Source organism: Pseudomonas sp. PNPG3 (assembly GCF_023093815.1).
GTDB lineage: Bacteria > Pseudomonadota > Gammaproteobacteria > Pseudomonadales > Pseudomonadaceae > Aquipseudomonas > Aquipseudomonas asiatica.
In genome coordinates, this window is the sequence record NZ_JALLKV010000009.1 from 1 (window position 1) to 114,363 (window position 114,363).

99 protein-coding genes and 1 pseudogene (1 of these 100 only partly in view) are annotated in these 114,363 nt (G+C 63.2%); 28 read left to right on the forward strand and 72 right to left on the reverse strand.

Features of this window, described 5'->3' with window-relative positions:
- The 8 genes from MJ643_RS08650 to MJ643_RS08685 form a co-directional block, all read right to left on the reverse strand.
- On the reverse strand, positions 1–180 hold a 180-nt coding region (locus MJ643_RS08650; RefSeq protein ID WP_247726741.1), incomplete at its 3' end, for a hypothetical protein.
- Between the two features lie 277 nt (positions 181–457).
- A complete protein-coding gene (locus tag MJ643_RS08655) occupies positions 458–1,207 on the reverse strand; it encodes a TIGR03747 family integrating conjugative element membrane protein (protein ID WP_247726742.1) in 750 nt (249 codons plus the stop codon).
- Positions 1,204–3,375, reverse strand: a complete 2,172-nt coding sequence (traD, locus tag MJ643_RS08660) for a type IV conjugative transfer system coupling protein TraD (RefSeq protein ID WP_247726743.1) — start codon at positions 3,373–3,375, stop codon at positions 1,204–1,206. The genes MJ643_RS08655 and traD overlap by 4 nt, the downstream gene beginning before the upstream one ends.
- Positions 3,376–3,385: 10 nt before the next feature.
- Positions 3,386–3,934: an integrating conjugative element protein gene (locus MJ643_RS08665; protein ID WP_247726744.1), complete on the reverse strand. Its 549-nt coding sequence runs from the start codon at positions 3,932–3,934 to the stop codon at positions 3,386–3,388.
- A complete protein-coding gene (locus MJ643_RS08670) occupies positions 3,931–4,512 on the reverse strand; it encodes a transglycosylase SLT domain-containing protein (protein WP_247726745.1) in 582 nt (193 codons plus the stop codon). Before MJ643_RS08670 ends, MJ643_RS08665 begins: the two co-directional genes overlap by 4 nt.
- Entirely contained in the window at positions 4,497–5,222 is a 726-nt protein-coding gene (locus tag MJ643_RS08675) for a TIGR03759 family integrating conjugative element protein (protein WP_247726746.1), read from the reverse strand. The genes MJ643_RS08670 and MJ643_RS08675 overlap by 16 nt, the downstream gene beginning before the upstream one ends.
- A complete protein-coding gene (locus tag MJ643_RS08680; protein ID WP_247726747.1) occupies positions 5,219–5,890 on the reverse strand; it encodes a hypothetical protein in 672 nt (223 codons plus the stop codon). The genes MJ643_RS08675 and MJ643_RS08680 overlap by 4 nt, the downstream gene beginning before the upstream one ends.
- A complete protein-coding gene (locus tag MJ643_RS08685) occupies positions 5,887–6,408 on the reverse strand; it encodes a PilL N-terminal domain-containing protein (RefSeq protein ID WP_247726748.1) in 522 nt (173 codons plus the stop codon). The genes MJ643_RS08680 and MJ643_RS08685 overlap by 4 nt, the downstream gene beginning before the upstream one ends.
- Before the next feature lie 431 nt (positions 6,409–6,839).
- On the opposite strand from MJ643_RS08685, the gene MJ643_RS08690 reads away from it, so the two are divergent.
- Positions 6,840–7,031, forward strand: coding sequence for a hypothetical protein (locus MJ643_RS08690; protein WP_247726749.1), 192 nt, complete (start codon positions 6,840–6,842; stop codon positions 7,029–7,031).
- 1 nt (position 7,032) lies between these two features.
- Positions 7,033–7,677 (forward strand): DUF2026 family protein, encoded by a 645-nt coding sequence (locus MJ643_RS08695; RefSeq protein WP_247726750.1) that lies wholly within the window; start codon positions 7,033–7,035, stop codon positions 7,675–7,677.
- A 94-nt stretch (positions 7,678–7,771) separates the two neighbouring features.
- Here the strand turns inward: MJ643_RS08695 and MJ643_RS08700 are convergent, their stop codons facing one another.
- The 28 genes and pseudogenes from MJ643_RS08700 to MJ643_RS08835 all read right to left on the reverse strand — a co-directional run bounded on the left by MJ643_RS08700 (position 7,772) and on the right by MJ643_RS08835 (position 35,700).
- The gene (locus tag MJ643_RS08700) at positions 7,772–10,045 is read right to left on the reverse strand and encodes a helicase-related protein (RefSeq protein WP_247726751.1); all 2,274 of its coding nucleotides are present in this window, start codon (positions 10,043–10,045) and stop codon (positions 7,772–7,774) included.
- An 88-nt stretch (positions 10,046–10,133) separates the two neighbouring features.
- Positions 10,134–10,439, reverse strand: coding sequence for a hypothetical protein (locus MJ643_RS08705; protein ID WP_247726752.1), 306 nt, complete (start codon positions 10,437–10,439; stop codon positions 10,134–10,136).
- An 86-nt stretch (positions 10,440–10,525) separates the two neighbouring features.
- Positions 10,526–10,846 carry a methyltransferase gene (locus MJ643_RS08710; RefSeq protein ID WP_247726784.1) on the reverse strand — a complete coding sequence of 107 codons (321 nt, stop codon included), beginning with the start codon at positions 10,844–10,846 and terminating at the stop codon, positions 10,526–10,528.
- 55 nt (positions 10,847–10,901) lie between these two features.
- Positions 10,902–12,011: a DUF6094 domain-containing protein gene (locus tag MJ643_RS08715; protein WP_247726753.1), complete on the reverse strand. Its 1,110-nt coding sequence runs from the start codon at positions 12,009–12,011 to the stop codon at positions 10,902–10,904.
- Between the two features lie 67 nt (positions 12,012–12,078).
- Positions 12,079–12,756 carry a hypothetical protein gene (locus MJ643_RS08720; RefSeq protein WP_172441145.1) on the reverse strand — a complete coding sequence of 226 codons (678 nt, stop codon included), beginning with the start codon at positions 12,754–12,756 and terminating at the stop codon, positions 12,079–12,081.
- Between the two features lie 91 nt (positions 12,757–12,847).
- Positions 12,848–13,480: a DUF3275 family protein gene (locus MJ643_RS08725; protein ID WP_247726754.1), complete on the reverse strand. Its 633-nt coding sequence runs from the start codon at positions 13,478–13,480 to the stop codon at positions 12,848–12,850.
- A 105-nt stretch (positions 13,481–13,585) separates the two neighbouring features.
- A complete protein-coding gene (locus tag MJ643_RS08730; protein WP_247726755.1) occupies positions 13,586–14,497 on the reverse strand; it encodes a DUF3577 domain-containing protein in 912 nt (303 codons plus the stop codon).
- A 295-nt stretch (positions 14,498–14,792) separates the two neighbouring features.
- Positions 14,793–15,635, reverse strand: a complete 843-nt coding sequence (locus tag MJ643_RS08735; RefSeq protein WP_247726756.1) for a phosphoadenosine phosphosulfate reductase family protein — start codon at positions 15,633–15,635, stop codon at positions 14,793–14,795.
- 127 nt (positions 15,636–15,762) lie between these two features.
- The gene (locus MJ643_RS08740; RefSeq protein WP_247726757.1) at positions 15,763–16,128 is read right to left on the reverse strand and encodes a DUF3085 domain-containing protein; all 366 of its coding nucleotides are present in this window, start codon (positions 16,126–16,128) and stop codon (positions 15,763–15,765) included.
- 62 nt (positions 16,129–16,190) lie between these two features.
- Positions 16,191–16,988 carry a GTPase gene (locus tag MJ643_RS08745; protein WP_247726758.1) on the reverse strand — a complete coding sequence of 266 codons (798 nt, stop codon included), beginning with the start codon at positions 16,986–16,988 and terminating at the stop codon, positions 16,191–16,193.
- A 415-nt stretch (positions 16,989–17,403) separates the two neighbouring features.
- Positions 17,404–17,796 (reverse strand): hypothetical protein, encoded by a 393-nt coding sequence (locus MJ643_RS08750; protein WP_247726759.1) that lies wholly within the window; start codon positions 17,794–17,796, stop codon positions 17,404–17,406.
- A gap of 23 nt (positions 17,797–17,819) precedes the next feature.
- Entirely contained in the window at positions 17,820–18,071 is a 252-nt protein-coding gene (locus MJ643_RS08755; protein ID WP_172441138.1) for a hypothetical protein, read from the reverse strand.
- Between the two features lie 378 nt (positions 18,072–18,449).
- Positions 18,450–19,985, reverse strand: a complete 1,536-nt coding sequence (locus tag MJ643_RS08760) for a DNA cytosine methyltransferase (protein ID WP_247726760.1) — start codon at positions 19,983–19,985, stop codon at positions 18,450–18,452.
- A 522-nt stretch (positions 19,986–20,507) separates the two neighbouring features.
- Entirely contained in the window at positions 20,508–22,517 is a 2,010-nt protein-coding gene (locus MJ643_RS08765; protein WP_247726761.1) for a DNA topoisomerase III, read from the reverse strand.
- A 309-nt stretch (positions 22,518–22,826) separates the two neighbouring features.
- Positions 22,827–23,222 carry a single-stranded DNA-binding protein gene (locus MJ643_RS08770; RefSeq protein WP_247726762.1) on the reverse strand — a complete coding sequence of 132 codons (396 nt, stop codon included), beginning with the start codon at positions 23,220–23,222 and terminating at the stop codon, positions 22,827–22,829.
- Positions 23,219–23,776: a DUF3158 family protein gene (locus tag MJ643_RS08775; RefSeq protein ID WP_247726763.1), complete on the reverse strand. Its 558-nt coding sequence runs from the start codon at positions 23,774–23,776 to the stop codon at positions 23,219–23,221. The genes MJ643_RS08770 and MJ643_RS08775 overlap by 4 nt, the downstream gene beginning before the upstream one ends.
- A complete protein-coding gene (locus MJ643_RS08780; protein WP_247726764.1) occupies positions 23,773–24,555 on the reverse strand; it encodes a PFL_4669 family integrating conjugative element protein in 783 nt (260 codons plus the stop codon). Before MJ643_RS08780 ends, MJ643_RS08775 begins: the two co-directional genes overlap by 4 nt.
- 168 nt (positions 24,556–24,723) lie before the next feature.
- Positions 24,724–25,911: an STY4528 family pathogenicity island replication protein gene (locus tag MJ643_RS08785; protein ID WP_247726765.1), complete on the reverse strand. Its 1,188-nt coding sequence runs from the start codon at positions 25,909–25,911 to the stop codon at positions 24,724–24,726.
- Positions 25,912–25,914: 3 nt separating this feature from the next.
- Positions 25,915–26,475 (reverse strand): DUF2857 domain-containing protein, encoded by a 561-nt coding sequence (locus tag MJ643_RS08790; protein WP_247726766.1) that lies wholly within the window; start codon positions 26,473–26,475, stop codon positions 25,915–25,917.
- A gap of 17 nt (positions 26,476–26,492) precedes the next feature.
- Complete coding sequence (locus MJ643_RS08795; protein WP_247726767.1) at positions 26,493–28,166, reverse strand: ParB family protein; 1,674 nt, start codon at positions 28,164–28,166, stop codon at positions 26,493–26,495.
- Positions 28,159–28,392, reverse strand: a complete 234-nt coding sequence (locus tag MJ643_RS08800; protein WP_172441129.1) for a type II toxin-antitoxin system HicA family toxin — start codon at positions 28,390–28,392, stop codon at positions 28,159–28,161. Before MJ643_RS08800 ends, MJ643_RS08795 begins: the two co-directional genes overlap by 8 nt.
- A complete protein-coding gene (locus MJ643_RS08805; protein ID WP_172441128.1) occupies positions 28,379–29,239 on the reverse strand; it encodes a ParA family protein in 861 nt (286 codons plus the stop codon). Before MJ643_RS08805 ends, MJ643_RS08800 begins: the two co-directional genes overlap by 14 nt.
- Before the next feature lie 30 nt (positions 29,240–29,269).
- Positions 29,270–29,479: an AlpA family transcriptional regulator gene (locus tag MJ643_RS08810; RefSeq protein ID WP_172441127.1), complete on the reverse strand. Its 210-nt coding sequence runs from the start codon at positions 29,477–29,479 to the stop codon at positions 29,270–29,272.
- 486 nt (positions 29,480–29,965) lie between these two features.
- Positions 29,966–30,868, reverse strand: coding sequence for a LysR substrate-binding domain-containing protein (locus MJ643_RS08815; RefSeq protein ID WP_247726768.1), 903 nt, complete (start codon positions 30,866–30,868; stop codon positions 29,966–29,968).
- A 1,013-nt stretch (positions 30,869–31,881) separates the two neighbouring features.
- A pseudogene (locus MJ643_RS08820) lies at positions 31,882–32,121 on the reverse strand (PAS domain-containing protein); the annotation flags it as partial.
- Positions 32,118–34,364 (reverse strand): EAL domain-containing protein, encoded by a 2,247-nt coding sequence (locus tag MJ643_RS08825; RefSeq protein WP_013973358.1) that lies wholly within the window; start codon positions 34,362–34,364, stop codon positions 32,118–32,120. The gene MJ643_RS08825 and the pseudogene MJ643_RS08820, both read right to left, overlap by 4 nt.
- A 170-nt stretch (positions 34,365–34,534) precedes the next feature.
- Complete coding sequence (locus MJ643_RS08830; RefSeq protein ID WP_013973357.1) at positions 34,535–34,846, reverse strand: hypothetical protein; 312 nt, start codon at positions 34,844–34,846, stop codon at positions 34,535–34,537.
- Positions 34,847–35,013: 167 nt separating this feature from the next.
- On the reverse strand, positions 35,014–35,700 hold the full coding sequence (locus MJ643_RS08835) for a FadR/GntR family transcriptional regulator (RefSeq protein WP_013973356.1): 687 nt from the start codon (positions 35,698–35,700) through the stop codon (positions 35,014–35,016).
- A gap of 262 nt (positions 35,701–35,962) precedes the next feature.
- Between MJ643_RS08835 and MJ643_RS08840 the strand changes: the two genes are divergently transcribed.
- The 4 genes from MJ643_RS08840 to MJ643_RS08855 are packed head-to-tail and all read left to right on the forward strand — an operon-like array spanning position 35,963 to position 38,805.
- The gene (locus MJ643_RS08840) at positions 35,963–36,748 is read left to right on the forward strand and encodes a transporter substrate-binding domain-containing protein (protein WP_013973355.1); all 786 of its coding nucleotides are present in this window, start codon (positions 35,963–35,965) and stop codon (positions 36,746–36,748) included.
- Between the two features lie 22 nt (positions 36,749–36,770).
- A complete protein-coding gene (locus MJ643_RS08845) occupies positions 36,771–37,436 on the forward strand; it encodes an amino acid ABC transporter permease (protein WP_003258372.1) in 666 nt (221 codons plus the stop codon).
- A complete protein-coding gene (locus MJ643_RS08850) occupies positions 37,437–38,084 on the forward strand; it encodes an amino acid ABC transporter permease (RefSeq protein ID WP_013973354.1) in 648 nt (215 codons plus the stop codon).
- Complete coding sequence (locus tag MJ643_RS08855) at positions 38,071–38,805, forward strand: amino acid ABC transporter ATP-binding protein (RefSeq protein ID WP_024087399.1); 735 nt, start codon at positions 38,071–38,073, stop codon at positions 38,803–38,805. Before MJ643_RS08850 ends, MJ643_RS08855 begins: the two co-directional genes overlap by 14 nt.
- A gap of 165 nt (positions 38,806–38,970) precedes the next feature.
- Here the strand turns inward: MJ643_RS08855 and MJ643_RS08860 are convergent, their stop codons facing one another.
- The 4 genes from MJ643_RS08860 to MJ643_RS08875 form a co-directional block, all read right to left on the reverse strand.
- On the reverse strand, positions 38,971–39,969 hold the full coding sequence (locus MJ643_RS08860) for a transketolase family protein (RefSeq protein WP_023662409.1): 999 nt from the start codon (positions 39,967–39,969) through the stop codon (positions 38,971–38,973).
- A complete protein-coding gene (locus MJ643_RS08865) occupies positions 39,966–40,814 on the reverse strand; it encodes a transketolase (RefSeq protein ID WP_013973351.1) in 849 nt (282 codons plus the stop codon). Before MJ643_RS08865 ends, MJ643_RS08860 begins: the two co-directional genes overlap by 4 nt.
- A gap of 23 nt (positions 40,815–40,837) precedes the next feature.
- Positions 40,838–42,136: an MFS transporter gene (locus tag MJ643_RS08870; RefSeq protein WP_013973350.1), complete on the reverse strand. Its 1,299-nt coding sequence runs from the start codon at positions 42,134–42,136 to the stop codon at positions 40,838–40,840.
- A gap of 75 nt (positions 42,137–42,211) precedes the next feature.
- Positions 42,212–42,961: an SDR family NAD(P)-dependent oxidoreductase gene (locus MJ643_RS08875; RefSeq protein WP_013973349.1), complete on the reverse strand. Its 750-nt coding sequence runs from the start codon at positions 42,959–42,961 to the stop codon at positions 42,212–42,214.
- Positions 42,962–43,158: 197 nt separating this feature from the next.
- Between MJ643_RS08875 and MJ643_RS08880 the strand changes: the two genes are divergently transcribed.
- Both MJ643_RS08880 and MJ643_RS08885 read left to right on the forward strand, forming a co-directional pair.
- Entirely contained in the window at positions 43,159–44,079 is a 921-nt protein-coding gene (locus MJ643_RS08880; RefSeq protein ID WP_024087397.1) for a LysR substrate-binding domain-containing protein, read from the forward strand.
- Positions 44,080–44,318: 239 nt separating this feature from the next.
- Positions 44,319–45,509 (forward strand): Bcr/CflA family efflux MFS transporter, encoded by a 1,191-nt coding sequence (locus MJ643_RS08885; RefSeq protein WP_023662411.1) that lies wholly within the window; start codon positions 44,319–44,321, stop codon positions 45,507–45,509.
- Positions 45,510–45,562: 53 nt separating this feature from the next.
- Here MJ643_RS08885 and MJ643_RS08890 read toward each other — a convergent pair whose 3' ends face one another.
- Together MJ643_RS08890 and MJ643_RS08895 are read right to left on the reverse strand one after the other, a co-directional pair.
- Positions 45,563–46,078, reverse strand: coding sequence for a DUF4880 domain-containing protein (locus MJ643_RS08890; RefSeq protein ID WP_013973346.1), 516 nt, complete (start codon positions 46,076–46,078; stop codon positions 45,563–45,565).
- A 435-nt stretch (positions 46,079–46,513) separates the two neighbouring features.
- Positions 46,514–46,825: a hypothetical protein gene (locus MJ643_RS08895; RefSeq protein ID WP_025339827.1), complete on the reverse strand. Its 312-nt coding sequence runs from the start codon at positions 46,823–46,825 to the stop codon at positions 46,514–46,516.
- A gap of 130 nt (positions 46,826–46,955) precedes the next feature.
- On the opposite strand from MJ643_RS08895, the gene MJ643_RS08900 reads away from it, so the two are divergent.
- Together MJ643_RS08900 and MJ643_RS08905 are read left to right on the forward strand one after the other, a co-directional pair.
- Positions 46,956–47,621, forward strand: coding sequence for a LexA family transcriptional regulator (locus tag MJ643_RS08900; protein ID WP_013973344.1), 666 nt, complete (start codon positions 46,956–46,958; stop codon positions 47,619–47,621).
- A gap of 86 nt (positions 47,622–47,707) precedes the next feature.
- On the forward strand, positions 47,708–48,322 hold the full coding sequence (locus MJ643_RS08905; RefSeq protein ID WP_031325183.1) for a S24 family peptidase: 615 nt from the start codon (positions 47,708–47,710) through the stop codon (positions 48,320–48,322).
- A gap of 136 nt (positions 48,323–48,458) precedes the next feature.
- On the opposite strand, the gene MJ643_RS08910 is transcribed toward MJ643_RS08905, so the two are convergent.
- The 4 genes from MJ643_RS08910 to MJ643_RS08925 are packed head-to-tail and all read right to left on the reverse strand — an operon-like array spanning position 48,459 to position 54,017.
- Positions 48,459–50,411, reverse strand: a complete 1,953-nt coding sequence (locus tag MJ643_RS08910) for an acetyl/propionyl/methylcrotonyl-CoA carboxylase subunit alpha (RefSeq protein WP_038409976.1) — start codon at positions 50,409–50,411, stop codon at positions 48,459–48,461.
- Positions 50,408–51,223 carry a gamma-carboxygeranoyl-CoA hydratase gene (locus tag MJ643_RS08915; RefSeq protein ID WP_038409975.1) on the reverse strand — a complete coding sequence of 272 codons (816 nt, stop codon included), beginning with the start codon at positions 51,221–51,223 and terminating at the stop codon, positions 50,408–50,410. The genes MJ643_RS08910 and MJ643_RS08915 overlap by 4 nt, the downstream gene beginning before the upstream one ends.
- Positions 51,224–51,226: 3 nt before the next feature.
- Positions 51,227–52,834: a carboxyl transferase domain-containing protein gene (locus MJ643_RS08920; RefSeq protein ID WP_013973340.1), complete on the reverse strand. Its 1,608-nt coding sequence runs from the start codon at positions 52,832–52,834 to the stop codon at positions 51,227–51,229.
- A gap of 19 nt (positions 52,835–52,853) precedes the next feature.
- Positions 52,854–54,017 (reverse strand): isovaleryl-CoA dehydrogenase, encoded by a 1,164-nt coding sequence (locus MJ643_RS08925; protein WP_013973339.1) that lies wholly within the window; start codon positions 54,015–54,017, stop codon positions 52,854–52,856.
- Positions 54,018–54,338: 321 nt separating this feature from the next.
- Between MJ643_RS08925 and MJ643_RS08930 the strand changes: the two genes are divergently transcribed.
- Positions 54,339–56,021 carry an AMP-binding protein gene (locus MJ643_RS08930; protein ID WP_038409974.1) on the forward strand — a complete coding sequence of 561 codons (1,683 nt, stop codon included), beginning with the start codon at positions 54,339–54,341 and terminating at the stop codon, positions 56,019–56,021.
- Positions 56,022–56,160: 139 nt separating this feature from the next.
- Here MJ643_RS08930 and MJ643_RS08935 read toward each other — a convergent pair whose 3' ends face one another.
- Positions 56,161–56,322, reverse strand: coding sequence for a hypothetical protein (locus MJ643_RS08935; protein WP_003251307.1), 162 nt, complete (start codon positions 56,320–56,322; stop codon positions 56,161–56,163).
- A 140-nt stretch (positions 56,323–56,462) separates the two neighbouring features.
- Here MJ643_RS08935 and MJ643_RS08940 point away from each other — a divergent pair, with 140 nt between their 5' ends.
- From MJ643_RS08940 to glgB, 3 genes are all read left to right on the forward strand, one after another.
- Positions 56,463–58,481, forward strand: coding sequence for an alpha-1,4-glucan--maltose-1-phosphate maltosyltransferase (locus tag MJ643_RS08940; protein WP_013973336.1), 2,019 nt, complete (start codon positions 56,463–56,465; stop codon positions 58,479–58,481).
- Positions 58,482–58,620: 139 nt separating this feature from the next.
- On the forward strand, positions 58,621–61,938 hold the full coding sequence (gene treS, locus MJ643_RS08945; RefSeq protein ID WP_208209149.1) for a maltose alpha-D-glucosyltransferase: 3,318 nt from the start codon (positions 58,621–58,623) through the stop codon (positions 61,936–61,938).
- Entirely contained in the window at positions 61,939–64,149 is a 2,211-nt protein-coding gene (glgB, locus tag MJ643_RS08950; protein ID WP_013973334.1) for a 1,4-alpha-glucan branching protein GlgB, read from the forward strand.
- Between the two features lie 117 nt (positions 64,150–64,266).
- Here glgB and MJ643_RS08955 read toward each other — a convergent pair whose 3' ends face one another.
- The 8 genes from MJ643_RS08955 to glgA all read right to left on the reverse strand — a co-directional run bounded on the left by MJ643_RS08955 (position 64,267) and on the right by glgA (position 77,355).
- Positions 64,267–65,343: an autotransporter outer membrane beta-barrel domain-containing protein gene (locus MJ643_RS08955; protein ID WP_013973333.1), complete on the reverse strand. Its 1,077-nt coding sequence runs from the start codon at positions 65,341–65,343 to the stop codon at positions 64,267–64,269.
- Positions 65,344–65,643: 300 nt separating this feature from the next.
- Positions 65,644–66,453 carry an endonuclease/exonuclease/phosphatase family protein gene (locus tag MJ643_RS08960; RefSeq protein WP_013973332.1) on the reverse strand — a complete coding sequence of 270 codons (810 nt, stop codon included), beginning with the start codon at positions 66,451–66,453 and terminating at the stop codon, positions 65,644–65,646.
- A 178-nt stretch (positions 66,454–66,631) separates the two neighbouring features.
- The gene (gene glgX, locus MJ643_RS08965) at positions 66,632–68,785 is read right to left on the reverse strand and encodes a glycogen debranching protein GlgX (protein ID WP_013973331.1); all 2,154 of its coding nucleotides are present in this window, start codon (positions 68,783–68,785) and stop codon (positions 66,632–66,634) included.
- Positions 68,786–68,938: 153 nt separating this feature from the next.
- Positions 68,939–69,187, reverse strand: coding sequence for a DUF2934 domain-containing protein (locus MJ643_RS08970; RefSeq protein WP_013973330.1), 249 nt, complete (start codon positions 69,185–69,187; stop codon positions 68,939–68,941).
- Between the two features lie 14 nt (positions 69,188–69,201).
- Positions 69,202–71,976 carry a malto-oligosyltrehalose synthase gene (locus MJ643_RS08975; RefSeq protein ID WP_013973329.1) on the reverse strand — a complete coding sequence of 925 codons (2,775 nt, stop codon included), beginning with the start codon at positions 71,974–71,976 and terminating at the stop codon, positions 69,202–69,204.
- Entirely contained in the window at positions 71,973–74,042 is a 2,070-nt protein-coding gene (gene malQ / locus MJ643_RS08980) for a 4-alpha-glucanotransferase (protein ID WP_013973328.1), read from the reverse strand. Before malQ ends, MJ643_RS08975 begins: the two co-directional genes overlap by 4 nt.
- Entirely contained in the window at positions 74,039–75,781 is a 1,743-nt protein-coding gene (treZ, locus tag MJ643_RS08985) for a malto-oligosyltrehalose trehalohydrolase (protein WP_024087394.1), read from the reverse strand. Before treZ ends, malQ begins: the two co-directional genes overlap by 4 nt.
- 14 nt (positions 75,782–75,795) lie before the next feature.
- On the reverse strand, positions 75,796–77,355 hold the full coding sequence (glgA, locus tag MJ643_RS08990; RefSeq protein WP_013973326.1) for a glycogen synthase GlgA: 1,560 nt from the start codon (positions 77,353–77,355) through the stop codon (positions 75,796–75,798).
- 886 nt (positions 77,356–78,241) lie between these two features.
- Here glgA and tssI point away from each other — a divergent pair.
- The 5 genes from tssI (at position 78,242) to MJ643_RS09015 (ending at position 84,212) form a co-directional block, all read left to right on the forward strand.
- Complete coding sequence (gene tssI / locus MJ643_RS08995) at positions 78,242–80,557, forward strand: type VI secretion system tip protein TssI/VgrG (RefSeq protein WP_024087393.1); 2,316 nt, start codon at positions 78,242–78,244, stop codon at positions 80,555–80,557.
- Between the two features lie 106 nt (positions 80,558–80,663).
- On the forward strand, positions 80,664–81,956 hold the full coding sequence (locus MJ643_RS09000; protein ID WP_169774875.1) for a hypothetical protein: 1,293 nt from the start codon (positions 80,664–80,666) through the stop codon (positions 81,954–81,956).
- A 9-nt stretch (positions 81,957–81,965) separates the two neighbouring features.
- Positions 81,966–82,922: a PoNi-like cognate immunity protein gene (locus MJ643_RS09005; protein WP_013973323.1), complete on the forward strand. Its 957-nt coding sequence runs from the start codon at positions 81,966–81,968 to the stop codon at positions 82,920–82,922.
- 15 nt (positions 82,923–82,937) lie between these two features.
- Entirely contained in the window at positions 82,938–83,900 is a 963-nt protein-coding gene (locus tag MJ643_RS09010; protein ID WP_013973322.1) for a PoNi-like cognate immunity protein, read from the forward strand.
- Positions 83,901–83,954: 54 nt separating this feature from the next.
- Positions 83,955–84,212: a PAAR domain-containing protein gene (locus MJ643_RS09015; RefSeq protein WP_013973321.1), complete on the forward strand. Its 258-nt coding sequence runs from the start codon at positions 83,955–83,957 to the stop codon at positions 84,210–84,212.
- Positions 84,213–84,254: 42 nt separating this feature from the next.
- Here MJ643_RS09015 and MJ643_RS09020 read toward each other — a convergent pair whose 3' ends face one another.
- Positions 84,255–84,422, reverse strand: coding sequence for a DUF6026 family protein (locus MJ643_RS09020; protein WP_013973320.1), 168 nt, complete (start codon positions 84,420–84,422; stop codon positions 84,255–84,257).
- A gap of 152 nt (positions 84,423–84,574) precedes the next feature.
- Between MJ643_RS09020 and gnd the strand changes: the two genes are divergently transcribed.
- The 5 genes from gnd to MJ643_RS09045 all read left to right on the forward strand — a co-directional run bounded on the left by gnd (position 84,575) and on the right by MJ643_RS09045 (position 90,230).
- On the forward strand, positions 84,575–85,609 hold the full coding sequence (gnd, locus tag MJ643_RS09025; protein WP_208209199.1) for a phosphogluconate dehydrogenase (NAD(+)-dependent, decarboxylating): 1,035 nt from the start codon (positions 84,575–84,577) through the stop codon (positions 85,607–85,609).
- A complete protein-coding gene (gene zwf, locus MJ643_RS09030) occupies positions 85,606–87,111 on the forward strand; it encodes a glucose-6-phosphate dehydrogenase (RefSeq protein ID WP_013973318.1) in 1,506 nt (501 codons plus the stop codon). Before gnd ends, zwf begins: the two co-directional genes overlap by 4 nt.
- 144 nt (positions 87,112–87,255) lie before the next feature.
- Positions 87,256–89,052 (forward strand): glycoside hydrolase family 15 protein, encoded by a 1,797-nt coding sequence (locus MJ643_RS09035; protein ID WP_024087390.1) that lies wholly within the window; start codon positions 87,256–87,258, stop codon positions 89,050–89,052.
- A gap of 201 nt (positions 89,053–89,253) precedes the next feature.
- The gene (locus MJ643_RS09040; protein ID WP_013973316.1) at positions 89,254–89,610 is read left to right on the forward strand and encodes a VOC family protein; all 357 of its coding nucleotides are present in this window, start codon (positions 89,254–89,256) and stop codon (positions 89,608–89,610) included.
- Positions 89,610–90,230, forward strand: a complete 621-nt coding sequence (locus MJ643_RS09045) for a TetR/AcrR family transcriptional regulator (RefSeq protein ID WP_015270992.1) — start codon at positions 89,610–89,612, stop codon at positions 90,228–90,230. Before MJ643_RS09040 ends, MJ643_RS09045 begins: the two co-directional genes overlap by 1 nt.
- Before the next feature lie 183 nt (positions 90,231–90,413).
- On the opposite strand, the gene preA is transcribed toward MJ643_RS09045, so the two are convergent.
- The 3 genes from preA to hydA form a co-directional block, all read right to left on the reverse strand.
- The gene (preA, locus tag MJ643_RS09050) at positions 90,414–91,688 is read right to left on the reverse strand and encodes an NAD-dependent dihydropyrimidine dehydrogenase subunit PreA (RefSeq protein ID WP_013973314.1); all 1,275 of its coding nucleotides are present in this window, start codon (positions 91,686–91,688) and stop codon (positions 90,414–90,416) included.
- The gene (locus tag MJ643_RS09055; protein ID WP_013973313.1) at positions 91,689–93,056 is read right to left on the reverse strand and encodes an NAD(P)-dependent oxidoreductase; all 1,368 of its coding nucleotides are present in this window, start codon (positions 93,054–93,056) and stop codon (positions 91,689–91,691) included. It lies immediately after the preceding gene.
- A 214-nt stretch (positions 93,057–93,270) separates the two neighbouring features.
- The gene (hydA, locus tag MJ643_RS09060) at positions 93,271–94,710 is read right to left on the reverse strand and encodes a dihydropyrimidinase (protein ID WP_013973312.1); all 1,440 of its coding nucleotides are present in this window, start codon (positions 94,708–94,710) and stop codon (positions 93,271–93,273) included.
- Between the two features lie 341 nt (positions 94,711–95,051).
- Here hydA and MJ643_RS09065 point away from each other — a divergent pair, with 341 nt between their 5' ends.
- On the forward strand, positions 95,052–96,542 hold the full coding sequence (locus tag MJ643_RS09065; protein ID WP_013973311.1) for an NCS1 family nucleobase:cation symporter-1: 1,491 nt from the start codon (positions 95,052–95,054) through the stop codon (positions 96,540–96,542).
- A gap of 137 nt (positions 96,543–96,679) precedes the next feature.
- Complete coding sequence (locus MJ643_RS09070; RefSeq protein ID WP_024087389.1) at positions 96,680–97,963, forward strand: Zn-dependent hydrolase; 1,284 nt, start codon at positions 96,680–96,682, stop codon at positions 97,961–97,963.
- Positions 97,964–98,005: 42 nt separating this feature from the next.
- Here the strand turns inward: MJ643_RS09070 and MJ643_RS09075 are convergent, their stop codons facing one another.
- From MJ643_RS09075 to nhaB, 4 genes are all read right to left on the reverse strand, one after another.
- Positions 98,006–98,965, reverse strand: coding sequence for a ribonuclease Z (locus MJ643_RS09075; protein ID WP_013973309.1), 960 nt, complete (start codon positions 98,963–98,965; stop codon positions 98,006–98,008).
- 177 nt (positions 98,966–99,142) lie between these two features.
- On the reverse strand, positions 99,143–99,688 hold the full coding sequence (locus tag MJ643_RS09080) for a lipocalin family protein (RefSeq protein ID WP_013973308.1): 546 nt from the start codon (positions 99,686–99,688) through the stop codon (positions 99,143–99,145).
- A gap of 80 nt (positions 99,689–99,768) precedes the next feature.
- On the reverse strand, positions 99,769–100,383 hold the full coding sequence (locus MJ643_RS09085) for a dihydrofolate reductase family protein (RefSeq protein ID WP_024087388.1): 615 nt from the start codon (positions 100,381–100,383) through the stop codon (positions 99,769–99,771).
- A gap of 201 nt (positions 100,384–100,584) precedes the next feature.
- On the reverse strand, positions 100,585–102,087 hold the full coding sequence (nhaB, locus tag MJ643_RS09090) for a sodium/proton antiporter NhaB (protein ID WP_013973306.1): 1,503 nt from the start codon (positions 102,085–102,087) through the stop codon (positions 100,585–100,587).
- Positions 102,088–102,237: 150 nt separating this feature from the next.
- Between nhaB and MJ643_RS09095 the strand changes: the two genes are divergently transcribed.
- Both MJ643_RS09095 and nudC read left to right on the forward strand, forming a co-directional pair.
- Positions 102,238–103,050, forward strand: a complete 813-nt coding sequence (locus MJ643_RS09095) for a crotonase/enoyl-CoA hydratase family protein (protein ID WP_013973305.1) — start codon at positions 102,238–102,240, stop codon at positions 103,048–103,050.
- 36 nt (positions 103,051–103,086) lie between these two features.
- The gene (gene nudC / locus MJ643_RS09100; RefSeq protein ID WP_013973304.1) at positions 103,087–103,917 is read left to right on the forward strand and encodes an NAD(+) diphosphatase; all 831 of its coding nucleotides are present in this window, start codon (positions 103,087–103,089) and stop codon (positions 103,915–103,917) included.
- Positions 103,918–104,047: 130 nt separating this feature from the next.
- Here nudC and MJ643_RS09105 read toward each other — a convergent pair whose 3' ends face one another.
- The 9 genes from MJ643_RS09105 to mnmA form a co-directional block, all read right to left on the reverse strand.
- Positions 104,048–104,827, reverse strand: a complete 780-nt coding sequence (locus MJ643_RS09105) for a TSUP family transporter (protein ID WP_013973303.1) — start codon at positions 104,825–104,827, stop codon at positions 104,048–104,050.
- A 201-nt stretch (positions 104,828–105,028) separates the two neighbouring features.
- Entirely contained in the window at positions 105,029–105,859 is an 831-nt protein-coding gene (locus MJ643_RS09110; RefSeq protein WP_023661251.1) for an alpha/beta hydrolase, read from the reverse strand.
- 203 nt (positions 105,860–106,062) lie between these two features.
- Positions 106,063–107,352, reverse strand: a complete 1,290-nt coding sequence (locus tag MJ643_RS09115) for an FAD-binding oxidoreductase (RefSeq protein WP_013973301.1) — start codon at positions 107,350–107,352, stop codon at positions 106,063–106,065.
- 233 nt (positions 107,353–107,585) lie between these two features.
- On the reverse strand, positions 107,586–109,529 hold the full coding sequence (locus MJ643_RS09120; RefSeq protein ID WP_013973300.1) for a DNA topoisomerase III: 1,944 nt from the start codon (positions 109,527–109,529) through the stop codon (positions 107,586–107,588).
- A gap of 200 nt (positions 109,530–109,729) precedes the next feature.
- Entirely contained in the window at positions 109,730–110,158 is a 429-nt protein-coding gene (locus MJ643_RS09125; RefSeq protein ID WP_003258855.1) for a GNAT family N-acetyltransferase, read from the reverse strand.
- Positions 110,151–111,317, reverse strand: coding sequence for a cupin domain-containing protein (locus tag MJ643_RS09130; RefSeq protein ID WP_013973298.1), 1,167 nt, complete (start codon positions 111,315–111,317; stop codon positions 110,151–110,153). Before MJ643_RS09130 ends, MJ643_RS09125 begins: the two co-directional genes overlap by 8 nt.
- A gap of 81 nt (positions 111,318–111,398) precedes the next feature.
- Positions 111,399–112,769 (reverse strand): adenylosuccinate lyase, encoded by a 1,371-nt coding sequence (purB, locus tag MJ643_RS09135; protein WP_013973297.1) that lies wholly within the window; start codon positions 112,767–112,769, stop codon positions 111,399–111,401.
- A 237-nt stretch (positions 112,770–113,006) separates the two neighbouring features.
- Positions 113,007–113,633, reverse strand: coding sequence for a high frequency lysogenization protein HflD (gene hflD, locus MJ643_RS09140; protein ID WP_015270973.1), 627 nt, complete (start codon positions 113,631–113,633; stop codon positions 113,007–113,009).
- Positions 113,630–114,363, reverse strand: partial view of a tRNA 2-thiouridine(34) synthase MnmA gene (mnmA, locus tag MJ643_RS09145; protein WP_013973295.1) — the 3' portion only. The gene runs 391 nt beyond the window's last position; the window shows 734 of its 1,125 coding nt (coding positions 392–1,125); its start codon lies beyond the right edge, outside the window — the gene reads right to left on this strand; it ends in the stop codon at positions 113,630–113,632. Before mnmA ends, hflD begins: the two co-directional genes overlap by 4 nt.

Genomic DNA, 114,363 nt, shown 5'->3' on the forward strand with positions numbered 1-114,363 from the left:
ATGATGCTCCGGCTTCAATTCAATAACCGTGTTGCACTCAGCTCCTGCAACCGCCGATGCTGTTCTAGCGTCGTCTCTAAAGTGGGGTACGTAGTAGTGGATTCTGTATTTTGGGTAACGAGAATGCTCTTCCCAAAATATCCGTTCTGCTAGGTTTGGCTCTGAGGGCTTTTGGGACATAGTAGTAACTCCTTTTTTCGTTGTCTTTTAATCTGGCTGGGAAAAAAGTGATTGTCTTGCTGTTTTAGATGTCCTGTATCCAAGCCGGAATATCCCTTGCCCCATACAGTACACGCCACATATCAAAGTGATCCTCAGCCGGTTCAGACGACTGCGGAGAGTGAGAATTCGTGCTGGAGTTCTTCGAGCACCTCCCGAAACCACATTAGCCCGAGCAGCGTTGAGATGAGGCCGTAGCGAACCTCTATTAGAATATTCCTATCGGGACGGTCGAGGATCAGAGATATTTTTTGAAGCTGCTTGCCGTAATGCAGACCGCCAGGCTGAGCAGTACCGCGCTCGGCAGCAACACTAGCAGTGGGTGGACGCTTATGGGCAGTGTTAGATAAATGATCCACGGCATCACCGCCAACGGAACCAGGCTCGCTTTTGCGCGGTGGTAGACGAAACCGGATTCGCGGCCGGCACCGAACTTGCGCACGTCGCGCCGCACCAGTCCATCGACCAGGCCGACGAAGGCCGCCATGATGAACAGCGGCAACGTCAGCACCAGTACCAGTACCCGTACGATGAAGGTGAGCACGGTGAATGCTGCCGCGATCAGGTAGCTCTCGCTCCATTGGTAAACCAGGCTGATGTAGTAGCGGAAGTCGCGGGCTTCGGTGTGGCTGGGTGCGCGTGCGCGTGCCGATGCCTGACTCATCCAGTCGAGCAGACCGGTCTTCACGAAAATCCACTCATAGGCGCTCTCGACCAACAGGCGCACGGTGCGACCGGGCTCCTGGATCACCGCGCTCTGGGTGAAATGGCTGGATAGCTGGCTCAGCTCGTAGTCGAGCATTCCCTGGGCGTGACGCCATCCCTGTTCCGGCCAGAACCAGTGCATGCCGACGCACTCGATGAGGATCGACAGCAGCAACGAACCGAGCAGCACGCCGAGCATGCGAAACGGCAGCGTGACGATGCTGGCGACCAGCCCGCGCTGCTGTACCTGCTGCTGCTGCGCCGTGGTTGCCGGGTCTCTCATGGCCGCCTCTCGTCGTTGGCCACCTCGGTGGTGGCGAGGTGGCGGAAGCCGTCGAGCAGGTCGTCGGGCAACGGATCATCTTGCAGGCCGGGCAGGCTGTGGTTGTCCCACCACTCGCTGGCTTCCGTGTAGTGCTGGCGCATGTAGCCGGCGAGCTGCTGCAGGTCCTCCGGCATCACTTCGTCAGGGTCCGGCGCGGGCAGCGGCATGCGGATCTTCCACAGTTGCCCACCTTCGAGCAGCGCGAAGCACTGGCCTTTCGGGAGGGCGACGACGTGCGAGGGATCGATCATCGGCACGCTGGTGGTGCTGACGCGATCCTGCGCATTGGAGGTGAAATCGGTGGGGCCGTGAATGTCGGAGCTGTCGGTGGCGCCGCTGACCAGGGTCGTCGTGTATACCTCGACCTTCGGCAGTTGCTTGGTCAGCAGCTCGGCGGTGGCGGTTTCGCGCACGCGCAGCATGAACACGTTGTTGAAGTTGCCGATGACCTGGCCTGCTTTCGCGCGATTACCGATACGCGCTTCGATGTCGCTCAGCGTCTGCGTGTAGGCGGTGATCTGCATTCCTGCGCCGCCGCCCTTGTTGATCAGCGGGATGAATTCGTCCCCCATTAGCTCGTTGAATTCATCCGCATGAACGTTGATCGGAATCTTCAGGCCGCCGTGGCTGTTTGGCAGGCCATCGTCGATGCCGAACTTGTAGATGTGCCCCGCGACGCTTACCAAATCGGCAAACATCGAGTTTCCGACCGCGGCGGCGACTTCGGCGTCGGAGAGCGCGTCGAGCCCGACGTAGACCACCGCACGTTTGCGCACAATCTGCATCCAGTCGAAGATCGGCCGGGCGTCGTTGAGGTCCGAATAGTTGGGCGCGAGCAGCTGGGAAATCTTGCCGGTAGTCAGCTTCTCCAGCAGTGGCAGCAACGATGCGACGATCTTGTCGAAGTAGGTGCGGTCGTAGCGCACGGCAGACCTGAGACCATCGAGCACCGGGTCGTATACCCGTACCTGGGACAGGTACTGTTCGAGCGCGACGACGCGCTTTTCCCTGCCCACCATGTGGCGCGGAATATTCTTGTCGTTCAGCCGTCCTTCCAGCTGGACGATGATTTCCCAGGCCTTCGGCTCGTGTTTGGCGAAGTAGCTCTGCGCATATTCGATGAACAGGGCGTCGATGTTCACAACGTGCCGCTGGATCAACAGGTAGTCGGGCCGCTGCCCCAACTCCACTAGCGCGCGGGCGATGATGTTGACGAATCGCCACGCAAATTCTCTGAATGCAGCGCTGTTGCCTTCACCGGAGAGCTGGCCGGCGATGCGCGTCGCCACCTCGGAGATACGCCCGAACCGGCCTACCGCGTTGTAGCGCGCGGAGATGTTCGGCCAGCCGAGGTGGAACACGTAGAACTCGCTGTCGCGGCCAGCTCTCTTCGCCTCGACGTACATGCGCTTGAGTAAATCGGCATCGCCTTTCGGATCGAACACGATCACTGGCTCGTACTCGCCTGCGGCATTGCAGCGGCGAATGTCCTGGGTGATGAACAGTTCGGCCAAGCGGGTCTTGCCGACGCGCGTCGCGCCCAGGACGAGTGTCTGGCCCACGCGCTCGCCCTGCGGCAGGCTGACATTGATCTCGTGGGGCTCGATGCCGTGCAGCCGCGGCAGGCCTCCGACCGGCGGCAGCGGGCGCACCGGGTTGATCGGTACGTCCCAGGCGGTGAGCCTGGCCAGCCGGGACAGCGGGAAAATGGCGAACTCCAGCCGTGCCTCCAGTCGTCGCGCGGCGTAGTAGGCGGGCGGGGGCTCGACGTAGCGGCGGAACTCGGGCCGGTAGGTCTGCATCAGGCGGTGGGTGTGGCGTTGCTCCCACCGAAAACCTCGCCCGATGAACAGCCGATGCTGGCTCACCGGCACGTCGCGGCTGGTCATCACATAACGAGGCAGGCGGCGAATGTTGCGCCGGTAGCGCAGGATCACCCACGCATCGCGCAGGCGGATGGCGGCGAAGAACAGGAAGGCCAGCGCCGAGCCCAGACCGAGCAGCGGATTCAGCGCGAGCGACCAGGGGGCCACCAAGCACAGCGTCGCGGCGGCGGCGCAGACCGCCACGGTGTACAGCTCCACCGCTGGCCGCAGCAGCACCTCGATCGCGTGGGGCTGGGCCATGGTCGGCGCGTCACTGCTCGATGCCGATTGCGGTGATCAGCACCGGGTAGTGGTGCAATCCGAGGCGTCCGGCCAGGTCGTCGCCGGGCGTCGGCGACAGCGACAGTTCGGGGGCGAGCGCGCGCAGCGCGGCCATCGCGGCGGTCGAGTCGACGTTGACCACCAGCCCCACCGCATTGAGTTCGCGCAGGCGCGGCGCGCGCAGGCGCAGCCATGCCCGCGAGCGCGTGTCGTCGCCGATCAGGAAGAGCGGCGGCATGCCGGGGGCTTTGATCGTCCGACGCGCCACGTCGCCCGGCGACAGCCGCGACGAGCGCACCGGCAGTATGTCGGCCTCGCTGAAAGGCTCGGTGCGCGCGCGTGGCACCTCGATGCGCGGCGACTGCAGTCCGGCACGCGGCTGCAACTTGAGGGCTTCGTAGTACGGAAGGGCCGAGGTGCCGCCGCGGTCCTCGACGACGATCAGCGCAGGCGATTGCGCGAGGGCGGCCTGTGTCGCGGCGAGCGCCGACAGGCCGAGCAGCCACGCGGTGGCGCAGCGGAGGCGGTGGGGCTTCATGGCAAGGTGCTCCGGATGGTGGCGCTCAACGCCGGTTTGCCGAGCACCCGGGCGAGGTGCCGGCCGACGCTGGTGCGGTAGCGCGCGGCAGGCGCGCCGCCGGCGGGTCGGTGGTAGCGGCCGATGGCGAGCAGCCAGTCGTCGCCAGGGGTGTGCTGCTCGCGCAGGATCTCGGCGGCGAGGCCGAGGTTTCGGTAGGGATCGAGGACATCGCAGGCGCGGCGATAGCGATGCCGCTGGTATCCCAGATTGATCTGACCCAGGCCGACATCGATGCGGGTGGGCGGCACGTCGCGCAGCGCCCGTTGCAGGCTGGCGCAGGCGTCGTCGCGGGTGGCGAAACGCCGCGATTCGCCGGCGACGTTGAGGGTCCAGGGCCAGGGGATGAGGCGGCCGTTGAGCTGGGCGCCGCTCTCCTGCAGCGCCACGGCGTAGAGGACCGTGGAGGGGATGCCGGCGTGCTGCGCCGCGACCTGGTAGGCCGGCGGCGGCACCTCCTGGGCCTGCACCACTGGGGCCAGCACGCTGGCGAGCAGCGCCAGCAGGGCGCGCCGCGACGGCGCTACTGGCGCTGCCATTGGCCATTCATCTGCCGCACCACGGCCGGCAGTTCGCCGGGCAGGCCGAGCGCCAGCCAGCGACCGCCGTCGTGGTTGAGCGTGATCGCGCGGCTGCTGACCCTGGCGGGATCGATGCCGGTGCGGCGTGCCCAGGTGCGGATGTGCTCGTCGTCGTTGCGGCTGCCGACGACATAGAGGTCGAACTCGGTGCCGGATGCCTGCAGGCGCCGGACGGTCTGTTCGCAGGGGGCGCAGTCGTCCTTGACGAACACGGTGAGCCGATCGCCGGTGCCGGTGGCCACGGGGGAGTGGGCTGGGCCGGCGTCGGGCAGGATGACGCGCGGCATGTCCGCGTACAGCCGGCGCCAGGCGTCGTCGTAGGCGCGTTGGTAGGCCAACAACTTCTCGACGCGGCGTGCTTCGACCTGGACCTGCAGCTCCGCATAGCGGCGCCGTTGCTCGTCGGAGCGCGCCTCGATGCCGAGTGCGGTGAGCGGGTCGAGGTTTGGGGAATGGGTGCCCAGGGGACCCTGCATCAGTTCGTGGAAGCGCTGCCATTCGTCGACGCGTAGACCCCAGTCCTTCGCGTGCTGCTCGTCGCTGCGCTCGATGGCGGTCGGCCGGTCTCGGCCGGGAGCGATGGCCGAAGCTGCGGTGCTGGTACCTTGGGCTGCCGCGACCTCGACCAGGCACGCCGCAAGCAACAGGACGGCGCGTGCGGATTTCATGGCGCCGCCTGGCGGCCAGGGATCGCCAGGCGCCGAGTATCGTCGCCGTGGCGAAACAGCGCCGTCGCACCGTCGATGGCGTCGAGCCGCCAGCCAGCCTCCGCCTCGCTGGGGCGCAGCAGCCGCACCTGCGAGACGGTGGCCGCGCTGGCGGGCAGGATCGACAGGAAAAGCTCGTCGGCCCGCAGCTCGACACCGACGATCCGGAAGGTCGGTTCGGTCGGTTCGGTCGGCTCTGGGCGCGCCGCGGCAGGCGTTGAGGTGCGCGGACGCGCGGCGGGCGGTGCCGAGGCGCGGGGCGCGGCTAGCTTCGCCTCGAGCTGTTCCACGCGCGCCTGCAGCGGCAGCAGGTGCTCCGCTGACTGGTGGCTGCCGAGCGCCTGTTCGATGGCGGCCAGTCGTTGTTCCAGTGCGAGGCGATCGGATTCGTAGCGCGTCTGTGGCAGCACGTTAGGCTCCCGCCGGGCCAGCTCGATCTGCTGGGCCAGCTCGGCCAGCCGCTGTTCCAGGCCGTCGACCCGCGGCACTGCCGCGCGAGTCTCCAACTGCTTGGCCAGGCGCGACAACGCAACATGCTCGATCACCACGGTGGCGCTGATCAGCAGCAGCCAGGTGATGGCGGCAACGCGCATCAGTGTGATGCGACGTTCACTTCCGGGCATTGTCATGGCTGATTCTCCTCAGCCGTGCCCTGGGTGCCGGCATCGCCGGAGGGTGTCGTCATGGAGGTGGCATCGACGGGACTGGCGAAGCAGATGCGGCGCGCGGCGTGATCGACCTGGAGCGTGTGGGCCGGCCCGGCGAGCATCAGCAGCGCGTCGCGCAGTTGCAGCGGGCCGAAGTGGTAGTGCGCCGCCGGCAGCGGGAGGCTTCCCAGCATGTCGGTTTCACGTCCGTTGCAGAGCTGGTAGCCGGAGCGCTGCAACACATGGCGCAGCGCGTCGGCGACGTTGGCGTTGATGGTGTCGGGAATGGACACGTCGACGACCTGCAACAGCAGATCCTGCTGGGCGGCGGCCGGGGTCAGCTCGACCAGGGTGTAGCGGCCGTAGCGGACGACCGGGATGTACTCCGGTGCCGGGGTCACTACCTCATGGGGAACGGAAGGGGGCGGTGGAGGTGTTGCGCAGCCGGCCGCCAGCGCGGCCAGCAGCAGACAACTGAGGTAGGAATGGATGGCGTGCATGGCTCGGCTCTCGGCAAGGTCGAGCCGAGACCATCGCCATTGCGCGAGGCCGAATCAGCAAACAATGGGAACTGCTGTGTTGCCGATTTTTATAGGCACCTACGGTGGATCAATCCCGGGTGGTGACCAAAAAATCGTCAGATGGATGAAATGCCCAGGGTTACGATCAATTCGGGTCTTATCGAAAGGGTTATCCACAGATTTTGTGGATAACCTGAGTGACGCTATACGGTTGGCGGTCAGGTTCTGAGGTGCGATACAGTCAAGGGGGCTTGTGTAATGCTTGGTAACTAGGCGGTAAAATAAATTTATTGGCTATATGCTGCGCACGGTTGTTTAGCTGTGGTTGGAACAAGGCAGATAGCAAGAGGTCTTGTTTTTGAGGTTTTGGGTGTAAGAGATTATTTGGTGCGATAAGGTGGGTTTGTAAAATGGAAGATGAAGTTGCTTTCGAGTATGAGGGAAAGATTTACAGCGCTAATTTTGTAGTTCAGGGAGATAATTTGGTCGTCTATCTCCCGGATGGTTCACAGCGGGAGACTGTTTTACGTGGTTTAGACCCTGAGCTCGCTGCGATGACCCATCTTCGAGGGTTTGTGCTGCATCCAAAGAGGAAGGTCTAATATGAAAAATGGCGGGCTGGCAATAACTCTCCCTGAATATAATCGTATCTTTCAGGTTGTTCATTCTGTCTCTGCTGCGCTCGATGATAGGCCGGGAGCTTCCTGCCTATTCTACAATACAGTAGGTGCCTTTCTTCTTGAGAGGTCGCTGGGGGTTCAGGCTCGTCCCAGAATGGGGGCGGCTTTTTTTCGAGTAGACGATGCAACAGATACAGTTCTTGTATTTGCTGAGCGCGATGAGACAGGAGGCTGCGTAAGTACTCGCAATGGCTTTCATTGTTGGGTGGAAACAGAAAATCACATTATTGATTTTACTGCCCCAGTATATCGCCGATACCTTGCTGATATTGGTGGTAATATTCAGTTGCCCAGGAAAATGTTTCAAAAGCCAAAGAGCTCTATGGCGTCATCCTGTGATTTCCTAGTGGACGAGGGTGATTATTATGTTGAGTCAAATCCCGAGTTGACTATGGAGCTAATGTCTAAAGGAGCAGGTAGTGCTGCGGTGGGAGATTTGGCTGAGGCCTGCCTGCAGTGGTTTAAGCGCCCTCCCAAGAAAATGCGCAGCACTTTGCCATTGATGGATGATCGTGGAAGGTTGACAGAAATCAAACTTACTGGGCTCTCGGTCGTCGGAGTATGGTGAGTGGCTAAATGGTTTCTCTGTTGTTCATTTTCAGTTAGTGACGAATTGTAGGAAAAGGCCGGCAGCCAAAGGGCTACCGGCATATACACATGATTCAGGCCGCAACTAGTTGCCGCGCTAGTGCCACCTCCACCGAGTCGCCGTCCTGGTTCAGGACCTCGAGCCCGGATTCGGGCACGTCTCCCGACGTGCTCTGCGACACCATGATCTTTCTGGCCATCAGCGCCAGGCAGGTCATCTGCGAGGTGGCCGCATAGCCAAGGTAGATCACCCTGACCGCCAGCTTCTGGCCGATGCGCCAGGAGCGGCGTGCGGCTTGTTGAAGCGAATACACGTTGTAGCCCGACTGCATGAACACGATGGTCGGAAACTCCAGCAAGTCCAGGCCGGTTTTCACGAGTTCGGGATTGGTGATGAGCACGTCGATTCCGCGATCCAGCTGCTCGGCGATCCAGTCCTCACGGCGAGAGGCATCCACGCTTGCGCGCAGTACCGCCACCTTGAAACCTTCCTGCTCCAGCAGCATCTTCAACCGTGAGGTCGTATCGCGTGTGCCGGTGTAGACGCTGTAGACCAGGGTTTTGCGACCTTCCGCCTTCTCCTGTCTGCAGATCTCGATCAGCTCGCGCTCCTTGGGCATCACCTCCAGTTCGTTGAACTGGGAGGCGACGAACGCCAGCAACTCGCGCGTGCGCGGATGCGTGACGGTCTCCGCCCGGAAGCACGTATCCGGCCAAGCCAACAACACATTGAGAACCACGCCCAGCAACGTCGTGTCTCGTCTCGCCAGGGCCTGTTTCAGTTCCTGGCTCAGTCGTGACGACAGGTTGCGGTAGGCGGAGGCCTGCTCGTCATCCATGGCGACCTCGCGGAATTCCTCGTCGTAAGGCGGCAGGACGTTGCCACCGATGTCCCGCAGCTTGAGGAACACGGTGAACGGCAAGACGCAGCGCAACACGCCTTTAGGACCGAAACCGGGAGCCTTGACCGTGCGCACCGATATCTTGCTGCCCTTGGCAGTCTTGTGCGCCGTGCCCGTGCTCTCGGAGTAGATGTCCTTGAGCACGCCATGATCGCGCATGAACGCCATCGCAGCCGACGTCATGCTGCCGCTCTTGGAAGGCCGGTAGCCGTCTTCGATCATCCGCCCAGGCAAGGCGCGGAACAGCAGATAGAACAAATCGTCGCCATAACCACCCATCAGCGTGCCGGTGAGCAGCAAGGTCTTGCGCGACTTCGCCGCCAGTACGCCCATGGCCTGGCCTTGGGCGCTGCCGCCGTTCTTGTACTCGTGCGCTTCGTCTGCGATGAGTAGGCCGAACGTGCCTTGCGGCAGGTAGCGTTTGATGAATTCGGACGGCTGGTAGCCGCCCTCGCCGAAGCCGAACTCCATACTCGCCATGGCCCGTTCCATCCGGTGGGCTTGCCGATCCGAGAAGACCAGTTCGCCGTTGCCATCCATCAGGTTGATGAACTCGTGGATGTTGTCGCCGAGCATCGAGGCGAGGAACGCATCACCGAACTTCTGCATCAACTTCTGTGCGGTGACTTCGCCAATGGTGGGAATACGTTTCAGCGCTTTGAGCACGGCAGAGGACTGGTCGCTGGAGGACAGGCTCCTTGGGCGAATCAGCGTCCACAGCGACGTGGCGCACTGGCTGCACTTGCGGCGGTATTCCTCGGCTTCGAGCTCGATCGGGTTGATCGGCTCGCCGTCCAGGTCGGTGATGACCTGGCCGCAGTCGGGACATGCGCCCACTTCGCCGTGACGAGTGCGGTGCCGGGTGAACACCGGCTTCCAGTGAAAACCCAGCCGCATGCGCACGCGCCCCAGGACGAAGAACTCCTGACCCTGTGGCGATACGCCCAACTGCTCGCGCAGCTTCAGCAGCTTGACCAGTGTGTCCGGGCCGTTGAGCACCCAGACCTTGGCATTGGCAACCGCCTCCTGAATTTCCCGCCGCCACTTGTAGACAAGATGCGGCGGCGAGAGCACCAGGGTGCGGCGATAGCCTTCGGCGTTGAGCACGGCGGCGGTGGCAATACCCACCGTCGTCTTGCCGCAGCCCATCTCGCCATTGACGATTGCCGCGCGTTCGCCACGGTCGATCAACAGCTCGGCAACGGCATGGACCACTTCGGCTTGCGCCGCGAACAACTGCCGCTTGAGGCTGGCGACGACGATTTGCCGATGCACCTGTGCCTGGCCGGCGTAGACCGGCGGGTTGGCGCGGTTGAGCGAGTCGAGTAATTCCTCGCCGAATTCGGATACGAAGTCCGGCAGGCTGAGCGAGAGGGGCGATTCCTCGTCGTCGAGCAGCTCGCCCTGCACGGTGGTATCGGGGATGGTTTCAAGATCGAGGGACATGGTGATGCTCCATGGAAAATGGGACATGCACCTCCCCCAAGGGGCGATGACATGCCCCGTGGGATGAGAGAACGCGGTGACGGCCGAATCAGCGCTCGGACGCCAGCACGATATGGGTTGCGCTGCGGTCTGCTTCGGTGAAGATGCAGATACTCAGTTCACGATGAACCGTGTAGGAGGATTCGAGTCGATCACCGGAGTGCAGGGCGGCGTTGTTCGCTTGCCACTGCGTATCGGTGATGTCCCCCCAATCGCCGCGGGTGTGGCGCTGGAGATACGGCAGAGGATCGAGGCGGCCTTCCCGCATCACGCGGTCGATGCCGGGGCTGAAAATCAATGCGCCTATCGCGAACAGCAAGGAACGGCGGTTGTCGGTGGGAGGTTGGGGTGCCATGGGCGTGCTCCTTTCATGGAGTGCTCAGGGTATGGCCCCGTCGGGGACCATGCCCCGATTGGGTGGGTGAAGACGATTGCGTGCCGTCAGACCAGGTGGCTTTCCTCGGGCAGTTGAACGACGGTTGTGCGATGGTCGTCGCTGGTGATCACGAGCAGAAACAGGTGTGGCGTGATCCGGTAGCGAGAACGTATGGGCGCATCCTGATCGAGAGCCACTGCGTTGGCCTGCTGCTCGGCCTCGCCGACGTCGCCCCAGTCTCCAGCCAGATGGCGCTGGATGTAGGGCAAGGGGGCGATAAGGCTTTTGCTGGCCAGCCAGTACACTTTCTCGCTCAACTGCAACGAGCCGAGGGCGAACAACGGTAGTGCCTGCGGCGCAGGCCGCTTGCGGAAACGTGGAAATATGGCGTTGCTCCTTCTGTGGGATGAAAACAGCGGGACGGCGAACCGCCCGATGGGATCAGTGGATGGTGATGATTCGGCCCAGAGTGGCCGAGCCGGGGGACAGGTCCCACGCACGAATCACTGGCACGAACTTGTCCGTGAGAATGCGCGTTTCGGCGATGGAGCCATCGTCGCGCTCGCGGTATTCCGTGCAGGTGCTTTTCTGCTTGTGGGTGTCGCCCTTGACGGCCAGGATTCGACCGCTCTTGGACTGCACGACACCAGAGATCGCGCCGGCCGCGAGGGCCAACGCCAAGTGCCAGTGGGACAGGGCGCGCGCCGGAGCACGCAAGGACTGCTGCGCGGCACCGAGATGCGTTTCGAACGACGGCCACAGGCCTTGCAGGCGCTGCACTTCCTCGGCGAACTGCGCCGGCTCCATGCTGATGCGATAGAAGTGCTCGGGCTCGCTCAGTGCGGCGGGGACGACATAGGGGAGGAGCGGCCACTCGGCTGGAAGTTCTTCCGCGTCGAGTTCGCCTTGCCCGATTTGCAGCAGCCGGGTGCGAATGGATTTCACGTCGTCGCCCACCAGCTCGCGCTGGCGGATTCGGCGGCCGAATACGGCAACCTGCTTGAACTGCGTATCTACCGCTCGGTGGATGCACAGGTCGGCGAAGTGCCGCGTGAGCCAGCCGACCAGTTCCTGGTCGAGTACATAGGAAGGCACAATGAAGATGAGGATGCCGTCGTACTGCAGCAGCGGCAGCGTCTTCTGGTAGAACAGTTTTTCCAGCCTGGCACGGCCTCTGCCCTCGTAGCCCATGTTGCCGTTGGCGTCTCTGGCGAGATCGCCGTAGGGCGGGTTGAGCCACAGCAGGCCGAAGCTCTGTCGGGCGATAAACGCATCCATCAAATCACCTTGGATGCAGTGATCAACCAGCAGCCGCGCATGGTTTGCGCGTTCCTGGTCGTACTCCACCGCATAGGCGGTGACCTGATCACGCCCGAGGGCATGCGCAGCTTCCGCAATGGCGACGCCTTCACCGGCGCAAGGATCGAGAATGCTCATCTGCCCATTGCTGGGGATCAGTGCGCTGAGCGTTCTTTCAAGGGTGGACTCGTCGGTCGGGTAGTAGCCGTTCTTGGCGAAATTCCTCGCGAGCCTGGGGAACATAAGGGCCATGGGAGCCTCCTGATTGGCGTGGATGAAGGAAGGCGGACGCGCGCGGGGCGCGTCCGTTGCAGGTGCATCAGGCCACGGCTTCCAGCGGCAGGTCGGTGGTTGCCGACTGCCGTGGTGCGTAGGCGGTGAGTACGCCATGGCGGATCAGTTCGCCCAGCGCTTCGGTCAGCGCTGGAACGTCCAGCCCTAGGCGTAATCCGCGTAGCGGCCCGAGAGCCACCGGCAGGTCCTGGAGCATGTTGTGATCGCGCAGCAGCGCCAGTACTGGTGCTTGCCAGTGATCCAGCAATGGGAGTGGGCAGGTGTCCCTGACCAGTTGCCACAGGCGTGACGTCGGATCGGTTGCCGAGCGTGGCAGCAGCGCCAGTGCGCTGGCCGTGCTCTTGTCAGGCCGTATGCAGCGCCGGTCGAACAGCCAGAGGTTGACCATCGAGCCGAACAGCGTGCGGCGATAGGAGCGGGTCAGGCGTTTTTCCAAACGCTCGACCGTTCCAATGAAGACGGGAACGGAGCCACCTTGCTCAGTGATGAGGTGGAAGTGGTCCAGCCCATCCTCGTCGCGGGCCAGGGTCAACCGGGCCAGGAACTGCTGGATAGCGGTATCCCGCGCCCAGACCGAGATAAAGATCAGGTTTCCCTGTTCGTCGCGGATGCAGGCGTCGGCCATCAGGTCAGCGCACTCGTTGATGCGATACAGCGTTGCAGGCGATGAGGGTGAGGGGGTATTGCTGGTGGTGGTTGACATACTGGAGTCCTCCAGAAAAACCAGAGTCCTCCCCGCGTAGGGGGAGGAACCCCGGCGAGTAGATGAAACACCGCGAGTGCGGCGATGACGATCACGCAGCTTGTTGGTCAGGTTGCTGGTTCCATTGCTGTGACTTGAAGTCGAGCGCGTAGCCCAGTACACCCAGGCGTGCGATCTGCAGGCGCAGCGTGCGGCGGTCGATGGTCGAGTCCAGTTTTACCGACTCGCCCAGCGGCCACAGCAGGCCGAACAATGCAGCATCATCGCTGTCGGTACTGCCGGAGGCAGTGGCCGTGGTATCGCCCAGTGGAGCAGTCGTCGATGCCTGCACGAGGGCAGGCGCGGCAGTGGGTGTTGCCAGCGGTTGCGTGCCCAGCTCTTCATCGAGCGGATCGACGTCCTGGGAGGCAAAGCCGCGTGCTTCGTCACGACTCAGCTTGTCGATGCCCGAAAGAGTCATGCCATCCAGGCTGGCACGAATCTCAAAGCGCATGCCGCCACCAGTGGGATAGGCCTTCGGGTAGATGTACCGGATGATGAATTCCCCGTCGTACTTGCCTTCGGGGTATTGCTCCAGCTCCGCGTCCTTCACCTCGAACACACCAAGGTGCGTAGTGAGGCGACCGACCGTGAACGGACCGTTGCGGCCGCGGATCGTACGCAGTGTGAGCTGCCCGGGAACTATGATGAGGGAAGCTGCCTTGGGGGCGGCGGTGGAGTCCATGGTGTTTCTCCTTGTGCGGATAGGATGACGAGAGGCAGCCACCTGGTCGGGAACCAGGTGGCGTGCCTGAGTGGATGGAAAAGCCCTGGGATGGACCTTGAAGGACTAGAGCGAAGCCGCCCGAGCGGGCTCCTCGACAGGCGTTTGCACGGGGACACTGGGTTGCGGATGCTCGCTGTCGTCTTCGGCGATAACGGTTTCTTCGGGCGCAGGTGCGTCTTCGGTGACGGGAGCTTCGGACTCCTGCGGGTGTACCTGCTTGCCATCGACCTTGATAAGGCCGATATGGATTAGCTCGGATTCCAGTGAGGCCGCCGCTTGGCCTGCCTTCTCGCCTTGGGTACGGATGTACGGACTGGCTTGCATATCGTTGAGCCTGAAGGCAATCAGCACCTTCTGTTTGGCTTCAACGGGCAGGACGCAGAGGCGTACCAGCTCCTGGGCCGCCGCATTGGTGACGGTGGTGTTGATGTAGCGGTATTCCCGCTCTCCAGTGGGAACGTCGACCGGGCCGGTCAGCGCTGCGATGCAGCACGACAGGCGCGAACCTCCAGCCGTCCGTGGAAGGTCCTTGGGATCTCTCAGGTAGCCGATACCGTGGGTGATCAGCTCATACTGCTCGACCTGAGCCAACTCGGCGCGGTCGATCAGCTCGGCGATCAGCAGGCGTGCCTTGAGACTGGCAGCGGCCTTGCCTTTATGCTCGCCGCTGGGACGGATGAACGGATCGACCCAGAGGTCGCCGAGGCGAAAGCGAACCAGAGGCCGTTGCTGGTGATCATCGATGCCGACATAGGGCTGGACGAGTTTTTTGGCTTCGGCACCGGAAACCCGCACGTCGAAGTAACGCTTGAACGGGTTTGTTGCAGGCCCGACGAGCGCTGCGACGGTACACCAAAGGGATGGTGGGCCTTTACGTCCGGCCTTTCCTTGAACCTCACGGACACGCTGGATGTAGCCGATGCCGGAGGTGTGGATGTCAAAGTACGACTTCTGGTTGGAAGTAGTGCTGGTCATGGTGGATCTCCTGACTTGGAAACAAGAACACGGAGACACACCGACCCACTGCGGGGAGGTGCGTAACCCCGCGATGGGTTGAGGAACATCTGCATCCACTACCGGCAAGCCAGTAGTCGTTCGCGCGAGGGATGCGGTGCGAACGTGGTCGGTCACACGGGGGAAACCGTGGGCAGCCTTGAAGACCGGAGCTGCCTGGCATGTCGCTGACAACGTCAGCGGAACATGAGGGGAGCCTGGCGCTACGCGAATCTTCCGGCCAGGGAGAATCGGCAGCTGCCGTTGACCTTATTCGTCAGTCTCCGCAATAGCAGGAGATGGGCTCGTCGGCGGGGTCGAACAGGTCACCCTGGCTGGCGGCGAAGCGTGCCAGCTCGGCGTAGGTGGGGCCGTCGGCGCGAAATCTAGCGCCGCTCGGCTTGCTGGCAAGATTCAGCGACTCCATGCGAATCCACCATTCCGCCGACTCGGGCCTGGCCTTGATCAGTGCCAGGCGCTGGCGTTGGGGCTTGAGGAAGCACAGGTCGCAGTTCCCTTCCAGTGTGCGGCCGTTGATGCTCAGCAGCCGCAGGTCGAAGGGCTGGGACTGCCAGAAGTCGATCACGTCATGCACCGTGATGCCGGCCTCAGCCAGCGGCATGCACATGATCTCGCTGGCCGACTCGGTGGAATGACCTCGCGCGCGAATTTTAGCGACCCGGCGCTGCTCGTCGGCGCGAATACCGATGAACTGATCCCACTCCGTCCAGCCGAGGCTGCGCACGAATTTGTGCATCGGCCGGATCTTCAAACTGGTGGTGCAGACGCGGGCCACAGGGTTCGGTAGATACTGGCGGTGGCGGATCAACGCCTCGAACGGCTCGCCCTCTCGGCTGGAGGTGGCGAAATCTACCACTGCAAATCCAGCTTCCGTGGTTCGGTATTCGAGCCAATGGATAGGCACTTTCCAGCGCTCGGCGCATTCGCGGACGAAGCGCAGCGTCGCCTCGACTTCCTTTCCGGTATTGGCGAAGCAGACCACGGTATTCGCGGGCAATCCGCCATTGGCCTGCAGCACGCGCCAGAGCATATAGGCACTGGTGCGGCCGCCACTGAAACTGATGCAGGTGGGGTGCTCGATCTTGAATGGGTCGCGCATGCGGACGTCTCCTGGGGCGGGCCGGCGTCAACCGGCGAGGGAGGCCGGTGCGGCCTGGAGACGGGGAGTGCGCGAGGGGCGCTGCGAACAGAAGAAGCCCCCGCGAACGGGGGCTGTGGGGGAGAGGTCAGTTGCCGCCTGGTGCTGGTGGCACTGGCTTGAGGGACAAGTGGGTGGCGGTGGCAGACAACTCCAGGTCGTCCTCGCTATTCAGGATGTGTCCGAAAACCTTGGCTTTCGGGTCGAAGTCCTCGCCGAAGTCATCGCCGCCGAGTTCGGTCCTTGCCAACTCCCACCAGTCATCGAATGGATCAATGTCTGGATTGCAGCCGACCGCATAGGCGAGCAACGTCTGGCGTCCATCGGACCGGTGTTCGCCCCGCTCGGCAAGGAAGTACACGCCCTGGTCTTTGACCAGGATCACGCGGCACTGATTGGCAACCGCCTCGGCAAGCACTGGGCGCAGGTCCGCGCCTTTGAATCGTAGAGACATGGATGTGATCTCCTGATTTATGGATGAGGGGCTTCTTGCGGCAAGGACGAGAAGCTGCGTGGTCAGTGCTGGGTGGGTTTGCTCCCCGACAGGTGCTGCACGTGGATGCGTCGCCAACTTCCATCGTCGATCAGTTGCTCCAGCGTTTCCCCGAGCGAGTCGAAGAACACTTGATCGATGCGTTCGACGAGTTCTCCGTCGCGTTTCAGCTCGATCGCGTAGAGGTCGTCGGCACGCTCGTACAACACGATGACCTGACCTTGGAACTTTGCTGTGGCAACAGTGAAGCTGATCGCTGGAGGTGTTTTGATGATGTCGTCGGGCAGAGGGTCGACGACGGAGAAGTCCCGTGCGCCGGCATCCACCAGTAAGTGGGTGATGCAGCGGAAGCCATCGGGAGCAGGCAACTGTTCGAGCTGGTTGATGAGCTCCTGCAACTCTAGGCAGCGTGGTTGCGGGATCGGCAGCTTGGCCGGCGCGGAACCGAGGATGTGCGTTTGCACCGTATAGGGCGTGCCGTCTGCGGTGTACTCGGTGCGTTCTTCCGGTGTATCCGCGCGCAGACCGTCGAAACGGCGGCGGACATACGGCTGGATCTGCACCTTGGTGCCTTCGCCTGGCACTTCGGTCAGCAATGTGCGATCGAGCACTGCGAACTCGGCACGACCGATCTTGACGACGATGGCATCGCCGGTGTCGGCGATTACCTTGCCCTCGAAGGGTTTGGGATCGATGTGGAAGCCCAGTGTCGAGACCTTGGGTTGTCCGTCGAAGATATTGAACTTGAACGTGCGGACATTGCGGGGAACATGACCGGCGACCAGAACGGGCATTTGTGCGCGGATGGCTTGGGTATCCATTGGAGACTCCTTGATGGAAAACAAGGGACTCCCGCCCGCAAGGGAGGATATCCCTTGAGGGCTGGATGGCGCGACATGCGCCGGATAACAGTGCAACCGATGCGGTGAATCGCATCGCAGTCTTTAAGGTCTCGACTGCCTGGGATGTTGCCGGCGACGCCGGCGAACATGCGGCAACGATGGTGCGCAGGCTGTCGGTTTGCGCGTGGCAAAGCGAATCCGGCTGCCACCGCATTGGCCGTTCTCAAAGCAAGAAAAAGCCCCTCGCTGAGGAGCTGAGAGAGCCGGGCGCACCCTTACGCTTGATACAGCGCGATGTTCATGTTGTCGCTCCTATCGAAAAATACGGAGGGACATGGCCCCAAGGGACGTATGTCCCTCGGGGGCTTGGGAAAAATGGAGGCTGAGAGCAGGCTCACCAGCCGTCGTAGTGCAGCACCAGATCGGCGATGACCTTGCGGCGTTCCAGATCGAGACCGCCGAGGTCGGCAAGTCCCTCGAATTGGCAGCGTTTAAGCATCGCGCCACCTTCACTGGCGTTATAAAAACTGACCATCGCGGAGAGAAACATCCGTTGTCTGCCGCTCAGAACGCCTAGGGCGTCATTGAGCCTCAGTACGTTCGGCCGTAGCTCCCACTTGGTCTTGGCTTGTTGCATTTCTTCGTGGGTGCTGTCGCCGAACCACTCGACACCTGCGATTTGGATGCCTCGCTTCCAGGCTCCCAAAAAGGCTGTTGGTGCATTGTCGAAGTGCAGGATTTCCCGCGCGATCTGATCAAGTACGTCTTGGGGTAAAGACTGATTCATGATGTGCTCCCGATGGGTAGGGGTCAGGACTGGAGGCGCTGTTGCCAGTCGCCTGTTGTCAGGGCCTGGTTGGCTGTGTGAAACGAACGGAAGTACTCGACGGACTCGCGCGATACCGGACCATCTTCGTCGGCGGTGCCGATGTAGTAACCGGCACCACTGCGTAGCACCTGAAGGGGCCGGCGCTCGCCAAGGTGGGCCAAGGCCAGGTAGCCGACGGATTCGGCGCGAGCCTGATCGACGCTGAGTGGGGCGGGTGAAGACGCATGGGACATGAAAACCTCCCGGTTGAAGTGGAAGCACCGGCACCCGTGGGCGCTCATCCGTAGGAACGGTGCGAAACGAACTGGTTGGGTCGGCGCGGAGAATTCCACGGTGCAGCTGGGGACCCGTGCTGCGGGCATGATGTCGACCGAGGTCGACGACACATGGGGAGCAGCTTCGAGCGGCTAGGGGAGTGCGTCAGCGGGCAATGGGAAACCGGCAGCCCTCTGATTGAAGGAGGGAGCGAGCGGTGCATGCTGGTGTGTTCTGGCGGGAAAAAAGAACGCTCCCGAAGGAGCGTTCATGGGACAGGTCAGGCCGTGACCTCCTGCAGTTTGCCGCTGCCGTTGAAGATCAACTGTACGATCGCCCCGGCCATGGTGGCGCGGTCATGTCAGCACCTGTAGCAGCCGTTGCCCGACCCAGGCGATGCAGGGCACCGCCATTGAGTTTCCGATCGCCTTATAGCGCGGGGCATCTGTAGCCAATTTGCCACGGTACGGGATCAGCGTGTAGTTGTCGGGCATGCCTTGTAGCCGCTCGCACTCCATCGGCATCAGCCGCCGCACGCGCCACTGTAGCCAGTTCTCTGAGCAGGGATCGTTCTGCTCGTAGTGAAAGTGCACTTCGTGGCTGGGTACCAGCACGTAGCCTTTGTCGCCGCCACCATTGCAGGTCCGCAACGTCGATGAGATACCATCCCTCGGCTCAGCGGCCAGGCCATGCTCACGGTCGCGCAGAGCCACGCTGAGCACCATCGGCATGCCCTGGCCGGGTTTGCCGCCGCCGGTAGACAACGCCCCGGCGATTTGCCTGTGGCCAGATTCCCAACGCAGCTCTCCGCGTGAGTTCTGCGCAAATGCGATGGCCGGCATCACCGTCGTGCGTAAGGTAGGTGCCAGGTTCGCCGCTGCATCTGCCCCGAAGTCCTGGGCCGTAAAGGCAATGATCGGAATGCCGCGACCAGTGCCATCCTCACTGCAGCCTTTGCCATTGTTCGCTGTATTGAGGGTATGGCTGATGGAGCCGGTGACTGACTGAACAAGTAAGGTATCGGTCTCGAAATCGCCTTTAGTGCCGGCCTGTGCCGTCAGGCAGGCGGCGACGTCAATCGGCCCCGTGGTGTTGCCGCCACCGAAGCCAAAGGACACCAAAATCTTGCCGTAGGGCTGGTTCAGGTGGGCATAGTCGACTGACTCAGCAGAGCAAGATGCAACAGAAGTGGCAAACTCTTGCCACGGTGCGCGGCTCTGCGCAGGATGCCCTCGCACGCTGTCTGACTCAAAAAGTACCTCGGCGGGATCGAGATCCTCTCGACCACTTGCCACAAGAATGATTCTTCGCCTGCGCTGGGCGACGCCGAAATATTGGGCGTCGAGCAGCCGCCACGCAACGCGGCGGCGGGGTCCAAACACACAACCTGCGTGCGTCCACCGGGTCCCTGGCGGCTCGAGCGGACTGCTTTCGCCGGCCAGTGCGCCCAAGAGACATCCGAAGGCATTGCCTCGGTCGCTAAGGACGCCTGGTACGTTTTCCCAGACGAGCGCTGCCGGTGGGCGGCGGGTTTCGAGACGGGCTTGATCGATGGCATTTGCGAGCTCCACATAGCTGAGGGTCAGGGCACCGCGCGGATCGTCCAGCCCATGGCGGGCACCAGCGATGCTGAACGATTGGCACGGTGTTCCACCGACCAGGATGTCCGGTGCCGGTACTGTGCCGGCGAGTACCTGGGCGGCGATCTGCTGCATGTCTCCGAGATTGGGGACGTTGGGGTAGTTGTGGGCGAGGACTGCGCAAGGAAACGGTTCGATCTCTGCGAACCAGGCTGGCTCCAGACCGAGTGGTTGCCAGGCGAGGCTGACGGCCTCGATGCCGCTGCAGACGCTGCCGTACTGCAGTGGGGGCGTGTGGGGTTGAGGGTGCATGTGGTTATCTCCTGTTCATGGTCCCAGCGGCGATGCGCTCGCCGAACCGGCTCGGATAGGCAGGAGAAAGGTGCCGAGGGCCTGGGCCTTCGGCTGTCGAGGAAGAAACCACCTGTGAATTGATGCAGGGAGTGGCCGTCGTCGAAGCCATCCGCTGTTGCAGCGATTGCACTCGACCCTTGTCGTGGCTGGGGTCGAAATCCTTTGGCACGCATCTGCGCACAAAAGGAACCCGTTGTTTCGCCGGCGGGCACCGGCGCTGAATACCGTTCGACCCGAAGGGTCTCCTGGGGGCTCGCCCGGCTATCGAGACAAGGCACCAGGGGACCCTTCGGAACGAAAAATCAGCCGATTAGAATGTCCGTGAGATACGGGCTGCGGATGAGTCCGCCTTCTCGTCAAACCAGCGAAGCGCCGGCGACGGGCACACGTTGCAGAAGGATGGTGCGTGCTGGGTTCCTCGCGGGCGCGAGGTATGCGCATCGACTGTGATCGATACGATGGGGGAGGTGGGGCCTCGACCTATTTTGAGGCCTGTCGCGGCTTGCGTGTCGCGCTGCGTTTTGCGCTGGCTTGCTGGATGGGCAGGGTGCCTTTGCAATCGGGATAGTTGCGGCAGGACCAGAAAGGACCAGTCTTGCCGGTGCGTTGACGGGTGGCACTGCCACACAGCGGGCAGGCGGGCCCCTCGGGTAACTTGATGGACAGGGCGGTGCCGTGATACTGCTGCACGAGCTGGGTGATCCACATGGATTGCTTCTCGACGAAAGTATTCAACGTCATGCTGCCGGATTCGATCATGTCCAGGGCTTGCTCCCAGACGGCGGTGGTGCCGGGGTCGGTAATGGCTGCTGGCACCGCATCGATGAGCGTGCAAGCCGCTTCTGAGGCGCGAACGGCACGACCTTTCTTGACCAGATAGCCGCGGTCGAGCAGGCCTTTGATGATGCTGGCGCGCGTGGCTTCGGTGCCGATGCCTGTGGTTTCTTTCAGCTTCTGCTTCAACCGGGGATCAGTGACCAGCTTGGCGACGCCCTTCATGGCCTTGACCAGATCGCCTTGGGTGTAAGGTTTTGGCGGTTGCGTCTTGAGTGCCTTCAGATCGACGAGGCCGACCTGGCAGGACAGCCGTTCGCGCATGGCCGGCAACACTTGGCTGCGCGCTGTCGACTCACCATCCGCGTCGTCCACTTCCGGTACGGCCAGTACTTGGTGCCAGCCGGAGATGATCACCTGCTTGCCGATGGCCTGCAGACTCTGACCACCGCACAGCAACTGCGCAGTGGTGCGGTCGAACTCGTGATGCGGCAGGAACTGTGCGAGGTAGTGCGCGCGGATCAGCTTATAGACCGCCAGCTCTTTGTCGCTCATTGCTGACAGGTTGGCCGGCTCCAGGGTTGGAATGATGCCGTGGTGGGCCGAGACCTTGCCATCGTTCCAGGCGCGTGAGCGCTGAGTACGGTCGAGCTGATCGAGCAATGGGCTCAGGCTGGGATCGGTGGCGAGCACGGCGGCGAGTACAGCTGGCACCTCGGCGAGCATACTTTCGGGCAGGTAGCCGGAGTCTGAGCGCGGGTAGGTCGTCGCCTTGTGCGTCTCGTAGAGGGCCTGTGCAATGTCGAGCGTTTCCTGCACGTCGAGGCCCAACTGGCGCGAACACACTTCCTGCAGGGTGCCAAGATCGAATGGCAGCGGTGGGCCTTCGCGCACACGTTCGGTTTCGACCGAAACCACCTGGGCGCTACCAGCAACGCGCATGCGATCGGCAGCTTGTTGCGCTATCGCCTGCTGCAGGCAGCGGCCGGTGTCGTCGGTGTAGCCCTCCGGTGCGATCCAGTTGGCGAGGAAGGATTGCCCGCCCGCCGATAACGCAATCTCGACGGTCCAGAACGGCACCGGAACGAAGCGCGAGATCTCACGGTCGCGGGCTACCACCAGCGCCAGCGTCGGTGTTTGCACCCGCCCGACCGACAGCACACCGTCGTAGCCGGCCTGGCGCCCGAGCAGGGTGAACAGGCGACTCAAATTCATGCCAATGAGCCAGTCGGCACGACTGCGAGCGAGTGCCGAGTAGTACAGCGGCAACGTCTCGTTCGACGGTTTCAGCGCACCCAGCGCTTTACGGATACTCGCGTCGTTGAGTGCCGACAGCCACAGCCGCTGGATCGGCCCGCGATAGCCGCACAGGTCGATGATCTCGCGAGCGATCATCTCGCCTTCGCGATCCGCATCGGTTGCGATCACCAGCTCGCTGGCCTGGCCGACGAGCTGCTTGACGATCTTGAATTGCGCGGCGGTTGTGGCCCTCGGTTCGACGCGCCAGCGCTCGGGAATAATGGGAAGCTGCTCGATGGTCCAGCGCTTGTACTGCTCGCCGTAGGCTTCTGGTTGCACCGCTTCGACCAGGTGACCAATGCACCATGTCACGACGGTGCCCGCTCCGCTGTAACAGCCGCTTCCGCGCTGGCCGGCACCCAGGACGCGGGCGATATCCTTGCCCTGGGACGGTTTCTCGCAGAGGAACACGCGCATACAGCCTCCGGGGCGTGTGGTCATCGATGACCCACAGCATTCCCGTCAGGCGCGTATGCGGCAGCAAACAACGCGGCATCGGCAAACACCAGGTTGCATTGCTGCGGAGCGCTGACGAGCGAGTGGAGAAATCGGCAGGTATGCCGCTATCGGTGCGGTGTACGTGAATCAGGATCAGCAGGGCGTGGAGTGTATGAGCTGGCAGTAGTTTGATCACCAGAAGCTTTGTTATGCAGGGGCGCTGGAACTCAGTGGAACTCGGTGGAACTATCCCCAGGGGATAGTTCCACCGACGGCTGTTGCTGGGATTCAGCCCGTAGCTTCTGGCGGTTCTCCAGCTTGTTTCGGGCTCAGCTTCACGGCTTCGAGCCGGTAAGGCAGGATGCCGACGCGCCGAGCCTCGATCTTGAACGTCACGCGTTCGTTCTCGTCGGCGTCTTCCCACTCATCGCGGACGGTGCGCCCCTCCACCAGCACCCGCATACCTTTCTGATACAGCGACTGCCAGTGCTCGGCTTCGCGGTGCCACAGCTCCACGGGAGCCCAATAACCGCCGCGATCCTCGAATCCGTCCTTGGTGGGAACGGGGTTGTCGAAATACACGTTCAGGCGCAGCAGCCGCCGTGGTTCGTCATTGCCGTTCGGAAACTCCCTGAATTCTGGCGCAGAGCCGATGTTCCCTTCGCCTGTGAAGTGCGTGCTCATAATGATTCCTCGAGGTGGGTGGTGCCGGTGGGGGCAGCGTGTTTGCTGACACGCTGCAGGTAGCTCGATTCTGCCAGGGCGACTTTGCTGGCGCAGGCCTGGGCCTGGCGGCCCAGTGTGTGGAGGAGGCTGATTTGCATGTTCAGAACGATGCGATCGACCTCCATGGCAAAGAGGTCGTCGATCAGCGGGTCGGGTGTGTTGGAGCTGGTGATCAGCGCCTGCCACAGCGCCACGCCCATGGCGGAGCGGTCGGGCCTGCGCCAGCGGAGAAACACGGTTCCCGCACCAGTCGTCTGCTGGGCCAACTCAACGGGCAACAGGCGGAAGGGGTAAGCGGCGGCCTGCGCCAGCACCCTCCGCTGCGCCAGCTGGATCAAGTCGTCGCGCAGCGTGCGGCACTGGCTGGCCCACTCGGTAAGCGTCCCCTTACCTTTAAAAGGAAAGGGACGTAAAAGGCCTTTTAGATAGGCAGCGTGTTCCAGTCGCTGGAAGTCGGCCTGCTCCAGGGAATAGTAGCGACGAGCTGCCGCAGATGTCGGGGTGGTCGTCATGCTGGCGCATCCCCGCTGTCTTCCGTCTCCGTCGCCGAGGCGTCAATGCCCTCGGTCGGGAAGTCGTCGTCCACGTCATGGCTTGTGGAGGCTGCGAGGGCGGAGCGCCGGACGATCGGAGGGGCGTAGCGCGAGCGTCGGGTGCCTTCCAGCACGTCCTGGGGCAATTCCCCGAATTTCTCGATGGCCGCCCGGGCTGCGGCATTGCGCGCGGCGAAGTCGTCCCTGGTGCAGCCTGAGAACCGATACTGCTGCGCCAGCGAGAACAGGCTGCGCAGCGTGTGGGCGCCCTCGTTGAGCCAGCGTTCGAGGGTGCTGCGGTCGATGAGCGCGGTGTGATGCGCGAGGATCAGCTTGCGCGCCAGGTCGTCGTAGTCGGCCAGCAGATAGACCGCCAGGAATCCCAGCTGCGCATTGACGAACAGCGGCAGCTTGACCGGCTGGACGTTCAGGTTTTCGCCGAGTGACAGCGCCGGCGGCACGTCGGCCAGCGCCAGGTCGACCTGATCGCGCAGTTCCTGCAGCGTGTCCTTGGTCTGCGCCAGCTTTTCTTCGATCCGCAGCATCCACCAATCGCTGTACGGATCGTCCTGCTCGGCCCCCCGCTTGATCTTGTTGGCGATGGCGATGAAACCGTTCAGACCGACGATGCCGGGTTTGCCGTCGCTTGCGGCGCGACCGTGCCAGATGCGGGAGGCGTGGTGGGTGTGCAGCGTCAATGCCATCGAGCTGCGCAGTGCCCCGAGGTTGAGCTGGAGAGGTTTTTCGTCGTTGGCCATGAGGGCGACTCGCGTAGGGGAATGAGTCGCCAGCTTGCGAAGCGGACGGAAGGCAGTCAGTTGACAAACCGCATCTGACGCCAGCCGGGTTTGCTGCGCGGAAGGGTGTCTGTTGCAACTATCCCCAGGGGATAGCGCTATGGAAATCCATCGCGGTATGCCGTCGCGTCATTTCCGGTTCAAGAGGGCGTGCAGGCTCGCCAAGTGCGCTTGAACAACTTCAGGGCTGGCTGGTCGGGAGGCGGTTGCTGACGGTGGGGCACTGGGGTTGCTGCGCCCCGGTGCCGCCCATGCTTTGAACTCGCCACGGATGGCTTTCTGAATGACCCCGAACAGATAGCCGGCGGGGTTGCGGACGTGGCTGTCGCAACAACGCACTTCCCACTCGTCGAGCACGGCTTGTTGCTGTTCGGCCTCGACCTGCTGTAGGGCTACCAACGCGCCGGCCTGCTGTTCGCACTTCAGCGCAAGAAAGCGCTCGGGCAGCCGCAGGTGCTGGAGTTCTCGCGCGCGCGGTACTGTACGTACTGAATTATTTATACGAGTACTCAGTACTTCAGTACGGTCCTGCTTCGGATTCCGAAGAGGGCCGATTTTGCTGGCTTCCGCACCTGCTTCGGAATCCGAAGGCAGCGGTTCACCATTCCGAAGAAAGGCGTCGGCGCCTTCTTCGGCGCCTTCTTCGGAGTCGTGGGAAGTCTGTGCTTGTGGATAACTTTCGTGCGCGGCCATTCCGCCCTGAGCCAGGCGCTGCGCAAGCACCTGCAGGCGTGTTGGTAGCGTGCGGCTGCAGAGCATCGGGTCTTCAGTGAGTTCCTGGATAGCGTGGTAGCCGACCCGCTGAATGGCCTTGCTGGCGTGATTCAGGGCATGGCTGACCAGCCCCAGATATTCTGGGTCGAGCTGCATCGTCTCAAAGGGCGTGAGCGGTTCGTCGTGCAGAACGTAGATATTGCCCCGGATGCGGCCGGTCTTCGGATCGCGCCGGCGGCGCACGAGACTGAGCCAGCGCGTCAGGCGCAGCAGCGTCAGCGCCCGCGCCACGGTTTCGTGCGAAGCCTGTTCCGCGCAGGGGGTCGACGCAAGGTAGGGGCGGAGCTGATCGTAGGTAGGGAACGCGGTGACCCCATCGCTATTGAGTAGCAGTCGAAATACTTGCCAGGCGTTGCGTTCCAGCGGAGTTAGGCGGCGGTCGAGAAACAGCGCGCGAGGCACGCTCTCCTGGCGACTGCCGCTGTACAGAAAGCCGTCGCTCGCTGGCGCAGAGTTCGTTGCGGGCGCGAGCTGCCGCAGGGCATCGTCGAGCAGCGCTGAAAGCGAGGTGGGGCCTGCCGGTCGTGAGCTTGGCGGCACCATGGCTCACACCAGACCATCATCGATCCAGCTTTTTATCGCGGCCCAGATCACGGACATGGGCAGTGACAGCACTTCGGCGAGATCCATGGTTAGCGACAGCATCGCGGCGTCATCGTCCAGGGAGATATGGCGCTCGTCGACGCCAGCCTTCCAGTGCTTCCACAGCGTCGTCTCCTGCTTCTCGTTCAGGACAGGATGCCGACCCTTGCGTTTGGGCAGTCCGATGATGTCGCGCCTCAGCGCTACCTCCTGGTGCGTGAGGCCGTAGAACTTACTGACCATCTCGGTACTGGCCCCGAGCCGCAGCATGCGATCGACGGTTGCGATCTCCTGTTCGATGTCGTTCAACTGGCCGACCAGGCGCCACAGGACGTCGGTATTCACCGTGACAGAGCACCACGGCACCTGGGCGTTGGCCAGCAAGCTGACCAGCGCGGGCTGCTTCAGCACGTCAAGTTCGCGCTCGCTGAACCCCATTGCAAGGCAACGGCGCAGCTGGCCGTTACGCAGGTCATGCAAGGCTTGAGCGACGACAGCTTGATTCAGCGGATGAGGTGCCGACATGGTTGCCTCCGGCCCGTTCAGTCGCCGGCGTCGTCTGGGTTGGTCTCCAGATCGAGCAGTCGACGTGCCAGTCTCACTAAACGGAAAAACTTGACCAAACCGTTGTCACTCAGGCGAAGGGGAGCTCCCGCATCATGGAGGTCGCTCCCCAGGAGCAGAGCGCCCAGGTTAACGTCGCCCTGCGGCTCGACGTCGTAATGGAGGCTCAACCCGTGCAGCAGCGTCAGCACCATGCGCCCGAACGCCGATGAAGTCTTGGCTTGCTCGGGAGCCGCGCACGTGAAACCGATGCCGGCATCAAGCGGCTCGATGCGGTCGATCAGCTCGGCCTCCTCGGCGATTTCCTGCGCGAACTGCGCGATGTGGATGCGCAGGCGATCCGGAGAATCCAGCCCAGGCTCGATGAACCAGATGTCGGTGATCGGAAACAGCCCGCCGACCTGCACCGGAATGGCTTGCAGTACGGTGTCCGCGAACACCGGCAACTGCTCGCCGGTCTGATCGGCGACCAGCTGCTGGATGGCCTGCAGGCGCTCGGTGGTGGCGGCGGGCGAGACGATGTGGTCCTGCAGGCGCGCCCTGGCGTCATCTTGCGGTGGCGCTTCTGCCATCTGCCCCTGCGTAGCTGATGGTGGTGGCGGCGAGGGGGAAGCATCCGGTGGCGTTGGTAGCTGCGCCGCGGCGGCGCCGTCCTGCGCTGGCGCCGGTGCTGGTGCAGGTGCAGGCTTCGGTGTGGTCGGGGGCCTGATCGCGATTGAGCCAGAAACATCGTCGGCTGGCGTCGACGGCGGGCTGCTCACCGCGCGCTGGCGATGCTCGGTGCTGTCGATTTCCAGTTCCAGTGCGTTGTAGTCGGCGCCGAGGGCGTCCGCCATCTGGCCGATCAGTTCGTCCCGGACACGCCCAATAGAAAATGCCTCCGGCTGCGCATCGAAGGGGGCGAGGACGTCATGGAACAGCGTCTCGAACTCCGTCGACAACGGTCTCCCACTCGCGTATTTCTCCCACGATAATTCAGCGGCTTTGCGCAACACCGACAGCCGTTCGACCTGGTGCCGCCCCAGTCCGTTGTACAGCACCGTGGGGATCACCGGGAGCAGGTAGCGCACGGTGTCCTGCATGCGACTGATGTGCGACTGCTGGACCGGGTATCCGTCGGCACTGAGGCGACGGGCGAGTTCGGATTGCGACAAGGGCTTGCCGCTCTCCTGCTCGTAGAGTTCACGAGCTTTCTCGACGCCAAGCGCGCGCTCGATGAACGTCAGTCCGCCGTGCAGTTCGTTTTCGGCCAGGTGCCCGGTGAGCGCGACGATCTCGCCGCGCTCAGGCCACGGACGGAACAGGCACGGGATGCGGAAGAAGCGCTCGTCCCGTGTCTCGGACCACAGTTCGCGCAGGATGGATAGTCGGGTATTGCCGCCGTTGCGAATGATGTAGTGATCCGCACCGGGCCTGCGCGTGATTGAGGGTGGTGCATCGAGGCCGCGCTCGCGAATCGACGCTTTGATTTCGTCGTAGAGTGGGTTGCGCGTGATGCGTGGATCGAGTTCATACGGGAACAACTCGTCCAACGTCACGATCATCGGAGTTTCGACGATCGGGTCGCTGAGTGTCTGTGCGACGGGACCGCTGCGCGAGAAGCCTTCCTCAAGCAGTTTGCCCGCCATTTCTTGCGGCGTGACGTCAGCCATTTCCACCTCCCGGCAGGTTACGCGTGGCGCGGCATAGACGTGCCCAGGCGTTTTGACTGGAGCGGTAGTCGCTGGCTGTCGAACTGGTGAATATTGGCGGCAGGCCAGGCTTGGTGAATTTCAGGTAGCCGCCGCCGGTGCGGCCGACTTCCCAGCCTTCACTCAGGGCAAATTCGATCAGCGGCAATAACCGCTTGTGGTCGCGGCACAGCTCATGGGCGCTCATGGGATGGTTTCCCACCGGTTCGGCCGGTCACGCCGACAAACTGCTCCTGCCATTGCGGGAAAAGTTCGCTGGCCAGCGAGCGCATCGTCTCCAAGGCCGCCGGCGCCTGGCGTCCGGACGGGCGCCGGTATTCGACCCGGTGTACGGGTTGGCCTGACGTCGCGGCGCGAGGGACCGCTTCGATTGCAGGCACTTCGGTGCGGAGAATCTGGATCTCGCTGTGCTTCCGGAAGATCAGACGCAGCGTCTGCTGGACCAGGCGGGCGTTCGAGGAAACTGCGGGCACGCGGTTGATCAGCAACTGCAGCGGTGGCGGCTGGATACCCAGGTAGCGGTACGGGGCGATCGCATTGATGAGCTGCAGCGTGCCTCGCTGCAATTCGCGGGCGGCCAGGATTTCGGGAGTGATGGGGGAGATGGCCAGGTCCGCAGCGAGCATGGCCATCTCCAGGAGGACGCTGCGAGCGCCCTGGGTGTCGATCAGCAGCAGGTCGTAGTGAGGCCGGAACAGCGGCAGCAGGTTGCGCAACCGCAGGCGCCCATCGGCCGCGTGCAGCAGCAGCGTTCCCAACTGCTGGTGCTCATCGTTGGATAGCACCACATCCAGCCCTGGGATCACCGTGTGCGATACTAGCTCCGACAGCGTTTGCTCGTTGAACACCAGCAGCTCGTAGATGCCGCAGGGCGCACGATGGGCGAGTTCGTAGTAGGACGACAGCGTGGGCTGCACGTCCAGATCGATCATCAGCACCCGCTGTCCCGCGTCGGCAATGAAACCGCCCAGGTTGGCCGCGACGGTTGTTTTACCGACTCCGCCCTTCGTCGAAATGATCGCAATGACTTGCATGGCTCGCTCCCCTTCAGTGGTGGAGCGGCGTCAAACGCGCTCTTTGAGGCGTTCAGTGATCCAGTTGTCTATTTCGGCGGAGTCCCAGCCGACCGCACGAACACCCAAGCGCAAGGCCTTGGGAAACTTGCCTTCTTTCATCAAGTTGTAAATATGTGCGCGCTTGAATCCGGTTTTGGCTTCAACTTCGGCGCGGCGGAGGATGCGCCGCTCCGCAACAGGGGCATGCTCAGTGGACATGGTGGTCACTCCTTAATGCTTGGCAGCACTCATGGATGTGACCCGTAGTAGATGAGCGTCACTCCATTGAACGCATCAAACAATCGGATCGTGCTGACCACCGGATTTATCGGAGCGCCGTTACATCGGACGGAACCGATTGCCTACTGATTTGATGGCATACACTGTCAAGCCGACCCGTACGCGCTCAACTATTCGTTGCGCCTTGAACTTGATCAAGATCAAAAATGGAAAGTACCTGTCGCAGGGCTAACAGGTTTTGTTGACTGCGCTTTTTTGTCGCCTGGATGACAAAAAAAGTCGGGGGAAAGTAGGAGGGGTTCTCATCTTCCGTCTGGCATCAATCTTGGAGGCCGTCCACTTTCACGCGTGGCGAGAAACCGTGGTTATTCGGCGATGGAGCGACAATTTCGGTCCGTGGCGTGACGAAAAGAACACGACCCTGGCGGCGTAGGCCAGGGTCATACTGATCACTATCGGGAAAATTTATGAAGCGGTTGCCAACTCGCCAACTTCCTGGGCTCGGGCAATGAACCTGGTTAGCTCTTCGGAGCGCGGCTTGTCAAGCATGGTGAGAAACGTCGCCGTGCTCGGTACGTCGTCTGTGACAGGGCGAATGATCACATCCGGGTGATTGTACAGAGTGACCTGTGACGCCAGCCCAACGCCAATGCCATAGCCTGCTGCAACCAGCATCATCATCGGTTCGTGCCCTGAAACATATTCGGATATCGAGGGCTGCGGCAGTGTGTACTGGCAGAACCAGCGTCGGATGACGTCGTATCCACCCGAGCACCGTTCGGGATCGCAAAGGATCAACGAGTGGCGGGCAATTTCTGCGAGAGGAATCTTTTCCAGGGAGAGGAGGGGGTGATTCCGGGGTATGGCGATGGCGGGGCGATCCGTCCAGACGACCTCTTTCACGTACCCGTCGTTCAGTTCGGTATGCACGGTGAAGCCGGCGTCGATCTGGTCGTGCCGCAACGCCTTGACCATCTCGCTGACCGTCATCTCGACGATCTTCACTTCGGTGAGAGGTTCTTCCTCCCGGCAGCGGGCCAGCAGCCGGGTCAGTCGCGGTTGTGCGAGGCTGTCGGTCAGGCCGATGCGCAGCCGTCCCCGGTAACCTCGCGCTGCAGAATGCACGCGAGTTCGAGCGCCTTCCATGAAGACGAGTATTCGGCGGGCTTCTTCCAGGAACACCTCACCCGCCCACGTGAGGCGGATGCGCCCCCTGGTCCGCTGGAACAGACGAACCCCCAACTCGGCCTCCAGCTCCTTGATGGCCCTGGATAGTGGGGAGGCCTCAATGTGGACCCTTGCAGCGGCCCGCGAGAAGCTCAGCTCTTCGGCGACGACCAGGAAGTAGCGAAGGTGACGCATCCTCATACAGCAGCCTCCTTACTGTGCTGTGGTGTTTTCCATAGGAACAGAACGCCATCATTCAACCTCGTGGTCGGACCTTCGGGGCCGTCGTTTGCAGAAAAATGCTCATTGAGGTTCCTTGCGATTACTGGCGCTTGCCCCATGAGTAGAAAAGTAGACATTGGGGATCATCAGCACAGAGACATTTCGTTAGGCTCACTCGCAGAAAAGCGTCATCCGTTGGGCCGTAAGGTGCTGGCGGGGAAGGGACGATCCCCTGGCGGTCGAGGAGCTCTCCCATCATTCAGGGGGAATAGGGCGAGCGGAAGCCGGTAGCGCCTCTTGGCTCGCCTTAGAGAAAAAATTGAAACAGGGGTTGCTTGCTCCTCCAAACAAGTCCATAATTGCGTCCGCTGCCGACATGGTGGTTGCGGAAAACTCTTTACAATCAAAGAGTTAGGAGATAGATTCTTGTCTCGTTTCCCGCTCCAAATATAGATTTACAGGGTTCCATGGAAGTCTGTAAATCATTGAAAAAAGACGCTTCGGCGTCTTTTTTCGTTTCAGTCAAAGCCACTATTGCATCCAGGTGTTGAGCGGTAGATGTTTGCCATCACTGCTGTGCACCGCTCGCTAATTTCATGGCTCCGCCTTTATGGCGCTCGTGCTGGCCTCGAAGCGGCGTGGCCTTCCCAGCCTCAAGTTGATTGAGGTGTTTGCTCACACTGTGGCGGTAGCGGACCGTCGGTAGGCCTACTGCAGGCCGATGATAGCGTCCGATGGCTGGCTCCAGGTTACTCGTTACAATGCGCACGAAGGTTCATAAGGCTCGTGAGCGTAGCTGAGTGCTGCTCCCCTTGAGTTGCCGCCAAGTGCAGGCGTTCACTCAGCCACATGATCTGCGCAGCTTTCTGATAGAGCTCCTGTACCGAAAGACTCACATGTGGCCGTAACAGCGCCAGGCTGCTTTGCCTGGCGCCATCGTGCACGGGTTGGATCAAGCCGTGGCGTAGTCCAAGCCCCTGCGCGACCTCCCACATCCACGAGCGCCCATCCTTGAGTGTCTGCCACATATGCGCAAAAGCTTCTGGCGGCATGTCCGGGTGGCGCACGATGTTGTGATTGACGCCGAGCAATTCGGCTTCACTGAATCCGCTGATGTTGATGAAGTCGGGATTGACGTAAGTGATGGCGCCCTTTGGGTTGGTTGTTGAAAGAATGTTCGCGTTTGCGCTGAATTCGACGGCACGACCACTGACCGGAAGATTGTTTTTCATTGTTTTTCTCCTGAACTGACAGGTACGCGCCGCGTAACTGCGCTTCCTTCGAAACGGTCTTCTGTGCTGAGCAGGTGTTGTATCTGAGCGGCGGGTTGTGGCCGGCTGAACCAGTAGCCTTGGGCGTAGTGGCAGCCTTCACCGACCACGAATTCGAGTTGCGCCGAACTCTCGATGCCTTCGGCCACCACTTCCAGGCCGAGGCTATGGCCGAGAACGATGATTGCCTGGCTGATCGCGCTCTGTTTGTTCTCGTAAGGCACGCCGGTGATGAAGCTCTTGTCGAGCTTGAGGATGTGCAGCGGAAAGCGCGTGAGGTAGCCGAGCGAGGAGTAACCCGTGCCAAAATCGTCCAGCGCCAGCAGAACACCAAGGCTGGTCAGCTCATGCAGACAGGCCAGCGTGTCCATGTCGTCATGCATCAGTTGGCTTTCGGTGATCTCCAGGATCAGGCTGGCGGGAGGCAGGCCGCTTTCTTGCAGGATATCGATCAGCCGGAGGGTGAAGTCGGCTTGTTGCAATTGCGTGCTGGAAATGTTCACCGAGCAGCGCAGGCGCTCATGCCCGGCCAGTTGCCAGGCCCGGGCCTGCTGACAGGCCTGGCGCAGTACCCATTCGCCGACGCGGATGATCTCTCCCGATTCCTCCAGCGCAGGGATGAACTCCAGTGGCGAGATCAGACGTTCGCCATGGCGCCACCGCAACAGCGCCTCGACCCCGGTCACCAGAGGTGTCCCTTGGTCCAGGTGATAGATCGGTTGGTAGTACAGTTCGAATTCATTCTGTTGCAGTGCCTGGCCTAGCGCGGATTCCAGTTCCAGATGCTGCTGCGCGGTATCTTGCAATGTTTCGTCGTAGTGGGCGTACCGCGCCTTGCCGGCAGACTTGGCTCGGTAGAGGGCAAGGTCGGCAGCCTGCAGCACATCCAGGGCTTTGCCATTGTCGTGCAACGGAGCGATGCCGATGCTGGCGCTGACCACCAGGGTTCGACCGTCCATGTGCAGCGGTTGGTGCAGGTTGTCGAGGATGCGTTGGGATATCTGCTCGGCGTCGCGGTCGCAGGTGAGGTCGTGAAGCAAAACGATGAATTCGTCTCCGCCGAAGCGGAACAGTTGGTCAGTGGGGCGCAGCGACTCTTTCAAGCGCCTTGCCACTTCCACCAGCACGCGATCACCGACGTTGTGGCCGAGGCTATCGTTGATCAACTTGAAACGGTCCAGATCGATGAACAGCAGCGCTTCGTAGTCACCGCCCTTGCGCTGCTTCCTGAAGGTCTTCTGCATTTGCTCGTCAAGCCGGATGCGGTTGGCCAGGCCGGTCAACGGGTCATGCTGGGCGGTATGTTGGAGGCGCTGCTCGGCATCCTTGCGTGCACTGATATCAGACTGCGAGCCAGCCATGCGTAGCTCGCCAGGGTTGGTCATTTCGGCGACCCCTCGCACGAGGACCCAGATGTAGTCGCCGTTGTGCTTGCGGATACGGTACTCGTGGTGAACGGATGATGTCTGCCCTTGAAGATGGGCATCGATGGCATGGCGAAAATCGGGCAGGTCGTCCGGGTGCACGCGACCGAACCAACTGGAACTGCTCTCGCCGATGCTGTCGCGGCTGAGGCCAAGCATGCTGGCCCAACGCTCTGAAACGTAAAGCCGGTCCTGATCGACATGCCAGTCCCACAGCCCGTCGTTGGCACCGCGCAGCGCGCGGGCGAAGCGAGCCTCACTATCTTCCAGCGCCTTGTGCTGGGCCGCACTGTAGGTATCGATGGCCAGCGTCATGTCGAAGAACACTGCCTTCAACAGGCTGGAATACAGCGTGGCATCCGGGCTGTCGCCGAACACGCTTTCAAGCATGTCGTCGAGGTAAAGCCGATAGCTGCCGAGATACCACTTCAGCTCCAGGCCGATCTGCTGATGGATCACACCGATGCGCAGGCGGCCGTTGACGTAGGTTTCATCGTAGGGGCCGCTCCACAAGCGCTGGTAATACTCAGCCTGGCTCTGCTTCAAACGGGCGGTGACTTCCGGCGTGCGAAGCAACGCGGACGGCGTGGAAAATTCCGCCAGGTGACGGTACAGATGGTCGACGAAAGCTTGCTGGGACGGGGCCATGTACTGAGCTGCTACGCCTAGTCGTCTGGCATCTTCGGCGCTCCAGTCGAGAAAGCGAAAACGTTCGACAATCTCCGCATGGTCGAGACGGATACGCTTGATTAATTCCTCGAGGTCTTTTGTCACCTTCATTCACATCCCCCGGTGTTGGAGAAGATTCCTTTTTGCTGAACAAAAAAAAGCGCCGTGACAACAAGTTCTGCTCAAGAACTTGTTGTCACGGCGCTTCGTCTTTCAGGCCTATTATCCTGCTCGGCAAAGCCGGTTCCCGCAGGGCGGAACCTGGTGATGGCACATTCACATCACTGGGGATCTTCCGACAATTTATCCAGCAATGCAACCAGGCGTCGCCGCAGCAGCCCCAGTTCGCGGGATTTGAAGGCGTGTCGGGTCTGTTCGAGAACCTCGGTGGCATCCAGCAAGGCAGCCTGTATCTGCCCAGCCGAGCCCAACTGGGTTTCACCGAGCCAGCGGCAAAGCGGGGCCACGCTGCAATTGCCAGGCGTACTCAGCACCTCGCAATCGGGTGCTACAGGCGCCAACAACTGGCGCAATTGATCGGCCAGTTCAAGATTGTTGCAGATAATTCTGGTTGCCAGGTTGGACTCGCTCATCAAACTGCATTCCCATATGTTTGGTGTGCTGTTTACAACACCGCCCATGGCGTTTGACTGATTCAGGTCAATGCTGAAGCCTTTCCACTTACCCTGTGAGGGTGATGTTGCCGTGTGTTGTCATGCACGGGGTCGCTGGCCTGGTATTCCGGTGTTTGGCTGACCAGTCAACATGGGAACACCACGTTCGTGCGCGATGCCGCGTTGCGGATATGCTCCTGCATTGCACGCTGTGCCCCGGCCTGGTTGCCACGGGCAAGCTGGCGCAGGATCTTGCGGTGTTCCTGCCAGGTCTCCATGGCGCGTTCAGGGCGAATGAACGGCAACTTCTGGCTCTCCAGGAAAATGTCCTGGCTGGTGGTGATCACCTGCAGCATGGCGTGGTTGCCACTCGCTTCCAGCAGGCGGCGGTGAAAGGCGAAGTCCAGGCGCGCTGCGGCCTCGAAATTGCCGGCGCGCAGCTCCTGGCGCATCGACTCGACATTGGCTTCGAGCGCATCGATGTCCGCTGCCGTCAGGTACAGCGCCGCCAAGCCGGCGGCAAACCCTTCGAGTGCATAGCGCAGTTGGAAGGTATCGACGGCGGATACCTGTTCGGCATAGGGCCAGGAGAAGCCGGTGGCGGATGGCGGCGCCTGGACGAATACCCCCTTGCCCGGTTGTACGCTCACCAGCCCCAAGGCGCTCAAGGAGGACAGCGCCTCGCGCAGGGAGGCGCGGCTTACACCCAACTGCTCTGCCAGGTCACGTTGGGAGGGCAGGGCATCACCGGGCTGGTAGTCGCCTTCCTGGATCAGTTTGCGGATAGCCTGCAAGGCGATTTCCGGAACTGCGCGGGGGAGTGTGTCGAGCATCTGTTCAGACCAGCTGGCAAGGGGTCTGCGCTTTTTAAAGGCTTTACCGGTTGCCTGGCAAGTATCGCCCCATGCTGACGCAGCGGGGCAGGTGGCTGCACGAAAGGGGGGCGATGGCAGAGGGTAGGCGCTAGCTGTTCAGACCAGTAAGACCGCGTGATGCCAAGGGGCGAAAGCGTATTCCGGGGCTGCCGGGCAACACTGGCACGGCCTGTGCTTTTCGGGCTAGGCAACTTCTTCGCATGCACCCGAGGCATTTTCCATGAAAAACATCCGTTCCTTGCTTCTGGCCGCCCTGGTTTGTGGCGGCGTCATGAGCGTTTCCCACGCCCAGGCCGATGCGCTGGCCGACATCACTGCCCGGGGCGTGCTCAAGGTAGCCGTACCCCAGGACTTCCCTCCCTTCGGCTCGGTGGGGCCGGACCTCAAACCTCGCGGCCTGGACATCGACACCGCGCAGCTACTGGCTGACAGGCTCGGCGTCAAGCTGGCGCTGACCCCGGTCAACAGCACCAACCGCATTCCGTTCCTCACTACCGGAAAGGTCGACCTGGTGATTTCCAGCCTGGGCAAGAACCCGGAGCGGGAAGCGGTGATCGATTTTTCCCGCCCCTACGCACCGTTCTACCTGGCAGTGTTCGGGCCGGCCGAGACGTCGATCGACAATATCGGTGCCGTTGCCGGCAAGACCATCAGTGTCACGCGTGGCTCGATCGAGGACATGGAGTTATCCGCGGTCGCCCCTCAGGGTGCGGTCATCAAGCGCTTCGAGGACAACAACTCGACCATCGCCGCCTACCTGTCGGGCCAGGTCGAGCTGATCGCCAGCGGCAGCGTGGTAATGGCTGTCATTGCCGAGAAGAACCCGAACAAGGTGCCGGTCATGAAGGTCAAGCTAAAGGACTCGCCAGTGTACGTGGGGCTGGCCAAGCAGGAGCCGGCCTTGCTCGAGAAGGTCAACGCCACTCTGAATGCGGCCAAGGCCGACGGCAGCCTCGACCGCAATGCCGAAAAGTGGCTGAAGCAGCCATTGCCGGCCGACCTTTGAACGGCCCTGGAGTCGCCGACCCATGGCCTATCAATTTGACTTTTCCCCTGTGCTGGCCCAAGGCGGCCTGCTGCTCGAAGGGGCTGTGTTCACGCTTGAGCTGACGTTGATCGGCACCCTGTTCGGGGTGGCTATCGGTGTGCTTGGTGCGGTGGTGCGCGCCTGGCGACTACGGCCGTTCGATGCGCTGTTCGGCCTTTACGTGGAGCTGATCCGCAACACGCCCTTCATCGTCCAGTTGTTCTTCATCTTCTTCGGCCTGCCCTCGCTTGGCGTTCGGTTGACGGAATGGCAGGCGGCGGTACTGGCCATGGTGATCAACCTTGGGGCCTATTCCACCGAAATCATTCGGGCGGGTATCCAGGCCATTCCCAGAGGGCAACTGGAGGCTGCGGCGGCATTGGCCATGAGTCGTTTCGAGGCTTTTCGCCATGTGGTGCTGCAACCTGCACTGGCCAAGGTCTGGCCGGCCCTGTCGAGCCAGATCGTGATCGTAATGCTCGGGTCGGCGGTGTGCTCGCAGATCGCCACAGAAGAACTGTCGTTCGCTGCCAACTTCATCCAGTCGCGCAACTTCCGGGCTTTCGAGACATACCTGCTGACCACGGCTCTGTACCTGGTCATGGCCATCCTGGTGCGCCAACTGCTGGCATGGATAGGCCGGCGCGCTTTGACGGGGAGACGCTGAATGGATTTCACCTTGTGGGACATCGTGCGCAACCTGCTCGCAGGTTTGCAATGGACCTTGCTGCTGTCGCTGGTGGCATTCGTCTGCGGTGGTATTGCCGGGCTGTTGCTGCTGTTGGCGCGAATCTCCGATAGCCGGATGCTGCGTGGCGCGGCCAGGAGCTACATCGAGCTGTTCCAGGGGACGCCGCTGCTGATGCAGCTGTTCATGGTGTTTTTCGGCATCGCCCTGTTCGGCATCGATGTTTCGGCCTGGATGGCGGCGGCCATCGCCTTGACGTTGTTCACCAGTGCCTTTCTCGCCGAGATCTGGCGAGGCTGCGTCGAGTCCATACCACATGGCCAGTGGGAGGCCTCCGGCAGCCTGGCCATGAGCCGTCTGGAGCAGTTGCGCCACGTGATCCTGCCCCAGGCCCTGCGCATTGCCGTCGCGCCGACCGTCGGGTTCTCGGTGCAGGTGGTCAAGGGCACGGCGGTGACCTCGATCATCGGTTTCACCGAGCTGACCAAGACCGGCGGCATGTTGGCCAACGCCACTTTCGAACCGTTCCTGATCTACGGTCTGGTGGCCGTGGGTTACTTCGTCCTTTGCTACCCGCTCTCGCTGAGCGCCCGTTACCTGGAGAGGAGGCTGCATGCCCCTGCTTAGAGCGTCCGCATTGCACAAGTACTACGGCGACAATCATGTGCTCAAGGGTGTCGACCTGGCGATCGAGGAGGGCGAGGTGGTCGCCATCATCGGCCGTAGCGGTTCCGGCAAGAGTACCTTCCTGCGTACCCTCAACGGCCTGGAGTCGATCAGCGATGGGGTGATCGAGGTGGACGGCGAATACCTGGATGCCGGCCGCGCCGACTTGCGCTCGCTGCGGCAGAAGGTTGGCATGGTGTTCCAGCAGTTCAACCTCTTCCCTCATCTGACAGTGGGCCAGAACGTGATGCTTGCGCCCCAGGTGGTGAAGAAGGTCGGCAAGGCCGAGGCCCGCCAGTTGGCCGAGCAGATGCTCGCCAGGGTTGGACTGGGCGACAAGTTCGACGCCTACCCGGACCGCCTTTCCGGCGGCCAGCAGCAGCGGGTGGCGATTGCCCGGGCGCTTGCCATGTCGCCAAAGGTGTTGCTGTGCGACGAGATCACCTCGGCGCTCGACCCCGAGTTGGTCAACGAAGTGCTCGGTGTGGTGCGCCAACTGGCCAGTGAAGGCATGACCCTGATCATGGTCACCCACGAAATGCGTTTTGCCCGGGAAGTCGGTGACAAGCTGGTCTTCATGCATCAAGGCAAGGTCCACGAGACTGGCAATCCACGCGAGGTTTTTGCGGCGCCCCGAACAGCTGAGCTGGCGAATTTCATCGGTAGCGTGGCAGGAGGTTAGGTGGCGTCTGCAGGTTTCGTCGCCCCAAAAAATGCTCCGTATCGAATGTTACGGAGCATTTTTCATCATTGCCTGGATCCCAGGGGCTGCGGTGTGCCTTTGTCATGGGCCAGGTATCCATCACGCTTGCATCCGCCGCGCTTCAGGTTTGACCCACGGCTACGGTCAAAGCCATGCCTTGATCTGCCTCGACACAGCGTCAGTGGAGATCCCGTATCGGTCATGCAAAGTCGGCAGTGCCCCTGCATCGAGAAACGCATCCGGTAGCGCGATCTGGCGGAAGGTTGGTGTGACCCCGTTGCGCAGCAGTACGCCGGCCACAGCTTCCCCCAGGCCCCCTATGATCGAGTGGTTTTCCGCAGTGACCACCAGGCGACCAGGCTTGCGTGCCTCGGCGAGGATGGTCTGTTCATCGAGCGGTTTGATGGTAGGCACGTGCAGTACCGACACGTCCACTCCGTCCTTTTGCAACTGCTCGGCAGCCTCCAGCGCGCGCATGGTCATGAGGCCGCTGGCTATCAACAGCACGTCCCGGCCACCGCGCAGCACCTGTGCCTTGCCCAGCTGGAACTGGTAATCGTAGCGATCAAGCACCAAGGGTACGTTGCCGCGCAGCAGCCTCATGTAGACCGGCCCCTGATGGGCGGCGATCGCTGGCACAGCCTGCTCGATCTCCAGCGCATCACAGGGGTCGACGATCATCAGGTTGGGCATCGCCCGGAAGATGGCCAGGTCATCCGTGGCCTGGTGGCTAGGACCATAACCGGTGGTCAGGCCAGGCAGCCCACAGACGATCTTGACGTTGAGGTTCTCTTCTGCAATCGCCATGCAGATGAAGTCGTAGGCCCGACGGGAGGCGAACACCGCATAGGTGGTGGCAAAGGGGGTCATGCCTTCCCGTGCCATGCCGGCAGCGGCGCTCATCAGCAATTGTTCGGCCATGCCCATTTGATAGAAGCGCTCGGGGTGGGCTTTGGCGAAGATGTGCAGGTCGGTGTACTTGGACAGATCGGCACTTAGGCCAACTATATCCCGACGTTGCTCGGCAAGGCTTGCCAGGGCATGGCCGAACGGGGCAGGGCGGGTCGGCTGGCCGTCGGCGGCAATCGAAGCGATCATGGCCGAGGTGGTCAGGCGTTTCTTGGGTGAGTTCACAATGCTCATGCTTGGCTCCCGGCGTCCAGCGCTTTCAGGGCGAGGTCCCATTCGTTTTCATCGACGCGAATGAAGTGCGTCTTGTCGCGGTTTTCCAGGAAAGGCACGCCTTTGCCCATGCGGGTATCGCAGATGATCACGCGCGGTTGCGCCCCGGCGTGGGCACGGGCCTGGTCGAAGGCGCCGACCAGCGCATCCAGGTCATTGCCGTCCACGCGTTGAACGAACCAGCCAAAGGCTTGCCAGCGGTCGACGATTGGCTCGAAGGCCAGTACCTCGCTGGAATGGCCATCCGCCTGCTGGTTGTTCACATCGATGATGGCGATCAGGTTGTCCAGGCGCCAATGGCTGGCCGACATGGCGGCCTCCCAGGTCGAGCCCTCGTTGAGCTCGCCATCGGACAGCAGGTTGTACACCCAGCTGTCCGACCCCTTGCGTTTGAGCCCGAGGCAGGCGCCGACGGCGATGCCCAAGCCGTGGCCGAGCGAGCCACCGGTGATCTCCATGCCGGGGGTATAGGCAGCCATACCAGACATGGGCAAGCGGCTATCGTCGCTACCGTAGGTTTCAAGCTCATCCTCTGGGATTACGCCGGCCTCGATCAGTGCGGCATAGAGGGCAATCGCGTAGTGTCCGATGGACAGGTAGAAACGGTCGCGCTGCTCCCATTCGGGGTTGCCGGGGTCGAGGCGCAGCGCATGGAAATACGCGACCGCCAGCAGGTCGGCGGCGCCCAGCGCCTGGCCGACATAGCCCTGGCCCTGGACTTGCCCCATGCGCAATGCGTGGCGGCGGATATTGCGAGCGCGCACAGCCAGCGGCAGCGCCTCGGTGTAGGTAGGCACAGCAGTCATTGAAGTGACTCCTTTTTATCGAATCAACGATTGACCAGATGAGCCGGTACTCGCGACACCAGGAAGGCGCCAAACATGAGTACGGCCGTGATGAGATACATGCCGATGGCATTGCTGCCCAAGGTGGTAGTGACCCAGCCGATCAGGTAGGGCGAGCAGAAGCCGGCGAGGTTGGCGAAACTGTTCACCGCCGCGATGCCTGCCGCCGCCGATACACCTCCCAACAGCGTGGTGGGCAGCATCCAGAACAGTGAAGAGGCGGATAGCACTCCAGCCGCAGCGAGGCACAGGCTGAGGATCGACAGCGTCAGGCTGCTGCCCAGTGCTGCGGCGAGGCTCAGGCCCAGAGCGCCGATCAGCATGGGGATCGCCAGATGCCAGCGGCGTTCACGGTGACGGTCGCCGCTGCGCCCGGCCCACAGCATCGCGACGATGGCACACAGGTACGGCAGGCTGGTCAGCAGGCCGATGTGCAAAGGTTCGCTGACGCCGGCATTGCGTACCAGTGTGGGTAGCCAGAACGTGATTGCGTACTGGCCCATCACTACGCAGAAGTAGATGCCCGCCAGCAACCAGAGCCGACGGTCGCGGATGAAGTCGGCCACCGAGCCGTGGTTTACCTTGTGTTGTTCGTCTTCAGCCAGCTCCTTGCGCACCAGGGCTTTTTCTTCGTCGCTCAACCAGTGAGCCTGATCGACGCCATCCTTCAGGTAGCTCAGCACCAGGACGCCCACCAGTACCGTGGGGATGGCTTCGAGCAGGAACATCCACTGCCAGCCCGCCCAGCCGTGAACGCCGGCAAAGCGCTCCATGATCCAACCCGACAAGGGGCCGCCGATCATGCCCGACAGCGGAATCGCGATGAACCACAGCGCGGTCATCTTCGCCCGGCGGTAAGACGGGAACCAATAGGTCAGGTACAGCAGAAGCCCTGGTGCCAGGCCTGCTTCGGCGATCCCCAGCAAAAAACGCAGGGTATAGAATTGCCAGGCTGTCTCCACCAGGGCGAACATCGCCGAGATGATGCCCCAGGTGATCATGATGCGAGCGATCCAGCGTCGAGCGCCCACTTTGTGCAGAATGATGTTGCTGGGCACCTCGCAGAGAAAGTAGCCAATGAAGAACATGCCAGCGCCCAGTCCGTAGACCGCTTCGGAAAGGGCCAGGTCGTCCATCATCTGCAGCTTCGCAAAGCCGACATTGACCCTGTCCAGATAGGCGCACAGGTAGCAGAGCATGAGAAAAGGCATCAGTCGCCAGGCCGTTTTACGGTAGGCACTGCTGCGTGCGGCGGATACCGCATCGAGCGCTAATGTGGTCATTCGTTCTGATCTCTTGTTGTTATCGAACGCGTGGCCTGCGCCGGGCTCGGGTGCAGGTCACGATGCACCGGGTGCTCAGTGGATCAGCATCCCGCCGTTGACATCCAGGGTAATGCCCGTCAGGTAGCTGGACAGGTCACTGGCCAGGAACAAAGCTGCATTGGCGACATCGCGCGCCTCGCCCAGACGGCCCAAGGGGATGCCTTCGATGATGGCGTGACGGCGCTCATCCTGCATGAGGCCACCGGTGATGTCAGTGTGAATCAGGCCTGGCGTGATCGAGTTGACGCGAATATTGTCCGGCCCCAGCTCGCGGGCCATCGCCTTGCCCAATCCAAGCACGCCAGCCTTCGCCGCGCTGTAGTGAGGGCCACCGAAGATGCCGCCACCACGCTGGGCAGACACAGATGACATGCAGATGATGCTGCCGGCGCGTTGCGCCCGCATGGTTGGGATCACCGCCTGGGACATCAGCAAGGTGCCACGAAGGTTCACGTTGAGAATCCGGTCATAGTCAGCCCCTGTGATTTCCAGGGTTTTCACCGGTTGAGTGATACCGGCGTTGTTTACCAGCACGTCGATCCGACCGAATTGCGCGAGCACTTGAGCGATGGCATCACGCACTTGTGCTTCATCGGCAACGTTGGCAGCCACGCCGAGGTGGCCTTCGCCCAGTGAAGCGGCAGCCTCGGTCGCGGCGGAGGCGTCCAGGTCCAGGATCGCGACTTTGGCGCCCTGAGCGGCAAACGCCTGGGCTGTTGCGCGGCCGATGCCGCGGGCAGAGGCCGCGCCAGTGATCACGGCAAATTTTCCTGTTAACAGCATCGAAGGTGCTCCAGATGGTTGTTGTTGTGAGCAGTGGTTCAGGCAGAACCGATAGGCACAGCTTCGTCCCGGACCGCACCCCGAGCAACGCTGCCTCCTTCACCCGGTGCTGAAAAAAATTCAGCCCTCGACTTGTGCCTTGGGCTTACAGGAAGGTAAAAGCCTTGGTATCGCTTCGAATCCTTCAGGAAATGGTCATGAGCCTGGACATCCTCAGAAAATCGCCTCAGATCCCTTCCCTGAAAGCAATTCAGGCCTTCGAGCAAGTTGCTCGCTTCGCCAACGTTGCACGGGCCGCAGAGCAGTTGAACCTCACACCCTCTGCGGTGAGCCACCAGCTCGCCAATCTGGAAGCCTTGATCGGTCGTCCGTTGTTCATTCGCGAGGCGCGCGGTGTTGCATTGACCCCGGCCGGAGAGCAGTACCTGCGCGAGGTGTCAGGCATATTGCAAAGCCTGGCTACGGCCACCGAGCGCGCCGGCAACTCGGTGGGCTTCGATTGCTTGCGGCTTCATTCCGCGCCCAGCTTCGGCCTGCTCTGGTTGCTGCCGCGCCTGGACCATTTTCGTAACAGTCATCCGCAGATCCAGATCAACCTGTCGTGCTCCTACGAGTCTCTGCACTTCGGCCGCCATCAGATCGATCTGGATATCCGTCATGGCTACCCCAACTGGCCCAGCCTGGAAGTGCGTACCATCCGGCATGAACGTGCAACTGTGCTGGCCTCGCCACAGCTTCTCGAGCGTACGCCTATCAAGCAGCCGGGCGATCTGCTGGGGCAGAACCTGATCCTGTCGGAAGCCGCATTGGTGCAGTGGCCCCAATGGTTCGCCCAGCAAGGCGTGACGTTGCCTCAAACCCCCTACGCCTTGAGCTTCGATCGCTCCTACATGAGCCTGGAGGCCGCCAGCCACGGGTATGGGGTGGCCTTGGAGAGTTCCCTGCTGGCGCAGGACTATATCGCCCGGGGCGAGTTGGTACCGGTATTTGCGGAAGACTTGGCGACGCCCGTCAGTGCCCACCACCTGGTATTTCCTCGAGGCCATGCTGAAACCCCCAGGGTTCGACAGTTCCTTGAATGGATGCAGGGCCAGCTCGGTCATGACTTCAATTACTGAGAGCAGTTTGCACAACAGATGAACTGCGCTAGGGGTCGGCTATCAAGTCAGCAGAAGGCTGGATAGCACCAGAACTCAACGGTAATAAGCAACAAGGGAAAAGCCCTACAACTCTATCGGAAGTTTCGCTGCCCGGTTCGGGTTGTACATCTTCAGGGTGTCGCTACCATCAGGGCTCGGCGCTTCCATGGAGATTCCAGTGACTACTTCCGGCAATACAAGAAGGCGGGGTTGGTAGCGTGAATCAGCCCTTGGGTTCGTTCACTAGCTTTCCGCGCTCGGCCTTGCTGATTCTGTTGTGTCTATTGGGCGTATTCCCTCTGGATGTGATCCTGCCATCATTCCCGGCGCTCGCAGACGAGTTTCACGTCGAGCCAAAGCAGATAGCCTACTCGGTGAGTTTCTTTGCGTTTGGTGTCGCCTTGGCGCAAATCGTGATCGGGCCATTGTCGGATGGCATGGGGCGCAAGCGGTTGTTGCTCGCTGGGTTGGGAGTGTCCATTGCAGGGGCAGTGGGTTGTGTACTTTCAACCCGCTATGAGACGTTCATGGCGTTCCGTTTGCTGCAGGCCCTGGGTTGCGGGAGTTTCGTGCTGGGCCAGGCGCTCGTGCAGGATCTGTACAGCGGTAGACAACGCAATGCCATGCGTATCCTGCTGACCAGCGCAAGTGGGCTGTTCATTTCGTTGTCACCGGTCGCAGGCGCTTTTCTCCAACAATCCTTTGGCTGGAAGGGCAGTTTTACGGTATTCGCTTTCATAGCCGTGATCGTTTCATGCCTGTCATATGCATTGCTGCAGGACACGTCTGCATCGCGAGGCCGTACTTCGGGCATGCGCAGCTATTGGGTCATGCTGCGTGATACGACCTATCTTGCGCACTCCCTGCTGGCTAGCCTGGCGTTTGCCTGCCATTTTTCCTTCATCGTTGTCGCGCCATTGGCGTTGATGGACAGCCTGGGGCTGACGCCATATCAATTCTCGGTGGTATTTATCGCCTATGGGCTTGCGTATATCGCTGGCGGAGTAGCCGCGACCTATTTGAACAACCGCGTAAGCCCGCAGGTTCAGATCAAGACAGGATTCCTGCTCATAGCTGCCGGGGGCATCACACTGTTGATCTGGGAGCAGTTTGCAGGGTTGACGGTGGCGAGTCTTATGCTGCCGATGATCATCTGCACGACGGGGACAACGCTGGTGCGTCCTGCTGCGACGACCCAAGCCTTGGCGCGTTACCCGCAGCAAGCCGGTGCGGCAGCGTCGCTCAATACGACATTGTTGTTCGCAGGTGGTGGTTTAGCCGGCAGTCTTGTTGCTGGCGTCGAAAGCGAGCTGCCGATGAGCCTGGGGCTTCTGTTCCTGGGTGTCAGTTTGTGCGGATGGCTACTGCTTGCATGCCTGACGGAAACGCTGACCAGCACTCGAACTTGATAACGACCGAGCCATCCGCGGTGAAAACGATAACGGTGTAGCGAAGGTGTTGATCAGGCCCAGAAACCAAACAGCACCAACGCCGCCACGCCAAGCCCGACCGCAACCGAACAGCCGCCCAACGACAGTGCCGCCCGACCTTGCCGGTACCAACCATCCTGGCCCAGTTGCCGTGCCGGTGCCAACAGGCTGCGCCAGTGCATTTCCGTGTCATGAAACGCCTGCAAGTTCGCCATGTCCGCATCCAGCCAACGGCGAAAATCGATCCGCTCGCACGCCGTCACCTGTGGGCTCTGCAAGCGCACATACCATTGCCCGGCAACACTCGCCAGCACATCCCGGCGCGAACGACCAGCCTGCAGTGCCTGGTCCATGTGCCGCTCGATGCTCGCCAATGGCAGGTCGAGGCGGGCGGCGATGCTGGAGAAGTCCAGTTGGTCGAGGCGGTTGAGCAGGAATACTTGTTGGACACGCCGTGGCAGGTGTTTCAGGGCGTGCAGCAGGGCGTCGTCGGCATGATGTTCGGCAGCGGGGTTTGAGTGCTCAAGGGGCAGCAGCAGACGGGTCATGGACAGCTCCTTGCTCTGTGGAGGGGAGGGATGGGGGCATCTTCCGTGATGCGTGATCAGCGTATTTGAAACGAGATTGATTCTCAAGTGCTGATTCCGCAAAGTTTTGTAATGAGCGTTCACGCCCTGAAACACCTTTGCTATCATGCGCGCCATCACGATCTTCATTAGCCTGAAGAGCCAAAAAAAAGACCCAGCAAAAAGCTGGGTCAAAAACCGTGATTAGCCTGATGAGGAGATAATCTGAGAGCGACCTAAGCTCCAGGTTATCCAGCAGATCTCGCGATCAGCTGAGCGCAATAATAATAGTTATCATTTGCAAGTCAAATGAATTTTCGCTAATCCGGTAAAAAAATTTTACCGGTGCGCTCCTTGTCCCGGCAATCGGGGCCTTCGCCGTTACCCGGCCATCACGTTCTCTCCCTTCTTTCTTGCTTACAAACCCGATTCCACGGTGCGTTTGTGCTCGAGCAGTGCGCGCGCCATGTCCATCATGTGCATCAGGGCAAAGGTCAGTTCGCGCTGGCTGCCGTGCTGGTGAGTAGCAGTTTCCTGCGCGGTGGCGGCGGCGCAGCGCAGCAGGGCGATGGCGTGTTCCTGGGCCTGGTCGCCGGTTACACCCTCGTGCAGGGTCCAGATCCTGTTGTCCAGGGTGGGGCGCGGCGGGTTGGGGTTGAGGTAGTAGTCGAGGGCGCGGCGGGCGGCTTCGCTGTCGAGATCTGTTTCGTCGTTTTTCGGGGGTTTCATCCTGATACCTGCTAACACCAGTGGGGAAAGGGCTCAGGTCGATACTAATACCTAAAGTATTTTTGTGCTTTCCGATAAATAATACTGAATGTTTATTGAGCGCTAGAAGGCAGTCCGTATCGTGCCAGCGATGAATATGGATAAATGGATTGCCCTCGTCCGTGACCGGATGGAGGAGCTAGGGCTCACTCAAGAACAGCTTGCCGAGCGCGTTGGCGTGTCTCAAGGCAGCGTGGGGCATTGGGTGAACAAGCGGCGTCAGCCGAAGATCGAGTCGATGAATCGCACATTCGTTGAGATTGGCATGCCCCATTACAACGTCAGCCTGCAGTTGCGCATTGTTGGTCAGGTTGGCGAGGAGCGTGGCATTTACGAGGTCGATGACTCCGATGATGACCTGGACCTCATGCAATACATCGTGTGCTTCCGCTACCCGGTGCTGGGCTGGGATGAGCTAGGTATCGCAGAGGGGGCGGAGCCAGGTGTGTTCGAGCAGACGGACTACCTGGCCCAAGGCAAGGCGTTCTGGCTGACTGTCGAGAATGATGCGATGAGTGCCGCCAGTGGCCGCAGTGTGCCGCAGGGCATGCGGATGTTGGTGGATCCTGGGGTAGATGCCGAGCCAGGGCGTCTGGTTATCGCTCGTCAGCCGGGCAAACCGGCGATCTTCCGTGAGTTGGCGGAGGAAGGTGGGCAACGGTACCTGAAGGCACTCAACAGCAACTACCCGGCGCTGTTGTGTGAGGAAGGCTGCGAGTTTCTGGGTGTGGTCGTGCGGGTGCATGGCTCCTTCTAGATTGCCGGGGCTGCTGCGCAGCCCTTTCGCGACACAAGGCCGCTCCTACAGGGATGGCGCAAGTCTTGGAGCTGCAGTATCCGCTCATGGAAAACTGGATCGCGTTTCTCAAGCGCTACAAGCGTGAACACAACCTCAGCCAGCTCAAGCTGGCCGAACGCCTGGGCATGACACAGGGCGGCGTAGGGCATTGGTTGCGCGGTTCACGACGGCCGACACTGCAGACCATCAACGAAAAGCTCGAGAAGCTTGGGTTGGTGTCTCTTGAGGCCCAAGTCATGGTGGTCGAGCGTGGCCTTGCGTCTGAAGCCTCAGGGTGTAGTGCGAGCTATCGTTTCCCCGTGCTGAGCTGGGCCGATTTGCAGGGGCCTTTGCCTGAGGCGAGCAAATCCCATGAACAGACGGACTATATGCCCGCCGGCAATGCCTTCTGGCTGGTGGTGGAAAACGACTCGATGAATGCCGCCAGTGGCAGGAGCGTGCCTGAGGGTATGCGTGTGCTGGTGGATACCGGCCTGCCGGCGGAGCCAGGCCGGTTGGTGATTGCGCAGCAGCCCGGGCGGCCGGCAGTGTTGCGGCAGTTGGTCGAGGAGGGCGGAGACAGGATGCTCAAACCGCTGAATACGCGCTATCCGACAGTTCTGTGTGAAGGCGGCTGCGAATTTCTGGGTGTGGTCGTGCGGGGGCACGGGGTCTTCTAGATTGCCGGGGCTGCTGCGCAGCCCTTTCGCGACACAAGGCCGCTCCTACAAGTACCGCACCAACCTCAGGGTATGCACCGTACCTGTAGGAGCGGCCTTGTGTCGCGAAAGGGCCGCAAGGCGGCCCCCAGGACTCTTACTCCGCCAGTTCGACCAGCACCGTCCCTTCGCTGACCATATCCCCTTCCTGGCAGAACAACGCCTTCACCGTGCCGCCATGCGGCGCGCGAATGCTGTGCTCCATCTTCATGGCCTCCAGCACTACCAGCGCCGTACCTGCTTCCACCACCTGCCCAGGCTCCACCAGCACCCGCACGATGCTGCCGTTCATGGGCGCGCCCAGGCCGCCCTGGTGGCTGTGGCTGGCCTCGGCCTCGGCAATCGGGTCGAAAGCTTCGATGGCATGCATCTCGCCGTCCCAGTGCAAGTACAGCGTGCCACCGCGGCGGATCGCCAGATGCTGGCGACGCACACCAGCCTGGTCATGCACCAACTGCTCGCCCAGCAACTGCCAGGTAGACGCAGCGCTGCGCTCCAGGGCGACTGCCTGGTCCTGCCCGCCACTGACCAGGTGCAGGCTGCTGCGCGCCGGCAGGCCCAGGCGCAGGCCGTTGCGCTCGGCCCACGGCGAACTGCGGTCGTCCTCCCGCTGGTGTGCGGCCTGGCCCTGCAACCAGGCCTCGGCCGCGGCTTCCCAGAAGCCTGCCGGCAGCGCTTGCGGCGCGGGCAGCAAAACCTCCTGGTGACGCGGAATGAAGCCAGTATCCAACTCCGCTGCAGCAAACGCCGGGTGGGCGAGAATGCGCCGCAGGAAGGCGATGTTGGTCTTCAACCCGCCAATGGCAAATTCGTCGAGCATGGCCAGCAAGCGCAGGCGCGCCTGCTCGCGGTCTTCGCCCCAGGCGATCAGCTTGCCCAGCATCGGGTCGTAGAACGGCGACACCACATCACCCTCGCTGACCCCGCTGTCCACCCGTCGCCCTTCGCCGGCTGCCGACTCGCGGTACAGCGCCAGCTTGCCGGTCGCGGGCAGGAATTCGTTGGCCGGGTCCTCGGCATACAGGCGCACTTCGATGGCATGGCCTATCAGCGGCACCTGTTCCTGGGTGATCGGCAGGGCCTCGCCGCAGGCCACGCGAATCTGCCAGGCCACCAGATCAAGCCCGGTAATGGCCTCGGTGACCGGGTGCTCCACCTGCAGGCGGGTGTTCATCTCCATGAAGAAGAACTCGCCACGGGCATCGAGCAGGAACTCCACGGTGCCGGCGCCCACGTAGCCGATGGCCTGGGCCGCGCGTACCGCCGCCTCACCCATGGCCCGGCGCAATTCGGCTGACAGACCTGGCGCAGGGGCTTCTTCCACCACTTTCTGGTGGCGGCGCTGTATCGAGCAGTCACGCTCGTTGAGGTACAGGCAGTTGCCGTGCTGGTCGGCGAATACCTGGATTTCCACATGGCGCGGCTTGAGCACGTACTTTTCCACCAGCATGCGCGCATCGCCGAACGACGACTGCGCCTCACGCTGGGCCGAGGCCAGGGCGTCGGCCAGCTGGCTTTCTTCTTCGACCACTTTCATGCCCTTGCCACCGCCGCCGGCGCTGGCCTTGAGCAGCACCGGGTAGCCGATGCGTTCGGCGGCGGCGCGGAAGGTGTCCAGGTCCTGGGCTTCGCCATGGTAGCCCGGCACCAGTGGCACGCCAGCGGCTTCCATCAGTGCCTTGGCCGCCGACTTGCTGCCCATGGCGTCGATGGCGCTGGCCGGTGGGCCGAGGAAGATCAACCCGGCCTCTTCGATGGCACGGGCGAAGCCTGCGTTCTCGGACAGGAAGCCATAGCCCGGGTGGATGGCCTGGGCGCCGCTGGCCTTGGCTGCGGCCAGCAGCTTGTCGACCAGCAGGTAGCTTTCGGCAGCCTTGGTGCCGCCGAGGTCGACGCGGATATCGGCTTCGCGGCTGTGCCGGGCATCACGGTCGGTGGCACTGTGCACGGCCACGGTGGTCAGGCCCATGGCCTTGGCGGTGCGCATCACCCGGCAGGCGATTTCGCCGCGGTTGGCGACCAGCAGGGTGGTCAAAGCGGGGCGGCTCATGGGCGCGGCTCCTTCTTGTCGTCGGTTTGCCAGGCGGGGCGGCGTTTTTCCAGGAAGGCGCGCAGGCCCTCCTGGCCTTCGGCGCTGACGCGGATGCGGGCGATGGTGTTTTCGCAGTAGCGGCGCAGGGCCGGGCTGAGTTCACCGTCGTCCACTTCACGCAGCAGGTCCTTGGTGGCGCGTAGCGCTTGCGGGCTGTTCTGCAGCAGGTTGCTCACCCAGGCTTCGACCTGGGCGTCCAGTTCGCTGGCCGGGTAGACCTCGGCCAGCAGGCCCAGCTCGCGGGCCCGCACGCCGCTGAAACGCTCGGCGGTGAGGGCATAGCGGCGCGCGGCACGCTCGCCGATGGCCTTGACCACGAACGGGCTGATCACTGCCGGGGCCAGGCCGATGCGCACTTCCGACAGGCACAGCTGGGCGTCTTCGGCACCGATGGCCATGTCACAGCAACTGATCAGGCCCAGCGCGCCGCCAAAGGCCGCGCCTTGCACCACGGCCAGGGTCGGCACCTTGAGGCGGTGCAGGGCATACATCAGCTCGCCCAGCTCGCGGGCATCATCCAGGTTGGTGTTGAAGTCCAGCTGCGCCGACTGCTGCATCCAGGCCAGATCGGCGCCGGCGCTGAAGTGCCGGCCGCGGCCGCGCAGCAGCACGAAGCGTAGGCTGGCGTCCTCGGCCAACTGGTCGAGGGCGACGATCAGCTCGCGGATCATCAAGGCGTTGAAGGCGTTGTTCTTGTCCTCGCGGCTCAGCCACAGGGTGGCGAAGCCGCGCGGGTCGCGGATCACTTCGAGAGTGCTGAAATCGCTCATGGGTCACATCCGGAAAATGCCGAAGCGGCTCTGTTCGATCGGTGCGTTCAGCGCAGCGGACAACGCCAGGCCGAGCACGTCGCGGGTCTGTGCCGGGTCGATGACACCGTCGTCCCACAGGCGGGCGCTGGAGTAGTAGGGGTGGCCCTGGTGCTCGTACTGGTCAAGGATCGGCTGTTTGAGCCGGGCTTCGTCTTCGGCGCTGAACGGGTGGCCACTGCGCTCGCTCTGTTCGCGCTTGACCTGAGCCAGCACGCCGGCGGCCTGTTCGGCCCCCATCACGCCGATCCGCGCATTGGGCCACATCCACAGGAAGCGCGGGTCGTAGGCACGGCCGCACATGCCGTAGTTGCCGGCGCCAAAGCTGCCGCCAATGATCACCGTGAACTTCGGCACCTGGGCGCAGGCCACGGCAGTGACCAGCTTGGCGCCGTGCTTGGCGATGCCGCCTTCTTCGTACTTCTTGCCGACCATGAAGCCGGTGATGTTCTGCAGGAACAGCAGCGGGATGCCGCGCTGGCAGGCCAGTTCGATGAAGTGCGCGCCTTTTTGCGCCGCTTCGGCGAACAGGATGCCGTTGTTGGCGAGGATCGCCACCGGGTAGCCGTGCAGGTGGGCGAAGCCGCACACCAGGGTGGTACCGAACAGCGCCTTGAACTCGTCGAACACCGAGCCGTCGACCAGACGCGCGATAACCTCGCGCACGTCGAACGGTTGCTTGGCATCGGCCGGCACCACGCCATACAGCTCATCGGCGGCGTACAGCGGTGCCACCGGGGCCAGGCGCTGCAGCTTGCCCAGCTTGTGCCAGTTGAGGTTGGCCACGCTGCGTCGGGCCAGGGCCAGGGCGTGTTCGTCGTTGTCGGCATAGTGGTCGGCCACGCCGCTGGTGCGGCAGTGCACATCGGCACCGCCAAGGTCTTCGGCGCTAACCACCTCGCCGGTGGCCGCCTTCACCAGTGGCGGGCCGGCGAGGAAGATGGTCGCCTGCTGGCGCACCATGATCGCTTCGTCGGCCATCGCGGGCACGTAGGCACCGCCGGCAGTGCACGAGCCCATCACCACGGCAATCTGCGGAATGCCCAGCGCGCTCATGTTGGCCTGGTTGAAGAAGATCCGCCCGAAGTGCTCGCGGTCGGGGAACACTTCGTCCTGGCGTGGCAGGTTGGCGCCGCCGGAGTCCACCAGGTAGATGCACGGCAGGCGGTTCTGCAGGGCGATGGTCTGCGCACGCAGGTGCTTCTTCACCGTCAGCGGGTAGTAAGACCCGCCTTTGACCGTGGCGTCGTTGGCCACGATCATGCATTCCACGCCTTCGACGCGGCCGATGCCGGCGATCACGCCCGCAGCGGGCACGTCTTCGCCATACACCTCATGGGCAGCCAGTTGGCCGATTTCGAGGAACGGCGAGCCCGGGTCCAGCAGGCGGTCGATACGCTCGCGCGGCAGCAGCTTGCCACGCGAAGTGTGCCGCTCCTGAGCCTTGGGCCCACCGCCCTGGGCCACTTGGGCGAGCAGGCCGCGCAGGGCCTGGACCTGTTCGAGCATGGCCGCGCTGTTGCCGGCGAACTCCGCCGAACGCGGGTTGATCTGGGTGTGCAAGGTAGCCATGTGCGCCCGTCCCTTGTGCTCAGCGGGTTTCGTTGAACAGTTCGCGGCCGATCAGCATCCGGCGGATTTCGCTGGTGCCGGCACCGATCTCGTACAGCTTGGCGTCGCGCAGCAGGCGGCCTGCCGGGAATTCGTTGATATAGCCGTTGCCGCCGAGAATCTGGATCGCCTCCAGGGCCATTTGCGTGGCGCGCTCAGCGGTGTACAGGATCACCCCGGCGGCGTCCTTGCGGGTGGTCTCGCCACGGTCGCAGGCCTGGGCCACGGCATACAGGTAGGCACGGCTGGCGTTGAGCTGGGTGTACATGTCGGCGATCTTGCCCTGGATCAGCTGAAACTCGCCGATGCTCTGGCCGAACTGCTTGCGGTCGTGAATGTAGGGCACTACCAGGTCCATGCAGCTCTGCATGATGCCGGTCGGGCCGCCGGACAGCACCACGCGCTCGTAGTCCAGGCCGCTCATCAGCACGCGCACGCCACCGTTGAGCTGGCCGAGGATGTTTTCTTCCGGCACTTCGACGCCGTCGAAGAACAGCTCGCAGGTGTTGGAGCCACGCATGCCCAGCTTGTCGAACTTGTTGCTGCGGCTGAAGCCTTTCCAGTCACGCTCGACGATGAACGCGGTGATGCCGTGCGCGCCCTTTTCCAGGTCGGTCTTGGCATAGATCACGTAGGTGTTGGCGTCCGGGCCGTTGGTGATCCAGGTCTTGCTGCCGTTGAGCACGTAGTGGTCGCCGCGCTTTTCCGCGCGCAGCTTCATCGAAACCACGTCGGAACCGGCGTTGGGCTCGCTCATGGCCAGGGCGCCGATGTGCTCGCCGCTGATCAGCTTGGGCAGGTACTTGAGCTTCTGCTCGTGGCTGCCGTTGCGGTTGATCTGGTTGACGCAGAGGTTGGAGTGGGCACCGTAGGACAGGGCCACCGAGGCCGAGCCACGGCTGATTTCTTCCATCGAAACCACGTGGGCCAGGTAGCCCAGGCCGGCACCGCCGTATTCTTCCGGCACGGTGATGCCCAGCAGGCCCATGTCTCCGAACTTGCGCCACATGTCGGCAGGGAACAGGTTGTCGTGGTCGATTTGCGCGGCGCGCGGAGCCAGTTCGGCGGCGACGAAGGTGCGCACCTGGTCGCGGAGCATGTCGATGGTTTCGCCCAGGGCGAAGTTCAGGGTGGGGTAATGCATGCTGGGGGCACCTTCTTGTTCTTGAAATTGGGTAACACCGTGGCTCAAGGGCTATCCACCGGCCCTGTGGGAGCGGGTTTACCCGCGAATGCGTCAGCAGGGCCACCGTCATTGCCTGGATGATCGCATTCGCGGGCAAACCCGCTCCCACAAGGTCGGTGGTGCGCCGACAAACCCGATGTCGTTTTCACCTTTACGTTAACGTAAACCTGCATGCGCTCACTGTCAATCGACTCATCACCTTTACGTAAACGTAAATCTGCGCCAGAGTATTCCCGCTTGCTTCAGTCGTGCCCAGAACAACCACAAGAAGGGACACCCATGAGTCAACCAAGCTATACCCGCGGTCGCCAGGACCAAGCCTTGCTGACCCAGACCATCGGCCAGGCCTTCGACGCCACCGTGGCCCGTTGTGCCGACGGCGAGGCCCTGGTGTCGCGCCATCAGGGCCTGCGCTACAGCTGGCGGCAGTTGGCCGAGCAGGTCGAGGTGCATGCTCGTGCCCTGATGGCCCTGGGCGTGAACACCGGCGATCGGGTCGGTATCTGGTCGCCCAACTGCGCCCAGTGGTGCATCCTGCAGCTGGCCAGCGCCAAGGTCGGTGCGATTCTGGTCAACATCAACCCGGCCTACCGCGTGGGCGAGCTGGAATACGTGCTGCGTCAGTCCGGTTGCCGCTGGCTGGTGTGTGCCGATGCCTTCAAGACGTCCGACTACCACGCCATGGTCCAGGAACTGGCGCCGGAGCTGGCCAGCGCCGCCCCCGGTGAAATGGCCAGTGAACGCCTGCCCGACCTGCGCGGTGTGGTCAGCCTGGCCGCCAACCCGCCGGCAGGCTTCCTGCCTTGGCAAGCGCTGGCCGAGCGGGCAGGGCAGACCTCGACCGAGGCCTATGCGGCGCGCCAGCAAAGCCTGCAGTTCGACCAGCCGGTGAACATCCAGTACACCTCCGGCACCACAGGCGCTCCCAAGGGCGCCACGCTCAGCCACTACAACATTCTCAACAACGGCTTCATGGTCGGCGAAAGCCTGGGCCTGACCGCATGCGACCGCATGGTGATCCCGGTACCGCTGTACCACTGCTTCGGCATGGTCATGGCCAACCTCGGCTGCATCACCCATGGCAGCACCATGATCTATCCCAACGACGCCTTCGACGCTGAGCTCACCCTGCGCGCCGTGGCCGAAGAGCGCGCCAGCATCCTCTATGGCGTGCCGACCATGTTCATCGCCATGCTCGACCACCCCGCGCGCGGGCAAATGGACCTGTCGACCCTGCGCAGCGGCATCATGGCCGGCGCCACCTGCCCGATCGAGGTGATGCGCCGGGTCATCGACCAGATGCACATGGCCGAAGTGCAGATCGCCTACGGCATGACCGAAACCAGCCCGGTGTCACTACAGACCGGCCCGGACGACGACCTTGAGCTGCGCGTGACCACCGTCGGCCGCACCCAGCCGCAGCTGGAGAACAAGCTGGTGGACGCCGACGGCTGCATCGTCCCGCGCGGCGAGATCGGCGAGCTGTGCACCCGCGGCTACAGCGTGATGCTCGGCTACTGGGACAACCCCCAGGCCACGGCAGATGCCATCGACCCGGCCGGCTGGATGCATTCTGGCGACCTGGCGGTGATGGACGAGCACGGCTACGTGCGCATTGTCGGGCGCAACAAGGACATGATCATTCGCGGCGGCGAGAACATTTATCCGCGTGAGCTGGAAGAGTTTTTCTACACCCACCCGGCGGTGGCCGATGCGCAGGTGATCGGCATCCCGTGCAGCCGGTATGGCGAGGAGATCGTCGCCTGGATCAAGCTGCACCCGGGGCACAGTGCCACGGTCGAGGAACTGCAGGGCTGGTGCAAGGCGCGCATTGCACACTTCAAGGTGCCGCGGCATATCCGCTTTGTCGACGAGTACCCGATGACGGTGACCGGCAAGGTGCAGAAGTTCCGCATGCGGGAGATCAGTGTGGCGGAGATCTCGGCTTTAACTGCTGGTTGATGTATTGATGCTGCCGGCCCTTTCGCGGGTAAACCCGCTCCTACAGGTACAGCGCCGAGTTCGAAATCGGCGCGGTCCCTGTGGGAGCGGGTTCACCCGCGAAAGGGCCGGTCCTGCCTGCGTCGATCCTGGTCTACCCTTAAGCCTTCACCGGTGGTTCCTGGCTCGGCGGGTCGCCTACCGTCGGCGGCACGGTCGGCTTGATCGGCAGCTCGTCCGGGTCTTCCTCCGGCACGGGCGGCGGCAGGCTCGGGTCGTCGATGTTGGGATCGGGAGTCTCCGGTGGAATGGGAATGTTCATGGCCTGACCTCGCTTGGGTAATTGAAGAGGTGCTGCAGGCTTCGACCCCTCGCAGCTGCCGTTCGCTCAATTTTTTTGAACCCCACGCCTGTGCCCGGCTCTGAACCCTTACCGCCACCAGCCTGAGGGAGCAAGGTCCGATGTCACGAAACGAGCCCTTCGAAAGCGTGCCCATGGCCAACGATCACCCGGACCAGGCCATCAGCCTGTCCCAGGCGCTGCTGGCGCCGCGCATCGTGATCGAAGACACCCAACCCGTGCTCGAGGCCGGCACCTTCGCCGCCAAGGCCATCAGTGGCCAGCCGGTGGCGGTCAGCAGCAAGGTCTACAGCGACGGCCACGACCGCCTGGCCGTGATGCTCAACTGGCGCCAGGCCCACAGCCGGCGCTGGCATTGCGTGCCCATGCACTCGCCGGGCAACGACCTGTGGCTGGCCGAATTCACCCCCACTGAACTGGGCCCGCACCTGTTCAGCATCGAGGCCTGGATCGACCCGTTCGCTACCTACTGCCACGACCTGGAGAAGAAGTACCACGCCGGTGTCGAGGTCCGCTTGGAGCTGGAGGAAGGCCGATTGATGCTGGGCAAGGGCATCGAGCTGTGCAACGGTGCCCTGCGCGAGGAGCTCCAGGCGTTGCAGCAGCGCCTGCCCACGCTTAATGCCGACGACCAGGTGGCACTGTTTCTCGACCCCGCTACCGCCCGCCTGATGAGCGACGCCGAGCACCGCAGCTACCTGGCCCGCAGCCGCGAATTCCCCGTCGATGTCGACCGCCCGGCCGCGCAGTTCGCCAGCTGGTACGAGCTGTTCCCGCGTTCGGTCACCGACAGCCCCGAGCGCCACGGCACGTTCAACGATGTGCACGAGCGCCTGCCGATGATCCGCGACATGGGCTTCGACGTACTGTATTTTCCGCCGATCCATCCCATCGGCATGCAGCACCGCAAGGGCCGCAACAACGCCCTCACGGCGGAGCCCGGCGACCCGGGCAGCCCGTATGCCATCGGCAGCGCGGAAGGTGGTCACGAGGCGATTCACCCACAACTGGGCAGCCGCGACGACTTCCGTCGCCTGGTAGCCGCAGCGGCCGAGCATGGCCTGGAAATCGCCCTCGACTTCGCGATCCAGTGCTCCCAGGATCACCCCTGGCTCAAGGAGCACCCCGGCTGGTTCAGCTGGCGACCGGACGGCACCATCCGCTATGCCGAGAACCCGCCGAAGAAATACCAGGACATCGTCAACGTCGATTTCTACGCGCCCGAGGCCGTGCCCTCGCTGTGGCTGGCTTTGCGTGACGTAGTGGTCGGCTGGGTCGAGGAGGGTGTGAAGACCTTCCGCGTCGACAACCCGCACACTAAACCACTGCCATTCTGGCAATGGCTGATCGCCAATGTGCGCAGCCGGCACCCGGAGGTCATCTTCCTCGCCGAAGCCTTCACCAAACCGGCGATGATGGCCCGCCTTGGCAAGGTCGGGTACGCGCAGAGCTATACCTACTTCACCTGGCGCAATCACAAACAGGAACTGCGCGAATACTTCGAGCAGCTCAACCAGCCGCCATGGAGCCAGTGCTACCGGCCCAACTTCTTCGTCAACACGCCCGACATCAACCCGTACTTCCTGCATACCTCCGGCCGTGCCGGCTTCCTCATACGCGCTGCACTGGCCACCATGGGGTCGGGGCTGTGGGGCATGTATTCGGGCTTCGAACTGTGCGAAGGCACACCGCTGCCGGGCAAGGAGGAGTACCTGGATTCGGAGAAGTACGAAATCCGCCCACGCGATTTCAGCCAACCCGGCAACATCATTGCCGAGATCGCCCAGCTCAACCGCATCCGCCGGCAGAACCGCGCCTTGCAGACCCACCTGGGCGTGGCGTTCTTCAACTGCTGGAACGACAACATCCTGTACTTCGCCAAGCGCACGCCCGAGCGCGACAACTACATTCTGGTGGCAATCAGCCTCGACCCGCACAACGCCCAGGAGGCGCATTTCGAGCTGCCGCTGTGGGAGCTGGGGCTGGATGACAACGCCGAAACCCATGGTGAGGACTTGATGAACGGACATCGCTGGTCGTGGTACGGCAAGACCCAATGGATGCGCATCGAACCCTGGCATCTGCCGTTCGGTATCTGGCGCATCGAAAAGGCCCGCTAACGGTGGTTCGCGATCCACTGTAGGAGCGGGCTTGCCCGCGAACACCGGCACAGCAGGTGCCATACACCGCGGTGTCTGTTTCGCGGGCAAGCCCGCTCCTACAGGGGCCAGAGCAACCAGAAATTGAAAGGAGTCGCACATGGCCAAGCGTTCCCGCCCTGCAGCCTTCATCGACGACCCGCTGTGGTACAAGGACGCCGTCATCTACCAGCTGCACATCAAGTCGTTCTTCGATTCGAACAACGACGGCATCGGCGACTTCGCCGGCCTGATCAGCAAGCTCGACTACATCGCCGAGCTGGGCGTCAACACCCTGTGGCTGCTACCGTTCTATCCCTCGCCACGCCGCGACGATGGCTACGACATCGCCGAATACAAGGCCGTGCACCCCGACTACGGCAACCTGGCCGATGCCCGCCGCTTTATCGCCGAGGCGCACAAACGCGGCCTGCGGGTAATCACCGAGCTAGTCATCAACCACACCAGCGACCAGCACCCCTGGTTCCAGCGCGCCCGCCATGCCAAGCGCGGCAGCAAGGCACGGGACTTCTATGTGTGGTCGGATGATGACCAGAAGTACGACGGCACGCGCATCATCTTCCTCGACACCGAGAAGTCCAACTGGACCTGGGACCCGGTCGCCGGCCAGTACTTCTGGCACCGCTTCTACTCGCACCAGCCCGACCTCAACTTCGACAACCCGCAAGTGCTCAAGGCCGTGATCGGGGTAATGCGCTTCTGGCTGGACCTGGGTGTCGATGGCCTGCGCCTGGACGCCATCCCTTACCTGATCGAGCGCGACGGCACCAACAACGAGAACCTTGCCGAAACCCACGATGTGCTCAAGGCGATCCGCGCCGAAATCGACGCCAACTACCCCGACCGCATGCTGCTGGCCGAGGCCAACCAATGGCCCGAGGACACACGCCCGTACTTCGGCGAGGGCGAGGGCGACGAATGCCACATGGCCTTCCACTTCCCGTTGATGCCGCGCATGTACATGGCCCTGGCCATGGAAGACCGCTTCCCGATCACCGACATCCTGCGCCAGACCCCGGAAATCCCCGCCAACTGCCAATGGGCGATCTTCCTGCGCAACCACGATGAGCTGACCCTGGAAATGGTCACCGACCGCGAGCGCGACTACTTGTGGAACTACTACGCCGAAGACCGCCGCGCCCGCATCAACCTGGGCATCCGCCGCCGCCTCGCGCCGCTGCTGCAGCGCGACCGCCGGCGCATCGAACTGCTCACCAGCCTGCTGCTGTCGATGCCCGGCACGCCCACCCTGTATTACGGCGACGAACTGGGCATGGGCGACAACATCTACCTGGGCGACCGCGACGGCGTGCGCACGCCCATGCAGTGGTCGCCGGACCGCAACGGCGGTTTCTCCCGCGCCGACCCGCAGCGCCTGGTGCTGCCGCCGATCATGGACCCGCTGTACGGTTACCAGACCGTCAACGTCGAAGCCCAGGCCAACGACCCGCATTCGCTGCTGAACTGGACCCGGCGCATGCTGGCGGTGCGCAAGCAGCAGAAGGCCTTCGGCCGCGGCAGCCTGCGCACCCTCACGCCGAACAACCGGCGCATCCTCGCCTACTTGCGCGAGTACACCGACGCCGATGGCAACACTGAAGTCATCCTGTGCGTGGCCAACGTTTCCCGCGCCGCCCAGGCAGCTGAACTGGAATTGTCACAATACGCCGACAAAGTACCGGTGGAGATGCTCGGCGGCAGCGCCTTCCCGCCAATCGGGCAACTGCCGTTCCTGCTGACATTGCCACCCTACGCCTTCTACTGGTTCCTGCTGGCCAGCCACGACCGCATGCCCAGCTGGCACATCCAGGCCACCGAGGGGTTACCCGAATTGACCACACTGGTATTGCGCAAGCGCATGGAAGAACTGCTGGAGGCCCCCTCCAGCGATACCCTGCAAAGCGCCATCCTGCCGCAGTACCTGCCCAAGCGGCGCTGGTTCGCCGGCAAGGAAGGGCCGATCGACCAGGTGCGCCTTTGCTACGGCGTGCGTTTCGGCACCACCACCACGCCGGTGCTGCTCGGTGAAATCGAAGTGCTCAGCGAGGGTGTGGCTACCCGCTATCAGCTGCCGTTCGGCCTGCTGCCCGAAGAGCAGATCAGTACCGCGTTGCCGCAGCAGCTGGCCCTGGCGCGGGTGCGCCGTGCCCATCAGGTTGGCCTGATCACCGATGCCTTCGTCCTCGAGCCATTCATCCGCGCGGTGCTGCGTGCCTGTGAGGGCGGCATGCATCTGCCTTGTGGCAACGGCGAGGGCGAGCTGCGCTTCGAAAGCACGCAGCAGTTGGCGAGCCTGGCGTTGAACGACGAAAGCAGCGTGCGCTACCTCAGCGCCGAGCAGTCCAACAGCTCGGTGGTGATTGGCGACCAGGTGGTGCTCAAGCTGATTCGCCGGGTCAACCCGGGCGTGCACCCCGAGCTGGAAATGAGTGCCTACCTGACCGCCGCAGGCTTTGCCAACATTTCGCCGCTGCTGGCCTGGGTCAGCCGGGTGGACGAGCAGGGCGCGCCACACCTGCTGATGATCGCCCAGGGCTACCTGAGCAACCAGGGTGACGCCTGGGCCTGGACCCAGAACACCCTGGAACGGGCCATCCGCGACCAGATGGAGCCCTCCAGCCTCGACGCCGATGCGCACACCGATGCACTGGCCGAACTCACCGGCTTTGCCGCCTTGCTCGGCCAGCGCCTGGGCGAGATGCACCTGCTGCTGGCCGCACCGACCAACGACGAGGCCTTCCAGCCGCGCCCGAGCGATGCCGACGACAGCGAACGCTGGAGTGCGCAGATCAGTGCCGAACTCACCCATGCCCTCGACCTGCTGGCCCAGCACCGCGACAGCCTCGACAGCGAAAGCCAGGCGCTGGTCGACGACTTGCAGCAACAGCGCGACGGCCTGGCCCAGCACATCGCCAACCTGACCCGCCAGGCCCAGGGCGGCTTGCTGATGCGCGTGCACGGCGACCTGCACCTGGGCCAGGTGCTGGTGGTGCAGGGCGACGCCTACCTCATCGATTTCGAAGGTGAACCGGCCCGGCCGCTGCAAGAGCGTCGGGCAAAACACAGCCCGTACAAGGATGTCAGCGGCGTGCTGCGATCCTTCGACTATGCTGCTGCCATGATCTTGCGCAGCGCGTCTGCGGTCGACCTTTCCGACCCGGCGCGCCAAGCCCGGCAACGGGTTGCCAGGCAGTACCTGCACCAGTCGCGGCATGCCTTTGTCGAAGCCTATGGCCTGGCCACCGCGGCCATGCCGCACGCCTGGCAACAGGCCGAGGGCGAGCGTGTTGCACTGGAGCTGTTCTGCCTGGAAAAAGCTGCCTACGAAATCACATACGAAGCCGAGAACCGTCCGAGCTGGCTGGCCGTGCCTTTGCATGGCCTGCATGGACTGATCAGTACCTGGGGAGAGTCATAGATGAATGCAACCACGCGTGAAAACGGCGGCCTTCGGCAACGGGACCTCGACGCCCTGGCCCGCGCCGAGCACGCCGATCCATTTGCGGTACTCGGCCCCCATGGCGACGGCGCCGGCGGGCAGGTGGTCCGCGCCTTCCTGCCCAACGCCCTGAATGTGCGCATCCTGGCCCGGCATGACGGGCGCATCCTCGCCGAAATGGAGCAGGGCAGCCTGCCAGGGTTGTTCACCGCGCACCTCGATGAGGCACACCCGTACCTGCTGCAGATCGGTTGGGCCGGTGGCGAGCAGATTACCGAAGACCCCTACAGCTTCGGCCCGCAACTGGGCGACATGGACCTGTACCTGTTCGCCGAAGGCAACCACCGCGACCTGTCCGGGCGCTTCGGCGCCCAACCCATCCAGGTCGATGGCGTCGATGGCGTGTGTTTCTCGGTGTGGGCACCGAACGCCCGGCGGGTGTCGGTGGTGGGTGACTTCAACAACTGGGATGGCCGCCGCCACCCCATGCGCCTGCGCCACAGCGCCGGGGTGTGGGAGCTGTTCGTGCCGCGCCTGGGCGTGGGCGAAACCTACAAGTTCGAGGTGCTGGGCAAGGACGGCATACTGCCCCTGAAAGCCGACCCGCTGGCGCGCGCCACCGAACTGCCGCCGAGCACCGCATCCAAGGTGGCAGGGGCGCTCAGCCACGACTGGCAAGACCACGACTGGATGGCGCAACGCGCGCAACGCCATGCCTACAGTGCGCCGCTGTCGATCTACGAACTGCACCCGGGGTCGTGGCGCTGCGAGCTGGATGAGGCGGGCGAGGTCGGGCGCTATTACAACTGGCGCGAGCTGGCCGAGCGCCTGGTGCCGTACGTTCAGGAACTGGGCTTTACCCACATCGAACTGCTGCCGATCATGGAGCACCCGTTCGGCGGCTCCTGGGGCTACCAGCCGCTGTCGCTGTTCGCGCCCACCTCGCGCTACGGCAGCGCCGAGGACTTCGCCGCGTTCATCGACGCCTGCCACCAAGGGGGCATTGGTGTACTGCTGGACTGGGTACCGGCGCATTTCCCCACCGACGAACACGGCCTGGCGCGTTTCGACGGCACCGCCCTGTACGAATACGACAACCCGCTGGAGGGCTACCACCAGGACTGGAACACGCTGATCTACAACCTTGGCCGCAACGAAGTGCGCGGCTTCATGATGGCCTCGGCGCTGCACTGGCTGAAGCACTTCCACATCGATGGCCTGCGTGTCGATGCAGTGGCCTCGATGCTGTACCGCGACTATTCGCGCAAGGCCGGCGAATGGGTGCCCAACCGCCACGGCGGGCGCGAGAACCTGGAAGCCATCGACTTCATCCGCCACCTAAACGGCGTGGCGGCCCATGAGGCCCCGGGCGCGCTGATCATCGCCGAGGAGTCCACCGCCTGGCCCGGCGTCAGCCAGCCGACCCAGCAGGGTGGCCTGGGCTTTGCCTACAAGTGGAACATGGGCTGGATGCACGACACCTTGCATTACATCCAGAACGACCCGGTGCACCGCACTTATCATCACAACGAGATGAGCTTCGGGCTGATCTATGCCTATTCCGAGCACTTCATCCTGCCCATCTCCCACGACGAAGTGGTGCACGGCAAGCATTCGCTGATCGACAAGATGCCCGGCGACCGCTGGCAGAAGTTCGCCAACCTGCGTGCCTACCTCACCTTCATGTGGGCGCATCCGGGAAAGAAGCTGCTGTTCATGGGCTGCGAGTTCGGCCAGTGGCGTGAGTGGGACCACGATGGCGAGCTGGACTGGTACCTGCTGCAGTACCCTGAGCACCAGGGTGTACAGCGCCTGGTCGGCGACCTCAACCGCCTGTACCGCGAGGTGCCGGCGTTGCACGAGCAGGATTGCCAGCCGCAGGGGTTCCAGTGGCTGATTGGTGACGATGCGCAGAACAGCGTGTATGCCTGGTTGCGCTGGAGCAGCAGTGGCGAGCCGGTGCTGGTGGTGGCCAACTTCACCCCGGTGCCGCGCGAGGGGTATCGCATTGGCGTGCCGTTCGGCGAGCGCTGGCAGGAGCTGTTGAATAGTGATGCAGAGCTGTATGCCGGGTCCAATGTCGGCAATTTGGGGGTGGTGGAGAGTGACCAGATAGCCAGCCATGGGCAGCCGCAGTCGCTGGCCCTGAACCTGCCGCCGCTGGGTGTTCTGATAATGAAACCAGCCTGATGTGTTCCCAGTACTGGCCTCTTCGCGGGTAAACCCGCTCCCACAGGTATTGCACAAGCTTCAGACCCTGTGCGGTCCTTGTGGGAGCGGGTTCCCCCGCGAAAGGGCCGACCCTGCCTACCACCGCATCCGCACCCCAAGGCTGCCAATCAACCCGTTCAGATCATTGTCGTCGACGTCACTGCTGTAATCGGCACTGACAAACAGCGCCACCGTGGGTGTCACCCGCGCCACCAGCCCCAACCCCAGTTCCACCGTGGTCGAGTAGCGCGAGCTGGAGATCTTGTCGACCTGGTCCAGCTTCACCTCATCGGCATTGCTGAAGTCATACCACACGTTGGTCCGCACATAGGGTTCGATCGGCATGCCGCGTACTTCATAACGCCCGGACAGCCTGGCGCCGACCCGACCGCTCCAGCTCGGCTGGCTGTCGAAGGCCTGCAAGGTCTCTTCCTGCGCCCGGCTGCCGGGGAAGAACTGCTGGTTGATCAACTGTGCCTGTGGCTCAATCACCCAGCCGCCACCCAGGCCGATGGGGATGCCGCCTTCCAGCGAGAAGGTCATCGCGTGGCCGCTGTCGTCCAGTCGCTGGCCGTTTTCGCCTCGACCGTTGACGTCGATGCGTGAACCCATGGCCACGGCATCCAGGTGCCAGCCCTGTTCATGGGTCATGCTCCAGTACACCCCCAGGCTTTCGCCGCTGAGGTTCACGGCGTTGCGTTGCTTGTCGCCCAACAGCTGGCGCATGCCGTTGAAGTTGGTCTGCAGGTTGTTTTGCCCCACGAAGATCCCCGCGCGGTGCACATTGCCCGCTGCAGTTTCACGCACGAACAGGTCCGGGCCGATCATCAGTTGCTGGCTGGGGGCCTCCAGCTGGTCCGGAGGCTGCGCGCCACTGCGCGCGGTGGTGGGGAAGAACTGCGCCCACTGGCTGGCGACCAGGTCCGGTGCAGGCTGCCCATGGCGTTCGCTCATCTTTTGCGAGAACGCGTTCAAGGTACCGATACTCAAGCCACTGGCGCTGACCGGGTCGAGCGTAAGCTGTGGTACTGCCGGTTGGTGCAGGAAGCCGGGCGAGGTCGGGTCGTCCTGCAGTTCATACGCGATAGTTTCCACCGGGGTTGCCAGAAGCAGCGACGTGGAAACCGCGTAGAAAATGCTTTCGAAGCGCAAGGGGTTCGAGGTGCTTTTCATGGCGGATCTCCTTTGTTTTGGTGTTACAGCCCTAGGACCTGGCCTGTTGTCACGAGCTGTACGGCAAAAACAGTGGGCGACCCAAACCAGCACGCCTGGCTTTCTGCAGCGCGCACGAAGGCGCGAGCTAGAGGCCCTGCGCGAGATCATTACTGCTAGATATGTTCAGCTAAGGAGAGGGCGCCGCTTGCGTCAAGAAAGCGTGAAGGATGTGTTCAGGTTCCGTGGCTTTGTTCAACTTGTTGAATCACAAGATAATTCGGCTAGGTATAGCCAGGTTCGCTATTTGCCGTGCTGCGGCTATGAAGAATGATTGCTAAGCCTGACTTCGACCGACAACGGCAGGTGGTCCGACAGGTGCGACCAAGGTTTGTGCCCCAGAATCCGCGGCCCATGGCTTTCGGCGTTGCGCAGGTAGACACGGTCCAGGCGCAACAGCGGCAGCCGCGCAGGATAGGTGCGGGCCAGGTGGCCATGGTGGCGTTCGAAGGCCTCGTGCAGGTCACGCTGCAGGCCCAAGGTGCGGTTGCCGTGGGATTTCCAGTCGTTGAAGTCGCCAGCGATGATCACCGGGGCGTCGGTGGGCAAGGATTCGAGCAGCTTGCGCAGCAGTTGCAGCTGCTTCTGGCGGTGGCTTTCCAGTAACGACAGGTGCACGCAGATGGCATGCACCTGATGCTGGCCAGGCACGTCGAGGACGCAGTGCAGCAGGCCACGTCGTTCGGGGCCGGTGATCGACACGTCGAGGTTGCGATGTTCGATGATCGGGTATTTGGACAGCAGCGCGTTGCCGTGGTGGCCGTCGGGGTAGACCGCGTTGCGCCCGTAGGCGAAGTCGCTCCACATGCTGTCGGCGAGGAACTCGTACTGCGAGGTCTGCGGCCAGCCGGGGTAACGCGCGGCGTGGCGGTCGTGGCTGCCGAGCACCTCCTGGAGAAAGACGATGTCGGCCTGGGTGCTGCGCACCGCCTCGCGCAGTTCCGGCAGGATGAAGCGCCGGTTGAAGGCGGTGAAGCCCTTGTGGGTATTCACCGTCAGCACCCGCAGCCGCTTCACGGCCGGGGCCTGGTTGACACTGGCGAAACCTTTACTGCCGGCTTCGGGGTTCACGGTTACTCCTCGGTCAACGGGTTTGCGCGGATCCTTGTAGGAGCGGCCTTGTGTCGTGATCGGGCCGCGCAGCGGCCCCGTTTGTCAGCACCAAGGCAAGAATAGCTGGGGCCGCTGTGCGGCCCGATCGCGACACAAGGCCGCTCCTACACAAGGGACACATACCAGCGTTTCAGGTTCACTCCTCATCACGCTGCAACACCATCAGCAGCAACGACCGCCCCTTCACCTCGAAGGTGCTGTCGAACTGCAGATGCTGCCCCTTGCGCAGCTCTGGCCGGTCGGTATCGACCAGGCAGCTCCAGTAATCCCCCTCGGGCACGGTTGGCAGCTGGAACGGCACGATGTCATGGTGGGCATTGACGATCAGCAGCACGGTGGCCTCGGCGCCTGGCCTGGCAATGCCGCTGACCTGGGCACGGCCATCGATCAACATGCCCAGGCAACGCCCGTGCGGGTCTTCCCATTGTTCCACGCTCATCTCGTTGCCATCCGGTGCCAGCCAGGTCACATCCTTGACGCCGATCGCCTCATTGTAGTCGCCAACCAGGAAGCGCGAGCGACGCAGTACCGGGTAGGCCAGGCGCAGGCGGGTGAGGCGCTTGACGAAAGCCAGCAGCTCTTTGCCCTCCTGGTCCAGGTCCCAGTTCACCCAGCCGATCTCGCTGTCCTGGCAATAGGCATTGTTGTTGCCGTGCTGGGTACGGCTGAACTCATCGCCGGCGACGATCATCGGCGTGCCCTGGGCCAGCAGCAGGGTAGCGAAGTAGTTGCGCATCTGGCGCATGCGCAGGGCATTCACGGCCGGGTCGTCAGTTGGCCCCTCGACACCGCAGTTCCATGACAGGTTGTTATCGGTGCCGTCCTGGTTGTTCTCGTCGTTGTCCTCGTTGTGCTTGTGGTTGTACGACACCAGGTCGCGCAAGGTGAAACCGTCGTGGGCGGTGACGAAGTTGACCGAGGCATAGGGACGCCGGCCACGGTTGTTGAACATGTCCCCCGAGGCGGTCATGCGCGAGGCAAAGTCGGCCAGTTGGCCTTCGTCGCCTTTCCAGAAGGCGCGCACGGTGTCGCGGAAGCGGTCGTTCCACTCTGCCCAGCCCGGGGCAAAGTTGCCCACCTGGTAGCCGCCCGGGCCGCAGTCCCATGGTTCGGCAATCAGCTTCACCTGGCTCAGCATCGGGTCCTGGCGGCAGGCGACGAGGAAGCCGTGGCGTTCGCTGTAGCCGTCGTGGTAGCGGCCAAGGATGGTCGCCAGGTCGAAGCGGAAGCCGTCCACGTGCATTTCGCCGGCCCAGTAGCGCAGCGAGTCGGTGACCAGCTGCAGCACGCAGGGGTGGCTCAGGTCCAGGGTGTTGCCGGTGCCGGAATCGTTGATGTAATAGCGCTTGTCGTCCGGCATCAGGCGGTAGTACGAGGCGTTGTCGATACCGCGCATCGACAGCGTGGGGCCGCGCTCGTTGCCTTCGGCGGTGTGGTTGTAGACCACATCCAGGATCACCTCCAGCCCGGCGTCGTGCAGGTGTGCGACCATTTCCTTGAACTCGGCGATCTTGCCGCTGGCCAGGTAACGCGGGTGGGGCGCAAAGAAGGCGATGCTGTTGTAGCCCCAGTAGTTGTTCAGGCCCTTGTCCAGCAGGTGCTGGTCGTTGACGAAGGCGTGAATCGGCAGCAGCTCGATGCTGGAAACGCCCAGCTCCTTGATGTGCTTGAGCAACTCGTCATTGGCCAGGCCGGCGAAGGTGCCGCGCAGTTCTTCCGGCACCGCTGGGTGGCGCATGCTGATGCCACGGGTGTGGGCCTCATAAATGATCGTACGCTCCCAGGGGATCTGCACGCGCTGGTCGCGGCCCCAGGTGAATGCAGGGTCGATCACCTTGCACTTGGGCACGAAGGGCGCGCTGTCGCGCTCGTCGAACGACAGATCGCCGTCGGGGTGGCCGATGGTGTAGCCGAACAGTGCTTCGGACCATTGCAGGCTGCCGACCAGTTGCTTGGCATACGGGTCGATCAGCAGTTTGTTGGGGTTGAAGCGGTGGCCGTTCTCCGGCTCGTACGGGCCGTGCACGCGGTAGCCGTAGACCAGCCCTGGGTGAGCGTCAGGCAGGTAGCCGTGGTAGATCTCGTCGGTGTATTCGGGGAGCTCGATGCGTTCGATTTCGTGCTCGCCGGTGGAGTCGAACAGGCACAGCTCGACCTTGGTGGCATTGGCCGAGAACAGGGCAAAGTTGACCCCAAGGCCATCCCAGGTGGCGCCGAGGGGGAAGGGCAGGCCTTCGCGGATACGCGACGGGGCGACCGAGCGGGTTTTCTTCGGGGTGCGGGGGCTCATGGCGGTCCTCTGTGGCCGTGGTGGTGGAGGGAGCTGCGTAGGCCTGTACCGGCCTCTTCGCGGGTGAACCCGCCCCTACAGGGATAGCGCCAGGCTTGAGGATGACGGTGTACCTGTGGGAGCGGGTTTACCCGCGAAGAGGCCGGTGCAGGCTCAACCGGCAGCCGGCTTTTTCACCGCCCGGGGTTTCTTCACAGCCACGGCCTTCTCAACCGGTTCAGCCGCTACCTTGGGCTTGGCCGGGGCCCGTTTGCGCGGCGCCGCCTTGGGTGCCAGTGCCTCGGCTTCGGCCAGCTTGCGAGCCATGTCCCAATGGCGGTCTTCCTGGCCGACGGGCTTACCCTCGGACTCCCAGATCTGGTAGGCAAATTCGCGGATACGTTTTTCATCAACACTCATCATGACGCTCCTGATGTTCAAGATTGTTGTATCAGCAGGTTGACCGGAAACTCCGCCAGCACGGCGCTCAACATCAGCTCCTTGGAAGAGCTGACCGCAGCACTGGGGAAAAGTCCCGTCGAGTTGGCAGGCGACAAGGCAAACGGCAGGTTTACCCGGGTGTCGTCCCAGTTCTGTGCCGGGATCAGGGGTGTCGGTGCACCTGCCAGCAGGGTACTGGCCAGGCGTGGCGCGATGATGACGGCCCGTTCGCCCTCGCCAAGGCGAGCGAACGCGATCACCTTGTCGGCATGCCGACCCTGCACGGTCAGGGGCAGGTAGGCGCCACGACGGAACAGCTCGGCATGGGCCTGGCGGCAGTCCAGCACCCGGGCGATCAGCGCCTGCTTGAGGCGGCCATCGCGCCAGTGCTCCAGCAGCTCGGCAACCGGCGTTGCATCGTCCAGGGTGCGACGCCGGCACGCGTAGTCCACGGCGCGCCGGTTATCCGGGTCGACCAGGCTGAAATCCCAGTATTCGTTGCCCTGGTACAGGTCCGGTACGCCCGGCGTGGTCATGCGCAGCAGGGCCTGGACAAGGCCGTTGAGGGCACCGGGGCAGGCCAGCAGGTGCGCGGCGTCGGCCAGCGACTTGCGCAGCTGCTGGTTCTCGCCGTCCAGCAGCAGGCCATCGATGTAGCGGGCACAGGCGCTTTCGTAGGCTTCGTTCGGCGCGCTCCAGCTGCTGCGCAGCTTGGCCTCGCGCAGGGCTTTCTGCTGCCACTGGCGAATGCGTTCGGCGTACTGGCCAAGGGCGTTGACATCGTGCAGGTCGAGGTCCAGCGGCCAGCTGCCCAGCAAGGTCTGCAACAGCATCAGCTCGTCGCCGGGGCTGGGCGCCAGGCCGTCATCCAGTTGCGTGCGCAACGGCGTGGCCAGTTCGCGCCAGTGTTCCATTCGGCTGGCCAGCCACGGGCCGCGCTCGCTTAGCACGGCCAGGCGCGCACGGGTGTCTTCGCCGCGCTTGTGGTCATGGGTGGCGCTGGCCAGCAGGTTGTCGGGGAAGTCGCGCAGGCGCCGCTGGGCCTCGTTGTGGAAGTGCTCGAGCGGGGCGCTGAAACGCTCGGCGTCGAAGCCCACATCGTTGCGCGACAGCAGCCGCGCGCTGCGGTAGAAGGCGGTGTCTTCCACGGCCTTGGCGGCGCTGGGCGCGGTCAGCTGCTGGAAGCGCACGCAGGCGTGGCGTAGCTGCTTGCGCGCCCGGCCTGCTGGCAGGCGGCGCCAGGCTTGCCCGCCCAGCCATTGTTGCAGGTGCTCGAGCAGTGGCCAGTCGGCTTCGCCGAGGTCGAGGCGGGCATTGGCCAGGGCCTGCTGGAAAAACCCTTCGTCTTCTGCCGGGCGCCCGCAGGCATTGAAGTAGGTGCGATACACCGGGTAATGCGCCACCAGCGCCTGCAAGGCACGGCGAATCGCGCCCAGGGTCAGGTCGCGGGTCATCAGGTCGTTGCGCGCCACCTGCAACAGCGCCTGGGCCACCGACTCGCAGTCGCCGGCCAGGCTGGCATTGAGCACCAGGTGGCGGGCCTGACGTACTTCTTCGGGGAAGTCGGGGCGTTCGCTCACATTGGCCCACAGCTCGGTCAGCGCTGCTTCGCCTGCCGGGTCGTGCTGCAACAGCGAGACCTGGTTCATGAACTCATAGCCGGTAGTGCCATCGGTAAGCCAGTCGCGGTGCAGGTGCTCGTTGGCGCCGAGGATCTTCTCCACGTAGATCGGGAAATGCTCCAGGGCGGCATTCAACGGCCGCCGTGCCAGCAGGCCATCGACCCGTCGGCGCAGCTTGCGGCAGTAACCGCGCGGGTCGGCCAGGCCGTCGATATGGTCGATGCGCAGGCCGTCCACCAGGCCACGCTCGATCAGTTCGAACAGCTTGGCGTGGGTGGCCTCGAACACCACCGCGCGTTCCACCCGCAGGCCGCCCAGCTCGTTGATGTCGAAGAAGCGCCGCCAGTTGATGTCGTCGGCGGCGGTACGCCAGCTGGCCAGGCGATAGGTCTGGCGTTCCAGCAGCAGGTGCAGGCGCTTGAAGCCATTCTCGCTGCGGCTGTCGAACGCCACCAGAGCCGATTCGAGGTCAGCGCCTTCGCCCGCCAGGCGCGCCAGTTCAGCTTGCAGGGGCAGGGCGTCGGCCAGCGGCGTGGCCGATGCGCTCAACGCGGTGAAGCGTTCGGCCAGGGCCTTGAGCGCCGGCTCCGGGCTGAGGGCGAGAATCCAGCCATAATCGACCGGGCAGATCGGGAAGCGGTGTTGGTAATGGGCGACCTGCAGCAGCCCATGGTGCTTGTCGAACTCGAGCGGTATCTCGCCATTTTTCAGCGCCACGCCATAGTCGCTGGCGAGGAACGGCAACAGCAACTGGCCGGCCAGCAGTGGGTCGCTGGAGTGCCACTGGATGTCGAAGAACTCTGCATACGGGCTGCGCCGACCCCAGGCCAGCAGGCTCTGCCACCAGGGGTTGTCGGCACCGCCCACGGCCATGTGGTTGGACACCGTGTCGAGGATCAGCCCCATGCCGTGCTGACGCAGGGCGGCGACCAGCCGTTGCAGCGCCGCTTCGCCGCCCAGCTCGGGGTTGACGCAGGTCGGGTCGACCACGTCGTAGCCATGGCGGGAGCCGGCGCGGGCCTTGAGGATGGGCGAGGCATACAGGTGGCTGATGCCCAACTGGGCGAAGTACGGCACCAGCGGCACGGCGTGATCGAGGGTGAAGTCACTGTGAAACTGCAGGCGCAGGGTCGCGGTCAGCGCTTTCATCGGTCACGCTCCCAAGCCTGTTCGCGGGCCTGGGCCAGCAGTTCCAGGCGCCGCGCAGCGTCTTCGTCGTCGAGCAGTTCACGTACCGGCCGGGCAAAGCGTCGGCGCCAGTTGGGGTGGCCGGAGGTGGTGCCCGGCAGGTTGGGTTGCTCGTCACAACCCAGCAGGTCTTCCAATGGCACCAGCACCAGCGGTGCGCGGGTGTGGCCAACGTAACGGATGGCAGCGTCGATCAGCGCGTCGTTGTTCGGCAGCGTGCCGTAGTTGGCCTCCAGGGTGCGGCGCAAACCATCGTGCTCCTTCTGCCGCTCGTGGCGCCAGTGCAGTTCGGTGGCAGCATCGATCAGTTGCAGGCGGTGGCTCCAGTCGATGTCGCGGTTTTCCAGCCAGCCGGCCAGCGGCGCCAGGTCGTGGGTGCCGGTGGTGGCCAGGGCGTTGTCCGGCCAGTCGAGAATCGGCTTGAAATGGCCGGGCTGGGTCTGCTCGAAGGGCAGCACGCGCATGCCCAGCACGGCCTTGGCTGCCAGTTGCTCGCGCAGGCCGTCCGGCACGGTGCCCAGGTCTTCGCCGAGGATGATTGCCTGGTGGCGCACCGACTCCAGGGCCAGCAGGCGTAACAGATCTTCCAGCGGGTAGTTGAGGTAGGCGCCTTCGCTGGGCTTGGCCCCCTGCGGGATCAGCCACAGCCGGCGCAGGCCCATGACATGGTCGATGCGCAGGCCGCCGGCGTGGGCGAGGTTGGCCCGGAGCATTTCGATGAAGGCGCGGTAGCCGTTGCGCTTGAGGCCTTCGGGCGAGAAGGCGCAGATGCCCCAGTCCTGGCCGGCACGGTTGAGGATGTCGGGCGGTGCGCCTACCTTCAGGCCTGCCAGCAGCTCGTCCTGGCGGCTCCAGGCCTGGCTGCCGGCACCGTCGGCGCCCACCGCCAGGTCAGCGATCAGGCCGACCGCCATGCCGTTGCCGCGCGCTGCTTCCTGGGCGCGTTGCAGGCCCCGTTCGGTCAGCCATTGGCAGAAGGCATGGAACTCGACCTTGGCCGGGTAGGCGTTGGCGAAGGCCTCCACTTCCGGGTGGTATGGGTCGTGCCAGGCCTTGGGCCAGTGGCGCCAGTCGGCGCCCAGGCCATGCTCCACGGCTTGCGCCTGCAGCACTTCGAAGCGGCAATGGTGCTCCAGCGCCTGGCCACCGGCTTTGCGGAAACTGTCGAAGTCCTTGCGTAGCGGGTGGTCGCCCTGGCTGAAGCCCTGGTACAGGGCTTCGAGCAGGCGCTGTCGGGCGCTGGCGGCACGTGGCCAGTCTACCAGCGGGCCTTGCTCAAGGTCTTCGAGCTGTTGCTCCAGGCCGCAGGCTTCGATGGCCACGCGCACCTCCCGCTCGCCCAGCAGCGCGGCTGGGCTGGCGTACAGGGTATTGAGCAGCAGGCGGCTGGAAGGCGAGTAGGGGCTGTAGTGCGTCTGGTCGAGGGCCGACAGGGCGTGGATCGGGCTGATGGCCAAGGCATCGGCGCCGCGTTCGGCAGCCGCGCGGGCCAGTTGTTCCAGGGCCAGGCAGTCGCCATAGCCGCCATCGCCGGGGCGGCGCAAGCTGTACAGCTGCACCGCCAGGCCCCAGCAGCGCGGTGGCGGCTGTTGCACCCGGTCTTCAAGGCTGTGGCAGCGCAGCGGGGCCACGGCCACGGTGAAGCGGCGGCTGTCGATTTCCACCTGGTGGTAGCCGATGGGTAGCGCGCCGGGCAGGCGGGCCTGGTCGTCAAGGCTGAGGGTGAGGGCGCTGTGGTCCTCCAGGGTGCAGTGCGCGACGCTGGCGGCGCTGAAGTAGCGCGCCAGTGCCAATGGCTGGCCTAGGTCGGCGGTCAGCAGCGGCGGCAGGTGCTCACTGTCTTCGGCAGCGTCCACGGCGCGCAGGCTGGCGGCGATGGCGGCGTCATCGTTGGCAGGGTGGCCAAGGCCTTCAAGTATGTTGCGCAGTACCTCGTCGCTGACACGCTGGGGCCGGGCATTGGCGTCGATCCAGTCGCGGCTCAGCCCGACGCGGCTCGCCAGACGGTGCAGGGCGGTTTCGCTCATGGGCGCTCCTGGGCAGGGGGAAGCAGGCTGACCACGCAGCTGTAGGCGGCCAGATGGGTATCGGGGTGCCGGGTGTCGCTGCTGTCGAACAGGCGGTTGGCCGGCGCAGGCAACTCGACCACCTGCGGGGTGTCGGCCAGGTTCAGGTCGATGCGCAGGGTTGTGCCATTGCCCAGGCACCAGCGTGCGGTCAGGGCCTTGTCGCCGTGTACTTCGGCACCCAGCGCACGGCTGCCCGGCAGGTGCGGGATCACATGGCGGCGGCGCAGTTCGAGCAGGTGCTGGTAAAGGCCGTGCCAGCCGGCGATCACTTCCTTGCCTTGCGGGCGGGAGGCCTCGAAGGTCTGTTCGGCGTTGGGGTCGGGGATGCGTTGGCGCTGCTCGGGGTCGGCGAAGGCGGCGAAATGGGCGAACTCGCCGCGCCGGCCTTCGCGCACGGCGTCGGCCAGCTGGTCATGGAAGTCGGTGAAGAACAGGAACGGCCGGCAGCTGCCATCGTCGTCGCCCATGAACAGCAGCGGAATCATCGGCGCCAGCAGCAGCAGCCCGGTGGCCGCCCGCAGCGCCTGCGGTGGGCACAGGCGGGTCAGGCGCTCGCCCAGGGCGCGGTTGCCGACCTGGTCATGGTTCTGCAGGAACAGCACGAAAGCGCTGGGTGGCAGGTGCGCGCTGGGCTCGCCGCGGGGCGTGCCATGGCGGTTAGCCTGGCCCTGGAACACGAAACCTTCGGCAAGGCAGCGGGCCAGCTGGTCGATGGGGCGCTGCTGGTAGTCGGCGTAGTAGCCTTCGGTTTCGCCGGTCAGCAGCACATGCAGGGCATTGTGGCCGTCGTCATTCCACTGGGCGTCGAAGCCTTGCTCCAGCAGGAAGGCCTGGTTGTGTTCGTTCTCCAGTACCAGCCATACGTGGCGGCCCGGTTCCACCGCAGCGCGTACCCTTTGCGCCAGCTCGACCAGAAAGTCGGGCTGGTCGATGGCGTGCACGGCATCCAGGCGCAGGCCGTCAAAGCGGTAGTCGCACAGCCACATCAGGGCGTTCTGGATGAAGAACTCGCGCACCTGCGGGCGACGGAAGTCGATGGCTGCGCCCCAGGGGGTCTGCCGGTCTTCGCGGAAGAACGGGCTGGCGTACTGGTGCAGGTAATTGCCGTCAGGGCCGAAGTGGTTGTACACCACATCGACCAGCACCATCAGCCCCTGGCCATGTGCCTGGTCGACCAGCGCACACAGCTGTTCGGGGCTGCCATAGGTGTTTTGCGGCGCATAGGGCAACACGCCGTCGTAACCCCAGTTGCGCTCGCCGGGGAACTGCCCCAGCGGCATCAGTTCGACGGCACTGATGCCCAGTTCGGCCAGCCGCGGCAGTTGCCGGGCGACCCCGGCGTAGCCGTCGAGCAGGCCGACATGCAGCTCCTGGATGACCGCCTCGTGCCAGGGCCGGCCTTGCCAGGGGTGTCGCCAGGCATAGCTGGCCACATTCACCACCTGGCTCGGCCCCTGCACGCCATCGGGCTGATAGCGCGAGGCCGGGTCGGCCACCTTCAGTGCACCGTCGATACGGTAGTGGTAACGGTCACCGGCCTGGCACGGGGCCACGCCGGTGAACCAGCCATCATCGTCGGGCAACAGCTCGATGGCCGGCTGCTGCTCCAGTTCCACGCTCACGCTGCGCGCATCCGGGGCCCAGAGGGCGAAGCGCGCCGACGTGGCGTCCAGCAGGTGTGCGCCATGCCTGTGCATCTTCAACTCCCCGCTCAGTAGTGGCTGTGCTGCGCCTGCTTGACCAGGTCCTCGTACAGACGTGCATAGGGCTCCACGGCCTGGCACCAGTTGAACGGTTGGGTCATCGACAGGCAGCGCATGGCATTCAGGAGGTCCTTCTTGCCATATACATAGAAGGCGCGGCTGAGTGCCTCGCGATAGCTCTCGACAGTGGACTCGTTGAACAGGAAGCCGGTAACGCCGCACTCGATGGTGTCGGCCAGGCCGCCGGTCTTGCGCGCTACCGGCAGCGAGCCGAAGCGCTGTGCGTACATCTGGCTGAGGCCGCATGGCTCGTAGCGAGACGGCATCAGCAGGAAGTCGCTGCCGGCGAACATGCGCCGGGCATCGGTTTCGTTGAAGCCGATGCGCACGCCGATACGGCCCGGGTGGCGTAGCGCCAGTTCGCGCATGGCCTGCTCTTCTTCCGGCTCGCCGCGGCCGATGATCGCGATCTGCCCGCCTTGCTCGACGATGTAGTCGGCCACACCCAGGGTCAGGTCCAGGCCTTTCTGGTAGACCAGGCGCGAAACCACTGCGAACAAGGGCCCTTCGGAGGGCTGCAGTTCGAACAGCGCGCGTACTTCCTGGGCATTGCGCGCCTTGCCTTCCCAGTCGTTGATGCTGAAGTTGTGCTGCAGGTGCTTGTCGGTGGCCGAGTCCCAGCTTTCGTCGATGCCGTTGGGAATGCCGCCGAGCAGGCCTTGCTGGGCCTTGCTGGCGAGGAAACCGTCCAGGCCGCAGCCAAATTCCGGGGTAGTGATTTCCCGGGCATAGGTGGCGCTGACCGTGGTGATGTGGCTGGCGTAGGCCAGGCCGGCCTTGAGGAACGACAGCTTGCCGTAGAACTCCATGCCTTCCTGCTGCATGGCGTGTTCGGGGATTGCCAGTTCCGGGCTGCAGCCGCGGCTGTACACGCCCTGGTAGGCCAGGTTGTGGATGGTGAACAGGGTTGGCGTGCTCAGCCCGCGCCAGTGCATGTAGGCCGGTGCCAGGCCGGCGGGCCAGTCGTGGGCGTGCACCACTTCGGGCTTCCAGTGGATCCTGCCTTCGCCGGCAGCGATTTCGGCGGCGGCCAGGCCCAGGCGGGCGAAGCGGATGTGGTTGTCGGGCCAGTCGCGGCCGTTGTTGGCACCATAGGGAGTGCCGTCACGCTGGTACAGCTCGGGGCAGATCAGCACATAGATGACCAGGCCGTCGGCCATGTCCATGCGCCCGATCTTGCACGGCGGCAGTGCGGCGTGGCCACCCAGTTCACCGACGATGTGGATGGGGTTGTCGCTTTCCATCACCTGCCGGTAGCCGGGGATCAGCACCCGCACATCGTGCAGGTGCGCCAGGGCGCGGGGCAGGGCGGCGGACACGTCTCCCAGGCCACCGGTTTTCACCAGGTCGGCGATTTCCGAGGTCACGAACAAAATCTTGCGCTTGTTGCGGTTGTGCTGGCGCTGGGCGCCGGGTGCCTTGCCTGTCGTGGCGAAGTCCGGGGTGAGCGGTTCGCGGTTGTCCGGGTTGAATGAATCTACGTGAGGCTCGACAGCGGCACTGATCATACTTCTCTCCGTCCCTATGCTTGGCCGGGTGCTGGCACCCGTGGCGATGTTTCGTGTTGGTTCTCTCTGATTCTGGATTCTGCGTAGTGCGTTCCATGCCCCAGGGTCGTGCGCGCAGGCACGGCGCGATCGGCATTCCGGCCGAAGGCGATTGGGCTGGTGGGGTATGTGGGCCGATGCTGGGAAGTCCCTTTGCGTTTGGCCTACTTAGTTGCTGACCTGCCCGCGTTCCGGAAAGTTCGACTTTTTTTCGTCACTCTTCCGTTGAGCAAATGGCGGGCCGAAACCCGAGTGTAGGAGAGAAATAGATGAAAAGGTGACCCGCTGGTCACTATTGTCATGCTGCGGAGTAGACGCAAACGTTGGCGGTTGTGACCGGATGTAAATGCAGGGGTTGGAGCGGTGGATGAGGGCCAGACGGCATGCCCCAATTCCAGCCAGTCATGCACCTTTTTGGTGCGTTTGAGGGGTGCCAAGGTCATCGCCCTCGAACAGAATGGTGCACGTGATTTCAGGAGGAATGAAAGGGGCTGTTTCGCGAACTTATCAGTATCTGTATTTATTATTTTCCTGGCTTGAATTTCTTGTGTTTCAGTGAGCAGACTCGCACGCGCAAAAGTTTGTAAGTTGATGCTTTAGGAAATTTCCTACGAAATCGTCAATGCATGAAACCCATCGTTCCTGTCATGGCGGGGCGGTACGGTTTAAGTTGCTCTTCAGTCACTGCCTCATCCTCACTGTCGTCATCGGTCAAGTCCGCCAATGCCACGGATCTAGCCGGCTTGAACGTTGGCGACGGGCAATTTCATTCGATGTGCTCATCTTGAAGAAAGCCAGGATGTGGTTGTTTTTTTCGCCGGTAAACATGATGGCGGTAGAGCAACTCATGAAACAGTCGGACTTTCGTTTCGGATTTCAGGCGCTCGCCGGGCGCACGGAGTTCGAAGTGGTTTCATTCAAGCTGGAAGAAACCATAAGCCAGCCATTTGTACTGAGCCTTGAACTTGTCAGTTACGACAGTGATGTCGACTTCGGCCAGGTGCTCGACAAGCCTGCGCTATTCACCCTTTATTGCGCAGACCGGCCACTGCGTCATGTGCATGGCTTGGTCAGTGCCTTCAGCCAAGGTGAAACCGGCTTCTGTCGCACGCGCTACCACGCTGTGGTCGAGCCGCAACTGGCCCGTGCCCGCTTGCGTTCGAACTGGCGCATCTTCCAGCAGAAAACCGTGCCGCAGATTCTTGAACTGATGTTCAAGCGTCAGGGCATTGCCCGGTTTGAGCTCAATACCAGCGCCGATCACCAGGTGCGTGAGTTTTGTGTCCAGGCGGGGGAAACCGACCTCGACTTTATCCATCGCCTTGCCGCTGAAGAGGGCTTCGTCTACCGCTTTGCACACTGCGCCAGGCACCACACGCTGATCGTTACCGATCGCCTGCTATCGCTTGGGTTGCTCAGCCGGGGCACGCTAAAGCCCGTAGATGATGAAGCGCTTTGGCTGGATGAAGATGATCTCGGCCCCGACAAGGTGCTGTACCACGCCAGTAGCGGTGGCGACCAGGCCCGTGCTTGCCTGCGGCGTTTGCGCTACTGCGAGCAGGTGCGTACTGCGCAGCAGGTGCAGCGCGACTACACCTTCACCAACCCGGCCTATCGCCAGGAGCACAAGGCCCAGGCCAGCGGAATCACGCACCAGTCGCTGGACTATGAGTTTTTTGATTACCCGGGGCGCTACAAGCGCGATGCGGTCGGCAAGCCCTTCACTGAAACGCGGCTGACGGCGCTGCGCCATGACGCCCGCCTGGCCGAAGTACAGGGCGATGACGTGCGCCTGCAGCCAGGCCTGAGCTTCACCCTAGTCGGCCACCCGCGTGAAGACCTTAATGTGCACTGGCGCGTAATCAGCCTGTGCCACGAAGGTACGCAGTTCACCAGCCTGCAGGAAGAAGCCGCCGGCGCCGAACAAGGTACCCGCTATGTGAACGATGCGCTGCTGGTGCAAGGCATGGCCGAATGGCGCCCGGCACCCTTGGCCAAGCCGCGCATCGATGGCCCGCACATGGCCACCGTGGTCGGCCCGCCGGGCGAAGAGATTTTTTGCGACCAGTGGGGGCGGGTCAAGGTCAGCTTCCCCTGGGACCGTGAAAGTAGCAACAACGAATTCAGTTCCTGCTGGGTGCGGGTGTCGCAAGGCTGGGCCGGTGGCAGTTGGGGTTCGATGGCCATTCCGCGTATTGGCCAGGATGTGATTGTCCAGTACGTCAATGGCGACCCTGACCAGCCGATGATCACCGGGCGCACCTACTGCGGTGACCAGCTGCCGCCTTACGACCTGCCCGAACACAAGACCCGCATGACCATCAAGAGCCAGACCCATAAAGGCGATGGCTTCAACGAGTTGCGCTTCGAGGACGAACTGGGGCGGCAGGAAGTATTCATTCATGCCGAGCGCGACCAGAACAACGTCGTGAAGCACAACGAAACCACGCTCATCGGCAATGATCGTAGCGAGCGCGTCGAGCATGACGAAGTGGTGCACATAGGTGGCAACCGCAGTGTCAAGGTCGGCGCCAGCAAGAGCGAAACGGTCGCCCTTGGCAAAGTCGAAAGCATAGGCCTGGGCAAGTCGTTGGCCGTTGGCGGGGCGTTGAGCGTGATGGTTGGCCTCGAGGCCAGCGAGCAGGTCGCGCAGGACAAGCGTGTGCAGGTCGGCGGGCAACTGCGGGTCGATGCCAATGACGATGTGTCGATCACCAGCCATCACGGCCATGTGCACATCGATAGCCGAACGTCGCTGACCCTGAGTTGCGGCGGGGCGTTTATCAAGCTGGGTGATGGCCGCATCGAAATCGGTTGCCCCGAGCCACTGCTGTTGCATGCCATCGCCCAGGTAAAGGCGCCTGCACGTTACGGTGAGCCGCCTGCACCGTCGCAGGAGGAAATCGAGTTTCGCCTGGTGCATGCCGACGGTACGCCAATTGCGGGCACGGCCTACGTGGCGACGTTGTCCGATGGCACCCAGCGCCAGGGTATGGTCGACCAGAACGGCTATGCCCGCCTGGCTGGCGTTACCCCCGGTTGCAGCGCCCAGGTGCGCTACGAGGTTGGCCAAGGCTCGCTGCAGCTGACGACCGCAATCGAGCCGGATGCTGCCTTGCAGGCATTGCTTGCCGGCTGCACCTCGGCAGGTGGCCAGCCATGAACTCCGCTGCTGACTGGCTGGATGAAGCGGTGGAAAGGGTGGCAGGCGGCTTTGGCTGGCTGCGTGACTTGGTGCTGGGGGAGTTTGCCGAGGAACGGCACTGAGCGTGGTCATTGCCGACATGCTGCTGTCGTTGGTGCCTGGGGTGGTGATCGTGCTCAGCGCCCGTGACCTGGCCGCAGTGTGTCTGCGCTTGGGCAAGCGCTACACGGCGGATGACAGCCAGGCAACGGCGCAGCCGCCACAGTGGCAGGAGTGGGTGCTGCTGATTGCCTGCCTGATTACCTTGATCGCGCCGATCATCGGTGCCGTGGTGGGGGCGGTGGGTACCCCCGTGGGCTCGGTGGCAGGTGCATTGGTCGGCCAGGAAGCGGCAGCGTTTCTGCGAGGTTTGTGCCTGCTGCTTATCCGTGAAAGCCAGATCATCTTGCGGACCGTGGTTGCGTTTCTTGGCAAGTTCACCCGCGGCAGCGTGGAGTTCTGGCTGCGCCAGGTCAGGTTCACGAGCTATGAAAAGGATTTGCTGGCCTATCTGAACCAGTTCTTGACCAAGGTCATCGCGGCAACGGCAAAGCTTCGCAGCTACCTGGGCAACTGGCCCTTCAACCAGGCGGCCGCGCACCTGTTGGTGCGGCTGCAGGCCATGGAAGCGCAGTTCTACGCGGTGCAGGTGCATGCAGTGCGGGAGATCCCACGGGCGTTGATGCAACTCGACGCCAGGCTGGCCAAGGTGCTGGAACAGGCCAGCGATCTGCCCGCGCAGGTTGCGCAGGCCGGGGTGCATGCGCCTAAGCCGGTGCCCATGGCGATGAGTGGTGGGCGGGTGACTTCTGGCATTGGCATGCGTCCGCGTTACCTCGAGCGCCCCGAGGGTGCGCTCGGCCCGCCAGTGCCCACCTCTGCGGCAGCTGCCACGCATGGCGCAAATGTGCACGTGTTCGATCATTCGACGGCGACCCGGGCGCAGAAGGGCATTTATGGGGAGGTGGTCAGTGATCAGTACATGCTCGGCAAAGGCCATGAGAACCTGCTGTCGGCCGCTCGTGGGCCTCGCAGCCTGCAAATGAAACCTACCGGGCGCGGGCTGGATGGCGTCTATCGTAATGCCCATCCACCGCCGCCGTTCATCATTACCGAGACCAAGTATCGAACGGGGGGCGCGTTTTCGACGGGTAGTTTGCCGGTTACAAAGGGGAGTAAGGGGTTTCCGAGTGCCAGGCAGATGAGTGATGCGTGGATTCGTCCAAGGCTTTCCGAAAGTTTGGGGAAAGAACAGGCAATGAATATTCGCTCGGCTGGATATGAGCGTTGGTTGATAACCGTAGATGAGAAGGGTGCTGTAAGCCAGATAGTCAAGCTTGATGGGCATGCGAGATCTATAGGTGATGTAATTCAGTAGGGGCTGAAAATGAAGAAATTTGATGAGATCAAACGTGAGCCTTTGCTGCAAGAGGCAGCCTATCTCGACTCTGTTGATTTTTGGAAGAAATACTATGTGGAGCTAAAGGCTGAAGAGTTTCTAGCGTTGGAACGCCCAGATTTCGTAAATGTTGAAGGGTTGAGTTGGGATTGGTGCTTTGAATCTCTGGAGTTACTAGTAGCACTTTATTCGGGGGGGGAGCCCATTGAAGCGCTTGAGTTTTACGCGGATCACATGTTTTCCCAGTTTCAACGTCACAAGCAAGCTTATCCGAGTTTCAGCTTGAAACTGTGGGAGCCGGATGCCTATCAGTACACACTCTGGCTTCTATCGTTTGCAGTGCTGTTCAACAAGCCCGGGCGCATCAGGCAAATCGCAGGTTTTTTGAGTGAGGACCCAGATGACGGTGAGGACATCCTGTTGCGGCAACTGTTTTCCCGTGTGGGGGTGACCATCCCTGGGAGTACGTTGATTCATGAGCGCCCCTACCATGAATTGCTCAATGCCGTAACTACCGAGAAGGATGAGCAGCAACAGGCAGTGCGTAGTTACCTGAAGCAGTGGTATCGCGGCATGCGCAACTGTTATTGGCATGACCGGCACAAGGCACGAAGTGATGCGGGTTTCTTTGGCTATTGGGCCTTTGAGGCAGGATTGGTCACTGTGTTGTGGGGCGTCGACGATACGCCCTATAGAGATCTTCCTTTCTACCCGAAGGATTTGGTAGACGATGCTCGCAAGCGTCAAGTTATCAAAAGCTTCCCTGAACAACTGCAAAGCGCGCCGTATTCGGATGCGCTTGCCAGGTCGGGCGAAATTTGCCCGCGCACGGGGGTGTGGGTATGCGATGAATGGGCGGTGGGGCCCCAGACATTCATGCAAGGCGTAGAGATGCCGAGCGAAAATGGGCGCTCTCTGGTTTGGCGCTTGGTGAAAGGCTTATAGCGTGCGGGAGGGCCAATGGGCCAGTTCGACAGCATCAAACGCGACCCGTGGATGGTCGAGCAGCATTACCTGGCTTCGACGCGTGAAAAAGAGCAGGAATTCGCCGACCCTGACGCCCAAGCATTGCTGATCGGGCCAGCCGAGCACAGGCATCACTACCGTGGCCTTAGCCGCGACTGGGCACACATGGCACTGGAGCTGGCAGTGCAGCGGTATTCCGGTGGCGAGCCGATGGAGCTGGTGGAGGCCTATGCAGACTATGCGTTTGCCCAGTTCGCCCGGCATTTTTCGGCGTACCCGGCAACCAGCGAGCAGTTGCGCCCGTGGGTGTCGGATGAATACCGGCTTGCCTTGTGGCTGCTGTCGCTGGCGGTGCTGTGCGGTTACCCCGAGCGTGTCGACCAGGTATTGGGCTGGCTGAACCAGGACGACGAGCGCAGCCCCGACCTGCTGCTGCATCGCCTGTTCCAGCGGCCGGGCAAAGCCTACCCAGGCACCTCATTGCTTCACCCCGAACCTTACGGCGCCTTGTTGGAGAGCCTCGACCTGAAAGGCCCCGCGCAGCATGACGCGCTCATGCACTATCTCGGGCAGTGGTACGCCAATGCGCACGGTTGCTACTGGCACGAGCGCCACACCCGGGCACGGAGTGACCACTTGGGTTATTGGGCCTTCGAGGCGGCACTGGTGGCGTTTTTATGGTCTGTGCAGGGTGATGCCCTGGAAAGCGCTCCCCGCTTTTACCCGCAGGCGCTCGTCGAAAGGGCGCATTACCGACGCCTGGGCAAGCAGTTCCGCGACCCGGAAACCGCCAGGCGCGAGGATGCCCCAGGCTGGCTTTCCGGCACGCCTTGCCCATGGCCCGGTTACTACGTCTGCGTCGAGCGCATGGTGGGCGAGCAGGTGTTCATGCACCAGGTACCTTTCCCTGAGATCGATGGCCAGGTCGTGCACTGGCGGCTGTCGAGAACGTTCTGATTGGCGCTGTCGGCATGCGTGCCTGGCGCCTCACATGATTCGGGAGTGGCAACAATGCCTGCCATCGTTCTGCTGGGTCACCCTCACCACTGCCCATTGTGCGGCCCGACCAGCATCAGCAGCGGCTCCAGTCTGTTCTTCGTCAACGGCAGGGCAGCCGCCAGGGTTGGCGACAGGCTCGGGTGTGGGGCGGTGATTACCAGCGGCTCGGCACTGATGATGGATGATGGGCAGCCGCTTGCCAGGGTCGGCGATGCCACCAGTCATGGCGGTACCTTGGAAAATGGTGATAATAACTGGCTGCTCGATTAAGCGATGTGGGAGCAGTTCGGCTCCCACAGGAGAGGGGCAAACTCAGAGGCTAACGGCCTTGCCGTCTGTGCGCGCCTGCGCCAGCAGCAGGTTCAGTTGGGCGACCTGCTGGCGCAGCTGGTCACGTTCGTCCTTCAGTTTACGCAGCTCATCACGGCGCACGGAGACATAGAGGGTCTGGGTTGGGGTTGCAGGCATCAAAGTACCCATGGACACACCTCGCGGTTTTGGCTGGTGACAAGTTAAAGCGTAGACGCTTCACGCGGGCGCATTCTGAATTCTTTCGCAGGTCTTGGGAACTTTTTTGTTTATCGTGGTCCCGCCGTTCGTCGCTGAACCCTCGAGCGGTACGCTGGACTAATCTGAAAAGCTGGATTGTGTTGTCATTTATTTCGAAAGGGGAGCATCGGCTCATGCAACTGGGAATCATCGGGCTGGGCCGCATGGGCGGCAATATCGCAAGGCGCCTGATGCGCGCCGGCCACCGTACTGTGGTGCATGACCGCAACCGTGAGGCCATCACCGGTCTGGAGGGCGAGGGCGCCCAGGGTGCGCACGATCTCGGTGCGCTGGTACAGAAGCTGAAAGCGCCGCGCGCGGTGTGGGTCATGTTGCCCGCCGGCGAGCCCACCGAGCAGACCATCGCCCAACTGGCCGAACTGCTGGAGCCGGGCGATGCGATCATCGACGGCGGCAACAACTTCTACAAGGACGACATGCGCCGCGCCGCCGAGCTGGCCAAGCGCGGGCTGCATTACCTGGACGTCGGCACCTCGGGCGGTGTGTGGGGCCTGGACCGTGGCTACTGCATGATGATCGGTGGCGAAAAGGACGTGTTCGAGCGCCTGGAGCCGCTGTTCAAGGCGCTGGCCCCGGGCGTGGGTGACATCCCGCGTACCCATGGCCGCAGCGGCGAGCACCAGCGTGCCGAGCACGGCTACATCCATGCCGGCCCACCCGGTGCCGGGCACTACGTGAAAATGGTGCACAACGGCATCGAATACGGCCTGATGCAGGCATACGCCGAAGGCTTCGACCTGCTGCGCAGCAAGGGCGGCAACGAACTGCCGGAAGACCAGCGTTTCGACCTGAACGTGGCCGAAATCGCCGAAGTGTGGCGGCGTGGCAGCGTGGTTACCTCGTGGCTGCTCGACCTCACTGCCGATGCGCTGGTGGCCGACCCGCAACTGTCGCAGTTCAGTGGCTCGGTGTCCGACAGTGGTGAAGGCCGCTGGACCATCGACGCCGCCGTCGAGCAGGCGGTGCCGGTGCCGGTGCTGTCCAGCGCGCTGTTCGCCCGCTTCCGCTCGCGCCAGCAGCAAGGTACCTATGGTGACAAGATTCTCTCGGCCATGCGCCTGGGCTTCGGTGGCCACGTCGAGAAAAAAGCCGAATGACCAAACAGAGCATTCCGGCTGCTCCGCCATGCACCCTGTTCCTGTTCGGCGCCAATGGCGACCTGGTAAAGCGCCTGCTGATGCCGGCGCTTTACAACCTCAGCCGTGACGGTCTGCTGGACCGCAACCTGCGCATTGTTGGCGTCGACCACAACCCGGCCACTGCTGAGGAATTCGCCGAACGCCTGCACGCGTTCATGGTCGAGCGTGACAAAGGCGGCGAGGGCACGGCCAAGTGCCTGGATGAGAAGCTGTGGGCACGCCTGGCCAAGCGCCTGGATTACCAGACCGGCGATTTCCTCGATCCGGCCACCTACCAGGCCCTCGCCAAGCGCATCGACACAACCCGCCACGGCAACGCCATCTTCTATCTGGCGACCTCGCCGCGCTTCTTCCCCGAAGTGGCGCAGCGCCTGGGGCAGGCCGGGCTGCTCGACGAATCGGCCGGCGGCTTTCGCCGCGTCGTGGTGGAAAAGCCCTTCGGCACCGACCTGGCCAGCGCCGAGGCGCTCAACGCCTGCCTGCTGAAGGTGATGGGCGAGCGGCAGATCTACCGCATCGACCATTACCTGGGCAAAGAGACGGTGCAGAACATCCTGGTCAGCCGGTTCTCCAACGGCTTGTTCGAATCGTTCTGGAACAACCACTACATCGACCATGTGCAGATCACCGCCGCGGAAACCGTCGGCGTCGAGACCCGTGGTGCGTTCTACGACAGCACCGGGGCGTTGCGCGACATGGTGCCCAACCACCTGTTCCAGTTGCTGGCGATGGTGGCCATGGAACCCCCGGCCGCGTTCGCCGCCGATGCCGTGCGCAGCGAAAAGGCCAAGGTGGTCGGCGCCATCCGCCCATGGTCGGTGAAGATGGCCCTGAAAAACTCCGTGCGTGGCCAGTACAGTGCCGGCAAGCAGGGGCGCAAGCAGTTGCCCGGCTACCGCCACGAGCCCAACGTCGCGGCGGATAGCCAGACCGAGACCTATGTGGCGCTGAAGGTGATGATCGACAACTGGCGCTGGGCCGGCGTGCCGTTCTACCTGCGTACTGGCAAGCGCATGAGCGTGCGTGATACCGAAATCGCCATCTGCTTCAAGCCTGCGCCCTATGCGCAGTTCCGCGAGTCGGAGCTGGAGCGGCCCAAGCCCAATTACCTGAAGATCCAGATCCAGCCCAACGAAGGCATGTGGTTCGACCTGCAGGCCAAGCGCCCCGGGCCGGAGCTGGTAATGGAGAATGTCGAGCTGGGCTTTGCCTACAAGGACTTCTTCAAGATGACCCCGGCGACCGGCTACGAGACGCTGATCTACGACTGCCTGACCGGTGACCAGACCTTGTTCCAGCGGGCTGACAACATCGAAAACGGCTGGCGCGCGGTGCAGCCGTTCCTCGATGCCTGGGCCCAGGGCGGCGAGGTGCACGAGTACCCGGCCGGTGAAGACGGGCCCGAGGCCGGCAATGAATTGCTGGCGCGGGACAAGCGCGAGTGGCATTGGTTGGGGTGAGGTTTCTGTAAGGCCTGTGCCGGCCCTTTCGCGGGTAAACCGGCTCCCACAGGGATATCGATGGTTTCAAGGCCTGTGATGTACCTGTGGGAGCGGGTTTACCCGCGAAGAGGCCGTCACAGACAACCACACAAAGGAGCCCCAATGCCTGCCCACATCGAAGACTATGCCCTGCTGGGCAACTGCCGCAGCGCCGCCCTGGTCAGCCGCGATGGCTCGCTCGACTGGCTGTGCCTGCCACGCTTCGACGCCCCCGCGGTATTCGCCGCCCTGCTGGGCAACGAAGAAAACGGCCGCTGGCGCCTGGCCCCCTGCGACCCGGTCGAATACAGTAGCCGCCAATACCTGGACGACACCCTGGTGCTGGAAACCACCTGGGTGACCGCCACCGGCCGCGCCCGTGTGCTCGACTTCATGCCGCTGGGCGAGGTTAACGCGCTGGTGCGCATCGTCGAGGGCCTCGCTGGCGAAACCAACTTCGAAATGGACCTGGTGATGCGCTTCGACTATGGCCGCAGCGTGCCCTGGGTGGAACGGCTCGACCCGCGGACCCTCAGCGCCGTCGCCGGCCCCGACCGGCTGATCCTGTGCAGCACCGTCCCCCCGCATGCCCGTGACCAGCACACGGTCGCCCGCTTTCGCGTTGGGGCGGGCGAACGCCAGGTGTTCAGCCTGCGCCACCAGCCCTCGCACCTGCCGGTGCAGCCCGGCTGTGATATCGACGAAGCGCTGGCGCAGACCATCGACCAATGGCAGGCCTTCGCCGCCCGCTGCCCAAAGGTGGGCCCATACTCCGCCCTGGTGCGCCGCTCGCTGCTGACCCTCAAGGCCATGACCTACGCGCCCACCGGCGGCATCGTTGCCGCCGTCACCACCTCGCTGCCCGAGCGCATCGGCCACGAGCGCAACTGGGACTACCGCTTCTGTTGGCTGCGCGACGCGACCATGACCCTGCTGGCCTTCATGAACCTCGGCTACTTCGACGAAGCCCAGGCCTGGCGGGAATGGCTGTTACGCTCGGTGGCCGGCAACCCCGAGCAGATGCAGATCATGTACGGCCTGGCCGGTGAGCGCGACCTGCAGGAATACACCTTGCCGTGGCTGGCCGGCTACGAGCACTCGCAACCGGTGCGGGTGGGCAATGCAGCGTCGGCGCAGATGCAACTGGACATCTACGGTGAACTCGCCGATGCCATGACCCAGGCAATAAAGGGTGGCTTGCCTCGCCATCCACGTAGCGCCGCCATCTCACGACTGATCCTGCCTTACGTCGAGCGCATCTGGCGCCAGCCGGACGAAGGCATCTGGGAAGTGCGCGGCGGACGGCAGCAGTTCGTGCACTCCAAGGTCATGGCCTGGGTGGCCTTCGACCGTGCCGCAGGGCTGGCCGACACCACCGAGGAAGGCCGCGAGCGCGGGCGGCATTACCGCCAGGTGGCTGACGAGATTCGTCGTGAAGTGTGCGCGCAGGGCCTGGACCCCAGCGGCCGCTTTTTCGTCCAGGCCTATGGCTCGACCGAGATGGACGCCAGTTTGTTGCACATCGCCCTTACCGGCTTCCTGCCGGCGGATGACCCACGCTTCTTGCGCACGCTCGAACAGGTCGAACAGCGCCTGCTGAAAAACGGCCTACTGCTGCGCTATGACAGTGACCGCTGCAGCGACGGCCTGACACCCGGGGAGGGAACCTTCCTGGTGTGTTCGTTCTGGCTGGCCGATGTGTATGTATTGCTGGGCCGCCAGGCACAAGCGCAGGCACTGTACGAACGCCTGACCGGCCTGTGCAACGACCTTGGCCTGCTGGCCGAACAGTATGACCCGGCAGGCCAGCGCATGCTTGGCAACTTCCCCCAGGCGTTCAGCCATATCGGCATCATCAACACCGCACTGAACCTGCACCGCGCACAGTGCCCGGTGCGTGATCGGGCGAGCTGCAGCTAAGTCAGGTGGCGGTCTCCCCCTGTAGGAGCGGCCTTGTGTCGCGATCGGGCTGCAAAGCAGCCCCGGCAATTCATGCAGTGAGGCTGAAATCCCCGGGGCGCTACGCACCCCTTTCGCGACACAAGGCCGCTCCTACAGGGATTGCGCTGGCTTGGAGTAAGCGGAGTAGACTAGGGCAAACCCCTTCGGCACGGAGCACACATGGGCATTCGCGGTACTGACCGGCAGATCGACAACATCGAGTTCAATGTCAGCGACATCGCACGGAGCAAGGCCTTCTATGGCGGTGTGTTCGGTTGGGCGTTCACCGACTACGGGCCCTCCTACACCGAGTTCAGTGATGGCCGGCTGATCGGTGGCTTCACCACGGGTGAGCCGGTGCGCCCGGGCGGGCCGCTGGTCATCTTGTATGCCGAGGACCTGGAAGCCACGCAGCAGAGGATCGAAGCCGCCGGGGCGAAAATCAGCCGGGCCACCTTTGCTTTTCCCGGTGGGCGGCGCTTCCACTTCATTGACCCGGACGGTTATGAGCTGGCGGTGTGGACGGCCCAAGCCTGATGGCCAACCACAAGATCGAAATCCGCCGGCGCAATATCGAGAAGATCCTGCAGGCGGCGGAAAAGGTGTTCGCCGAGAAGGGCTATGGCGCTACCTCGATGGGCGATATCGCCGAGCAGGCCGAGCTGCCGCGTTCCAACCTGCATTATTACTTCAGCACCAAGGACGACCTGTTCCGCGCGGTGCTGCAGGACCTGCTGGATGTGTGGAAGCAGGACGCGCTGTGCTTCGAGAACTTCGACGACCCGCGCGTGGTGCTGACCAGTTACATCCGGGCGAAGATGGGCCACTCGCGCTCGCGGCCGCTGGGCTCGAAGATCTGGGCCGAAGAGATGCTGCATGGGGCGCCGGTGCTGGGGGTGAACCTGGATGAAAGCCTGGTGCCCTGGGCCAAGCTGAAGGAAGCCAAGATCCGTCGCTGGGTGGAGGAGGGGCGCATCCTGCCCGTGGAGCCCTCGGCGCTTTTGTACATGATCTGGGCCTCGACCCAGCACTATGCCGACTTTGGTTACCAGGTGACGTTGCTCAATGGCGGGGAGGCGTTGTCGGACATGGCCTTTGAAAATGCCGTGCAGACGGTGACCAGCGTGATCTTGCGGGGGATCGGGCTGGAGCCTTGAACCGAAGTTGCATGCTGCCGCGGTCCTATTGTGGGAGCGGCCTTGCGTCGCGAAAGGGCTGCGCAGCAGCCCCGGCAATTCACGCTGCGAAGCTGAAATCCCGGGGCCGCTTCGCGCCCCTTTCGCGACACAAGGCCGCTCCCACAAAAAGGACCGCGTCAGTCGGTGGGGTAGAAGACTGCCTCAACTGGCCTCGCGGTAGGGGTTACGCGGGTCCTGCGTCCAGTTCAGGTACGGCTTGCCGGTATCCTGAGCCACCATCTCGATGCAGTTCTCCACCGGGCAGGTGATCTGGCACAGGTTGCAGCCCACGCATTCCTCCTCGATCACGCTGTAGGCATGCGTGCCATCTGCATTCAGCGTACTGGCAATCGCCTGGTGCGAAGTATCCTCGCAGGCAATGTGGCAGCGCCCGCAGCCAATGCATGCTTGCTGGTCGATGTGCGCCACCGACTTGTAGTTCATGTCCAGGTACTTCCAGTCGGTGGTATGCCCCACCGCCTGGCCGCGGAACGCCTCGATATTGCGGTGCCCGTGCTGGTCCATCCAGCGCGCCAGGCCGTCCTTCATGTCCTCGACGATGCGGAAACCGTGCAGCATCGCTGCCGTGCACACCTGTACAGCGCCACTGCCCAGGGCCATGAACTCGGCTGCGTCACGCCAACTGCCGATGCCGCCAATGCCACAGATGGGCAAGCCGCGCGTTTGCGGGTCGCGGGCGATTTCCGCCACCATGTTCAGGGCAATCGGTTTCACCGCCGAACCGCAGTAGCCGCCATGGGTGCTCTGGTCGCCAACGATGGGGTGGGCGACCATGCGATCGAGGTCGACGCTGGTGATCGAGTTGATGGTATTGATCAGCGACACTGCATCGGCCCCACCACGGTGCGCGGCGCGCGCCGACTGGCGGATGTCGGTGATGTTCGGCGTGAGTTTGACGATCACCGGCAGCGAGCAGTACGTCTTGCACCAGCGGGTGACCATCTCCACGTACTCCGGCACCTGGCCGACCGCAGCACCCATGCCGCGCTCCGGCATGCCGTGCGGGCAGCCGAAGTTCAGTTCGATGCCATCGGCCCCGGTGGCCTCCACCAGCGGCAGGATGAACTTCCACGAGTCTTCCACGCACGGCACCATCAGCGACACGATCAGCGCGCGGTCGGGCCAGTCCTTCTTCACCTGGGTGATTTCGCGCAGGTTGATGTCCAGCGAGCGGTCGGTGATCAGCTCGATGTTGTTGATGCCTTGCACCTGGCGGTTGGGGCCGTAATGCGCCGAGTAGCGCGACGACACGTTGACTGCCGCCGGGTCTTCGCCCAGGGTTTTCCACACTACGCCACCCCAGCCGGCCTCGAAGGCGCGGACCACGTTGTAGGCCTTGTCGGTTGGCGGTGCGGAGGCCAGCCAGAAGGGGTTGGGTGCCTTGATGCCGGCAAATTCGATGGACAGGTCGGCCATTTACGCAGCCTCCACGTTGAGCATGAGTTGGGCATGGATGGCTTCGGCGGCCAGCTTGCCGTGTTGCACGGCCTGGACGGTAAGGTCCTGGCCCAGGGCGGTGCAGTCACCGCCGGCATAGACGCCCGGCAGGCTGGTCTGCATCGTTTCGTCGACGCGGATGCGCTCGCCGTCGCGCGCCAGTTGTGCGGCTACCGGGTCGCCGAGGCTGGTGTCGTCGAAGCGTTGGCCGATGGCCTTGAAGATGGCATCGGCAGCCAGTTCGAAGGTTTCGCCGGTGTCGCGCAGGCGGCCGTCTGCCAGCTCGGTGCGGGCAAAGCGCATACCGCGCACCTTGCCGCTGTCGTCCAGCAACACGGCATCGGGGCGGGCCCAGGTATGCAGGCGCACCTGGTTGGCCTTGGCGATGTCCTGCTCGTGGCTGGTGGCGACCATGTCTGCATGGCCACGGCGGTACACCAGGTTGACGTCGCGGGCACCCAGGCGGCTCATCTGCACGGCTATGTCGATCGCGGTGTTGCCGGCGCCGATCACCAGGCAGCGGTCGGCCAGGGGCAACTGGCTCAGGTCGTCGGCCTGGCGCAGTTCGCGGATGTAGGCGGTGGCGGCGAGCAGGCCGGGTGCTTCTTCATCAGGCAGGCCGAGCTGGCGCACGGCATTCAGGCCCAGGCCGAGGAACACTGCGTCGTACTGATCGCGCAGTTCGCCCAGGCCGAGGTTGCTGCCCAGGCGCTGGCCATGGCGGATCTCGATGCCGCCGATGCCGAGCAGGAATTCCACTTCACGCTGGGCATAGTCGTCCACCAGCTTGTAGCGGGCGATGCCGTACTCGTTGAGGCCACCGGCCTTGTCGCTGGCCTCGAACACCACCACATCATGCCCGTGCATGGCCAGGCGGTGGGCACACGACAGCCCGGCAGGGCCGGCACCGACCACGGCGATGCGTTTGCCGGTGGCCGGCGAGCGCTGGAACGGGTGCTCGGTGAAGTGGGCGTTGTCCAGAGCATAGCGCTGCAGCTGGCCGATCAGCACCGGTGCGCATTCCTGCGCGTTGTTGCGCACGCAGGCTTGCTGGCAAAGGATTTCGGTGGGGCAGACGCGGGCGCAACTGCCGCCGAGGATGTTGGCCGAGAGGATGCGCTCGGCGGCGCCTTGCAGGTTTTCGTCGCTGATGCGGTGGATGAACGACGGGATGTCGATGTCACTGGGGCAAGCGTTGACGCAGGGGGCGTCATAGCAATACAGGCAGCGTGCGCTTTCGACGGCGGCCTGGCGGGCGGTGAGGGGTGGGGCCAGGTCGCTGAAGCGCTCGGCCAGCTGGTCGGCGCCGGCCCGTGGGCGCGGCAAGTGGTTCAGGGCGTCGATCACGGTTGTAGCCTCTCTTTTTATATGGGGCTTGGAATGGGGGCGCGGTGCGCCCCAATCGCCGGCAAGCGAGCTCCCACAGGTACAGTGTTGTCCTTGAGAGCAGTGCCATCCCTGTAAGAGCTGGTTCCTTCAGGAGAGCCACGTCCTTGAGAGCAGCACTATTCCTGTGGGAGCTGGCTTGCCTGCGATGGGCTGCGCAGCAGCCCCAATGGCTTCAGCGCTGGACGGGCGTCGGCCGCTGCACTTCGGCCCTGCGCCCCAGCACTTCATACACCGACGGATACGCCGGCCGTTCCACATACCGCCCCGCGCCTTTTTCCGCGCGCAGGTCGCCATCGGCCCAGAGCACTTTGCCCTGGCTGATGGTATGGCTGGGGATGCCGCGCACGGTACGGCCTTCGAAGATGTTGAAGTCCACCTGCTGGTGGTGGGTCTTGGCCGAGATGGTGCGCGTGCCTTGCGGGTCCCACAGCACCAGGTCGGCGTCGGCACCAACACGAATGGCACCCTTGCGCGGGAACAGGTTGAAGATTTTCGCGGTGTTGGTGGAGGTCAGCGCAACGAACTCATGCATCGAGAGGCGCCCGCTGTTGACCCCTGCATCCCACAGCACTGCCATGCGGTCCTCGATGCCGGCAGTGCCGTTGGGGATACGGCTGAAATCGTCGCGCCCCATGGCTTTCTGCTCGGCGCAGAAGCAGCAGTGGTCGGTGGCGGTGGTGTGCAGGTTGCCCGATTGCAGCCCACGCCACAGCGCCTCCTGGTGTTCACGCGGACGGAACGGGGGACTCATCACGTAGCCTGCGGCGGTGGCCCAGTCAGGGTCACGGTAGACGCTGTCATCCAGCAGCAGATGGCCGGGCAGGACTTCGCCGTAGACCGGCTGGCCCTTGCCTCTGGCATAGGCGATTTCATCCAGCGCTTCGCGGCTGGAAACGTGCACCAGATACAGTGGTGTGCCCAGCGTCTCGGCAATGCGGATGGCTCGGCTGGCCGCTTCACCCTCGACCTGGGATGGGCGTGACAGCGGGTGGGCTTCCGGCCCGGTCAGGCCCTGGGCCAGCAGTTTTTTTTGCAGGTGGTACACCAACTCGCCGTTCTCGGCATGCACGGTGGGTACTGCACCCAGTTGCAGGCAGCGCTCGAAGCTGGCCACCAGGGTGTCGTCTGCGGCCATGATCGCATTCTTGTAGGCCATGAAGTGCTTGAAGCTGTTCACCCCATGTTTGGCCACCAGTTCGCCCATCTCTTCGGCTACCTGCTCGCTCCACCAGGTGATGGCGACATGGAAGCCGTAGTCGCTGGCGCTTTTCTGCGCCCAGCCGCGCCAGGTGTGAAAGGCCTCAAGCAACGACTGCTGCGGGTTGGGGATGACGAAGTCGATGATCGAGGTGGTGCCACCGGCCAGGCCCGCGGCGGTGCCGCTGAAGAAATCCTCGCTGGCCACCGTGCCCATGAACGGCAGCTGCATGTGGGTGTGCGGGTCGATGCCGCCGGGCATCAGGTACTGGCCACTGCCGTCGAGGATCTGGCAGTCGGTGGGCGGTTCGAGGTTTTGCCCAATGGCACGGATCAGGCCATCGGCACACAGGACATCAGCGGGGTAACTCTCTTCGTGGGTGACCACGGTGGCGCCACGGATCAACAGGGACATGCCGTTTTCCTCGCAGGCTGACCGGTCTGGGCCGGTTCTTGGAGTTTTCTTCATGCAGGGCGGGCAGGGCGGTTAATCCTGTCAGGCCTGACAAGATTCGAGGCTAGATGCTGATCCGCGATTCGGCAAGAAAATTTTCCCATTAATTTTGGGGTTTTTAAGTAATTGAAATTAAAGGGTTAATTTAATTATTGGCGCTGGCTGCGTAGCTTTCTGATGCGTTGACTTACTTGACAAGATGAAAATCTGGTCGAGATTTTCAAGCACATGAACCGTGAGTACTCCGGCCATCGCATCAGCCCGATGGGCAACAACTAGAAGAAAATCTGGAGAGAGCCCCCATGCAGCAGAGCAGATCGGAAGTGGTCGAGCGCGATGGCCTGTTCGAGCTGTCCGAAGGTAGCGATGTCCTCGACAGCCCGCGCTACAACCACGACATCGCCCCGACCAAGGTGCACCAGCGCACCTGGAACAAATGGCACATCACCGCCCTGTGGGTGGGCATGTCCATCTGCGTGCCCACCTACACCCTCGGTGGCGTGCTGACCGCCTACTTCGGCCTCAGCGTGGGCGAGGCCTTGCTGGCTATTCTGCTGGCCAACCTGATCGTGCTGATCCCGCTCACCCTCAACGCCTTCCCTGGCACCAAGTATGGCATTCCGTTCCCGGTGCTGCTGCGTTCGTCGTTCGGCATACTCGGCTCAAACGTGCCATGCCTGATCCGGGCGGTGGTCGCCTGTGGCTGGTTCGGCATCCAGACCATGTTCGGTGGCCTGGCCATCCACCTGTTCCTTGGCTCGGTGTTCGACGGCTGGAAGGCCCTGGGCGGCACCGGCGAGGTGATCGGCTTCATGATCTTCTGGTGCCTGAACCTGTGGGTGGTGCTGCGTGGCGCCGAGTCGATCAAGTGGCTCGAAACGCTGTCGGCACCGCTGCTGGTGGCGGTCGGCGTCGGCCTGCTGTTCTGGGCCTTGCCGCACATGTCGATGACCGAACTGCTGGCCCAGCCGCCCAAGCGCCCGGAAGGGGCGAACATGCTCGGCTACTTCTGCGCCGGGCTTACCGCCATGGTCGGCTTCTGGGCCACGCTATCGCTGAACATCCCCGACTTCAGCCGCTACGCCCGCAGCCAGAAGGACCAGATTCTCGGGCAGATCTTCGGCTTGCCGCTGACCATGTTCCTGTTCGCCTCGCTGGGCGTGGTGCTGACTGCTGCCTCGGCATCGCTGGTTGGCGAGACCGTGTCCGACCCGGTCAGCCTGATCGGCAAGATCCACAGCCCGTTCTGGGTGGCCCTGGCCATGGCGCTGATCGTGATCGCCACGCTGTCGACCAATACTGCAGCGAATATCGTGTCGCCGACCAACGACTTCCAGAACATTGCCCCACGCCTGATCGGGCGCAGCCGCGCGGTGTGGTTGACCGGTTTCATCGGCCTGGCGCTGATGGGCCATGAGTTGCTGAAGAAGCTGGGCTGGATCGTTTCCGACCTGAGCCTGGAGAGCGTGTACTCCAACTGGCTGCTGGGGTATTCGAGCCTGCTGGGGCCGATCGCCGGGATCATGGTGGTGGACTACTTCCTGATCCGCCGGCAGGAGCTGGACCTGGCCGGGCTGTACCGTGACGACGTGTACCCGGCATGGAACTGGGCCGGTTTTGCCGCCTTTGCGTTGCCGGTGGCGCTGACCGTCATGGCGATTGGCAACAGCAGTTTCAGCTGGTTCTACGACTACGGTTGGTTCACCGGTTCGCTGCTGGGTGGGGCGCTGTATTACCTCTTGGCCCGCGTGGTCGCGCGCAGCCCGGCTCGGGTGGTCAAGCCTTTGCCGTGAGACCGCGCCGGCTTCTTCGCGGGTAAACCCGCTCCCACAGGTACAGCGCAGGTCCTGAGGCCAACGCTGTACCTGTGGGAGCGGGTTTACCCGCGAAGAGGCCGGCACAGACAACAAAAATGCCTGAGGAAAATCCCATGACCCCAGCCCAACAAGTACTGCAATCCACCCAGCACCACATCGACAGCACCCGCCTGTGGCAGTCCCTGATGGACCTGGCCCGCCTCGGTGCTACCGCCAAGGGTGGCGTGTGCCGCCTGGCCCTGACCGACCTCGACCGTCAGGCCCGCGACCTGTTCGTGCAGTGGTGCGAGGCCGCCGGTTGCACGGTCACCATCGACGCCGTCGGCAACATCTTCGCCCGTCGCCCTGGGCGTAACCCCAAGCTGCCCCCGGTGATGACCGGCAGCCATATCGACACCCAGCCCACCGGTGGCAAGTTCGACGGTTGCTTCGGGGTGATGGCCGGGCTGGAGGTAATTCGTACCCTCAACGATCTCGGCGTGGAAACCGAAGCACCGCTGGAAGTGGTGGTGTGGACCAACGAGGAAGGCTCGCGCTTTGCGCCGTGCATGATGGGCTCCGGGGTGTTCGCCGGCAAGTTCACCCTGGAGGAAACCCTGGCCAAGCGCGACGCCCAGGGTGTCAGCGTTGGTGAGGCGTTGAACGCCATCGGCTACGCCGGCCCGCGTGCTGTATCAGGCCACCCGGTGGGGGCCTATTTCGAAGCGCATATCGAGCAAGGCCCGATCCTCGAAGATCAGGGCAAGACCATCGGCGTGGTGCTGGGCGCGCTGGGCCAGAAGTGGTTCGACCTGACCCTGCGCGGTGTCGAGGCCCACGCCGGCCCTACGCCCATGCACCTGCGCAAGGACGCCCTGGTCGGCGCGGCGGCAGTGGTGGAGGCAGTCAACCGCACCGCCCTCGGCCACCAGCCCCATGCCTGTGGGACGGTGGGGTGCCTGCAGGCCTACCCGGGCTCGCGCAACGTGATCCCCGGCGAAGTGCGCATGACCCTGGATTTCCGCCACCTGGAGGGTGAGCAGCTGAATGCGATGATTGCCGATGTGCGTGCGGTGATCGAGGCGACCTGTGCCAGGCATGGCCTCAGCCACGAACTGGTACCCACAGCCGATTTCCCGGCGTTGTACTTCGACCAAGGGTGTGTCGATGCCGTGCGCGAATCGGCGCAGGCGCTGGGCCTGCCGCACATGGACATCGTCAGCGGCGCGGGGCACGACGCGATCTTCCTGGCCGAACTGGGGCCGGCGGGGATGATTTTCGTTCCGTGCGAGAACGGTATCAGCCATAACGAGATCGAGAACGCCACGCCCGAGGACCTGGCTGCGGGCTGCGCGGTGTTGCTGCGCGCGATGCTGGCGGCGTCGGAGGCGATTGCCCGTGGGCGGTTGGCGGCATAGTGGAGCGGCGGGTTGTGGCGAGCACCTGCGAATCTCCACAATTCATCCCGCGGGCTCAAGACAGCCATCGCGCCCGATGTGATAGCGCTGCAGGTCCTGCGCCAGGGTCAGCTGCCCGCTGTAGTGGGCGAGGGCTTCGTCGCGCACGTTGTCGATGCTCGGGCTGCGCCGTGGGTCGTGCTGGTAGCGGGCGCTGAAATGCGTCAGCACCAAATTGCGCACGCCCGCAGTTTCGGCAAAGCGCGCCACCGCAGCTGCGGTGCTGTGGCCGAAGGTGACCCCCGTGCGCTCGACCACCGCCTGGGTGAACGTGGCTTCGTGCACCAGCACGTCCGCGCCCCTGGCGACGTCGGCCAACAGCTCGGGGTTGTCGTTGTCGCCGCACACGATCACCCGCCGCGGCGGGCGCGAAGGGCGCAGGTAATCCTTGCCGTGCAGCCGCCGCCCGCCATGCTGCACCGTCAAACCCTTGGCCAGCTCGCCCCACAGCGGGCCGCGGGGGATACCTTCGGCTTCCAGGCGCGGGATGTTCAGTCGCGGTTCGGGGTTGAGCTCGGTGAACACGAAGCCGACGCTCGGCACCCGGTGCGACAACTGCACGCTGGTCACTTCCAGGGCATCACTGCGCCATTCCACCAGCTCTTCCACGGCCAGCAGGCGCAGTTCGAACGGCAGGAAGGTATCGCTGGCCACCAGCCCCTGGCGCACCCAGTCGTGCAGGGCGGCGGGCAGGACAAGGTCCAGCGGCTGGGTGCGCCCGCTCATGCCGGCGCTGGCCAGCAGGCCCGGTAGGCCGAAGCAATGGTCGCCGTGCACGTGGGTGATGAAGATGGCGCGCAAGTCGCGGATCGACAGCGGCGTGTGCAGCAACCGGTGCTGGGTGCCTTCGCCACAGTCGACCAGGTACCAGTGGCTGCCACTGGCCTCGATCACTGCGGTACCGCTCACATTGCGTGCCTTGGTCGGCACGCCGGCGGAGGTGCCCAGGAACAGCAAATCCATGGTCTGGCTCCTTGTTTCAGCCCAGCAGTAACGTCTCCACCAGCGGGCCGATGGGTGTCGGGCGGATGCAAGGTGCTGGTGGCGGCGTGGTACTCAACGGGCTCGTTCCTTCGAGGTAGTAAGGGCGCACACCTTAGCCGGATTGCCGCATGTCGTCGATGGCCTGCCAGGCCTTGCCTACTCGGCCTGCCGCCAGATGAGCTTGCTGGTGTCATAGCCTTGCTCCCGGGCGATCGTCAGCAGTTGCTCGCGCATCTGGTCCGTGACTGCAGGCGTGCGTGAAAGCAGCCACAGGTATTCGCGGTTCGGGTGGCCGACCAAGGCTACGCGGTAATCCTGGTCGTGGTACAGCACCCAGTACTCGCCCTTGGTAAGGCCGGGCGCGAGGCGGCTGAACCAGTTGTCGAAGCGCACCCAGAGCTTGTCGGTGCTGCCCGGTTGCTGGGCTTCGGCGATGCCCTTGGCCTGGTTCCACTGGCCGTCCTTTTCCTGGCAGCGGTTGGTCACGTCGAGGCGACCATCCTCTCGCAGGCCATACTGCGCCTCGGACTGCACGCAGTTGCGCTGGAAGAACATCGGCAGCCGGGCGAGTTCGTACCAGGTGCCCTGGTAACGTTGCAGGTCGACCTGCTGGGTACGCGGCGGTGCCGGGTGATCGTTGCCGGCGCAGCCGAGCAGGGCCAAGGTCATGCAGGAAAGCAGCAACGTGGTGCGTAGCGCCATGGTGAACCTCCTTGATACGGACGGGGCTTACTTGGGTTTCGATGCGAGCGAGAGGCAAAAGTTGTACAGGATTATGCCTTTCAGAACGAACCGGTCTGCACTTCGCCTGCACGCACGTAACGGGCGATGAGCACGCCCGTGGGCGAAACCTGCGAATGCTGCAGTGTGAAGGCCGCCGCTGCCGCATCGTCGCCGAAAAGGCGCTTGCCGTGGCCGAGCAGCAACGGGTGGATCAGCAGTTGCAGTTCATCGACCAGGCCCGCCGCCAGCAGTTGCTGCACCAGATCGCTGCTGCCCTGGGTCAGCAGGTTGGCGCCGTCCTTCTGTTTCAGCGCGTGGACCGCTGCGGTGATGTCTGCGCCCAGTGCATGGCTGTTGTGCCAGTCGAGGGTTGCGGGGGTGTGGGTGGCCACGTGCTTGGGCACGCTGTTGAACAGGTTGGCGATGGAGAAGTCTTCCGAGCTGCCTTTTACCTTTGGCCAGTAGCCGGCGAAGATGTCGTAGGTGCGCCGGCCCAACAGCAGTTCGAAGGGCTGGCTGAACAGGGCTTGCATGGCTTGGCCGAAGATTTCCTCGGCGTAGGGTACGATCCAGCCGCCGTAGGTGAAGCCGCCGCTGGTGTCTTCCTGCGGACCACCGGGGGCCTGCATGACACCGTCGAGGCTGATGAAGGCGGCTACGATGAGTTTGCGCATGGGGACTCTCCTGTGTGCAGCCGGGGTGGCTGGGGGCATGGGATAGTCGAATGGCAGGCAGCAGAATCGACAGGGCTGTTTGAGTGGTCTGCACTGGTCCTTTCGCGGGTAAACCCGCTCCCACATGATCACCACAGTTTCGAAGGCTGTGCAGTACCTGTGGGAGCGGGTTCACCCGCGAAGAGGCCGGCGCAGGCTACCTCAAAGCCAGTAGGTCACCGCCCACCACCCCAGCCCACCCATCACTACGGTATAGGGCAAGGCCATCCACACCATTCGCCCATACGACAGCCGGATCAGCGGCGCAATCGCCGAAGTCAGCAGGAACAGGAACGCCGCCTGCCCATTCGGCGTTGCCACGCTCGGCAGGTTGGTGCCGGTGTTGATCGCCACCGCCAGCGTCTCGAAATGCTCGCGGCTCATGCTGCCATTGAGGAACGCCTGCTTCACCTCGGTGATGTAGATGGTGGCAACGAACACGTTGTCGCTGATCGCCGACAGCAGGCCGTTGGCCAGGTACAGCATGCCCGGTTGCTGCTCGGCCGGAAGCGCCAGCACCCAGGCAATCAACGGGCTGAACAGTTGCTGCTGATGAATCACTGCCACCACGGCGAAGAACACCACCAGCAAAGCGGTGAACGGCATGGCGTCCTGGAAGGCACGGCCCAGGCGATGTTCGTCGGTAATGCCTGTGAATGCCGTGATCAGCACGATCACCATCAGGCCGATCAGGCCGACCTCGGCAACGTGCAGCCCCAGGCAGAAGATCAGGATCAATGCAGCGAACCCTTGCACCCACAGCGCGATGCGCTGGGCAGTCGTGCGTGCAGCATCGTCCTCGGCGGCATAGGCGGCCAACACCTGGCGCACTGGCTCGGGCATCAGCGTGCCATAGCCGAACAGGCGCAGCTTCTCCAGCAGCACGCAGGTCAGCAGGCCGGCGCCCAGCACCGGGAGCGACACCGGTGCCACCTTCAGGAAGAAATCGGCAAAGTGCCAGCCCATTTCGTGGCCGATCAGCAGGTTCTGCGGTTCGCCCACCAGCGTGCACACGCCGCCCAGGGCGGTGCCCACCGCACCATGCATCAGCAGGCTGCGCAGGAATGCGCGGAACTGGTCGAGGTCTTCACGGTGCAACTGTGCGACCTGCTGGTCGCTGTCCAGCGCACTGTCTTCGCGCGGATTGGCCCCGGAGGCGACGCGGTGGTACACCGCATAGAAACCGACCGCGGCGCTGATGATCACGGCGGTCACGGTCAGTGCATCGAGAAACGCCGAGAGGAATGCCGACAGCACGCAGAACAGCAACGCCAGGGTCGCCTTCGAACGCACCCCCAGCAGGATGCGCGAGAACAGGAACAGCAGCAGTTCCTTCATGAAGTGGATGCCCGCGACCATGAACATCAGCAGCAGGATCACCGGGAAGTTGTGCTGCAACTCTTCGTACAGGGCTTGCGGGGTAGTCATCTGCAACAGCAGGGCTTCGACCAGCAGCAGGCCGCCAGGCATCAGCGGGTAGCACTTCAGGGCCATGCCCAGGGTGAAGATGAATTCGAGCACCAGTGCCCAGCCGGCAGCGACCGGGCCGACGGTCACCAGCAGCAGCGGGTTGAGCACCAGGAACAGGCAGATGACTGCCTTGTACCAAAGCGGCGACTGGCCCAGAAAGCTGTGGGCGAGGGCGCCGGTCAGGGAGCGCGACATGAATTTGTATCCTTATGATTCGGCGATGGCGCACGGTGCCGGATCAGCGCGTCTTAGGCAAGGCGTAAAGTCCCGTTTTTGGCACAAGTGCGGTCATCGGGCTGGGTTAACATCCGGGCCATGAACCCTTTATCCGCAGGAGTGCCGCCCGTGACCGAGTACAGCGCATTCAAGGTCGAACTGACCAACAGCATCGCCCACGTTCAGATCAACCGCCCGGACAAGCGCAATGCGATGAACGCGGCCTTCTGGGAGGAGATCATCGACATCTTCCAGTGGGTCGACGACACCGACGCGGTGCGGGCGGTTGTGATCAGCGGTGCCGGCAAGCATTTTTCCGCCGGTATCGACCTGATGATGCTGGCTTCGCTGGCCGGGCAGATGGGCAAGGACGTGGGGCGTAACGCGCGCTTCCTGCGCAGCACCATCTTGCGCCTGCAGGCGTCGTTCAATGCCGTGGACAAATGCCGCAAGCCGGTACTGGCCGCGGTGCAGGGTTACTGCATTGGCGGCGCCATCGACCTCATCTCGGCTTGCGACATGCGCTACTGCAGCAGCGACGCGCAGTTCTCGATCAAGGAAATCGACATGGGCATGGCCGCCGATGTCGGCACACTGCAACGTTTGCCTCGTATCATCGGTGACGGCATGATGCGTGAGCTGGCTTTCACCGGGCGCAATGTCGAGGCAGAAGAGGCGCTGCGCATCGGCCTGGTCAACCGGGTTTATGATGATCAGGCCGCGCTGATGGACGGGGTCTTTGCCATCGCTGGCGAGATTGCCGCAAAATCGCCGATCGCCGTGGCCGGCACCAAGGAAATGCTCAGCTACATGCGTGACCATCGCATCGATGATGGCCTGGAGTACATCGCCACCTGGAACGCCGCGATGCTGCAGTCCGAAGACCTGCGCGTGGCGGTGGCGGCGCACATGAGCAAACAGAAACCGACGTTCGCCGACTGATCAGGCCGGGGGACGCGAAGTAAGGGAACCCCCGACATGTCAGCACGCTGGACTACCGCAGTACTCGACCCGCAGATCACCGGGGGGCTGGCCGTGGCCCGCAGCCCGGAAGGGTTCCTGGTGGACGACAACGGCGCGCTGTTCCCTCGCGACTGGCTCAAGCGCCAGGACCTCGACGTACTGTGCGAGCACGGCATCGGCCACTTCGACGGCCAGCCGGTGTTCCTGCTGGAGCTGCGCAGCGCCACCGATGTGCCCGGCTGCTCCTGGCGCGGCCTTCGCGCGTTCATGCTCGAAGGTGACTCCGACACATACAAGGTGCTGGGCTATGCCGCGCAGATCGGCACCTGGGCCCGCGAGCACCGATTCTGCGGCAGCTGTGGCCAGGCGATGACGCAAATTCGCTGGGAACGGGCAATGTACTGCCAGCCGTGCGATCTGCGCAGCTACCCGCGCATTTCGCCAAGCATGATCGTGCTCGTGACCCGTGGCGACGAAATCCTGCTGGCGCGTTCGCCACGCTTCGTCACCGGGGTGTACAGCACACTGGCAGGCTTTGCCGAGCCGGGCGAGTCGGCCGAGGACTGCCTGGTGCGCGAAGTGCGTGAAGAAGTGGCGGTGGAGGTGCAGAACATCCAGTACATCGGCAGCCAGTGCTGGCCGTTCCCCCACTCGATGATGCTGGGCTTTCACGCCGAATACGCTGGCGGCGAGATCGTCATGCAGCCGGACGAGATCGAGGACGCCAAGTGGTTCAGCGTTCACGACCTGCCGCCGCTGCCGGCCGGGCGGTCCATCGCCCGGTATCTGATCGACCTGTATGTTGCACGGCGGCTGGGCTGTGATATCCCTGCTTTCCCGTCCTAGCTGCAGTGAGAAATGTTCTCCGACTAGGCGCAGGGCGCAGGCAATGGTCATTCCATTGCCAAGTCCTGCAACGACGGCGGAGGACATTTCTCGCGCAGATAGGGCGGGAAAGCAGGGGTATCACAGCCTATCAGGCTTGGCCGAACCAGTGCTGCCACGCTAGGCGCACGGTCAATGCCAGCACCACGGTGATGAACACCGGGCGGATGAACTTGCTGCCGCCACTGATCGCCGTGCGTGCGCCGAAGAAGGCGCCAACCATCACCGACAGGCCCATGCACAGGCCGACGATGTAGTCCACCTGCCCGGAAATGATGAACACCGTCAGCGCTGCGATGTTGCTGACGAAGTTCATGCTGCGCGCCACGCCGCTGGCACGGACCAGGTCGATGGGGTAGAGCAGCAGGGTGCTAACCGTCCAGAACGCCCCGGTACCCGGGCCGGCCACGCCGTCATAGAAGCCCAGGGTAAAGCCTTGCGGTACTTGCCACTTTTTCCTGATCGGCGCATCGGCATCCAGCGGCGCCTTGGGCGTGCCGCCGAACAGCAGGTAGACGCCACAGGCGAAGACGATCACCGGCAACATCTTGTTCAGCCATTCGGCCGGCATGTAGTGGGCGATCACTGCACCCAGCAAAGCACCGACCAAAGTGGCGAACAATGCCGGGCGCCATTGCGCCGGGTGGAACAGCTTGCGCCTGTAGTAGGTGAAGCCGGCGGTGGCCGAGCCGAAGGTAGAGCTGAGCTTGTTGGTGCCCAGTACCAGGTGCGGCGGCATGCCCGCGGTGAGTAGCGCCGGGGTGGTGAGCAGGCCGCCACCGCCGGCGATGGCATCGATGAAACCGGCGACGAAGGCGACCAGGGCCAGGATCAGCAGGGTGAGGGGTTCTACGGTGAGTTCGAAGGGCATGGGGTTTTGGCAGGCAGGGAGGCAGGGGGCGGCAAAGGGCCGCACTAGAAGGGTGACATGGTAATCCTGGGGGGAGGTGTGTTGCCAGTGCCGGCCCTTTCGCGGTCATGCCTGCTCCCAAGGTTACCTGCACATTTCAAGACTTGTGCAGTACCTGCGGGAGCGGGCGCGCCCGCGAAAGGGCCGGTACAGGCCATCACATCAGCTACGGATAAACGCCAGCAAATCCGCATTGATCACATCGGCATGGGTAGTCGGCATGCCGTGCGGGTAGCCCTTGTAGGTCTTCAGTGTGCCGTTGGGCAGCAACTTCGCCGACAGTACCCCGGAATTTTCATACGGTACGATCTGGTCATCGTCGCCGTGCATCACCAGCACCGGCTGGGTGATGCCCTTCAGGTCTTCGGTGAAGTCAGTCTGGGAAAACGCCACGATGCCATCGTAATGGGCCTTGGCGCTGCCAATCATGCCTTGGCGCCACCAGTTGCCGATGACGCCTTCGCTGCCTTCTGCACCGGGGCGGTTGTAGCCGTAGAACGGTCCGGCCGGCACATCGCGGTAGAACTGCGCACGGTTGCTGGCGACCTGGGCCTGAAAACCGTCGAACACCGATTTGGGCAGGCCACCAGGATTGCCGGGCGTCTGCACCATCAATGGCGGTACGGCGGCGATCAGCACGGCCTTGACCACCTTGTCTTCAGGGTGCCGGGCCATGTAGCGCACCACTTCACCGCCACCGGTCGAGTGGCCGACATGCACGGCGCCCTGGATGCCCAGGTGAGCGACGACCGCCGCCACATCGTCGGCGTAATGGTCCATGTCGTGGCCGTCCCATACCTGGCTGGAGCGGCCATGGCCGCGGCGGTCGTGGGCAACCACGCGGTAACCATGGGCGAGGAAGAACAGCAACTGGGCATCCCAGTCGTCGGCGCTGAGAGGCCAGCCGTGATGGAAGTGGATAACCGGTGCATCGCGCGGGCCCCAGTCCTTGTAGAAGATCTGTACGCCGTCCTTTGTAGTTACATAGCTCATGGTCGGGTCTCCTGTGTACAGGAAGCGAAGGGAGCTATTGAGAATAGGAGGGATTTGGCTTGGCACTGGAGATTATGGGTGCGGATTTGCACGGTCCCCTGTGGGAGCGGGCGAGCCCGCGAACACCGGCGAAGCCGGTGCCATCCATCGCGACGCCTGTTTCGCGGGCATGCCCGCTCCCACAGGGGAGTTGTGTCAACTAATCAGACGCGGTCGCGCATCCGGTACCAGGCCTTGGCCGCAGCCTCCAGCGGCGCCGCCAGCAGGTCGCCGCCGGGGAAGCGGCCGTTGTCGATGCCTTGGTACAGCGCCAGCAGGTCGTCGTCGCCAAGAATGGCATCGCTTACCGCCCGCGCCGCCGCCAGTGTAGGTAGCACGCCATGGCCCGAGAACCCCTGCAGCCAGTAGCGCTGGCCCTCGCGACCGACATCCGGGGTGCGCTGGATGCTGCAGTCGATATGGCCGCCCCAGGCATAGTCGATGGCTACCCCGGCCAGCTGCGGAAATACCCGCTCCAGGTAGGGGCGGGTAGCGCTGGCGACATCTTCGGGAATACCGCCCAGATAGGTGCAGCCGCCGCCGAACAGCAGGCGATGGTCCGGGGTGAGGCGGAAATAGTCGGGCACGAACTGGTTGTCGATCACGCAACTGTTGTGCGGCAGTAGCGACTGGGCGAAGTCGGCATCCAGCGGTGCGGTGGCTACCTGATAGGAGCCAACCGGCAATAGGCGGCGCGACAGATTGCGGTCGAGGCGGTCGATGTAGGCGTTGCAGGCCAGCACCAGCACTTGGCAGCGTACTTCGCCGCGGTCGGTACGGGCCACATAGCCATCGCCGGCTTTCTGGTAGTTGAGCACCTGGCTCTGTTCGTAGATCCGCCCGCCAGCCGCCTCGATGGTGCTGGCCAGGCCCTGGGCCAGCTTCAGCGGGTTGAGGTGGGCGCCTTTGGCGTCGTATAGCGCGGCCTGGTAGCGCGGGCTGTCGATCCACTGCGGCAGCTCGTCGCGGCCGATCAGGCGCAGGGCGTCGTAGCCCCATTTGTGTTCGGCCTCATGCAGGGCTTCTTCCAGCATCTTTACCCGGCGCGGCAGTACGGCGGTCCACAGGCTGCCCAGCCGGTAGTCGATGTCGAAGCCGTGGCGCTCGGGCAGTTCGCGCATTTCATCGGCGGCCCAGCACATGCTGGCCCACAGGCGTTGGGTGCGTTCGGTGCCCAAAGCCTTTTCCAGCGGCGGCATGTCGCACGACCAGCCGAGCAGTGCCTGGCCGCCGTTGCGGCCGGACGCGGCCCAGGCCACGCGGCTGGCTTCCAGCAGCGTTACACGCTTGCCGGCCTGGGTCAGGCGCAAGGCGGTGTGCAGACCGCTGAAGCCGGCGCCGATGATCAGGACCTCGGTGTCGTGGCTGCCTTGCAGGGTAGGGTGCAGGGGAATGCTGGCGGGGTAGGTCTGGGCGTAGTAGCTGGCGACGTGCTGGGCGGATTGTTTGAACATGCAGGGGTCTCATGAAAATTCTTGTGTTTATTTTCATGAAAACTTAGCAGGTAAATTTCATGGCGCCAATGCATTGGCCGGGTTTGTGGCTTACCTCGGGTTGTTGTTTTCCTGTCCAGGCCCTTTCGCGGGTAAACCCGCTCCCACAGAGTCATCAACGGTCTCGAGGTCGGCGCTGTAACTGTGGGAGCGGGTCTACCCGCGAAGGGGCCTGACCTGAGAGTGCAAAATTTTCAGGTTGTCGCCTTTTTTCGAGGCTGTCTTGGCTTGCCTGCGGCCGCTTTGCCTTTCCCGCCACCCCTCCGCTTTTTCTTCCACGGCGGCGCAGCCCCGGCTGCCGGCCCGCTGATGGTCATGCGCATGCCGCTGCACCGTTCGACCAGCTTGCCCATCCATGCCGACTGCCGGGCGACGAACTCTTCCAGCGTCATCTCGCCACTCTGCACCATGTCCAGCGCCTGCTCCCAGATAGCTGTGGTACCAGGGTCGGCAATGGCGCGAGGTACGGCGTCGATCAGGCTGAAGGCCGCAGGGGTGGCGGATAGCGCCTTGCCGTTCTTCACCAGGTAGCCGCGGTCAAGCAGGCCCTGGATGATGCTGGCGCGGGTGGCTTCGGTGCCGATACCGGTGGTTTCCTTGAGCTTCTGCTTCAGCCGCGGGTCGTCCACCAGCTTGGCCACGTTCTTCATTGCCTTGATCAGGTCGCCTTCGGTAAACGGCTTGGGCGGCTGGGTCCACAGGTCTTTCAATTGCAGGCCCTGCACCGTGCAGTCCTGGCCTTCGCGCAGCGCCGGCAGCACCTGGGCCGGTGGTGCCTCGCGGCCCTTGGCCGGGGTCAGCGCCTCGGGCAGAGCACGGCGCCAGCCTGGTTCGACGATCTGCTTGCCTACGGCACGCAGGGCATGGCCGGCGCAGTCGAAGTCGGCCTGGGTGCGGTCGTACTCATGGTTGGGCAGGAACTGCGCCAGGTAGCGGGCGCGGATCAGGGTGTACACCGCCTTGTGCTTGGCTGGCAGGCGCGACGGGTCGCTGGCAGCGGCGGTGGGGATGATGCCGTGGTGGGCGCTGACCTTGGCGTCGTTCCACGCCCGTGAGCGGCGTTGCGGCTCCAGATAGGGCTGCAGCGGCGCCAGGCTGGCATCGGAACGTTGCAGGGCGGCGAGGATGGCTGGCGCTTCGGCGTGCTGGCTTTGCGGCAGGTAGCCGCAGTCGCTGCGCGGGTAGGTGATCAGCTTGTGGGTTTCGTACAGGGCCTGGGCGATGTCGAGGGTTTCCTGGGCGCCGAGGCCGAACTTTTTCGAGCACAGCTCCTGCAGGGTGCCAAGGTCGAAGGGCAGGGGTGCCGCTTCACGCACGCGTTCGGTGGTCACCTTCACGGCCCGGGCAGTACCCGCATTGCCGATGTCGACGGCAGCCTGCTGCGCCAGGGCCTGGTTCAGGCAGCGGCCCTGGTCGTCGCAGGCGTCATCGGGGGCGCGCCACTGGGCGTTGAAGCCAAAGCCTGCGTGTTCGAGCTGCACGTCGATGGCCCAGAACGGTACCGGCACAAAGTCGGCGATGCCGCGGTCTCGGTCGACCACCAGGCGCAAGGTGGGCGTTTGCACCCGGCCCACCGGCAGCACGCCCTGATACCCCGACTGGCGGCCCAGCAGGGTGAACAGCCGGCTCATGTTCATGCCGATCAGCCAGTCTGCGCGCGAACGGCCCAGCGCCGAGTGGTACAGGTTGAAGGTTTCGTGGCCCGGCAGCAGCCGCGCCAGGGCCTTGCGAATGGAGGCGTCGTCCAGTGCCGACAGCCACAGGCGCTGCACCGGGCCGCGGTAGCGGCAATGCTCGACCAGTTCGCGGGCGATCATTTCGCCTTCGCGGTCGGCGTCGGTGGCGATCACCAGTTCGCGTGCTTCGCCGAGCAGGCGCTTGACTGCCTTGAACTGGCTGGCGGTCTTGGGCTTGACCAGCATTTTCCACTTTTCCGGGATGATCGGCAGGTCGGCCAGGTTCCAGCGCTTGTAGCGTTCGTCGTAGCTGTCGGGCGGGGCGGTTTCCAGCAGGTGGCCGATGCACCAGGTCACGCAGACGTCGGTGCCTTGCCAGCAGCCATCGCCCTTGCGGTTGGCGCCGAGCACTTTGGCGATGTCTTTTGCCTGGGAGGGTTTTTCGCAGAGGAACAGGCGCATGGCCGGGGACGCTTCATCGGGGGTGATGGGCGATAGGATGCGCAAGCGAGGGCGCGGAGGCAAGTTTTATCTGGATGGATGTACAGGTTTTTTGTCAGAGGGGATGTCTTGGCTGTGCCGGCCTCTTCGCGGGTGAACCCGCTCCCACAGGCTCCCCACAATCTTCAGAATTTGTGGGGGGCCTGTGCGAAGGTCGTGGATCAGGCGCGCGAGTCGCGCACCATGTCCACGTGCGGGATGCCGGCTTCGAGGAACTCTTCGCTGACTACGCGAAAGCCCAGCCGCTCGTAGAACGGCGTGGCGTGCACCTGGGCGCTGAGCATCTGCTGTTTAAGGTCGCGGTTCTGTGCTTCGACAATCACCGCGTTCATCAGCGCGTCACCCACCTTCAGCCCGCGCCAGTCCTTCAGCACCGAGACCCGGCCAATGGTGCCGTCAGGCAGCAGGCGCGCGGTGCCGATCGGGTAGTCGCCTTCCAGGGCCAGGAAGTGCGCGGCGGTCGGGTCATCCGAATCCCACTCCAGTTCTGGTGGAACGTGCTGTTCGGCAATGAACACCGCTTCGCGGATGCGGCGGATGTCGGCGTTGTCCTTGTGCCAGTCGGCGAGGCGCACACGAATCTTATTCATTGGCGAATCCCAGGCTTCCTTGTTTGACCAGCTGCTGTACCAGCATAAGGCCATCTTCATCCTGCAGCCATTCGCCCAGGTTGTCGATGTGCAGGGCGTCGGCCGCGCAAACCAGCTTCAGCAGCTCGCGCAGTTTGCCCGGCAGCGGGCAGCTGCGGCCGCTGGCGAACAGCAGCAGGTCTTCTTCGAACTCCGACCAGGCCAGGCGCGCGCTCGGGTTGCGGATCAGGATGGCGCCTTGTTCCAGGGCATCGATCAGTTCTTCCTCGGACAGCTCTTCACCGACGATCTGCTCGGGGTAGCGTGGCTCGGTCATGAACTGGCCGAACCAGGTCAGCAGCAGGTCCTTGTCGCCCATGTGCTTGTCGAGCAGCGCCTTGAGGCGGTCGAGGGCATCGTGCTGGATCTGGTGCGGGTCACTGACCGGCTGGGCGTCGGCGTCGCTGTAGCGTTCTTCATCGGGCAGGAACTGGCCGAGGAAATCGGTGAAGTGGGTCAGCACTTCGGCGGCGCTTGGCGCGCGGAAGCCTACCGAGTAGGTCAGGCAGTCGTCCACGGCCACGCCGTAGTGGGCCAGGCGTGGTGGCAGGTAGAGCATGTCGCCCGGCTCCAGGGTCCACTCATCGCTCTGCTCGAAGTCGGCGAGGATGCGCAGGTCGGCGTGCTCCAGCAGCGAGCTGTCGCTGCTGCACATCTGGCCGATTTTCCAGTTGCGCTGGCCGTGGCCCTGCAGCAGGAACACGTCGTAGTTGTCGAAGTGCGGGCCGACGCTGCCACCAGGGGCGGCGAAGCTGATCATCACGTCATCGATGCGCCAGCTGGGCAGGAAGCGGAAGTTTTCCAGCAGTTCGGCTACTTCCGGGACGAACTGGTCCACGGCCTGCACGAGCAGGGTCCAGTCCTTCTCCGGCAGCTCGGCGAAGGTATCTTCGGTGAACGGGCCGCGGCGCAGCTCCCACGGGTGCGCGCCGTGCTCGAGCACGATACGCGACTCTACTTCCTCTTCCAGGGCCAGGCCGGCCAGCTCGTCGGGGTCGATCGGGCTGATGAAGTCCGGGAATGCCTGGCGCACCAGCAGCGGCTTCTTCTGCCAGTAGTCGCGCATGAATTCGCGGGCCGAGATGCCGCCGAGCAGCTGCAGTGGAGTATCAGGATTCATGTTCAACCTATTGAAAAAATGTAATTTTCGTCCGGGAATAAAAACGCCCGGCCAGGCCGGGCGTTGAACGCGACGGTCAGCTTAGATGCGTTTGGCCTGTGCTGCCGCGTTGCCGATGTAGGTAGCAGGGGTCAGCTGCTTGAGCTCGGCCTTGGCTTCGGCTGGCATGTCCAGGCCGTCGATGAAGGTCAGCAGCGCTTCCGGGGTGATGCCCTTGCCACGGGTCAGCTCCTTGAGCTTCTCGTAGGGGTTTTCGATGTTGAAGCGGCGCATCACGGTCTGGATCGGCTCGGCCAGCACTTCCCAGCAGGCGTCCAGGTCGGCGGCGATGCGGGCTTCGTTGACTTCCAGCTTGCCGATGCCTTTCAGGCTGGCTTCGTAGGCGATGACGCTGTGGGCAAAGCCCACGCCCAGGTTGCGCAGCACGGTGGAGTCGGTCAGGTCACGCTGCCAGCGCGAGATCGGCAGCTTGCTGGCCAGGTGCTGGAACAGCGCGTTGGCGATACCCAGGTTGCCTTCGGAGTTTTCGAAGTCGATCGGGTTGACCTTGTGCGGCATGGTCGACGAGCCGATTTCACCGGCAACGGTCTTCTGCTTGAAGTAGCCCAGCGAGATGTAGCCCCACACATCGCGGTCGAAGTCGATCAGGATGGTGTTGAAGCGGGCGATGGCGTCGAACAGCTCGGCGATGTAGTCGTGCGGCTCGATCTGGGTGGTGTACGGGTTGAACTGCAGGCCCAGCTCGTCTTCGATGAAGGCGCGGGCGTTCTGCTCCCAGTCGATCTGCGAGTAGGCCGACAGGTGGGCGTTGTAGTTGCCCACGGCGCCGTTGATCTTGCCCAGCAACGGCACGGCGGCAACCTGGGCGATCTGGCGCTCCAGGCGGTACACAACGTTGGCCAGTTCTTTACCCAGGGTGGTCGGCGAAGCCGGCTGGCCGTGGGTGCGCGACAGCATGGGCACGTCGGCGTGGGCGTGAGCCAGGGCGCGGATGGCGTCGGCGATCTGGCGCATCAGCGGCAGCAGCACTTCGTCACGGCCGGCGCGCAGCATCAGGGCGTGGGACAGGTTGTTGATGTCCTCGCTGGTGCAGGCGAAGTGGATGAACTCGCTGACCTTGGCCAGCTCAGGCAGCTTGGCGGCCTGCTCCTTGAGGAGGTATTCGATCGCCTTGACGTCGTGGTTGGTGGTGCGCTCGATTTCCTTGACGCGTTCGGCGTGCTCGAGCTTGAAGTCGGTGGCCAGGCTGTCCAGCAGGGCGTTGGCTTCGGCGGAGAACGCCGGCACTTCGCCGATCTGCGGGTGGGCGGCCAGGCGCTGCAGCCAGCGCACTTCGACCAGGGCGCGGAAACGGATCAGGCCGAATTCGCTGAAAATGGGGCGCAAGGCCTGGGTTTTGCCGGCATAACGGCCGTCTACAGGGGAAACCGCAGTGAGCGAAGAGAGCTGCATGGGGTGTTCTCGGACAGTCAGGCTTTTGGAAGGGCGCATATCATACATGAATTTCGCGCCCGAGTCGGGTGGCTGACCAAAGGTCGGGCCATAAATCAGCTGTGGCATTGTGCATTGCCTGTTCTGGCCCTATCACCAGCAAGCCAGCTCCCGCTGGTAATGCACCGGTCTTGAGCACAGTGCATATCCTGCGGGAGCTGGCTTGCCGGCGATGAGGCCGGAACTGTCAAACCCCTGTCAGGAGGGGCTGCGCATCATGTCGTACAGTTCGTTCAACAGCTTGCGCCGGCTGAATACCAGCTGCCAGCGGTGCCCGCCCAGCTGGCGCCACAGGCGTGCGGCGCGGATGCCGGCCAGCAGCAGGGCGCGGATCTTCGAGGCGTTGCTGGCCTGCTGCAGGAAGCGCATGTCGCCATGCACCTGGATGCGCTGGCGCAAGGTGCTCAGGGTGTCCTGGTACAAGGCTCCGCTGGAAGCGATGACGTTTTCATGAACCAGGCCAAAATGCTCGGCCTGGGACTGGATTTGCGGCAGGCGGTTGCCGATGGTGTCGAGCAGGTCGCCGCGCTTGTTCAACTGGCGTTCAAGGCCCAGCATCGACAGGGCGTAGCGCAGTGGCTCGCGCTGCAGGCTGCTGGGGTCGCGCTCCAGCGCACCGACCAGCGCGCGATAGCCGTCGCGCAGGTTCAGGTCGTCACCGCCGAAAACTTCCAGGGTGTCCTTGGGGTCACGGACCAGCAGGCTGCCCAGCATGCAGCCGATGTTGGCCTCGCTGGCCTGGCCGGTGCGGGCGATGCGGTCGACCAGTACGGCGGCCTGGAACACACCGCCCAACGCAATCAGCTGCTCCTGCAGGTTGCTCATGCACGCGGGCTCCACGGCTCGGCAGCTTCGATCACGCCGCCGCCCAGGCACACTTCGCCGTCGTAGAACACCACCGACTGGCCCGGGGTGACGGCGCGTTGCGGTTCGTCGAACACTGCGCGGTAGCCGCTGTCGGTCAGCTCCAGGGTGCACTGCTGGTCGCTTTGGCGGTAACGCACCTTGGCGGTGAGCTGGCGCGGGTTGCTGAGATCGACCGGGTTGACCCAGAAAATTTCCGAAGCGAGCAGGGCGCGGGAGAACAACCACGGGTGTTCATTACCCTGGCCGACCACCAGCACGTTGCGGGTCAGGTCCTTGTGCAGCACGTACCACGGCTCGTCACCGGCGTCCTTCAGGCCGCCAATGCCCAGGCCCTGGCGCTGGCCGATGGTGTGGTACATCAGGCCGTGGTGGCGGCCGATCACTTCACCGTCGGTGGTCTCGATGTTGCCCGGCTGGGCCGGCAGGTATTGCTTGAGGAAGTCGCTGAAGCGACGCTCGCCGATGAAGCAGATGCCGGTGGAATCCTTTTTCTTGGCGGTGGCCAGGCCGTGCTTTTCGGCAATGGCGCGTACTTCGGGCTTTTCCAGCTCGCCAACCGGGAACAGGGTACGTGCGATTTCCTTGCCGCCGACGGCGTGCAGGAAGTAGCTCTGGTCCTTGTTCGGGTCCAGGCCCTTGAGCAGTTCGGTGAGCCCGCCGGTGTCGCGGCGGCGCACGTAGTGGCCGG

Bases quoted from the DNA above. Each gene is read 5' to 3' on its own strand.
- MJ643_RS08655 (WP_247726742.1), bottom strand. From the start codon at position 1,207: ATGAGAGACCCGGCAACCACGGCGCAGCAGCAGCAGGTACAGCAGCGC.
- traD (WP_247726743.1), bottom strand. From the start codon at position 3,375: ATGGCCCAGCCCCACGCGATCGAGGTGCTGCTGCGGCCAGCGGTGGAG.
- MJ643_RS08665 (WP_247726744.1), bottom strand. From the start codon at position 3,934: ATGAAGCCCCACCGCCTCCGCTGCGCCACCGCGTGGCTGCTCGGCCTG.
- MJ643_RS08670 (WP_247726745.1), bottom strand. From the start codon at position 4,512: ATGGCAGCGCCAGTAGCGCCGTCGCGGCGCGCCCTGCTGGCGCTGCTC.
- MJ643_RS08675 (WP_247726746.1), bottom strand. From the start codon at position 5,222: ATGAAATCCGCACGCGCCGTCCTGTTGCTTGCGGCGTGCCTGGTCGAG.
- MJ643_RS08680 (WP_247726747.1), bottom strand. From the start codon at position 5,890: ATGACAATGCCCGGAAGTGAACGTCGCATCACACTGATGCGCGTTGCC.
- MJ643_RS08685 (WP_247726748.1), bottom strand. From the start codon at position 6,408: ATGCACGCCATCCATTCCTACCTCAGTTGTCTGCTGCTGGCCGCGCTG.
- MJ643_RS08690 (WP_247726749.1), top strand. From the start codon at position 6,840: ATGGAAGATGAAGTTGCTTTCGAGTATGAGGGAAAGATTTACAGCGCT.
- MJ643_RS08695 (WP_247726750.1), top strand. From the start codon at position 7,033: ATGAAAAATGGCGGGCTGGCAATAACTCTCCCTGAATATAATCGTATC.
- MJ643_RS08700 (WP_247726751.1), bottom strand. From the start codon at position 10,045: ATGTCCCTCGATCTTGAAACCATCCCCGATACCACCGTGCAGGGCGAG.
- MJ643_RS08705 (WP_247726752.1), bottom strand. From the start codon at position 10,439: ATGGCACCCCAACCTCCCACCGACAACCGCCGTTCCTTGCTGTTCGCG.
- MJ643_RS08715 (WP_247726753.1), bottom strand. From the start codon at position 12,011: ATGGCCCTTATGTTCCCCAGGCTCGCGAGGAATTTCGCCAAGAACGGC.
- MJ643_RS08720 (WP_172441145.1), bottom strand. From the start codon at position 12,756: ATGTCAACCACCACCAGCAATACCCCCTCACCCTCATCGCCTGCAACG.
- MJ643_RS08725 (WP_247726754.1), bottom strand. From the start codon at position 13,480: ATGGACTCCACCGCCGCCCCCAAGGCAGCTTCCCTCATCATAGTTCCC.
- MJ643_RS08730 (WP_247726755.1), bottom strand. From the start codon at position 14,497: ATGACCAGCACTACTTCCAACCAGAAGTCGTACTTTGACATCCACACC.
- MJ643_RS08735 (WP_247726756.1), bottom strand. From the start codon at position 15,635: ATGCGCGACCCATTCAAGATCGAGCACCCCACCTGCATCAGTTTCAGT.
- MJ643_RS08740 (WP_247726757.1), bottom strand. From the start codon at position 16,128: ATGTCTCTACGATTCAAAGGCGCGGACCTGCGCCCAGTGCTTGCCGAG.
- MJ643_RS08745 (WP_247726758.1), bottom strand. From the start codon at position 16,988: ATGGATACCCAAGCCATCCGCGCACAAATGCCCGTTCTGGTCGCCGGT.
- MJ643_RS08750 (WP_247726759.1), bottom strand. From the start codon at position 17,796: ATGAATCAGTCTTTACCCCAAGACGTACTTGATCAGATCGCGCGGGAA.
- MJ643_RS08755 (WP_172441138.1), bottom strand. From the start codon at position 18,071: ATGTCCCATGCGTCTTCACCCGCCCCACTCAGCGTCGATCAGGCTCGC.
- MJ643_RS08760 (WP_247726760.1), bottom strand. From the start codon at position 19,985: ATGCACCCTCAACCCCACACGCCCCCACTGCAGTACGGCAGCGTCTGC.
- MJ643_RS08765 (WP_247726761.1), bottom strand. From the start codon at position 22,517: ATGCGCGTGTTCCTCTGCGAGAAACCGTCCCAGGGCAAGGATATCGCC.
- MJ643_RS08770 (WP_247726762.1), bottom strand. From the start codon at position 23,222: ATGAGCACGCACTTCACAGGCGAAGGGAACATCGGCTCTGCGCCAGAA.
- MJ643_RS08775 (WP_247726763.1), bottom strand. From the start codon at position 23,776: ATGACGACCACCCCGACATCTGCGGCAGCTCGTCGCTACTATTCCCTG.
- MJ643_RS08780 (WP_247726764.1), bottom strand. From the start codon at position 24,555: ATGGCCAACGACGAAAAACCTCTCCAGCTCAACCTCGGGGCACTGCGC.
- MJ643_RS08785 (WP_247726765.1), bottom strand. From the start codon at position 25,911: ATGGTGCCGCCAAGCTCACGACCGGCAGGCCCCACCTCGCTTTCAGCG.
- MJ643_RS08790 (WP_247726766.1), bottom strand. From the start codon at position 26,475: ATGTCGGCACCTCATCCGCTGAATCAAGCTGTCGTCGCTCAAGCCTTG.
- MJ643_RS08795 (WP_247726767.1), bottom strand. From the start codon at position 28,166: ATGGCTGACGTCACGCCGCAAGAAATGGCGGGCAAACTGCTTGAGGAA.
- MJ643_RS08800 (WP_172441129.1), bottom strand. From the start codon at position 28,392: ATGAGCGCCCATGAGCTGTGCCGCGACCACAAGCGGTTATTGCCGCTG.
- MJ643_RS08805 (WP_172441128.1), bottom strand. From the start codon at position 29,239: ATGCAAGTCATTGCGATCATTTCGACGAAGGGCGGAGTCGGTAAAACA.
- MJ643_RS08810 (WP_172441127.1), bottom strand. From the start codon at position 29,479: ATGTCCACTGAGCATGCCCCTGTTGCGGAGCGGCGCATCCTCCGCCGC.
- MJ643_RS08815 (WP_247726768.1), bottom strand. From the start codon at position 30,868: ATGAGGATGCGTCACCTTCGCTACTTCCTGGTCGTCGCCGAAGAGCTG.
- MJ643_RS08825 (WP_013973358.1), bottom strand. From the start codon at position 34,364: ATGAAGGTGACAAAAGACCTCGAGGAATTAATCAAGCGTATCCGTCTC.
- MJ643_RS08830 (WP_013973357.1), bottom strand. From the start codon at position 34,846: ATGAGCGAGTCCAACCTGGCAACCAGAATTATCTGCAACAATCTTGAA.
- MJ643_RS08835 (WP_013973356.1), bottom strand. From the start codon at position 35,700: ATGCTCGACACACTCCCCCGCGCAGTTCCGGAAATCGCCTTGCAGGCT.
- MJ643_RS08840 (WP_013973355.1), top strand. From the start codon at position 35,963: ATGAAAAACATCCGTTCCTTGCTTCTGGCCGCCCTGGTTTGTGGCGGC.
- MJ643_RS08845 (WP_003258372.1), top strand. From the start codon at position 36,771: ATGGCCTATCAATTTGACTTTTCCCCTGTGCTGGCCCAAGGCGGCCTG.
- MJ643_RS08850 (WP_013973354.1), top strand. From the start codon at position 37,437: ATGGATTTCACCTTGTGGGACATCGTGCGCAACCTGCTCGCAGGTTTG.
- MJ643_RS08855 (WP_024087399.1), top strand. From the start codon at position 38,071: ATGCCCCTGCTTAGAGCGTCCGCATTGCACAAGTACTACGGCGACAAT.
- MJ643_RS08860 (WP_023662409.1), bottom strand. From the start codon at position 39,969: ATGAGCATTGTGAACTCACCCAAGAAACGCCTGACCACCTCGGCCATG.
- MJ643_RS08865 (WP_013973351.1), bottom strand. From the start codon at position 40,814: ATGACTGCTGTGCCTACCTACACCGAGGCGCTGCCGCTGGCTGTGCGC.
- MJ643_RS08870 (WP_013973350.1), bottom strand. From the start codon at position 42,136: ATGACCACATTAGCGCTCGATGCGGTATCCGCCGCACGCAGCAGTGCC.
- MJ643_RS08875 (WP_013973349.1), bottom strand. From the start codon at position 42,961: ATGCTGTTAACAGGAAAATTTGCCGTGATCACTGGCGCGGCCTCTGCC.
- MJ643_RS08880 (WP_024087397.1), top strand. From the start codon at position 43,159: ATGAGCCTGGACATCCTCAGAAAATCGCCTCAGATCCCTTCCCTGAAA.
- MJ643_RS08890 (WP_013973346.1), bottom strand. From the start codon at position 46,078: ATGACCCGTCTGCTGCTGCCCCTTGAGCACTCAAACCCCGCTGCCGAA.
- MJ643_RS08895 (WP_025339827.1), bottom strand. From the start codon at position 46,825: ATGAAACCCCCGAAAAACGACGAAACAGATCTCGACAGCGAAGCCGCC.
- MJ643_RS08900 (WP_013973344.1), top strand. From the start codon at position 46,956: ATGAATATGGATAAATGGATTGCCCTCGTCCGTGACCGGATGGAGGAG.
- MJ643_RS08905 (WP_031325183.1), top strand. From the start codon at position 47,708: ATGGAAAACTGGATCGCGTTTCTCAAGCGCTACAAGCGTGAACACAAC.
- MJ643_RS08910 (WP_038409976.1), bottom strand. From the start codon at position 50,411: ATGAGCCGCCCCGCTTTGACCACCCTGCTGGTCGCCAACCGCGGCGAA.
- MJ643_RS08915 (WP_038409975.1), bottom strand. From the start codon at position 51,223: ATGAGCGATTTCAGCACTCTCGAAGTGATCCGCGACCCGCGCGGCTTC.
- MJ643_RS08920 (WP_013973340.1), bottom strand. From the start codon at position 52,834: ATGGCTACCTTGCACACCCAGATCAACCCGCGTTCGGCGGAGTTCGCC.
- MJ643_RS08925 (WP_013973339.1), bottom strand. From the start codon at position 54,017: ATGCATTACCCCACCCTGAACTTCGCCCTGGGCGAAACCATCGACATG.
- MJ643_RS08930 (WP_038409974.1), top strand. From the start codon at position 54,339: ATGAGTCAACCAAGCTATACCCGCGGTCGCCAGGACCAAGCCTTGCTG.
- MJ643_RS08935 (WP_003251307.1), bottom strand. From the start codon at position 56,322: ATGAACATTCCCATTCCACCGGAGACTCCCGATCCCAACATCGACGAC.
- MJ643_RS08940 (WP_013973336.1), top strand. From the start codon at position 56,463: ATGTCACGAAACGAGCCCTTCGAAAGCGTGCCCATGGCCAACGATCAC.
- treS (WP_208209149.1), top strand. From the start codon at position 58,621: ATGGCCAAGCGTTCCCGCCCTGCAGCCTTCATCGACGACCCGCTGTGG.
- glgB (WP_013973334.1), top strand. From the start codon at position 61,939: ATGAATGCAACCACGCGTGAAAACGGCGGCCTTCGGCAACGGGACCTC.
- MJ643_RS08955 (WP_013973333.1), bottom strand. From the start codon at position 65,343: ATGAAAAGCACCTCGAACCCCTTGCGCTTCGAAAGCATTTTCTACGCG.
- glgX (WP_013973331.1), bottom strand. From the start codon at position 68,785: ATGAGCCCCCGCACCCCGAAGAAAACCCGCTCGGTCGCCCCGTCGCGT.
- MJ643_RS08970 (WP_013973330.1), bottom strand. From the start codon at position 69,187: ATGATGAGTGTTGATGAAAAACGTATCCGCGAATTTGCCTACCAGATC.
- MJ643_RS08975 (WP_013973329.1), bottom strand. From the start codon at position 71,976: ATGAAAGCGCTGACCGCGACCCTGCGCCTGCAGTTTCACAGTGACTTC.
- malQ (WP_013973328.1), bottom strand. From the start codon at position 74,042: ATGAGCGAAACCGCCCTGCACCGTCTGGCGAGCCGCGTCGGGCTGAGC.
- treZ (WP_024087394.1), bottom strand. From the start codon at position 75,781: ATGCACAGGCATGGCGCACACCTGCTGGACGCCACGTCGGCGCGCTTC.
- glgA (WP_013973326.1), bottom strand. From the start codon at position 77,355: ATGATCAGTGCCGCTGTCGAGCCTCACGTAGATTCATTCAACCCGGAC.
- tssI (WP_024087393.1), top strand. From the start codon at position 78,242: ATGAAACAGTCGGACTTTCGTTTCGGATTTCAGGCGCTCGCCGGGCGC.
- MJ643_RS09005 (WP_013973323.1), top strand. From the start codon at position 81,966: ATGAAGAAATTTGATGAGATCAAACGTGAGCCTTTGCTGCAAGAGGCA.
- MJ643_RS09010 (WP_013973322.1), top strand. From the start codon at position 82,938: ATGGGCCAGTTCGACAGCATCAAACGCGACCCGTGGATGGTCGAGCAG.
- MJ643_RS09015 (WP_013973321.1), top strand. From the start codon at position 83,955: ATGCCTGCCATCGTTCTGCTGGGTCACCCTCACCACTGCCCATTGTGC.
- MJ643_RS09020 (WP_013973320.1), bottom strand. From the start codon at position 84,422: ATGGGTACTTTGATGCCTGCAACCCCAACCCAGACCCTCTATGTCTCC.
- zwf (WP_013973318.1), top strand. From the start codon at position 85,606: ATGACCAAACAGAGCATTCCGGCTGCTCCGCCATGCACCCTGTTCCTG.
- MJ643_RS09035 (WP_024087390.1), top strand. From the start codon at position 87,256: ATGCCTGCCCACATCGAAGACTATGCCCTGCTGGGCAACTGCCGCAGC.
- MJ643_RS09040 (WP_013973316.1), top strand. From the start codon at position 89,254: ATGGGCATTCGCGGTACTGACCGGCAGATCGACAACATCGAGTTCAAT.
- MJ643_RS09045 (WP_015270992.1), top strand. From the start codon at position 89,610: ATGGCCAACCACAAGATCGAAATCCGCCGGCGCAATATCGAGAAGATC.
- preA (WP_013973314.1), bottom strand. From the start codon at position 91,688: ATGGCCGACCTGTCCATCGAATTTGCCGGCATCAAGGCACCCAACCCC.
- hydA (WP_013973312.1), bottom strand. From the start codon at position 94,710: ATGTCCCTGTTGATCCGTGGCGCCACCGTGGTCACCCACGAAGAGAGT.
- MJ643_RS09065 (WP_013973311.1), top strand. From the start codon at position 95,052: ATGCAGCAGAGCAGATCGGAAGTGGTCGAGCGCGATGGCCTGTTCGAG.
- MJ643_RS09070 (WP_024087389.1), top strand. From the start codon at position 96,680: ATGACCCCAGCCCAACAAGTACTGCAATCCACCCAGCACCACATCGAC.
- MJ643_RS09075 (WP_013973309.1), bottom strand. From the start codon at position 98,965: ATGGATTTGCTGTTCCTGGGCACCTCCGCCGGCGTGCCGACCAAGGCA.
- MJ643_RS09080 (WP_013973308.1), bottom strand. From the start codon at position 99,688: ATGGCGCTACGCACCACGTTGCTGCTTTCCTGCATGACCTTGGCCCTG.
- MJ643_RS09085 (WP_024087388.1), bottom strand. From the start codon at position 100,383: ATGCGCAAACTCATCGTAGCCGCCTTCATCAGCCTCGACGGTGTCATG.
- nhaB (WP_013973306.1), bottom strand. From the start codon at position 102,087: ATGTCGCGCTCCCTGACCGGCGCCCTCGCCCACAGCTTTCTGGGCCAG.
- nudC (WP_013973304.1), top strand. From the start codon at position 103,087: ATGTCAGCACGCTGGACTACCGCAGTACTCGACCCGCAGATCACCGGG.
- MJ643_RS09105 (WP_013973303.1), bottom strand. From the start codon at position 104,827: ATGCCCTTCGAACTCACCGTAGAACCCCTCACCCTGCTGATCCTGGCC.
- MJ643_RS09110 (WP_023661251.1), bottom strand. From the start codon at position 105,859: ATGAGCTATGTAACTACAAAGGACGGCGTACAGATCTTCTACAAGGAC.
- MJ643_RS09115 (WP_013973301.1), bottom strand. From the start codon at position 107,352: ATGTTCAAACAATCCGCCCAGCACGTCGCCAGCTACTACGCCCAGACC.
- MJ643_RS09120 (WP_013973300.1), bottom strand. From the start codon at position 109,529: ATGCGCCTGTTCCTCTGCGAAAAACCCTCCCAGGCAAAAGACATCGCC.
- MJ643_RS09125 (WP_003258855.1), bottom strand. From the start codon at position 110,158: ATGAATAAGATTCGTGTGCGCCTCGCCGACTGGCACAAGGACAACGCC.
- MJ643_RS09130 (WP_013973298.1), bottom strand. From the start codon at position 111,317: ATGAATCCTGATACTCCACTGCAGCTGCTCGGCGGCATCTCGGCCCGC.
- purB (WP_013973297.1), bottom strand. From the start codon at position 112,769: ATGCAGCTCTCTTCGCTCACTGCGGTTTCCCCTGTAGACGGCCGTTAT.
- hflD (WP_015270973.1), bottom strand. From the start codon at position 113,633: ATGAGCAACCTGCAGGAGCAGCTGATTGCGTTGGGCGGTGTGTTCCAG.